General features: G+C 68.9%; 100 protein-coding genes and 1 tRNA gene (2 of these 101 cut by a window edge). 55 read left to right on the top strand and 46 right to left on the bottom strand.

From position 1 onward, the window contains the following. Positions 1–201, bottom strand: partial view of a hypothetical protein gene (locus ACSHWB_RS08040; RefSeq protein ID WP_439661447.1) — the beginning only. 273 nt of this gene lie to the left of the window's left edge; 201 of the gene's 474 nt are visible here — the first part of the coding sequence; it begins with the start codon at positions 199–201; its stop codon lies off the left edge, out of view. Positions 202–485: 284 nt separating this feature from the next. Here ACSHWB_RS08040 and ACSHWB_RS08035 point away from each other — a divergent pair, with 284 nt between their 5' ends. From ACSHWB_RS08035 to ACSHWB_RS08025, 3 genes are read left to right on the top strand one after another with little or no spacing between them, the layout of a single operon-like run. Then, complete coding sequence (locus ACSHWB_RS08035; RefSeq protein WP_439661446.1) at positions 486–1232, top strand: lytic polysaccharide monooxygenase; 747 nt, start codon at positions 486–488, stop codon at positions 1230–1232. 4 nt (positions 1233–1236) lie between these two features. After that, a complete protein-coding gene (locus ACSHWB_RS08030; protein ID WP_439661445.1) occupies positions 1237–1833 on the top strand; it encodes a DUF305 domain-containing protein in 597 nt (198 codons plus the stop codon). A 52-nt stretch (positions 1834–1885) separates the two neighbouring features. Then, complete coding sequence (locus ACSHWB_RS08025) at positions 1886–2908, top strand: FAD-dependent monooxygenase (protein WP_439661444.1); 1023 nt, start codon at positions 1886–1888, stop codon at positions 2906–2908. Here the strand turns inward: ACSHWB_RS08025 and ACSHWB_RS08020 are convergent. Together ACSHWB_RS08020 and ACSHWB_RS08015 are read right to left on the bottom strand one after the other, a co-directional pair. Further along, a complete protein-coding gene (locus tag ACSHWB_RS08020) occupies positions 2868–5474 on the bottom strand; it encodes a BTAD domain-containing putative transcriptional regulator (RefSeq protein ID WP_439661443.1) in 2607 nt (868 codons plus the stop codon). The genes ACSHWB_RS08025 and ACSHWB_RS08020 overlap by 41 nt on opposite strands. Before the next feature lie 4 nt (positions 5475–5478). Further along, the gene (locus ACSHWB_RS08015) at positions 5479–6249 is read right to left on the bottom strand and encodes an AraC family transcriptional regulator (protein ID WP_439661442.1); all 771 of its coding nucleotides are present in this window, start codon (positions 6247–6249) and stop codon (positions 5479–5481) included. A gap of 98 nt (positions 6250–6347) precedes the next feature. Between ACSHWB_RS08015 and ACSHWB_RS08010 the strand changes: the two genes are divergently transcribed. The 3 genes from ACSHWB_RS08010 to ACSHWB_RS08000 are packed head-to-tail and all read left to right on the top strand — an operon-like array spanning position 6348 to position 8582. Further along, entirely contained in the window at positions 6348–6746 is a 399-nt protein-coding gene (locus ACSHWB_RS08010) for a DUF2000 family protein (protein ID WP_439661441.1), read from the top strand. A 23-nt stretch (positions 6747–6769) separates the two neighbouring features. Continuing rightward, on the top strand, positions 6770–7348 hold the full coding sequence (locus ACSHWB_RS08005) for a Pr6Pr family membrane protein (protein ID WP_439661440.1): 579 nt from the start codon (positions 6770–6772) through the stop codon (positions 7346–7348). Positions 7349–7376: 28 nt separating this feature from the next. Continuing rightward, entirely contained in the window at positions 7377–8582 is a 1206-nt protein-coding gene (locus ACSHWB_RS08000) for an MFS transporter (protein WP_439661439.1), read from the top strand. Here the strand turns inward: ACSHWB_RS08000 and ACSHWB_RS07995 are convergent. Further along, positions 8492–9319, bottom strand: coding sequence for an alpha/beta fold hydrolase (locus ACSHWB_RS07995; protein ID WP_439661438.1), 828 nt, complete (start codon positions 9317–9319; stop codon positions 8492–8494). The two genes, ACSHWB_RS08000 and ACSHWB_RS07995, sit on opposite strands and share 91 nt — an antisense overlap. After that, positions 9316–9999: an SRPBCC domain-containing protein gene (locus ACSHWB_RS07990; protein ID WP_439661437.1), complete on the bottom strand. Its 684-nt coding sequence runs from the start codon at positions 9997–9999 to the stop codon at positions 9316–9318. The genes ACSHWB_RS07995 and ACSHWB_RS07990 overlap by 4 nt, the downstream gene beginning before the upstream one ends. A 138-nt stretch (positions 10000–10137) precedes the next feature. On the opposite strand from ACSHWB_RS07990, the gene ACSHWB_RS07985 reads away from it, so the two are divergent. Then, the gene (locus ACSHWB_RS07985) at positions 10138–10722 is read left to right on the top strand and encodes a DUF998 domain-containing protein (protein WP_439661436.1); all 585 of its coding nucleotides are present in this window, start codon (positions 10138–10140) and stop codon (positions 10720–10722) included. 58 nt (positions 10723–10780) lie between these two features. Here the strand turns inward: ACSHWB_RS07985 and ACSHWB_RS07980 are convergent, their stop codons facing one another. Further along, the gene (locus ACSHWB_RS07980; protein ID WP_439661435.1) at positions 10781–11005 is read right to left on the bottom strand and encodes a zinc-ribbon domain-containing protein; all 225 of its coding nucleotides are present in this window, start codon (positions 11003–11005) and stop codon (positions 10781–10783) included. Positions 11006–11091: 86 nt separating this feature from the next. Here ACSHWB_RS07980 and ACSHWB_RS07975 point away from each other — a divergent pair, with 86 nt between their 5' ends. From ACSHWB_RS07975 to ACSHWB_RS07950, 6 genes are read left to right on the top strand one after another with little or no spacing between them, the layout of a single operon-like run. Continuing rightward, positions 11092–11592, top strand: a complete 501-nt coding sequence (locus ACSHWB_RS07975; RefSeq protein ID WP_439661434.1) for a GNAT family N-acetyltransferase — start codon at positions 11092–11094, stop codon at positions 11590–11592. Between the two features lie 36 nt (positions 11593–11628). Further along, on the top strand, positions 11629–12219 hold the full coding sequence (locus tag ACSHWB_RS07970; protein ID WP_439661433.1) for a hypothetical protein: 591 nt from the start codon (positions 11629–11631) through the stop codon (positions 12217–12219). Then, positions 12182–12430: a BON domain-containing protein gene (locus tag ACSHWB_RS07965; RefSeq protein WP_093592439.1), complete on the top strand. Its 249-nt coding sequence runs from the start codon at positions 12182–12184 to the stop codon at positions 12428–12430. The genes ACSHWB_RS07970 and ACSHWB_RS07965 overlap by 38 nt, the downstream gene beginning before the upstream one ends. Then, positions 12427–13146 carry a metallophosphoesterase family protein gene (locus tag ACSHWB_RS07960; protein WP_439661432.1) on the top strand — a complete coding sequence of 240 codons (720 nt, stop codon included), beginning with the start codon at positions 12427–12429 and terminating at the stop codon, positions 13144–13146. The genes ACSHWB_RS07965 and ACSHWB_RS07960 overlap by 4 nt, the downstream gene beginning before the upstream one ends. Continuing rightward, a complete protein-coding gene (locus ACSHWB_RS07955) occupies positions 13146–14903 on the top strand; it encodes a thiamine pyrophosphate-requiring protein (RefSeq protein WP_439661431.1) in 1758 nt (585 codons plus the stop codon). Before ACSHWB_RS07960 ends, ACSHWB_RS07955 begins: the two co-directional genes overlap by 1 nt. Beyond that, entirely contained in the window at positions 14900–15850 is a 951-nt protein-coding gene (locus ACSHWB_RS07950) for a TIGR03557 family F420-dependent LLM class oxidoreductase (RefSeq protein ID WP_439661430.1), read from the top strand. Before ACSHWB_RS07955 ends, ACSHWB_RS07950 begins: the two co-directional genes overlap by 4 nt. A 340-nt stretch (positions 15851–16190) precedes the next feature. Here the strand turns inward: ACSHWB_RS07950 and tuf are convergent, their stop codons facing one another. Both tuf and ACSHWB_RS07940 read right to left on the bottom strand, forming a co-directional pair. After that, on the bottom strand, positions 16191–17372 hold the full coding sequence (gene tuf, locus ACSHWB_RS07945) for an elongation factor Tu (RefSeq protein WP_439661429.1): 1182 nt from the start codon (positions 17370–17372) through the stop codon (positions 16191–16193). 208 nt (positions 17373–17580) lie between these two features. After that, complete coding sequence (locus tag ACSHWB_RS07940) at positions 17581–18450, bottom strand: LysR family transcriptional regulator (RefSeq protein WP_439661428.1); 870 nt, start codon at positions 18448–18450, stop codon at positions 17581–17583. A gap of 70 nt (positions 18451–18520) precedes the next feature. On the opposite strand from ACSHWB_RS07940, the gene ACSHWB_RS07935 reads away from it, so the two are divergent. The 6 genes from ACSHWB_RS07935 to ACSHWB_RS07910 all read left to right on the top strand — a co-directional run bounded on the left by ACSHWB_RS07935 (position 18521) and on the right by ACSHWB_RS07910 (position 22467). After that, positions 18521–19510, top strand: a complete 990-nt coding sequence (locus ACSHWB_RS07935) for an FAD-binding oxidoreductase (protein WP_439661427.1) — start codon at positions 18521–18523, stop codon at positions 19508–19510. A 5-nt stretch (positions 19511–19515) separates the two neighbouring features. Then, positions 19516–20136, top strand: a complete 621-nt coding sequence (locus ACSHWB_RS07930) for a response regulator transcription factor (RefSeq protein ID WP_439661426.1) — start codon at positions 19516–19518, stop codon at positions 20134–20136. A 70-nt stretch (positions 20137–20206) separates the two neighbouring features. Continuing rightward, the gene (locus ACSHWB_RS07925; protein WP_439661425.1) at positions 20207–20584 is read left to right on the top strand and encodes an ATP-binding protein; all 378 of its coding nucleotides are present in this window, start codon (positions 20207–20209) and stop codon (positions 20582–20584) included. Between the two features lie 7 nt (positions 20585–20591). Continuing rightward, positions 20592–21617 carry a PAS domain-containing sensor histidine kinase gene (locus tag ACSHWB_RS07920; RefSeq protein ID WP_439661424.1) on the top strand — a complete coding sequence of 342 codons (1026 nt, stop codon included), beginning with the start codon at positions 20592–20594 and terminating at the stop codon, positions 21615–21617. Further along, positions 21614–21982 (top strand): response regulator, encoded by a 369-nt coding sequence (locus tag ACSHWB_RS07915; protein ID WP_439661423.1) that lies wholly within the window; start codon positions 21614–21616, stop codon positions 21980–21982. Before ACSHWB_RS07920 ends, ACSHWB_RS07915 begins: the two co-directional genes overlap by 4 nt. A 101-nt stretch (positions 21983–22083) precedes the next feature. Then, a complete protein-coding gene (locus ACSHWB_RS07910) occupies positions 22084–22467 on the top strand; it encodes an STAS domain-containing protein (RefSeq protein ID WP_439661422.1) in 384 nt (127 codons plus the stop codon). 19 nt (positions 22468–22486) lie between these two features. On the opposite strand, the gene ACSHWB_RS07905 is transcribed toward ACSHWB_RS07910, so the two are convergent. After that, entirely contained in the window at positions 22487–23632 is a 1146-nt protein-coding gene (locus tag ACSHWB_RS07905) for a glycosyltransferase (RefSeq protein WP_439661421.1), read from the bottom strand. A 36-nt stretch (positions 23633–23668) separates the two neighbouring features. Further along, on the bottom strand, positions 23669–24763 hold the full coding sequence (locus ACSHWB_RS07900) for a nucleotide disphospho-sugar-binding domain-containing protein (protein ID WP_439661420.1): 1095 nt from the start codon (positions 24761–24763) through the stop codon (positions 23669–23671). A 22-nt stretch (positions 24764–24785) separates the two neighbouring features. Here ACSHWB_RS07900 and ACSHWB_RS07895 point away from each other — a divergent pair, with 22 nt between their 5' ends. After that, complete coding sequence (locus ACSHWB_RS07895) at positions 24786–25403, top strand: hypothetical protein (RefSeq protein WP_439661419.1); 618 nt, start codon at positions 24786–24788, stop codon at positions 25401–25403. A 1-nt stretch (position 25404) separates the two neighbouring features. On the opposite strand, the gene ACSHWB_RS07890 is transcribed toward ACSHWB_RS07895, so the two are convergent. The 5 genes from ACSHWB_RS07890 to ACSHWB_RS07870 form a co-directional block, all read right to left on the bottom strand. After that, the gene (locus tag ACSHWB_RS07890; RefSeq protein WP_439661418.1) at positions 25405–25923 is read right to left on the bottom strand and encodes a TetR family transcriptional regulator; all 519 of its coding nucleotides are present in this window, start codon (positions 25921–25923) and stop codon (positions 25405–25407) included. 63 nt (positions 25924–25986) lie between these two features. After that, positions 25987–26907, bottom strand: coding sequence for a hypothetical protein (locus ACSHWB_RS07885; protein WP_439661417.1), 921 nt, complete (start codon positions 26905–26907; stop codon positions 25987–25989). 144 nt (positions 26908–27051) lie between these two features. Further along, entirely contained in the window at positions 27052–29811 is a 2760-nt protein-coding gene (locus tag ACSHWB_RS07880) for a helix-turn-helix transcriptional regulator (RefSeq protein ID WP_439661416.1), read from the bottom strand. A gap of 86 nt (positions 29812–29897) precedes the next feature. Further along, positions 29898–30809 carry an LCP family protein gene (locus tag ACSHWB_RS07875; protein WP_439661415.1) on the bottom strand — a complete coding sequence of 304 codons (912 nt, stop codon included), beginning with the start codon at positions 30807–30809 and terminating at the stop codon, positions 29898–29900. Further along, positions 30806–31312, bottom strand: a complete 507-nt coding sequence (locus tag ACSHWB_RS07870) for a SigE family RNA polymerase sigma factor (protein WP_439661414.1) — start codon at positions 31310–31312, stop codon at positions 30806–30808. The genes ACSHWB_RS07875 and ACSHWB_RS07870 overlap by 4 nt, the downstream gene beginning before the upstream one ends. A 162-nt stretch (positions 31313–31474) precedes the next feature. Between ACSHWB_RS07870 and ACSHWB_RS07865 the strand changes: the two genes are divergently transcribed. The 3 genes from ACSHWB_RS07865 to ACSHWB_RS07855 all read left to right on the top strand — a co-directional run bounded on the left by ACSHWB_RS07865 (position 31475) and on the right by ACSHWB_RS07855 (position 35317). After that, positions 31475–33088, top strand: a complete 1614-nt coding sequence (locus ACSHWB_RS07865) for a ricin-type beta-trefoil lectin domain protein (protein ID WP_439661413.1) — start codon at positions 31475–31477, stop codon at positions 33086–33088. A gap of 86 nt (positions 33089–33174) precedes the next feature. Beyond that, entirely contained in the window at positions 33175–34170 is a 996-nt protein-coding gene (locus tag ACSHWB_RS07860; RefSeq protein WP_439661412.1) for a DNA cytosine methyltransferase, read from the top strand. A 40-nt stretch (positions 34171–34210) separates the two neighbouring features. Then, on the top strand, positions 34211–35317 hold the full coding sequence (locus ACSHWB_RS07855; RefSeq protein WP_439661411.1) for a DNA cytosine methyltransferase: 1107 nt from the start codon (positions 34211–34213) through the stop codon (positions 35315–35317). 16 nt (positions 35318–35333) lie between these two features. Here ACSHWB_RS07855 and ACSHWB_RS07850 read toward each other — a convergent pair whose 3' ends face one another. From ACSHWB_RS07850 to ACSHWB_RS07840, 3 genes are read right to left on the bottom strand one after another with little or no spacing between them, the layout of a single operon-like run. After that, complete coding sequence (locus ACSHWB_RS07850; protein WP_439661410.1) at positions 35334–36215, bottom strand: DUF6339 family protein; 882 nt, start codon at positions 36213–36215, stop codon at positions 35334–35336. Next, entirely contained in the window at positions 36212–37192 is a 981-nt protein-coding gene (locus tag ACSHWB_RS07845) for a hypothetical protein (protein ID WP_439661409.1), read from the bottom strand. Before ACSHWB_RS07845 ends, ACSHWB_RS07850 begins: the two co-directional genes overlap by 4 nt. Beyond that, positions 37189–39285 carry a helix-turn-helix domain-containing protein gene (locus tag ACSHWB_RS07840; RefSeq protein ID WP_439661408.1) on the bottom strand — a complete coding sequence of 699 codons (2097 nt, stop codon included), beginning with the start codon at positions 39283–39285 and terminating at the stop codon, positions 37189–37191. Before ACSHWB_RS07840 ends, ACSHWB_RS07845 begins: the two co-directional genes overlap by 4 nt. 399 nt (positions 39286–39684) lie before the next feature. On the opposite strand from ACSHWB_RS07840, the gene ACSHWB_RS07835 reads away from it, so the two are divergent. Genes ACSHWB_RS07835 through drmB form a run of 4 tightly spaced genes read left to right on the top strand, consistent with a single transcriptional unit; the run spans position 39685 to position 51423 of the window. Further along, on the top strand, positions 39685–44451 hold the full coding sequence (locus tag ACSHWB_RS07835) for a DEAD/DEAH box helicase (protein WP_439661407.1): 4767 nt from the start codon (positions 39685–39687) through the stop codon (positions 44449–44451). 2 nt (positions 44452–44453) lie between these two features. After that, positions 44454–46376: a UvrD-helicase domain-containing protein gene (locus ACSHWB_RS07830; protein ID WP_439661406.1), complete on the top strand. Its 1923-nt coding sequence runs from the start codon at positions 44454–44456 to the stop codon at positions 46374–46376. Then, positions 46373–49588 carry a helicase-related protein gene (locus ACSHWB_RS07825; RefSeq protein ID WP_439661405.1) on the top strand — a complete coding sequence of 1072 codons (3216 nt, stop codon included), beginning with the start codon at positions 46373–46375 and terminating at the stop codon, positions 49586–49588. Before ACSHWB_RS07830 ends, ACSHWB_RS07825 begins: the two co-directional genes overlap by 4 nt. 11 nt (positions 49589–49599) lie before the next feature. After that, positions 49600–51423 (top strand): DrmB family protein, encoded by a 1824-nt coding sequence (gene drmB, locus ACSHWB_RS07820; protein WP_439661404.1) that lies wholly within the window; start codon positions 49600–49602, stop codon positions 51421–51423. Here the strand turns inward: drmB and ACSHWB_RS07815 are convergent. The 5 genes from ACSHWB_RS07815 to ACSHWB_RS07795 form a co-directional block, all read right to left on the bottom strand. Continuing rightward, positions 51410–51856, bottom strand: a complete 447-nt coding sequence (locus tag ACSHWB_RS07815) for a very short patch repair endonuclease (protein ID WP_439661403.1) — start codon at positions 51854–51856, stop codon at positions 51410–51412. The two genes, drmB and ACSHWB_RS07815, sit on opposite strands and share 14 nt — an antisense overlap. A 17-nt stretch (positions 51857–51873) precedes the next feature. Continuing rightward, positions 51874–52677, bottom strand: a complete 804-nt coding sequence (locus ACSHWB_RS07810; RefSeq protein WP_439661402.1) for an SAM-dependent methyltransferase — start codon at positions 52675–52677, stop codon at positions 51874–51876. A gap of 58 nt (positions 52678–52735) precedes the next feature. Continuing rightward, on the bottom strand, positions 52736–53770 hold the full coding sequence (locus ACSHWB_RS07805; protein WP_439661401.1) for a tetratricopeptide repeat protein: 1035 nt from the start codon (positions 53768–53770) through the stop codon (positions 52736–52738). After that, positions 53763–54236 (bottom strand): RNA polymerase sigma factor, encoded by a 474-nt coding sequence (locus ACSHWB_RS07800; RefSeq protein WP_439661400.1) that lies wholly within the window; start codon positions 54234–54236, stop codon positions 53763–53765. The genes ACSHWB_RS07805 and ACSHWB_RS07800 overlap by 8 nt, the downstream gene beginning before the upstream one ends. A gap of 118 nt (positions 54237–54354) precedes the next feature. Next, positions 54355–57432, bottom strand: a complete 3078-nt coding sequence (locus ACSHWB_RS07795; RefSeq protein WP_439661399.1) for a CHAT domain-containing protein — start codon at positions 57430–57432, stop codon at positions 54355–54357. A 330-nt stretch (positions 57433–57762) separates the two neighbouring features. On the opposite strand from ACSHWB_RS07795, the gene ACSHWB_RS07790 reads away from it, so the two are divergent. Next, entirely contained in the window at positions 57763–58242 is a 480-nt protein-coding gene (locus ACSHWB_RS07790) for a DUF4262 domain-containing protein (RefSeq protein ID WP_439661398.1), read from the top strand. A gap of 7 nt (positions 58243–58249) precedes the next feature. On the opposite strand, the gene ACSHWB_RS07785 is transcribed toward ACSHWB_RS07790, so the two are convergent. After that, complete coding sequence (locus ACSHWB_RS07785; protein ID WP_439661397.1) at positions 58250–59203, bottom strand: helix-turn-helix transcriptional regulator; 954 nt, start codon at positions 59201–59203, stop codon at positions 58250–58252. Positions 59204–59284: 81 nt separating this feature from the next. Between ACSHWB_RS07785 and ACSHWB_RS07780 the strand changes: the two genes are divergently transcribed. Continuing rightward, positions 59285–59758: a VOC family protein gene (locus tag ACSHWB_RS07780; RefSeq protein ID WP_439661396.1), complete on the top strand. Its 474-nt coding sequence runs from the start codon at positions 59285–59287 to the stop codon at positions 59756–59758. Here ACSHWB_RS07780 and ACSHWB_RS07775 read toward each other — a convergent pair. The 4 genes from ACSHWB_RS07775 to ACSHWB_RS07760 form a co-directional block, all read right to left on the bottom strand. Then, positions 59742–61115 (bottom strand): FAD-dependent oxidoreductase, encoded by a 1374-nt coding sequence (locus tag ACSHWB_RS07775; protein ID WP_439661395.1) that lies wholly within the window; start codon positions 61113–61115, stop codon positions 59742–59744. The genes ACSHWB_RS07780 and ACSHWB_RS07775 overlap by 17 nt on opposite strands. Beyond that, positions 61116–62333 carry an MAB_1171c family putative transporter gene (locus ACSHWB_RS07770; RefSeq protein WP_439661394.1) on the bottom strand — a complete coding sequence of 406 codons (1218 nt, stop codon included), beginning with the start codon at positions 62331–62333 and terminating at the stop codon, positions 61116–61118. Beyond that, a complete protein-coding gene (locus ACSHWB_RS07765; RefSeq protein ID WP_439661393.1) occupies positions 62320–62877 on the bottom strand; it encodes a hypothetical protein in 558 nt (185 codons plus the stop codon). The genes ACSHWB_RS07770 and ACSHWB_RS07765 overlap by 14 nt, the downstream gene beginning before the upstream one ends. A gap of 64 nt (positions 62878–62941) precedes the next feature. Next, positions 62942–63649, bottom strand: a complete 708-nt coding sequence (locus ACSHWB_RS07760; protein ID WP_439661392.1) for a hypothetical protein — start codon at positions 63647–63649, stop codon at positions 62942–62944. Between the two features lie 241 nt (positions 63650–63890). Here ACSHWB_RS07760 and ACSHWB_RS07755 point away from each other — a divergent pair, with 241 nt between their 5' ends. Further along, on the top strand, positions 63891–64793 hold the full coding sequence (locus ACSHWB_RS07755) for a diguanylate cyclase (protein WP_439661391.1): 903 nt from the start codon (positions 63891–63893) through the stop codon (positions 64791–64793). A 19-nt stretch (positions 64794–64812) separates the two neighbouring features. Here ACSHWB_RS07755 and ACSHWB_RS07750 read toward each other — a convergent pair whose 3' ends face one another. Further along, entirely contained in the window at positions 64813–66123 is a 1311-nt protein-coding gene (locus ACSHWB_RS07750; RefSeq protein ID WP_439661390.1) for a DUF2252 domain-containing protein, read from the bottom strand. Between the two features lie 310 nt (positions 66124–66433). On the opposite strand from ACSHWB_RS07750, the gene ACSHWB_RS07745 reads away from it, so the two are divergent. Next, positions 66434–67213 carry a hypothetical protein gene (locus ACSHWB_RS07745; protein ID WP_439661389.1) on the top strand — a complete coding sequence of 260 codons (780 nt, stop codon included), beginning with the start codon at positions 66434–66436 and terminating at the stop codon, positions 67211–67213. Positions 67214–67216: 3 nt separating this feature from the next. On the opposite strand, the gene ACSHWB_RS07740 is transcribed toward ACSHWB_RS07745, so the two are convergent. After that, positions 67217–69211 (bottom strand): glycosyltransferase family 39 protein, encoded by a 1995-nt coding sequence (locus ACSHWB_RS07740; RefSeq protein ID WP_439661388.1) that lies wholly within the window; start codon positions 69209–69211, stop codon positions 67217–67219. Continuing rightward, the gene (locus ACSHWB_RS07735) at positions 69208–70425 is read right to left on the bottom strand and encodes a glycosyltransferase (protein WP_439661387.1); all 1218 of its coding nucleotides are present in this window, start codon (positions 70423–70425) and stop codon (positions 69208–69210) included. Before ACSHWB_RS07735 ends, ACSHWB_RS07740 begins: the two co-directional genes overlap by 4 nt. A 151-nt stretch (positions 70426–70576) precedes the next feature. Between ACSHWB_RS07735 and ACSHWB_RS07730 the strand changes: the two genes are divergently transcribed. The 3 genes from ACSHWB_RS07730 to ACSHWB_RS07720 are packed head-to-tail and all read left to right on the top strand — an operon-like array spanning position 70577 to position 74718. Next, entirely contained in the window at positions 70577–71242 is a 666-nt protein-coding gene (locus ACSHWB_RS07730; protein WP_439661386.1) for a response regulator transcription factor, read from the top strand. Then, a complete protein-coding gene (locus tag ACSHWB_RS07725; protein ID WP_439661385.1) occupies positions 71239–72582 on the top strand; it encodes a HAMP domain-containing sensor histidine kinase in 1344 nt (447 codons plus the stop codon). Before ACSHWB_RS07730 ends, ACSHWB_RS07725 begins: the two co-directional genes overlap by 4 nt. Before the next feature lie 51 nt (positions 72583–72633). Next, the gene (locus tag ACSHWB_RS07720) at positions 72634–74718 is read left to right on the top strand and encodes a M6 family metalloprotease domain-containing protein (RefSeq protein WP_439661384.1); all 2085 of its coding nucleotides are present in this window, start codon (positions 72634–72636) and stop codon (positions 74716–74718) included. On the opposite strand, the gene ACSHWB_RS07715 is transcribed toward ACSHWB_RS07720, so the two are convergent. After that, complete coding sequence (locus tag ACSHWB_RS07715; protein WP_439661383.1) at positions 74715–75191, bottom strand: hypothetical protein; 477 nt, start codon at positions 75189–75191, stop codon at positions 74715–74717. The two genes, ACSHWB_RS07720 and ACSHWB_RS07715, sit on opposite strands and share 4 nt — an antisense overlap. A gap of 57 nt (positions 75192–75248) precedes the next feature. After that, the gene (locus ACSHWB_RS07710; RefSeq protein WP_439661382.1) at positions 75249–76643 is read right to left on the bottom strand and encodes an LLM class flavin-dependent oxidoreductase; all 1395 of its coding nucleotides are present in this window, start codon (positions 76641–76643) and stop codon (positions 75249–75251) included. A gap of 64 nt (positions 76644–76707) precedes the next feature. Here ACSHWB_RS07710 and ACSHWB_RS07705 point away from each other — a divergent pair, with 64 nt between their 5' ends. Continuing rightward, positions 76708–77190: a MarR family winged helix-turn-helix transcriptional regulator gene (locus tag ACSHWB_RS07705; protein WP_439661381.1), complete on the top strand. Its 483-nt coding sequence runs from the start codon at positions 76708–76710 to the stop codon at positions 77188–77190. On the opposite strand, the gene ACSHWB_RS07700 is transcribed toward ACSHWB_RS07705, so the two are convergent. Beyond that, the gene (locus ACSHWB_RS07700) at positions 77187–77486 is read right to left on the bottom strand and encodes a hypothetical protein (protein WP_439661380.1); all 300 of its coding nucleotides are present in this window, start codon (positions 77484–77486) and stop codon (positions 77187–77189) included. The two genes, ACSHWB_RS07705 and ACSHWB_RS07700, sit on opposite strands and share 4 nt — an antisense overlap. Before the next feature lie 85 nt (positions 77487–77571). Here ACSHWB_RS07700 and ACSHWB_RS07695 point away from each other — a divergent pair, with 85 nt between their 5' ends. The 5 genes from ACSHWB_RS07695 to ACSHWB_RS07675 all read left to right on the top strand — a co-directional run bounded on the left by ACSHWB_RS07695 (position 77572) and on the right by ACSHWB_RS07675 (position 80412). Beyond that, complete coding sequence (locus ACSHWB_RS07695) at positions 77572–77880, top strand: hypothetical protein (RefSeq protein WP_439661379.1); 309 nt, start codon at positions 77572–77574, stop codon at positions 77878–77880. Positions 77881–77893: 13 nt separating this feature from the next. Further along, complete coding sequence (locus ACSHWB_RS07690) at positions 77894–78610, top strand: WXG100 family type VII secretion target (protein WP_439661378.1); 717 nt, start codon at positions 77894–77896, stop codon at positions 78608–78610. Between the two features lies 1 nt (position 78611). Beyond that, the gene (locus ACSHWB_RS07685) at positions 78612–78971 is read left to right on the top strand and encodes a hypothetical protein (RefSeq protein ID WP_439661377.1); all 360 of its coding nucleotides are present in this window, start codon (positions 78612–78614) and stop codon (positions 78969–78971) included. Positions 78972–79063: 92 nt separating this feature from the next. After that, positions 79064–79567, top strand: a complete 504-nt coding sequence (locus tag ACSHWB_RS07680; protein WP_439661376.1) for a YbaB/EbfC family nucleoid-associated protein — start codon at positions 79064–79066, stop codon at positions 79565–79567. A gap of 17 nt (positions 79568–79584) precedes the next feature. After that, positions 79585–80412 (top strand): hypothetical protein, encoded by an 828-nt coding sequence (locus ACSHWB_RS07675; protein WP_439661375.1) that lies wholly within the window; start codon positions 79585–79587, stop codon positions 80410–80412. Between the two features lie 4 nt (positions 80413–80416). Here ACSHWB_RS07675 and ACSHWB_RS07670 read toward each other — a convergent pair whose 3' ends face one another. The 3 genes from ACSHWB_RS07670 to ACSHWB_RS07660 are packed head-to-tail and all read right to left on the bottom strand — an operon-like array spanning position 80417 to position 86150. After that, the gene (locus ACSHWB_RS07670) at positions 80417–82570 is read right to left on the bottom strand and encodes an SseB family protein (protein ID WP_439661374.1); all 2154 of its coding nucleotides are present in this window, start codon (positions 82568–82570) and stop codon (positions 80417–80419) included. Next, positions 82567–83532 (bottom strand): nucleoside hydrolase, encoded by a 966-nt coding sequence (locus ACSHWB_RS07665; protein WP_439661373.1) that lies wholly within the window; start codon positions 83530–83532, stop codon positions 82567–82569. Before ACSHWB_RS07665 ends, ACSHWB_RS07670 begins: the two co-directional genes overlap by 4 nt. Beyond that, entirely contained in the window at positions 83529–86150 is a 2622-nt protein-coding gene (locus ACSHWB_RS07660) for a toxin glutamine deamidase domain-containing protein (protein ID WP_439661372.1), read from the bottom strand. Before ACSHWB_RS07660 ends, ACSHWB_RS07665 begins: the two co-directional genes overlap by 4 nt. A gap of 1303 nt (positions 86151–87453) precedes the next feature. Between ACSHWB_RS07660 and ACSHWB_RS07655 the strand changes: the two genes are divergently transcribed. Together ACSHWB_RS07655 and ACSHWB_RS07650 are read left to right on the top strand one after the other, a co-directional pair. Next, positions 87454–87687, top strand: a complete 234-nt coding sequence (locus ACSHWB_RS07655) for a hypothetical protein (RefSeq protein WP_439661371.1) — start codon at positions 87454–87456, stop codon at positions 87685–87687. Between the two features lie 440 nt (positions 87688–88127). After that, positions 88128–88685, top strand: coding sequence for a hypothetical protein (locus ACSHWB_RS07650; RefSeq protein WP_439661370.1), 558 nt, complete (start codon positions 88128–88130; stop codon positions 88683–88685). Positions 88686–88720: 35 nt separating this feature from the next. Here ACSHWB_RS07650 and ACSHWB_RS07645 read toward each other — a convergent pair whose 3' ends face one another. Together ACSHWB_RS07645 and ACSHWB_RS07640 are read right to left on the bottom strand one after the other, a co-directional pair. Further along, complete coding sequence (locus ACSHWB_RS07645) at positions 88721–89512, bottom strand: hypothetical protein (RefSeq protein ID WP_439661369.1); 792 nt, start codon at positions 89510–89512, stop codon at positions 88721–88723. A 211-nt stretch (positions 89513–89723) separates the two neighbouring features. Then, positions 89724–89798 (bottom strand) — tRNA-Arg (locus tag ACSHWB_RS07640). A 149-nt stretch (positions 89799–89947) separates the two neighbouring features. Here ACSHWB_RS07640 and ACSHWB_RS07635 point away from each other — a divergent pair. Continuing rightward, positions 89948–90856, top strand: a complete 909-nt coding sequence (locus tag ACSHWB_RS07635; RefSeq protein WP_439661368.1) for a cation diffusion facilitator family transporter — start codon at positions 89948–89950, stop codon at positions 90854–90856. A gap of 262 nt (positions 90857–91118) precedes the next feature. Here ACSHWB_RS07635 and ACSHWB_RS07630 read toward each other — a convergent pair whose 3' ends face one another. Then, positions 91119–95351 carry a GH92 family glycosyl hydrolase gene (locus tag ACSHWB_RS07630; RefSeq protein ID WP_439661367.1) on the bottom strand — a complete coding sequence of 1411 codons (4233 nt, stop codon included), beginning with the start codon at positions 95349–95351 and terminating at the stop codon, positions 91119–91121. Between the two features lie 151 nt (positions 95352–95502). On the opposite strand from ACSHWB_RS07630, the gene ACSHWB_RS07625 reads away from it, so the two are divergent. Continuing rightward, positions 95503–96672 (top strand): ROK family protein, encoded by a 1170-nt coding sequence (locus ACSHWB_RS07625; protein ID WP_439661366.1) that lies wholly within the window; start codon positions 95503–95505, stop codon positions 96670–96672. A 222-nt stretch (positions 96673–96894) separates the two neighbouring features. Here the strand turns inward: ACSHWB_RS07625 and ACSHWB_RS07620 are convergent, their stop codons facing one another. From ACSHWB_RS07620 to ACSHWB_RS07610, 3 genes are all read right to left on the bottom strand, one after another. Further along, positions 96895–98769 (bottom strand): acyl-CoA dehydrogenase family protein, encoded by a 1875-nt coding sequence (locus ACSHWB_RS07620; protein WP_439661365.1) that lies wholly within the window; start codon positions 98767–98769, stop codon positions 96895–96897. A 112-nt stretch (positions 98770–98881) separates the two neighbouring features. Continuing rightward, positions 98882–99580, bottom strand: coding sequence for a DUF305 domain-containing protein (locus ACSHWB_RS07615; RefSeq protein WP_439661364.1), 699 nt, complete (start codon positions 99578–99580; stop codon positions 98882–98884). Beyond that, positions 99580–100410, bottom strand: coding sequence for a DUF3105 domain-containing protein (locus tag ACSHWB_RS07610; protein WP_439664544.1), 831 nt, complete (start codon positions 100408–100410; stop codon positions 99580–99582). Before ACSHWB_RS07610 ends, ACSHWB_RS07615 begins: the two co-directional genes overlap by 1 nt. 169 nt (positions 100411–100579) lie before the next feature. Between ACSHWB_RS07610 and argS the strand changes: the two genes are divergently transcribed. The 6 genes from argS to rho all read left to right on the top strand — a co-directional run bounded on the left by argS (position 100580) and on the right by rho (position 109181). Continuing rightward, the gene (argS, locus tag ACSHWB_RS07605) at positions 100580–102208 is read left to right on the top strand and encodes an arginine--tRNA ligase (RefSeq protein WP_439661363.1); all 1629 of its coding nucleotides are present in this window, start codon (positions 100580–100582) and stop codon (positions 102206–102208) included. Beyond that, positions 102208–103626 (top strand): diaminopimelate decarboxylase, encoded by a 1419-nt coding sequence (gene lysA, locus ACSHWB_RS07600; RefSeq protein ID WP_439661362.1) that lies wholly within the window; start codon positions 102208–102210, stop codon positions 103624–103626. The genes argS and lysA overlap by 1 nt, the downstream gene beginning before the upstream one ends. Next, a complete protein-coding gene (locus ACSHWB_RS07595) occupies positions 103623–104924 on the top strand; it encodes a homoserine dehydrogenase (protein ID WP_439661361.1) in 1302 nt (433 codons plus the stop codon). The genes lysA and ACSHWB_RS07595 overlap by 4 nt, the downstream gene beginning before the upstream one ends. Further along, positions 104921–105973 carry a threonine synthase gene (thrC, locus tag ACSHWB_RS07590; RefSeq protein ID WP_439661360.1) on the top strand — a complete coding sequence of 351 codons (1053 nt, stop codon included), beginning with the start codon at positions 104921–104923 and terminating at the stop codon, positions 105971–105973. Before ACSHWB_RS07595 ends, thrC begins: the two co-directional genes overlap by 4 nt. Then, positions 105970–106824, top strand: coding sequence for a homoserine kinase (gene thrB, locus ACSHWB_RS07585; protein ID WP_439661359.1), 855 nt, complete (start codon positions 105970–105972; stop codon positions 106822–106824). Before thrC ends, thrB begins: the two co-directional genes overlap by 4 nt. A gap of 320 nt (positions 106825–107144) precedes the next feature. Continuing rightward, a complete protein-coding gene (gene rho / locus ACSHWB_RS07580) occupies positions 107145–109181 on the top strand; it encodes a transcription termination factor Rho (protein ID WP_439661358.1) in 2037 nt (678 codons plus the stop codon). A 312-nt stretch (positions 109182–109493) separates the two neighbouring features. Here rho and ACSHWB_RS07575 read toward each other — a convergent pair whose 3' ends face one another. Continuing rightward, complete coding sequence (locus ACSHWB_RS07575) at positions 109494–109880, bottom strand: hypothetical protein (protein WP_439661357.1); 387 nt, start codon at positions 109878–109880, stop codon at positions 109494–109496. Positions 109881–110123: 243 nt separating this feature from the next. On the opposite strand from ACSHWB_RS07575, the gene rpmE reads away from it, so the two are divergent. From rpmE to prmC, 5 genes are all read left to right on the top strand, one after another. Continuing rightward, a complete protein-coding gene (gene rpmE / locus ACSHWB_RS07570) occupies positions 110124–110336 on the top strand; it encodes a 50S ribosomal protein L31 (protein WP_191301393.1) in 213 nt (70 codons plus the stop codon). 85 nt (positions 110337–110421) lie between these two features. Beyond that, positions 110422–111486, top strand: a complete 1065-nt coding sequence (prfA, locus tag ACSHWB_RS07565) for a peptide chain release factor 1 (protein WP_439661356.1) — start codon at positions 110422–110424, stop codon at positions 111484–111486. 22 nt (positions 111487–111508) lie between these two features. Further along, positions 111509–112717, top strand: a complete 1209-nt coding sequence (locus ACSHWB_RS07560; RefSeq protein WP_439661355.1) for an acyl-CoA thioester hydrolase/BAAT C-terminal domain-containing protein — start codon at positions 111509–111511, stop codon at positions 112715–112717. Positions 112718–112728: 11 nt separating this feature from the next. After that, entirely contained in the window at positions 112729–114114 is a 1386-nt protein-coding gene (gene lpdA / locus ACSHWB_RS07555; protein ID WP_439661354.1) for a dihydrolipoyl dehydrogenase, read from the top strand. Between the two features lie 20 nt (positions 114115–114134). Beyond that, complete coding sequence (gene prmC, locus ACSHWB_RS07550) at positions 114135–115001, top strand: peptide chain release factor N(5)-glutamine methyltransferase (protein WP_439664543.1); 867 nt, start codon at positions 114135–114137, stop codon at positions 114999–115001. 6 nt (positions 115002–115007) lie between these two features. Here the strand turns inward: prmC and ACSHWB_RS07545 are convergent, their stop codons facing one another. Both ACSHWB_RS07545 and ACSHWB_RS07540 read right to left on the bottom strand, forming a co-directional pair. After that, positions 115008–115331, bottom strand: a complete 324-nt coding sequence (locus ACSHWB_RS07545; RefSeq protein ID WP_439661353.1) for a hypothetical protein — start codon at positions 115329–115331, stop codon at positions 115008–115010. After that, positions 115328–115343: the 3' end of a hypothetical protein gene (locus ACSHWB_RS07540; protein ID WP_439661352.1), read on the bottom strand. 1658 nt of this gene lie beyond the right edge of the window; the window shows 16 of its 1674 coding nt (coding positions 1659–1674); its start codon lies beyond the right edge, outside the window; the stop codon is at positions 115328–115330. The genes ACSHWB_RS07545 and ACSHWB_RS07540 overlap by 4 nt, the downstream gene beginning before the upstream one ends.

The raw sequence follows: 115343 nt of genomic DNA, 5'->3' as shown, positions 1-115343 counted from the left end.
TGTGGACTTCCAGCCCGGTGCGGCGGGAACGCGCAGCCACACGATCCGCAGGTGTTCGGTCAGCGGTCGCCAGGTCGCGGGGATCTCGTTGTGGACGGCTTCTCCTGCTGGATCGATCACGAGGACCGTTGGGGCACCTGCGGGTCCGTCGGCGACAACGCCGGGGCCGGCCGCCCTGCTGGGCTCGTCGAATTCGCGCATGTCGCGGGGTTACCCACTGTGCGACCACTCGTACCCGGTGCGCTGACTGGTCTGATCCAGTGACCCGAATGGCGGAGTCATAAGACCACCGGGTTGCGTGGACTTGTTGGTATGCATCATTTTTCGTTCGTGTTCGGTGGTCACTTGACCACTTTCTGAACCCCGGTTTATGGTCTAGACCACAGACCGAAACTGGATCGGTGAGCGACATCCAGAGCGCTCCCGGTTCCCGCCCCCTGCCTACGGGTCCACCCGTTTGGGAACGATCCAAGGAGTTCGGACGAATGAAGATCATGCGTAAAGCGGCGCTCCTGATCGCCGCTGTCCCTGCCATCGTGCTCATCACACCGGTCGGTTCGGCCAGTGCGCACGGCTACGTGTCGTCGCCCGCCAGCCGCTCGGCGCAGTGCGCGAGGGGAGACATCTCCGTCGACCTCTGCGGTCAGGCGAAGTACGAACCCCAGAGCGCCGAGGGCGTCAAGGGCAAGAAGAACTGCAGCGGTGACAACGGCGCCTTCGCGCCGCTCGACAACGACAGCCTTCCCTGGAAGGTCACCAACACCGGCCAGACGCTGTCGCTGACCTGGACCTTCACCGCACGGCACGCGACGCGCGACTACGAGTACTTCATCGGCAACACGCGCGTCGGCTACGTCGCCGGCAACAACCAGCAGCCGAACAACCCGACCACGCACACGATCAACCTCGGCGGGTTCTCCGGTCGCCAGAAGCTCTTCGCGATCTGGAACATCGGCGACACGGTGAACGCGTTCTACTCGTGCATCGACCTCAACATCAACGGTGGCGGCACGACCCCGCCGCCCACCACCACGACGACGACCCCTCCTCCCACCACGACGACCAGCACCACGACGCCCCCGCCCGCCGGTGGCACGTGGGCGCCGAACACGTCGTACGCGACCGGTCAGACCGTCACCTACGGCGGCTCGACCTATCGCTGCCGTCAGGCGCACACCTCGCTGACCGGCTGGGAACCGCCGAACGTGGCGGCACTGTGGGAGAAGGTCTGACCTGATGAAGCGCCTGGTGATCGCGGCCGCGGTCCTGGCGCTGGCGGGGTGCGGCGGAGAGGCGATCGTGCCGGAGGGCCAAGGAGCCCACGGGCACGGCGCGTCTTCCGCCGCACCACCCGTTCCGGGTGCCAGTGCGAGGTTCAACGACGCGGACGTGATGTTCGTGCAGATGATGGTGGACCACCTGCAGCTCGGCATCAGCCTCTCGCAGGTGGGCCTGGCGAAGGCGACCACGCAGGAGGCGAAGGACCTCGCGGGCGCGATCGACGTGACCCAGCGTGAGGAGCTCACGATGCTCAAGTCGTGGCTGAAGCTCTGGGGCAAGCCGGAGGGTGACGGCGCCAACCTGCACGCCGCCCACGGCGGTCAGCCGCTGCTCGACGACAAGGTCATCAACGAGACCAAGGACAAGAGCGGGGCCGAGTTCGACCAGCTCTTCCTCAACCTGATGGCCGGGCACCAGGGTGCCGGCGTGGAGATGGCGCTCGACGAGAAGAAGGAAGGCATGAACCCCGAGACGACGGCCTACGCGGAACGGGTGGTCAACACCCGGCAGGGCCAGATCTCGCAGATGCTGAAGATCATCGGCGGGGCGTAGGCGTCAGCGGACTGGCAGCGTTCGGTCAGCGGACCGGAGTTGCATCCCCGGCATGGACGTACTGATCTCGGGAGCGGGAATCGCCGGGCCCGCCCTCGCGCACTGGCTGAGGCGTTTCGGTTTCTCCCCGGTGGTGGTGGAACGCGCGCCGTCGTTGCGCGACGGCGGCCAGGCCGTGGACTTCCGCGGCGAGGTGCACCTGTCCGTGCTCAGGCGGATGGGTGTGCTCGACGCGGTGTTCGCCGCGCAGACCACGCCGCGGGACATGGTGTTCCGCGGCGTCGACGGACGCGAGCGGGCACGGCTGCCCGCGTCGTTCACCGCCGGGGACGTGGAGATCCTGCGCGGTGATCTGTCGCGCCTGCTGTACGAGCTGACCGCTGCTGACGTGGAGTACGTGTTCGGCGACCGGATCACCGCTCTGCACGACGACGGTGACGGCGTGGACGTGACGTTCGCGCACGGTGCGCCGAGGCGGTTCGACTTCGTGATCGGCGCGGACGGGATGCGGTCCGGCGTGCGGCGGCTGGTCTTCCCCGAGTACCGGCCCAGGTTCCAGGGGTACTACTTCGCGATCTGGGACGCGGAGGGTGACGACCGGGACCTGACCTGCTCGCCGGGCGTGCTGACCTCGCCGGGGTGGCTGCTGTACAAGTCGCCGATCCCTCCCGAGCTGATGCCGGACGAGGTGGTGGCGCCGGGCATCTACTTCGACTCCATCAGCCAGGTGCGCATGCCGGCGGTGAGCTCAGGGCGGGTCACGTTGATCGGTGACGCCGGCTACGGATCCACCATGGGCGGCATGGGAACCGGGCTCGCGGTCGTCTCCGCCTACGTCCTCGCGGGGGAGATGGCGTTGGGAGGCAACGCCTTCGCGCGCTACGAGGCGTTGATCGGACCGTACGCGCGCGGCAGCCAGGGCAACCCGGGGCCGTTCCTCGCGCCCGGCAGCAGACTCGGGATGTGGGTGCGGGACCGGATGTTCGGGCTGCTCCCCAAGATGCCGGTGTTCGCGCGGATGGATCTGCGGGCCGCTACCGCGATCGAGCTTCCCGAGTACGAGCCAGTTCACTGAGCGCCGCCTCGACCTGTTCCTTCGCCGCCACGTGCATCCACCCGAACCCGAGCTCCTGCTGGGCCTCCAGCAGGAGCTCCTCCGCCCGCCCGAGGTCGCCCCTGCGCTGGGAGATCTTGGCGAGGCCCGTGTTCGCGAGCGCCCGCGTGGCGGCCAGGCCCGCCCGCGTCGCCATCTCCAACGCCTGCAGGTAGTCGCGTTCGGCCTGGGCCTCGTCGATGTCGAGCAGCCGGTCGGCACGCCGTCCCCGCAGCTCGGCGAGTTCCTCCTGTGCGCCCAGCTCGGCGACGGCCCGCAGTGCCTGGTCCGTCAGCGCGAGGGCCTCTGCCGGGTCCTCGGTCAGCGTGGCCAGCACGTCCAGGACCTGCGCGGACCCCCAGCGTTCGCCCAGGTCCTGGAAGATCCTCAACGCCTCGCGGGACTGGGCGATCGCCAACGGCCGGTCGCCGCGCACGGTCCAGCCGGTGTAGGAGTTGCTGAAGCCGATCAGGCCCTGGATCCACGGGTCCGCACTGCGCTCGACCTCGTCCTGCAACGGCGTGCGCTCCGCGGCCGGGTCGGGCGGTCCGGAGAGCATCGCCCACGCGATGAGCACGAACGGCTGCCTGATCGGGCCGCTCAGCCCGGCGAACCTGCCCAGCACGCGTTCCGGATCGGCCAGGGCCAGCAGGATCACGTACTCCTCTGTGGACTCTTCAGGTACCAGGGCCAGCAGTTTCCGTGCCGCTCCCTCGACCTCCGTGCGGTTGCCCTTCACGTACCAGTACCAGGCGAGATCGCGGACGAGCCGCAACGCCTGCGCCGGCTCGTTCGACGTGGTCCAGTCGAGGGCCTGCATCAGGTTCGCGTGCTCCGCGGTCAGCCGGGTGAACCACCGCACCTGATCCCGTTGGCGCAGCTCGGGATCCGCGCGACCGGCCAGCTCCTGGAAGTACGTGGCGTGCTCGGCGTCGACGCGCCGGTGCTGCGAGCAGAACTCGCGGATGGTCTCCAGCATCCGGTAGCGGCCGTCGTTCGCCTCCACCAAGGACTTGTCCACCAACGCTTCCAGCACCTCGAAGTCGTGCCGGCAGACCTGCTCGACGGCCTCCAGGGTCGCCCCGCCGCTGAACGTCGCGAGGCACGCGGCCAGGTCGCGCTCGTCCTCGGACAGCAGGTCCCATGACCACTCGACGACGGCGCGCAGGGTCTGGTGGCGGGGTGCGGCGGCGCGGTTTCCCTTGGTGAGCAGGCGGAAGCGGTCGTTCAGTCGGTCGGCGATCTCCTCGGTGGTCAGCGTGCGGGTGCGCGCCGCGGCCAGTTCGATCGCCAGCGGCAGGCCGTCCAGTTCCCGGCAGATGTCGACGGTGTGCCGGTCGCGCACGAACGCGGGGTTGACCAGGCGGGCGCGGTCGGCGAACAGCGCCACGCTCTGCTCGGGGTCCAGCGGCGGCACCGGGCACAGCGTCTCGCCGGTGATGCCGAGCGCCTCCCGGCTCGTGGCGAGGATCCGCAACGATGGACACGTGCTGAGCAGGAGCCCGGCCAGCTGTGCGGCCTGGACGATCAGGTGCTCGCAGTTGTCCAGGATCAGCAACGCGTCGCGCTCGCGCAGCGCCAGCGTCAGCCGGTCCTCCGGTTCCAGCACGGTCTCCTTGAGCCCCAACGCCTGCAGCGTCGCCGCCGCGACGTCCTTGGCGGGAGCCAGGTCCACGAAGATCGCGCCGGGACCGGCTGCCTGCAGCGCGAGCCTGGTCTTGCCCGCGCCGCCGGGGCCGGTGAGCGTGATGAGCCGCGAGGAGAGCGAGGCGATCCGCGCGAGTTCTTCCTGCCTGCCCACGAAGTTCGTCAGCTGGGCGGGGAGCTCGCGGTGGGTCTGGCCGCGCAGGATCTGCAGGTGCACGGCACGCAGCTCGGGCGACGGATCGGTGCCCAGCTCGTCGGCCAGCAGAGCGCGCGCGTCCTCGAACGCCTGCAACGCCTCGGCCTGACGGCCCTGCTGGTTCAGCGCCTGCATCAGGTAGCCGCGCAGGCGTTCGTCCAACGGGGTGCGCCGCACCAGGTCCTGGATCTCGGCGACGTCCGCCTTGCCGAGCCGGATCCGCGCGGCCGTCAGCGACCCCTCCACGGCGGAGCGTTGCTCTTCCAGGCGGGTCGCGTGGTCCGGCAGCGCCACGTCGGCGAGCGCCGGGCCGCGCCAGAGCTGAAGTGCTTCGGACAAAAGGGATTCCGCCGCCTGCGGGTCGCCCTGCTCCAACGCCTGCCGGCCGTCCGCCGCCACCGCGGCGAACCGGTGCGCGTCGACCTGGGAGGCGGGCAACGCCAGGCGGTACCCGGCCGGGTGGAACTCGATCAGCGACGTGTCCCCGAGCGCCCGGCGCAGCCGCGACACCTGTCCCTGCAAGGCGTTCGCGGCATCGTTCGGCGGTTCGGCACCGTAGAGCTCGTCCACCAGGCGGTCGAGCGGGACGATTTCCCCCACCCGCATCGCCAGCAGCGCCAGCAGGGTGCGCGGCCGCGGGCCACCCACCGCGATCTTGCTGTCGGGAGAGCGCGCTTCAACTGGCCCGAGGATGCCGATGTGCACGGTGTCAGCGTACGAAGCGCCCGGGACTCGTACCCAGGACACGGCGGAAGTGGCGCGTCAGATGTGACTGGTCGTGGAACCCGGCCAGCACCGCGACCTCCGCGGCGGGCCTTCCCTCGACCAGGTAACCGCGGGCGAGATCCACTCGCCGCCCGGTCAGATAGCGGTGCGGCGGCAACCCGAACCGGCGGCTGAACGCCCGCACCAGGTGCGTCGGGCTGGTCTGCAACCGCGATGCCGCCTCGGACAGGGTGATCCCGTCCGGGAGGGAGGCGTCCAGCAGTTGCCGCAACCGGTCGGCGAGCGTCGGGTCCGCGTGCACGACGGGCGCGGTGCCGGCGAAGTGGTGGGTGAGGCGTTCGGTGATCAACGCGAGCCTGCTCGACGCCTCGAGCGGCTCGTCCAGGGCGAGGTGCAGCTGGTGGACCCGGTGGCGCAGCAGCGGATCGGGCAGCATCGGGGTGTCGACGGCCTTGCCGATCAGGCCGGACGGCAGCACCGAGTCGTCCAGGTACAGCACGCGCTTGTGGAACCCGGTCGGGTGCGCGGAGCGGCCGTCGTGCGGCACGTGCGGCGGCAACAGCGTGACACCGTCCACCAGCGCGCCGTGCTCGTGACGGTCCAGTTCGTACCGCACGGCCCCGGTGTCGAGCACCATCAACGTCCACGCGTCGTGCGTGTGCGCGGGGTAGACGTGCGTGGTGAAGGAGGCGTGGAAGACCTCCCTCACGCCCTCGATGGCCGGCCGCCAGGCCGAGCTCCGCTCAGGCCCCATCTGAACTGGTTGCTCGTTTCGAACACAGCTTCCAAGCCGTGACGCTCATGTCAAGAACGTACAAGACCGCGAGGCCGGGTGCCCGCGATCGTGAGTCCATGTTCGACACCAAGATCGCTGTGCTGCTGCGGGACGACCTGGCCGGGTGGCAGGCGCTGAACGTCACCGCCTTCCTCGTCAGCGCGCTGCCCGCCGAGCTCAAGGGCGAGCCCTACATCGATGCCGACGACGTGCACTACCTGCCGATGTTCGGTCAGCCCGTGGTGGTCCTGCAGGGCGACCAGGACCTGCTGAAGAAGGCCCACGAACGCGCGCTGAACCGCAGCCAGCCGATGAGCATCTTCACCGCGGACCTGTTCGCCACCGGCAACGACGCCGACAACCGCGCGGCCGTCCGCAAGGTGCACACCCAGGACCTCGACCTCGTCGGCATCGCGGTGCACGGCCAGAAGAACGCCGTCGACAAGATCTTCAAGGGCGCCCGGATGCACCCCTGACGAAACCGGGTTCTAATGCGTGCGTGATCAAGCTGCTCCGGATGGTCGTGTTCCTGCTGGTGCTTTCGGCTGAGGTGTACCTCGTCGTGACGCTGGGGGAGAAGTTCGAGCCGGCCAACCACCTCAGCTACTTCACCGTGCTGTCGAACGTCTTCGCGGCGGTCGTGGCGCTGCTGGGCGTGTTCGGCCCGGTGTCCGCGCAGCTCAGGGGCGCTGCGGTGCTCTACATGGCCACGACGGGCATCGTGTACTGGCTGCTGCTGCAAGGCATCGACGTGCAGACGCCGGCCTACGCGAACTGGGTGCTGCACACGGTCGTCCCGATCCTCGTGGTCGTGGAGTGGCTGCTCGCGCCCGAGCGGACCAGGCGTGCGTGGATCTGGCTGTCGTTCCCGCTCGCCTACCTGGTGTACACGCTGGTCAGGGGCCCGATCGTCGGCTGGTACCCCTACCCGTTCATGGACCCGCGCCAGAACGGCTACGGCACGGTGCTCCTGACCTGCGTGTTCGTCGCGGTGGTCTTCGGTGTGCTGGCCTACGCGGTCTCCTGGGCGGGGAACAAATTGGCCCAGAAACGAAGCGCAGCCTTGTCCCAAGGCTAGGGCCAATAGTCGCCCTACGGTCTAGGACATGACCAGGCGACTCGCGTACGCGCAGCTGACGAACTCGATCGGCGACGGCGGTTTCCTCGTCGTCTCCGCCCTCTACTTCACGCAGATCGTCGGCCTGAGCGCGGCGCGGGTCGGCCTCGCTCTGACCCTCGCGTGGGGTGTCGGAGCCGTCGCGGGCGTCGCGCTGGGACACCTCGCCGACCGCCTGGGTCCGCGCACCACCGCGGTCGTGCTCGCCGCAGCCACCGCCACGAGCATCGCGATCCTGCTCTTCACCAGGAACTTCGCCGCGTTCGTGGTGGTCATGTGCCTGTACGCGAGCTTCCAGAGCGGTCTGCAGGCGTCCAGGCAGGCACTCCTCGCCGGCCTCACCACGCCGGAGGAACGCACACGGGTCCGTGCGCGGATCCAGTCCACGGCCAACGCGGGCATCGCGATCGGCGCGGCGGCGGGCGGGTTCGCGCTGCACCTCGGCACCGAGATCGCCTACACGGCCGTGTTCGTGCTCGACGTGGTCGCGTTCCTCATCGCGGCCATCGTCCTGAGCACGCTGCCCGAGACCGTGATGACCAGGGCGAAGGGCAAGTTCGACGTCCTCAAGGACCGCCCGTACGCGTTGATCACGCTGATCAACGCCGTGATGCTGCTCTACATGCCGCTGCTGAGCCTGATCATCCCGCTGTGGATCGTGCAGCGCACCGAGGCGCCGACCTGGCTCGCCGCCGGGTTGCTGATCCTCAACACCGCGGCGGTCGTGCTCTTCCAGGTCCGGATCGCCAGGCGCGCCACCGGTCTGAACGAGGCCTCGAAGCTCGTGAGGCACTCCGGGCTGATCATGCTCGCGTCCTGCGCGGTCTTCGCCACCACGGCGTTCAGCTTCGGCGCCTGGCCTGTGGCGGCGCTGCTGATCGCTGCGGCCGCACTGCAGGTGCTCGGCGAGATGATGCTCGCCTCCGGGGCGTGGGAGATCAGCTTCTTCCTCGCGCCCGCCGACCGGCAGGGCCAGTACCAGGGCTTCTTCGCGACCGGGACGGCCGTCGCGCGCATGGTCGGCCCTGCACTGCTCACCACCGTCGTGCTCGGCTGGGGAGCACTCGGGTGGCTCGCGGTCGGCGGGCTCTTCGTCGTGGCCGGTTACGCGATGGGACCGGCGGTGCGCTGGGCCCGTGAGAAGAACTCCACGAGCTCCGGCGCCATGACCGACGACTTGTACATGTGCGTCTGACCGGGCAGCGTCCGGTACTCCGTGTCCGCCCCGAGCACCTCCGAGACGTTCTTCATGGCGTTGCGGAGGTACTCGGGGCTCTTGCCGCCGTCCATCGCGAGCGTCGGCACCTTCACGGTCCAGCGGTCCGCCGGCAGCTTCGAGCCGCGGCCGTCCTCGCCGAGGATCGTCAGGTCCCACGGCAGCGTGTGCGCGACGAGCTTGAGCTTCTTCCACACCGGGGTCAGCTTCATGATCGCGACGCCGAAGCCGGGTGCGCCCACCATCTTCATGAACGTCGAGATCATGCCGGAACGGTCGTCGCGGGCCAGCATGTCGTTCATCTGCCGCACGATGTCCGCGGGGCGCGGCTTGTACGTGTCGTCCACGACGAACGGCGCCTCGTAGATCGCGAGCCGCGAGATGCCCGGCAGCCGTGACGCGGCTTCGAGGGCCAGCACCGCGCCCGAGGAGACGCCGAAGACGAACGCGGAACCGCCGGCCTCCTTGATGACGGCGTCGATGTCCTCGACCTCGCGCTCCAGCGACCACGGCGTCGCGCCGTCACCGGTCTCGCCGCGGCCGCGCCGGTCGTAGGTGTAGACCGTGAAGTTCTTGTCCAGCACCGAGGCCAGCTCGGTGGTCGGGCCGAACATGCGGTGGCACATCGCGCCGTCCACGATGACCAGCGCGGGCCCGGAGCCCGTGATCGAGTACGCGACCTCGGTGCCGTCGGCGGAAGTCGTGAAGCGCGTCATTTCTGCTCTCCCAAGGTGGTGTCGAGGAAGTCCTGCCAGTCCTGTTCGGACTCGTCGCCCTCGAAGACGTTGTGTGCGGCGATGACGGGACCGAAGAACCCGCGCATGAACCGGTACATGCCCTGGTCGGTGCGCAGCGCGAGGGTGTGGGCGTTGCGGTGGAACTCGACGGCGTCCGGGAGCCTGGTCGCGATCGCCTCGTCGAGCTTCTTCCAGGCCTCGTCCCAGTCGCTGATCATCGGCCCGAAGACCGTGAGCGGACGGGCCGTGCGGCCGGGGAAGTGCGTCAGGTACTCGAGCAGCGTGCGCCGGAACAGCGCGCCGCCGAGCGTCATCGCCTCGAACTCGTCGGCCCAGTCGTCGCCGGGCAGGAAGCCGCTCGTGACCATCCGCAGCACCGTGCTGCTGTGCTCGCGGCCCTCGACGAGGAACTCGTACGCGATGAACCGGCCGTCGGGCGCCTGGCCGCTGTCGTACGCGAAGTGGCGGCCCGGCTCGGAGGCGACGATCTCACTCGTCGGCTCGTACCCGCCGAAGGCCATCTTGACCTGGCCGTTCGCGACCTCGTTGCGGCCCATGAACCACGAGTCGATGCCCGGCCCCGTCGCGATGGCCGTCCAGACGTCCTCGACCGACGCCGGCACCTCGATCTCGTCGGTGCTCTTGAACTCGTGGCCCATCGGTTCTCCCTGCGCTGGCTTCGTGGATGGTCTCATCCTGCTCCCGACGATTCTCTTCGTCAAGACAGCGCGACTCGTCTTGACAAAAAATATTGTCGGTGGTTCCGTGTCCGTCACACCGAACCTCTGGAGGAAGCCATGTCCCGCATCGCCTGTGGTGTCGTCGCCGGTCCGCTCTACCTGGTCGTCGGGTACGCCCAGGCGTTCACCCGCGAGGGCTTCGACCTCTCGCGGCACCCGTTCAGCATGCTCAGCCTGGGCTCGCTCGGCTGGATCCAGATCGCGAACTTCATCGTGAGCGGCGCGTTGTTCCTGGTCGCGGCCACGGGCATGGCGAAGTACTCGAAGTGGGGAGCGAGGCTCATCGGCCTGATGGGGGCAGGGATGATCCTGGGCGGGGTGTTCGTGGCCGATCCGGCGATGGGGTTTCCCGCAGGAGCACCGGACGGCCCGCCCGCCGCACTCTCCTGGCACGGCGCGTTGCACGCGGTCGCGTTCGGGCTCGCGATGATCGGCTGGATCGGGGCGTGCTTCGTGTTCGCGCGTACGCTCGGAGGATGGCTGGCGGTGGTGAGCGGCCTGACGGGCGTGCTCCTGATGGTGCCGATGGCGTTCCTGGGCAACCCCGGCGGGACGGTGCTGCTCTACGCGGTCGCGACGATCGGCTGGGTCTGGACCTCGCTCGTGTCCCTGAGGCTGAGCCGGCCTGCCTTCTCGAGCTGATCTGCCCGGAGTGCGGGCGCGTCACCACCGACGAGCACGCGCCCGGATGTGCCGCCTGTCAGACCAGCTGATGGGCGTGCATCTTGCTGATGTCGTAGGAGACACCGCAGAGCGTGCACTGCAGTCCGTACCGGCTGCTGATGGTGAACAACGGGATGAAGAAGATGGTCGGCTTCGTGTAGCGGCGGAACAGGTTGTGCGCCGACTGGTGGTGGCAGTGCCCGCACACCAGCGACAGCATGCGCAGCTGCTCGATCGTCGTGCGCCAGCCGAGAATGACCATCTGCTCTCCTTCGTCCCGGTTGTCCTTCTGACGTGCGAGTGCCCCTCCGAGTTGCAGCCGGGCCGCCGAATTCAGAAAGTGGACAGGTGGACACCCTGCTGAGGCCCTGGACCCCGGACGACGCGCCGATCATCCTGGCGGCATCGGGCGAGGAGATGATGGACCGGCAGTTCACCTCCCAGATCGACTCGCTGGCCGACGCCGAGGAGTGGATCGCGCTGCTCGCGTCCCGCCGCGACGAGGACACCGCCTACTCGTTCGCCGTGCTGCACGAGGGCGTGCCCGTGGGCAACATCGCCGTGTCGAGCGTCGAGCGCCGCCACCTGACCGGGTGGATCTCGTACTGGATTCGGGAAGAGGCGCGGGGCAAGGGACTGGCGACCAAGGCGTGCCGCGAGGTCAGCGAGTTCGCCTTCTCCGAGCTCGGCCTGTTCCGCCTGGAGATCGCGCACCGCCTGGACAACCCCGCTTCCTGCCGCGTCGCGACGGGCGCGGGCTTCGCGGTGGAGGGCGTCGAACGGGCGCGGTTGCTCTACGACGGAGTCCGCTACGACACCGAGACGCACGCACGGCTCGCCACCGACTGAGGTTGACATCGCGGCTCGGCGGGTAGTCGAGAGTGCATGAGCGACGTGCAGGCCGAACTGCTGATGACCTTGACCAAGGTCGCGAAGGTCTTACGTGGAGCGGAGATACCGTTCGCCCTGACCGGTGGTTGTGCCGGTTATGCGCGAGGCGGGCCCGTGAGTGAGCACGACGTCGACCTTCTGGTGAAGGAGCAGGACGTCAACGAGGCCGTGCGGGTGTTGGTGGAGGAAGGACTGCGCGGCGCGGAGCCGCCGGAGGACTGGCTGCTGAAGGTCTACGACGGCGATTCGCTGGTGGACCTGTTGTTCCGGCCCAACGAGCGGCCGGTGACCGACGAGGTCCTCGCGATGGCGGAGGAGATGCCGGTCGGCTCGGTGATGCTGCCGGTCATGCCGGCGACGTTCGTGCTGAGCAGCAAGCTGCTCGTGCTGGACGGGCACCGCTGCGACTTCAGCGAGCTGCTGCCGTTCGCCCGCGCGTTGCGCGAACAGATCGACTGGGAACAGGTGCGCGAGGAGACCAAGCACTCTCCTTACGCGGAGGCGTTCCTGGTCCTCATCGAACGCCTGGACATCATCGGGAGTGATCATGAGTTCCGAGCAGTACCTGGCGGCAAATCTGCGTAGGGCGGTGGCCGAGGACCCGCGCACGGCCGAGCTCGGCGTGCGCGTCACCGTGCGCGGTGATCACGTGATGCTCTCCGGCGACGTGGCGTGCGCGGACCGCCGTGCCGCGCTGGAGGAGGTCCTGCACGAGGCCGCCCCCGAACTGACGATCTTCAACGACGTGCGCGTGACACCTGCGGGCGAACCGGAGGGTGAGGAGGACCTGCGATGATCCGAGTGGCTGCGGTCGGGGACATCCACCTCGGCGAGGACATGCGCGGGCATCTGCGGCCGGCGTTGGAGAAGGTCGGCGAGCACGCCGACATCCTGCTGCTGGCCGGTGACCTGACCCGGCACGGCACCGTCGCCGAGGCCGAGGTCGTCGCCGACGAGTTCGCGGACCTGCCGGTGCCCGTCGTCGCCGTGCTGGGCAACCACGACCACCACGACGACAAGCCGCTCGAAGTCACCAAGACGTTGCAGGACAAGGGCATCCACGTGCTGGAGGGCACGACGTTCACCCACCGGGCGAACGGCTGCTCGATCGGCATCGCGGGTGTGAAGGGGTTCGGCGGCGGGTTCGCGGGCAAGTGCGGGAGCATGTTCGGCGAGCGCGAGATGAAGGCGTTCATCCAGCACACCTGTGACATCGCCGCGAACCTCGAAGACGCTCTGTCCGAACTGGACACCGACATCAAGGTCGCGCTGACGCACTACGCGCCGGTGCCGGACACGTTGCGCGGCGAACCGCCGGAGATCTACCCGTTCCTCGGTTCGTACCTGCTGGGCGAGGCGATCGACGCCACCGGCACGAACCTCGCCGTGCACGGCCACGCGCACTTCGGCACCGAGCAGGGCATGACGCCCGGCGGGGTGCGGGTCCGCAACGTCGCGCAGCCGATCATCCGCTCCGCCTACACGGTCTACGTGCTGGAAGGGAACTCCTGATGACCGTCGGGGAGTTCATCGTCCAACGCCTGCGCGACTGGGGTGTCAAGCAGGTGTTCGCCTATCCGGGCGACGGCATCAACGGGATCGTGGCCGCGTTCGGCAAGGCGGACAACGATCCCCGGTTCATCCAGACCCGGCACGAGGAGATGGCCGCGTTCGCCGCGGTCGGCTTCGCGAAGTTCAGCGGCGACGTGGGTGTCTGCCTCGCGACCTCCGGTCCCGGCGCGATCCACCTGCTCAACGGCCTGTACGACGCGAAGCTCGACCACGTTCCGGTCGTCGCGATCGTCGGCCAGACCGCCCGCACCGCGCAGGGCGGCAGCTACCAGCAGGAGGTCGACCTGCACTCGCTGTTCCGCGACGTCGCCTCGTACCTGGTCGACGTGACGGTGCCGGAACAGCTGCCGAACGCGCTGGACCGGGCGATGCGCACGGCCGCGGCCGATCGCGCGCCCGCCGTGCTGATCATCCCGAACGACGTGCAGGAGCAGGAGTACGCGGCGCCGAAGCACGAGTTCAAGTACGTCCCGTCGAGTCCGCCGTCCCGCCCGTCGTCGACCGTCGTGCCCGCACTGGACGACGTCCGGCGTGCGGCCGAGGTGCTCAACAGCGGCGAGAAGGTCGCGATCCTGATCGGTCAGGGCGCCCGCTTGGCGGCTGAGGAGGTGCGCGCGGTCGCCGACCTGACCGGCGCCGGCGTCGCGAAGGCGTTGCTGGGCAAGGACGTGCTGCCCGACGACCTGCCGTACGTGACGGGGTCGATCGGACTGCTCGGCACCCGGCCGTCGTACGAGATGATGCGCGACTGCGACCGGTTGCTGATCATCGGGTCGAACTTCCCGTACTCCCAGTTCCTGCCGAAGTTCGGTGCCGCCAGAGGCGTGCAGATCGACGTCGACGGCCGCGCGATCGGCATGCGCTACCCGACCGAGGTCAACCTGGTCGGCGACGCGCGGGAGACGTTGCGCGCGCTGATCCCGTTGCTGGAGCAGAAGACCGACCGCTCGTGGCGCGAGACGATCGAGTCGAACGTCGAGCGCTGGTGGGAGGTCGTGGAACGGCAGGCGCAGGTGCCCGCCGACCCGGTCAACCCGATGCGGATCGTCTCGGAGCTCTCGAAACGCCTGCCGCACAACGCGATCGTCACCGCGGACTCGGGTTCCGCGACGAACTGGTACGCGCGGCTGCTCAAGATCCGCGGCAACGTGCGCTCGACGCTGTCCGGCACGCTGGCCACGATGGGCTGCGCGGTCCCGTACGCGCTGGGTGCCGCCCTCGCGCAGCCCGACCGGCCGTTGATCGCGCTGGTCGGCGACGGCGCGATGCAGATGAACGGCATGGCGGAATTGCTGACACTGCGGCGATACGGCATCCGTTGCGTCGTGTGCGTCTTCCACAACAACGACCTCAACCAGGTCACGTGGGAGCTGCGCGCGATGGGCGGCGCACCGAAGTTCGAGGAGTCGCAGACGCTTCCGGACATCTCGTACGCCGCCTTCGCGCGGTCGATCGGCCTGCAGGGCATCGAGGTCAACGACCCGGCGCAGCTCGGCACGGCGTGGGAGACCGCGCTCGCGTTCGACGGCTCGACCGTGCTCGACGTGCGCTGCGACCCGAACGTGCCGCCCATCCCGCCGCACGCGACGTTCGAGCAGATCAAGGACATGACCGAGGCGGTGCTGCGCGGCGACCCCGATGGCTGGGACATGCTCCGGCGCGGCCTCAAGACCAAGATCCAGGAGTTGCTGCCGTGATCACCGGCTATTTCCTTTCCTCCGAAGAACACGGACCGCGCGACCTGGTCCGCAACGCGCGCATGGCCTCGGACAACGGCTTCGAGGCGCTGTGGATCTCCGACCACTTCCACCCGTGGAACGACGAGCAGGGCCAGTCGCCGTTCGTCTGGGGCACGATCGGCGCGCTGTCCGAAGCGGTCACGCTCCCGATCACCACGGCCGTGACCTGTCCGATCGTCCGCATCCACCCGGCCGTCATCGCGCAGGCAGCCGCCACCGCCGCCGTCCAGACCGAGGGCCGTTTCGTGCTCGGCGTGGGCAGCGGCGAGGCCCTGAACGAACACGTGCTGGGCGACCGCTGGCCGTCCGCCGACGTGCGGCTGGAGATGCTGGAGGAGGCGATCGGCCTCATCCGCACGCTGCACCAGGGCGACGAGGTCACCCACCACGGCAAGCACTACACCGTCGAGAACGCCCGCCTCTACACCGTGCCCGAACGCCCGGTGCCGATCTACGTCTCGGCGTTCGGCCCGAAGGCGGTGCGGCTCGCGGCCCGCTGCGGCGACGGCTACGTCAGCGTCGGCCCTGCCGGCGACCTGGTGAAGCAGTACCGGGCCGAGGGCGGGCGCGGACCGGCGCAGAGCGGGCTGAAGGTCTGCTACGCCGAGTCCGAAGAGGAGGGTGTGGCCACCGCGCACCGGTTGTGGCCCAACGACGGGTTGCCCGGTGAGCTGGCGCAGGTGCTGCCGACGCCTCGCCACTTCGAGCAGGCGTCGGAGCTGGTGACGCCCGAGATGATCGCTTCGGCGATCCCGTGCGGGCCTGATCCGGAGAAGTACGCGGAGAAGGTCAGGGAGTTCGCCGAGGCCGGGTTCGACGAGGTCTACGTGCAGCAGATCGGGCCTCGGCAGGAGGAGTTCTTCGAGTTCTGGGCCAAGGAAGTCGTGCCGTTGATCGATGTTTGAGAGGTGAGGCGCAGGGCATCCGGTCCTGTGCCGGCAAGGGTGAAGCCGGTTCCCCCGAACTCGGTCGGTGACAGGTCGGACCGACGCACCGACCGATGTCGAAAGCGCGGCGGGACAGTCCGTCCCGCCGCGCTCTCCAAGGCAGCGCGACCACCTTCTCGGGTCGTCACCGCCGCCGGGCGCGGTGACCACAATCTCCACCGGCTGCTTCGGGCACCCAGTAGGGCACCTCACGACACCGCCCCCGCACCCCCATATGTCCGATATGAGGGTGCGGGGGCGGCGCCGCGATGCACCCGCCTGGGCGCTCGAAGCAACCGGCGGAGGTTGGTGGTCACCGCTACGCGAGGATCTCGCCGACCGTGCCGGCCCCCACGGTCTTGCCGCCCTCGCGGATCGCGAAGCCCAGCCCGGTGTCCATCGCCACCGCCTTGCCCAGCTCCACCGTGACCTCGACGGTGTCCCCTGGCAGGGCCAGCGTCCTGTCGAGCTCGACCACGCCGACGACGTCGCCGGTGCGGAAGTGGAACTGCGGGCGGTAGTTCGACGCGATACCGGTGTGCCTGCCGCCCTCGGCGTGCGAGAGCAGGTACACGGTCGCGCGGAACCGGGTGTGCGGTGCGACGCTGCCCGGCAGGGCCAGGACCTGGCCGCGCCGGACGTCGCCGCGCTTCACCCCGCGCAGCAGGATCGCGGCGTTGTCTCCCGCCTGGGCCTGCTGCATGGGCTTGCCGAACGTCTCGATGCCGGTGGCCACCGACGACACCGCGTCGCCGAGGCCGAGCACCTCCACCTGGTCGCCCAGGCCGAGCACGCCGCGTTCCACCGCGCCGGTCACGACGGTGCCGCGGCCGGTGATGGTCAGGACGTTCTCGATCGGCATCAGGAACGGACCGGTGATGTCGCGTTCCGGCACCGGCACGTGCGAGTCGACGGCGTCGAGCAACGCCACCACCGACTCCACCCACTCCGGGTCGCCCTGGAGCGCGCGCAGGCCGGACACCCGCACGACCGGTGTGGCGTCGCCGTCGAAGCCGTACTGGGAGAGCAGGTCGCGGATCTCCAGCTCCACCAGGTCGAGCAGCTCCGGGTCGCTCACCGCGTCGGCCTTGTTCAGCGCCACCACCACGTGCGGTACGCCCACTCGGTGCGCCAGCACCACGTGTTCGCGCGTCTGCGGCATCGTGCCGTCCTCCGCGGACACCACGAGGATCGCGCCGTCCAGCTGCGCCGCACCCGTGATCATGTTCTTCACGTAGTCGGCGTGGCCGGGCATGTCGACGTGCGCGTAGTGACGCGTGGGCGTCTCGTACTCGACGTGCGCGATGTTGATCGTGATGCCGCGGGCCAGCTCCTCCGGCGCCCGGTCGATCCGGTCGAACGCCGTGAAGGTCGTGCCCGTCGGGTCCTTTTCGGACAGAACCTTGGTGATGGCCGCGGTCAGCGTGGTCTTGCCGTGGTCGACGTGCCCCATGGTGCCGATGTTGAGGTGCGGCTTGGCGCGCACGAACTCTTGCTTCATTGCCCTGTGTCCTCAGGATGTGCAGCTGGTGTCTCAGAACCGTGGACCGCTACAACCCTCCTCCAGTGGTCCTGAAGGATGGACTGGAGAAGGGTCAGAGTCGGGCGCCGGCCAGCTGTGCCGAGGCAACGGCGAGCGCGCCCGCAGGAACACCTGCGTACGTGTTGTGCTCAGCCGTCAGGAACATGCGGTGATCGTGACAGGCGGTCTAGACCGTTGTCACCTGGTTTTCCGCGAGCCCGATCAACGCCCGCGCGGCCGGGCTGTGCGGGCCCTCCGCGCGCCACGCGAAGGCGAGCCTGCTGTGCGGCACGGGATCGGTGATCCGCACTGCGTGCAGATCACCCACCATCGACAGCGCCAGGATCGCCGGACCGAGCCCGCGCTGCGCCAGCGTGACCACCATCGGCGGTGCGGAGGCCTCGAACGCGATCCGCGGCCGCCGGGTCCCACAGGCGGCGTCCAACGCCCCGCGCAACCCCGTGCCCGGCGGCAGGCTGATCAACCCGCGCTCCAGCAACTCGTCCAGCGGGACGGACTCCCTGCCGTACCAGGGATCCGAAGCGCAGACCGCGGCCACGAGCGGTTCGTCGGCGAGCACCCGGACGGACAACCCCTCCGGCTCGGCGCCCGCGTACCCGATCAGCGCGAAGTCCAGGCGACCGTCCACAAGGGAGGCAATCAGCGCGTCGGAGTTGGCCTCCGACAGCGTGATCTCGACAGCGGGGAACGACGAGTGGAACCCCGACAGCAGCTCGGGCAGGTCCATGATCCCGCACGACACGACCATCCCGACGCGCACGGCGCCGCGCACCAGCCCGGCCATCTCCTCCACGGTCCGCCGCGCCGACTCCACCGACCCCAGTGCCGCCCGTGCCAGCGGCAGCACGGCCGCACCCACGTCGGTCAGCGTGACGGTGCGCCCCGACCTGTCCAGCAGGTCGTGCCCGAGCTCCCGTTCCAGCCGCCGGATCTGCGCGCTGACCCCCGGCTGCGCGACGTGCACCCGTTCCGCCGCCCGCGTGAACGAGCCCGACTCCGCGACCGCGACGAAGTACTCCAGCTGCCGAAGCTCCATAACCAACGAGTATAGAAGCCAGCACAACTAGATCTTGGACATATAACAGCAGGCCAGCAAGGCTGTGTTCATGCAAATTTTCTACCCAGGAGACCCCGGCTATCACGAGGAACGCAGCGGTTTCCAGACCGGACTCCGCCACGAGCCGCAGGTGATCTTCGCCGTGGAGAACGCGCAGGACGTCGAGGAGGCCGTCGGCCACGCCGAGACCCACGGCCTCGAGTACGCGATCCAGACGACCGGCCACGGCCTGACCACGGCGACGACCGGTGTCCTCATCTCCACCAGGCGCATGAACAAGGTCGTGGTGGACCCGGAGACCCGCACGGCCAGGGCAGAAGCGGGCGCGGTCTGGCAGCAGGTCATCGAGCAGGCGACACCGCACGGCCTCGCCCCGCTGAGCGGTGACGCGAGCGACGTGGGCGTCGTCGGCTACACCCTCGGCGGCGGATTCAGCGTGCTGGCAAGGGAGTTCGGCTTCGCGAGCGACCGCGTCCGCAAGACGGAGAAGGTCGGCGACGTCGTCACCGCGCTGGAGTTCGAGCTCCTGCCGATCGAGGAGGTCCACGCCGGCGAGATGTTCTTCGCCGCCGAACACGCGAAGAAGGTCTTCGAGGCGTTCCACGCGTGGGACCTGCCGGACCACGTGACACCGGCGCTCACCACCCTCGGCGACGTCGTGCGGGTGACGTTCGCGAGCACGCGACCGTTCGACGTCGGCCACCTGCACGTCGCGCCGAGGCTGAAGGAGGAGTTCGGCGTGAAGCCGTTCGCCCAGGCCGCGGGCAAACCACTGCCCCCGCACACCTACCAGGGCGACAACGTCCTGCTGTCCGGCCTGCCGCTGGAGGCGTTGCACGAGGTCAGGCAGGCCGCCGAGAACTCCAGTGCCGAGATCTTCGTCGGCGTCCTGCCGCTCGGCGGGGCGTTCGGGGCGAGCCATCTGATCAAGCTGATCTCACCGCGGCTCGGCGTCGAGGAGCAGCACGAGGAGGTGTTCGGGCACGTGCGGTCGTTCGTGCTCGGACGGTCGCGGAATTTCCGGTACGCCGTAGGGTGAAGTGCATGACCAGAGTGGTTCTCGTGGAGGACCACGACATGGTGGCCGAGGCGATCGGGCAGGCACTGGAACGCGCCGGGATCGAGGTGATCGCCCGCGCCTCCACCGCCGCGGCCGCGCTCGCCGAGACCCGCCACGGCAGGCCCGACGTGGTCCTCCTCGACCGCAGGCTTCCGGACGGCGACGGCACCGCGCTGATCCCGGCACTGCTGCGCGACGGCGCCAAGGTGCTGATGCTGACCGGTGATGCCACCGCGTCGGTCGCCGCCCGCGTCGCCGAAGCGGGCGGTGCCGGGCTGATCCTCAAGTCGGCACGGCTGGACGAGCTGGTCGAGGCCGTCCGCAGGGTTGCCGCCGGCGAGTCGGTGTTCGACCAGAAACTGCTGTCCGGCGTGCTGGACCGGCTGACGGGCCGGGTGAAACACGCCGGCGCCACGCTGACCACGCGCGAACAGGAGACGTTGCTGCTGCTCGCGGACGGCGCGGGCACCGAGCAGATCTCCACCAGGCTCGGCGTCGCCCGCAACACGGCGCGCAACCACGTGCAGCGCGTGCTCGACAAGCTCGGCGCGCGGTCGAAGCTGGAAGCCGTGTCCATCGCACGGCGTGAAGGCCTCCTCGACTGATGCAGGTGCACCAGTCCGTGTGAGGCACGTGCGTCTGCTCGTGGCGTCACGGTTGGCGCACTGTGCGAGTGTGGCCACGAGTTCGCTCACCGAGGCGGTCTTCTCGCTGCCGGAGAACGACCGGCGCGGCGGAGTGGCACTGGCCCGCGACTTCGCTCGCCGCACGATGGCGAACTGCGGTTACCGCGGCAGCCACGAGGACGTCGTGGTGATCGTCAACGAGCTCACCACCAACGCGGTCTGTCACGGCAGCGGCCGCCCCGTCGTGCACATCCTCGCTGACCAGCGCGAGATCCTGGTCGAGGTCGTCGACGACGCCACGCACATCGAGCCGCGCGCAGGCGGCTGGGGCCTGCGGCTCGTCGCCACGCTCGGCAAGTGCTGGGGTGTTGCCGAACGCGCTGGTCAGAAGGTCGTCTGGTGTGAGCTGACGGCCTGGACACCATGATGAGGCCGTGCACCCGGAAGCCTGGCGCGACAGCGACCTCTTCAGGTTGCTCGTGCTCGGCGTGCGGGACTACGCGATCTTCATGCTCGACCCCGGCGGGCACGTCGTGAGCTGGAACGCGGGCGCCGAGCGGATCAAGGGCTACACCTCCGAGGAGATCATCGGGCAGCACTTCTCGGCGTTCTACCCGCCGGAGGACGTCCAGTGCGGCAAACCCGCCTGGGAGCTGCGGGTCGCGCTGGCCGAGGGCGCGATCGAGGACGAGGGCTGGCGCGTCCGCAAGGACGGCACCCGGTTCTGGGCGAACGTGATCATCACCGCGCTGCACGACGACACCGGCGAGCTGCGGGGGTTCGGCAAGGTTACCCGCGACATGACCGAACGGCGGCGGGCCGAGCAGCAGCTCACCGACCGGCGCAGGCTGCTCGCCCGCCTCGTCGAGGCGCAGGAGCAGGAACGGCAGCGCATCGCGTGGGACGTCCACGACGACACGATCCAGGCCATGGTCGCCGTCGACATGCGGCTGCAGCTGCTCGCCCGCAAGCTGCCCGACGAGTTCCGCGGCACCGTGGACCAGCTCGACGGGGCCGTCCGCGCCACCATCGGCAGGCTGCGCAACCTGGTGTCCCGCGTGCGCCCGCCCGGCATCGAGCGCCAGGGCCTGCGCGACTCGCTCGCCGCCTATCTCGCCGACACCTCCATGGTGGCCGAGATCCGCTACGGCCTCGAACGCGAACCGGGTGGTGACGCCGCCGTCACCGTCTTCCGCATCTGTCAGGAGGCGCTGACCAACGTCCGCAAGCACGCCCGCGCGTCGTCGACCGTCCTCGACCTGTCCACTGTGGACCACGGCTTCCTGGTCAGGGTGGGCGACGACGGCGTCGGCCTCCCCGATCTCGACCCGAGCGCGAGCCACTTCGGCCTGATCGAGATGCGGGAGCGGGCGGAGACGGCAGGGGGCTGGTGCACCGTGACGGCACGCGAGGGCGGCGGCACCGTCGTCGAGTTCTGGCTGCCGGACGTGCGGCCGTGATCGTCCGGGTGCTGATCGCCGACGACGATCCCCTGATCAGGGACGTCCTGCGGGACGTGCTCGACGACGAGCCCGACCTGCAGGTGGTGGCGGTCGCCGCCGACGCCCGCGAAGCCGTCGACCTGGCCGAACAGCACGCGCCGGCGGTGGTCGTGCTGGACGTGCGGATGCCGTTCGGCGGTGGTCACGCCGCGGCCGCCGAGATCGTCCAGCGCGCTCCGGGCACGCGGATCCTGGCGTTCTCCGCCTACACCGACGCGGGGGCCGTCGACGAGATGCGGCGCGCCGGTGTGACCGACTACCTGGCCAAGGGGGTGCGCAACACCGAGCTCGTCGCCGCCGTGAGACGGTTGGGTCTGCAATAGGTTGTGATGGGGAGGCAACGGCCGTAACGTCGGGGACGTAGCCGGGTTCAGCAGCGTGCTCGGAGTCCGGTCTCGTGCGCTTCGGCCACCGGGGAGTGCTGGTGAACGAAGAACAGTTCAAGGAATCGCCGCTGCTCACAGTTCGCGCCACCGAGGTGGCCGGAGTGGTGGTCATCGCCGTGGAAGGCGAAATCGACGTCGACACGGCCGACGAAGTGCTGGACGCCGTCCGGCTCGGCTTCGGCTCCGCGGGTCCGGCGCTCGTCGCCGACCTGACGCAGGTCAGCTTCTTCGGCTCGACCGGCATCTCCACGCTGATCTCGGCGCACGAGCTGGCCGACGAGCAGGGCAAGAAGCTGCACATCGTGGCGCCGCAGCGCGCTGTGAAGAGGCCGTTGCAGGTCACGGGCGTGGCCGACGTCCTCGCGCTGTACGACACCGTGGACGAGGCGTTGTCGGCGTTGAAACCGGTGCCCAGCGAGTAGGCACCGGTCCGCACGTTCCTCAGCCGGCCAGCTCGGCCAGTTTCGGCACCACGTCATCGGGTGACGGCATGGCGGCGATCTCCGCGGCGATGGCGGTGGTCGCGGCCCGCACGTTGTTGTCCTGCAACAACTTCCGCACGGTCTCCTGCACGGCGTCGGCGGTGAAGTCCTCGCCGACGAGCTGTGCGCCCAGGCGGGTGTCCGCGACGATCTCGCCGTTGCGGAACTGGTCGGCGCCCTGCGGCAGCACGAGCTGCGGCAGGCCGTACGTCATCGCGGCGACCGTGGTGCCGGCGCCGCCGTGGTGCGCGACGAGATCTGCGTGCGCGAGCAGATCCGCCTGGGGCACCCACGGCAGCACGTGCACGTTGCCGGGCACGTCGGTCAGCGCGGACGGGGCGACCTGCGGCCCGGTCGCGACGAGCACCTCGGCGTCCACCCCGGACAGCCCCGCGATGGCGGTCCTGAGCACGTCCGGGTTCGAGAACGCGGTGCCGAACGTCAGGTAGACCAGGGGCCGCTCGTGTGCCACGACCCATTCGGGCAATTCGCCCGGTTCGGCGAACGGAACCGGCCGCATCGGAATTCGATCCACGTCCGAGAGAAAGTCGAGGTCCTGCAAAGACGGCGGGAAGACGTCGAGATAAGTCGATCCGAGTCCGTAATGCTGCCCATCAGGCAGAGTGATCCCCAGCTCGGCGACGTACTCCAAAAGGAGGTCGCTCATCGCCTCCGGAACGAGCGACTCGTCCATCTTGCCGAATCCGTGGCACACCGCCGGAATCCCGGCGCGCATCGCGGCGAGGCCGGCGCCGGGGTTGATGATCTCGAAGACCACCAGGTCGGGCTTGTCCCGCTCGAGCACCGGCTCCAGATCGTTCACGAAGGCCCTGGGCAGCAACGATCCGAACGCGTCGACGGCCGTCTGGCGCAACATGTCCCGCCGGAACTCGGACGTGCCGTGCAGCTCGTTGGCCTGACGGAACGCGTCCCAGATGCTGATGCCCGCGTCCACGACCGTGAAACCCAGCTTTTCCACTGTCGCGTGGAATCCCGGGTCGACGGCGTAGAGAACGTCATGTCCTTGCGCTCGCGCGGCGATCGCGAGCGGAAGTATCGGATATACGTGTCCGTGTGAGCCTAGGCTCGAGAAGAGAATGCGCACCCGGCCACATTAGGTGCTCTCCTATTGCTCCGGGAGTCAGTCCTGTGAATTGTGACCCCAGTGGCGGAGACTTTCCCACCGCTGCGCCACCTCGGCAGGGGACGGCATCGCGGCGATCTCCTCGGCCACCTCGCCGGCGGCCCGTTGCAGCTTGGAGTCCTCGATCAGCCGGGTGAGCAGCGCCGGCGTGATCTCCCGCGGCCCCGCCCCGATCCCGGCTCCCCGCCCGGTGACCGCCGTCGCGTGCACGGTCCGGTCGCCGGGCCCCGGCTCGACCAGCTGCGGCACCCCCGCCGCGAACGCGCCGAGCAACGTTCCCGCGCCGCCGTGGTGCACGATCCCGTCGCAGAACGGCAGCACGCGCGGAATGGGCACCCACCCGACCGTCCTGACGTTGTCCGGCAGGCCCTCGGTGCGGTCAGGGCGGACCAGCACGAACTCAGCGTCGACCTGCTCGGCCGCCTTGACGACGGCCTCCATCATCCGGCCGGACCCAGGACCGGGCGCCGTGCTCCTGCTGACCAGGATGCGCGGCTTGCCGGCCGGCTCGGCCAGCCACCGGGGCACCGCGCCGTCACCGCTGTAGGCGACGAACCGCATCGGCTGCCCCACCCGGAACTCCATGAGGGACCGCGGCGCGGTGCGCAGAACCGTTGCGGGAGAGCGCACTTCGGCCTTCATCCGCGCGCCGACCGCGGCCGTCAGCTCCAGCCCGTCGAACAGCGACACGTCGTGGACGATCGACGGCACCCCGAGCGCGGACCCGGCGGCGGCCAGCGGTTCGTGCAGGACCACGTCCGGCTTCCACTGCCGGGCGAACGCCTGCAACGGGCCGGTCATCGCGTCACCGACCTGGCAGAACAGCCGCGACACGAAGTCGAGCCGCCCGCTGCCCCGCAGCTCCCTGCGCGCCACCAGCGGATGCTTGAGCATGATGCGCAGCGCGATCGGTCCGAAGCGGACGTTCGCCGGCACGACGTCCTCGACCCGCAGACCGGACTCGCTGACCCGCAGCGCCTCGCCACCCGTCGCGACCACGACCTCGTGTCCCGCCGCACGCAGTTCCAGGGCCAGCGGCATCAACGGAAAGACGTGACCCAGCAGGGGAGCGGCAACCACGAGAACACGCATACCCCCAGGTTAACCTTCGTTCATGCCACGGTCCTGGAACGAGATCGACCAGGACGAGGACCGCCCGGACTTCGTGGAACTCGTCAACTCGCGCAAGTCCTTCGCCTGGGAACAGGTACCCCTCGCGGAGCCGGCGCTGGACCGGTATCTGGAGCAGGTGGCCGCCACCCACGTCAACGGCGGGCACCTCGTCAGCCGCTGGCGCGCGGTCGAGTACTCGGACACCGCGGCCTGGTTCCTGGCACGGCAGCGGATCGACGACTACGGACTCCTCCGCGTCTTCTTCGGCGACGACGCCGTCCGGGAGGGACTGTCCGAGCTCCAGGTCCCGCCGAGCCCCGACACGTCGAGCCTCGGGCAGGAATGGGCCGGAACGCTGTGCCTGGACGGCACCCTGGCCGGGGTGATCGTGCTCGGCGGCGCCTACAAGACGTACGAGGGCCCTGTCCACGAGGCCAAGGCTCTCGCGGTGGGGGCCGTCGAGGCCCTGATGCAGAGCAGGTACGAGCAGTTCACCCTCCACACCAGCCGCGCACCGTGGACCCCGTGGTTCCACGACGTCGCGTGGGACCACACGTACGTGCTGACCGACTTCGGCAACGCGGAGATCACCGTCCTCTGCATCACCGACACCGACTGACCTACGGCTCCACCAGCCGGCGCACGGCCTCCTCGACGGCCCGCCGCCGTTCCCCGTGGTCGAGCGACCCCGTACCGCCGGACCACATCGACGCGATCGCGAGCACCAGCCGCAACACCTGCTCGGCGGAGAACCGCGACGACACCAGCCCCAGCTCCTGAGCCGCCCGGATCGCCTCCACGTCACCCGCCTGGCTGACACCGCCGCGCCGCTCCAGCTGTTGCCAGGTGGCGAGCCGCACGAGCTCCGGGTGCCGGTGCTGCAGGTCGTACAACCGGCCCGCGTAACCAGGCAGGTCGCGGGCGTCGAACTCCACCGCCGCCGCGCCCGCCACCTCCGACTGGACGGCGTCGAACAGCTCGTCCTTGCCGCCGTAGTAGTTGTAGGCGAGGCCCGCGGAGCACCGGGCTATGCGGGCGATGCGTTCCATCCGAGCCCCGGCGATCCCGTAGGCGGCGAACTCGACGAACGCGGCGTCCAGCAACCGGCGGCGGGTGCTTTCCCGATCGCGGCTGTGCATGAAACCAGGCTATGGCGAAGGGGCCGCACCCATGAAGAGTGCGGCCCCACACTTGCTCGAGAACTACTTGGCCATGTCGAACCAGTTGAAGGCCTCGACCATCTGACGGGTGGTGTCGCTGACGTAGCGCGGGCCGGTGAGCTCCCAGCGCGTCACGGTCCGGTACGTGCCCGGCTCCAGCGACTCGTCCTCGCGGGTGTTCTCGTCGTCCTTGACCGGCACGTACTCCTTGATGGACCGCTTGGTCAGGGTCACGTCGAGCGACTCGTACGCGGACTGCGTGTAGAGGTAGTTGCCCTGGCCGCTGTCACCGGCGCGGCCCGGGTCGGCCAGCTTCAGCTGGATCGTGCTGCCGCCGAACGAGCCGGTCGCGGACACCACCGTGATGATGTGGCCACCGCTGCGCTGCAGCGAACCGGTGGTGGGGCCGGCCTTGTAGCGGCCGTACACGAGCTGCAGCGGGCCCTCGTTGAGCTTCTTCGCGAGCTCACCGGCGAAGTCCGGGTTCTCGTGGGTGCTCACGGCGCCCGCGGAGGTGGTCCAGCCGGCGTCGCGGGCGGGCTTGGTGGCGATGTCCCACGCCTTGCGCAGGTTCGTGAGGTTGGTGCCGCCGTTGTACTTCGCGTCGACGCCGATGCGCCCGATCGAGTTCGTGATGACGCTGAAGTCGGCCGGGTCCTTCGGGTCGAGGTTGCCGACCTTGGTGGTCAGCCAGCCGACCGGGGCGTCCTTCTCGTGGCCCCAGTAGTGCAGGACGTTGTAGAGGGAGGCGGGGCCGCAGTAGGCGCCGCCGTTGTTCTCGAGGCCGGCCCGGTGCTGATCCACGTCGCTGACGCCGCACTTCTTGACGTTGAAGTCGGCACCGGCCAGGTCGGAGGCGCCGACGCACGGGGGCGGCGTGCCGATGATCGGGTCCGCGACCGCGGTGGCGGGAGCGGCGATGGCGGTGAGAGCGGCGGCGGCGATCAGAGCGTTGCGGATCATTTCGGTTTCCCCTTCGAGTTCTTGTGTTTCCCCTGCGGTGACACAAGATTCGCCGAGGCGAACCCCCAAAGGCATGAGGGGAGAACCCTCAATCCTCCTGCGGAAAAGATGGGTGTATCAGGCACACCCCCACGTCGCTCTGTTCTAGGCAAGGACGCGGGCGAGATCCCTGCGACCTGCGATTCCGAGCTTCGTGTAGATCCGGCCGAGGTGGTTCTCGACGGTCTTGGGCGTCACGAACAGCTCCTGCGCGATCTCCCTGTTCGCCCGGCCCGCCGCGGCCAGGTCGGCCACCCTGCGTTCGGACGCCGTCAGCGCCTCCGCGCCCAGGGTGATCTGCCGCCGCGGCCGGTCGCCGAGCGCTTCCAACGCCTCGACCGCGCGGGTCTGCAGTGCCGCTGAGCCGCAGTTCCCGGCCAGTTCGATCGCCCGGTGCAACGGCTCGCGCGCGTCCGTTCGCCGTCGTGCCACCCGCAACGCCTCGCCCAGGTCGACCAGCGAACGGGCGAGCTCCAGGCGTGACGGCGACGTCTCCAGCACGGTCACGGACTCGGTCAGCAGCTCCAGCCGTGCGTCCGTGTCGGCGTTGGAGAGCAGTCTCAACGCTGCTCCGACCTCGGTCGCCGCACCCCACTTGCGGGCCACCTCGAGCTGTTCGGTGGCGAGTTCCAGGGCGAGTTCGTGCTGGTTGAGGAGTAACGCGGCGCGGGTGGCCACCGCGCGCCACGGGATCGTGGGCGGATCCACGTGCACCTGGTGCATCGCGTCGCGCTGGCGGTAGGCCTCGGACATCGCGCGCCGTGCGTCGCCTTCGGCCAGTGCGATCAGCGCTCGTACTTCGTGCAGCCAGATCATCGGCATGGTCAGTCGCGCATCGGCGTGCTTGCTGTCGAACGCGCTGATGAACGTGGACGCCGCTGCGACGTCACCCCGTTCGAGAGCCGCGTAGACCGCGAAGTGCGTCGAGGTCGCGCGCAGGCTGATGACCTCGGACACCGGGTCCTCGTGCGCGACGGCGGCCAGCGCGCCTTCGGCCTCGGCCTCGACGACCTGCATGTTGCCGCAGCGCCAGTTCAGGAACAGCGACGCGTTCGCCACCATCGCGAACTCGATCGGCGAGCCGTGCGCCCGCACCTTCAGCCTGGCCCGCTCGATCTCGTGCCGCGCGGTGTCGACGCCGTCCGCGGCCATCAGCGCGAGCAACGCCACCAGCCACGCGACCATCGCGTCCGTGCTGCCCGTCGCGTCGTCCAGGTACGCACCGTTCGCGAGCGCGCGCGTCGCGGTCGTGGCCACCTCGTCGTGCGGCCACACCTCATAGCGGCCCATCTGCGCGAGGAGGCCGAGCAACGTGCGTTCGTCCGGGGTGCCGCCCGCGAGGCCCGCGTAGCCGCTGAGGTGTGCGGACGCGACCTGGCGTTGGTCGGGGAGGAATGAGCGGAACACCGCCAGCCGTGCCTCGAGGTGCAGCCGTGACTCGCCGTCCGGGCGGGCCTCGATGGCCTCGGTCAGTTCCGCGATGGCGGCCGCCGGGCCTTCCAGCGCGGCCGTCGCCGAGGCCGCCGCTGCCACCAGTTCCGCGTCCGGCAACCCCTGCGCCGCCGCTTTCAGATGCCGTTGCGCGTTCACCGCGTCGCCGAGCCGCAGCAACGCCCGGCCGAGTTCCGCACGCAGTCCGGCGTCACCGGGCCTCTCGTCCACGGCGCGCGCCAGATGTCCTGCGGCAGTGCGCGGATCGCCGGCCGAGAGCAACGTCGCCGCGGCCTTCCTGAGGACCTCGGCGGCGTTCGGCAGTGTCCCTTTGGGAGCGTGGACGAGATGCGCGGCCACCCGATCAGCCGACGCGTGCGCCTCCTGCAACGACTTCGCGGCGCGCGCGTGCAACGAGGCGCGCGCGATTGGCCCGAGACCGGTCAGCACCGCTTCGCGCACAACGGGATGCACGAACTCCAGGTGCTCACCGGTGACCATGACGTTCGCCGCCGTCAACGCCTCGACCGCGGCCGGGAGGTCGCCGACCTCCGCCAGTTCCGCCGCCTGCCAGGGATCCGCGTGCGTGCCGAGCACGGCCACCGCACCCGCGAGCGCCACCGCCTCTGCGGGCAGTCTTCCCAGCGTGGCGCGGAAAACGGTGCTCGGCCCGAGCGTGCCGACCTTCTCGGCCGTCGCGGCGTCGTCCAGCGGCAGCCCGAGCGTCGCGAGCTCGTCGACCAGCACACCGGACAGGAACGGGTTCCCGCCGCTGGCCGCGTGCAGGGCGGTGATCACCTCGGGGTGCCCGCCGACCAGCGCGCTGAGCGCCTCCGTGGTGAGCGGGCGCGGCAGCAACCGGTCGGCGGACACGCTCAGCTGCGCGAGCGGCCCGGAGTTGTCCATCGGCGGCCGGGTCGCGACGACCAGCGCGATCGGCAGGTCCGCGATCCGGCGGGACAGGTAGACGAGGAACTGCAGCGACGAGTGGTCCGCCCAGTGCGCGTCGTCCACCGTGATCAGCAGAGGGCGGGTGGACGAGAGGTCCACCGCGACCCACCACAACGAGTGCAGCGTGCGGGCCAGCTCGGCCTGACTCGGGTCGAGCGCGGCGTCGTCCAGGGCCTTCAGCGCCGCCCCAGACGGCCCGGCGAGGATCTTCTCGCGCAGCTCACCGGAGTACCGCGACACCGACCGCTCGACCATCTGCCGGACGACGCCCCACGCCATCGCGCTCTCCAGCGCGTCACCGACGGCCTGCAGCCGCCCGAACCCGCGCTCTTTGGCCAGCTCACGGCACTCGTGCACGAGCCTGGTCTTGCCGATGCCCGCACGGCCCTCGATGACGACGACGCGACCCTCACCACGGGTGGCTGCGTCCAGAGCTTCACGAATGTGCGCGATCTCTGAGTCACGTTCAAGTGGTTCACGCACGAATTGATCGTAGCGGCCGTCCGGCGGGCTACACGCTGGTCATCGGCTGCGCAGAAGGGCGACTTGATGCTCCATTGGAGTGATCGTCATTCCACGCACTCGACCACGGCCGTGGAGACTTCGCCGTCCTGGTTCCTGACGAAAGGCTTCCCCGGAGGTGGGGTGCTGAACGGCGGCTTGACCGGCTGGCCGAACGCGCCGCCGACGGTCACGGCGGACTGAACCTCGATCGGCCCCTGGAACCTCCTGGCGAACTCCACCACGTCCCATCCGGCGTCCACCTCGATCGACTTGCCGATCTCGCCGGCCAGAGAGACGGCGTTGTCCTTGGTGATCTTCGCGCCGAGCCCGGCGAGGAACGCCAGATGCCGAAGGTCCCGGTTCCCGTCACCGAGGGACAGGTTGAACCTCTGCCGCAGGAAGGCGAGTGCCTGGTCGCCCATCAGCGTGTTCTTGCCGGCGGGGAAGTCCGCTCCGCTGTACGGGTCGCTCGTCGCCTTGCTCAGACAGACCTCGACGCCGCCCACGGCCTGAGAGATCGCGCCGAAGCTGGACATCTTGATCGAGGCGTAGTGGTCGGGCTTCCATCCCGTCAGGTACTCGGCGGCCTCGACGAGCTTCGCCGGCGACCCCAGTTCGCTGAGCCTCTTTCCCTGGAACTCGGTGTCCCTGGGCAGCGAGACCACTATGACCGAGCCGTTCTCGCGGAACTGCGCGAGGACGATCGCGTCGGCACGGCCTGTGTTGTCGGTTCCGAGCAGCAGCACGTTCTGGGTGCTGGGCGTGGGTGACACCGCAGGTGGGGCGGCCTCGGTCTTCTTGATCGCCGTCGGGACGATGACGGCGGCTGCAGCAGCGGCCGCAGTCAGCGTCGCGACACCGACGATGAGCCCGAACGGCTTGCGCTTCCTGGCCTTGTGCAGGTTGGCCAGCACGGTCCTGGAGTCGACGCGCTCGTCGGCCTCAGCGGCGATGGCCTGGCGGATCAGGTCGTTCATGAGTGCACCCCCAGGGTGGCGGTCCGGGCGAGTTCCTGAGTGCGCAGCGTCTGCAGTGCGCGAGAGAGTTGGCTGCGCACGGTCGATTCCGCGCACCCGAGCACCTGTGCGATCTCCGCGTCGCTGCAGTCCTCGTAGAACCGCAGCACCAACGCGGCGCGCTGCTTGCGCGGCAGGATGGCGATCCGTGCGCGCATGGCGTCGCGTTCGGCGTGCGCGTCAGCCGGATCGGCCATCGACGGTGCGTGCTTGGCGAGCTCAGCGCGTTCCACGGCGATCTCGCGCGCGGCCCTGCGGTGCCGCCACGACAGGTAGTCGTTGGTCACCATGCGCTTCACGTAGAGATAGGGCGCATCCATCGCCCCGATGCGCTCCCACTTGCTCTGCGCGCGCATGAGCACGTTCTGCACGATGTCCTGCGCCAGGTGTTTGTCGCAGGTGATGGCTGTGGCGTACCCCAACAGCCGGTCGAGTCGATCAGCGACGAACTGGTCGAACCCCACGCCGCCCCCTTTCCCTCTGTGGTCGCTTGCGGATCGGGAAACCCCTCTCGCCGCTCGATCCGCTGCATCGAACTTTGTGGTCCAGCCCACAGATGTCTCGGTTTGGACGGATTTCGGTGTGAATCCTTTTCATGTTCACGTCCATGGGCCAGCCTTCACCCCATGCGCATCATCCCTGCACTCGCGCTGTTGTCGCTGCTCCTCGTCCCCGTCGACGCGGTCGCGGCCCCCAACGGCAACTACTACCTGCAAAGCGCCGTGACCGGCCAGAACGCGGCCGTCTCCGGCTCGTCGGTCCAGCAACACCGCCCCAAGGGCAACGAGGACCGCCAGCAGTTCTCCTGGAACGGCAGCACGCTCTCCGAGGGCGGCCAGTGCCTCGGCCGCAACGGCGACGCCGCCCAGATGGTCAGCTGCTCCAGCGCAGAGGCCCAGTGGGTCGGGCTCCTCGACGACCAGGACAGGTACCGCTTCAAGGACCCCGGCGCCGACCGCTACCTGATCGCGTCCGGCACCGACCAGGTCCGCGTCGGCACCGGCAACGACACGTGGTTCCTCACCCCGGTGAACCCGGTCCGCGTCCAGACCCCCGCCGACCCGCGCCTGGACGAGATGACGTTCCTGACCGCGCACAACGCCTACGCGAACGGCGTCGACGGCGGCTTCATGTTCGCCAACATCGCCCCGAACCAGTCCCGCGGCATCGTGCAGCAGCTCAACGACGGCGTCCGCGGCTTCATGCTCGACATCCACCAGACCCCCGACGGCGCGATCCTCTGCCACAACAGCTGCACGGCCGTCAGCAGGCCGGTGGCGTTGAACGTCGACATCCAGCGCATCGTCGACTTCCTGAAGTCACGCCCCACCGAGATCGTCACGGTCTTCTTGGAGGACTACGTCTCGGCCGACGTCCTGCGCTCCGAACTGGCGCGCGTCAACGGCCTGGGCGACGTCCTGTACCGCGCCGAGGGCGTCCGCGAGAACGGCTGGCCGACGTTGTCCCAGATGAGGGCGTCCGGCAAGCGTTTGCTCATCTTCACCGACCACGGCCGCGACGGCCGCGAGAACTCCGGCGTGCTCTACCAGAGGGACTGGACCGTCGAGAACTACTGGTCGATGGGCGCGGGAACCGGCAGCTCCGACTGGTCCTGCTACTCCCGCTGGGGCGAGAAGCCCCTCACCGCGACGGAGGCCGGCTTCCGCCCGCTCTTCGTGATGAACCACTTCCGCGACGTCCCGATGCAGGGCACCGTCTCCACCGACAACTCGAAGACCGTCAACCGGGCCCAGCGCTTCTGCGAACCCGCGGCCCGCAAGACCCCGAACTACCTGGCCGTCGACTTCTACCACCTGAACACGCCGTCACTCCCGGCCGAACGCCACCCGTCCGGCACCGGATCCGTCGAGCTGTCGGCGAACTCCGCGCTCTGCCTGGACAACAACGCCGGCGGCACCGAGAACGGCAACCCCGTCCAGATCTGGGGCTGCAACAACTCCTACGCGCAGAAGTGGCGCGTCGTCGCGGACGGCACCATCGCCATCTCCGGCAAGTGCCTCGACATCAGCAACTCCGGCACCACCAACGGCACGCCCGTCCAGCTGTGGGAGTGCAACGGCACGGGCGCGCAGCAGTGGCGCGTGCGGTCGGACGGCTCCGTGCAGAACCCGCAGTCGGGGCTGTGCCTGGACAACCCCAACGCGTCGACCACTCCCGGCACGCGGCTGAACATCTGGAGCTGCAACGGTTCCGCGGCCCAGGCCTGGAAGTTCCGCTAGCCACCTGCCGTGCAACTTCGCCCCTCTGGCTTCGTTTGGGGTTATTCTCGATTCGACACGGAGCCAGAGGGGGATCTGGGCGCGTAATGGTGAAAGTGGAAAAGCGCTTCTCCTCTCTTGACGTCTGCGCAGGCGCCGGAGGGCTCGCACTGGGGTTGGAGCAGGCTGGGTTCGATCCGGTGCTGCTCATCGACAATCGGGACGTCGCTTGCGAAACCCTGCGCGTCAATCGTCCTCATTGGCACGTGCTCGAAACGGATCTGATGGATTTCGTGCCGGAGGACTATCCGCAGGTCTACGACGTGGATCTGTTGTCCGCGGGTCTGCCGAGGGTGCAGGCGTCGGCTACGGCCTCCCGCGCGCAGGGCAACGATGCCGAGCTCGAACTGCTCAAGGCGACGATCATGCTCGTTCCCGGGGTGCAACCGCGCGCCCTGCTGGTGGAGAACGTGCCCGACCTCGCCGTCAAACCGGGCTACCAGTCGATCCGGGACTACGTGGCCGAAGAGCTCGGACATCTCGGCTACCGACACCGCTGGTTCGTGTTGAACGCCGCCGACCACGGCGTACCGCAGAGTCGTGAACAGGGAATTCTCGTGGCGTTCAAGGGTGACGTGTTGGACTTCTTCGAAGAGCCGGAGCCTTCGTCGGAGCAGTTCGTGACCGTTGGCGAAGCGCTGGGCGCGTCGATGGGCGTTCGCGGATGGCCGCAGGTGGAGAAGTGGGCGAAGCAGGCGGACAAACTCGCTCCCACCCTGGTCGGCGGCTCGTGGGCACGTGGTGGACCCGACCTCGGCCCCACCGGTTCCAAGCGCGCCTGGGCGAAGATGGGCGTGGACGGCGGGACAGTGGCTGACGACGTGCCCGGACCCGACTTCGACTGGAGTCCCGGACTCGGGCGGGCCGGCATGGTCAAGCTCACCGTGGAACAGACAGCCGCACTGCAGGGTTTTCCGCCTGAATGGCAGTTCGCCGGCAGGAAAACGGCCAGGTACCGACAGATCGGACACGCGTCGCCGCCGCCGGTGGGTCGAGCGCTGGGACAGGCGATTCGAACCGCTCTGAAACGTGCGGGCACCTGATCGCCATTACGGCGACCACTTCGGGATAAACTCCCGCCCCATGACCTCTGTGCAGCCGCCGCTCTTCACGTCTGCGCAGATCCACATGGTCGATCTGTTCGCAGGCCCCGGTGGACTTGACGTTGCGGCACACTGGCTCGGCCTCGGTGTGGACGGTATCGAGTGGGACAAGGACGCTTGTGCTACCCGGCGTGCGGCTGGTCTCAACACCGAGTTCGCCGATGTCCGGAAGTTCGGTCCGGACAACTATCCTCACGCGAACGTGCTTGCCGGCGGCCCGCCGTGCCAGACCTACACCGTCGCGGGCGGTGGAGCCGGTAGGCGTGCGTTGGACCAGGTACTCGGATACCTGGAACGCATGGTGAACAACGAGGACGTCACCAAAGAACTCGCGAATCTGCACGGTGACGCGGACCCGCGTACCGGTCTTGTTCTTGAGCCGTTGAGATGGTTGCTGCGAGCCGATCGCAATGGAAGCCCGTACGACGCAATCGTGTTGGAACAGGTGCCTGCCGTGCTGCCGGTGTGGGAGGCGTACGACAAGGTGTTGCGGGGTATGGGTTACGACGTCGACACCGGGATTCTCCACACCGAGGAGTTCGGCGTGCCGCAGACGAGGCGACGGGCGATTCTGATTGCGCGCCGAGACGGCGAAGCCAAGCTTCCGACTCCTACGCATCGCCGCTACCGCAAGGGAAAGCCGCAGTCCGAAGGCGACCAGGCGCTCTTGCCGTGGGTGTCTATGGCGCAAGCGCTGAACCGGGATGACAAGTTCGTGGTCGTCTCCAATTACGGCACTGGCGGTGTGCCGGAAGCGCGCGGTAGGCGCCGCTCCGATGAGCCTTCCGCGACTGTCACCGGAAAGATCGATCGGAACAAGCTGTACGCCGACGACACCCTCAAGTCGACGCCCCAACGGTTCAAGAAGGACGAGTTCGGCAGGCTGCAGACCTTCCCCGTCGACTACCCGTGGTCGGGCAAGCACATCCCGCAGCAGGTGGGCAACGCCATCCCGCCCAGGCTCGCGACTCATATCCTGGCTGCCGCGCTCGGTCTGAAGTTCGACAACGCAGACCTCGACCATGCGGTCGGGGCGAAGTGGGATCCCCACCCGGACAAGCCGCTGGTGCCCACGACCAAGGCGTGATAACCGTCCACAATGGTTACTCGTCCTCGTCGTCCGAGGAGTGCTTGCCGCGCTTGCGAAGTGGCGCCTCTTCCAGCAACTGGGTGAACAGCGGCACGAGTGTGCCGATGGCACGCTCGCTGACCTTGCCGTCGTCCGGGCCTTCGGGAAGCCGGTCCCACGGCACAGGGGGCATGCTCGCGGACTCGGCCACCCAGTCCTGCACCGCGTCGTGATCCAACTGGTCGTCCGGCGCGAATACGTCGTACATCACCGTGCTTCCGGCGGCGTTCACGGCGGACGACAGGGCGTTAACCCGGTCGCCGATCTTCGATGTGCTCACGTTCCGCAGCTCTTCCAGCAGGCGAAGGATCGACTGCGCGGTCGGGCGGTGGTCGATCACGTCGAGTCGCATCGTCGTGTTGAGTACGTCCTGAAACTTGCAGGCGAACTCGACTGGCCGGTAGTCGTCACCGTCGCGGAACAGTTCGGCTGCCCACCACAGCCTGGAGAAGGCCTGTGTGTAGTGCGGACCGCTGAAACGGGCGCTGGGCACGATCTCGCTGCCCTTGTGTCGCCACACGACATAGTCGGGTGCCGTGATCATCGCCAGGAAGTTCCACCTGCGACTGTCGGCGGCCTCCGCCCGCGTCATGCGCAACGTCGCGTGCAGACGAGGGGCCAGCCATCCGTCCGCACGGGCCGGCCGTCCGTCGAACCGGCTCATCGCCTCGTCGAGCAGGTCTCGCACCGGGTCGACGTACCAACGTGGTTCTGACAGGTCCGGCTCCGCGGCCGCCTTCCGGAGCGCGACCAGTGGTGGGTTTTCTTGTCCTGTCTGCATTCCTCTGGTGAGGAACTTGGCGATCGCGGCGTCGGGAAGAAGCCCGATCGTGCTCGTGACGTCCGGACTGCTCACTGACTTCCGTCCCTCGCGACGCGGTTCACCGACCGTGTCGCCACGGTCAGCTTCTTGGTCGTCTGGCTGCGCCTGCCGGCGGCGTACTGGACGCTGGTCTGCAACTCGGACCAGCCGAACCCCTTGGTGCGGCGCTCGTTGATGTCGAACAGCGCGTCGGTGAGCTGCCGTCCGGGAAGGACGTCCGGCAGCATCATCTGCAGAACCGGCTCCCGCCATCCGCCCGGCATCTGGGGAGTGCCGTCCTCGTCCACGTCGAGATCGCTGATCGCCGTGTGGAACATGGCCGTCCAGGCATCCTGAGCGACCTGACTCGACGTCATCTCCCGCAGCAGTTTCTCCTCGACACTGCCGCCAGTGCCGTGCAGAACCTCGACCAGACCCTCGACTGCACTGGTGTTCAGGTACACGGTCGGAATCTCACCGGTGGTCTCGACGATCCACGGTGCCTCCTTGAACGGGCGCAGCCACTCCAGCTCGCCCTCGCGGAAGTCGATCTCGACGATCTCGATGTCGCGCTGGCGGACCGGTGTCGTCACCTTCAGATCGACGTACCAGTCCCGTTCCGCGGAGCCGATGACGCGGCCCGGCAGGTCGTCCAGTGTGGCCGCCACCGTCAGGCTGAGCGCCGCGCGGTTGAGGTGATTGTTGCGCACCAGCTCGATTCGGCCATGCCAGCTGCCGTCCTGCGCACGCGTGAGACGGGTGCTCGTCCTGGCGTTGGTGGCCTTTTCGGTGAGCACCGCGAGGCATACCGGATCTGTCCAGGGACCCTCGCCGAGCTCCTGCTCGGGCAGAGTCGCGCGGAGATGCAGGGTGGCGACGTCCCATTTGTCCCTGCCCGTTTGGTGCAGGGCGACCGTTTGCTCGGTTTTCGACACGTGGGAGTACGGCAGGGGCGAGCCGTCCACCGCCACGGCGGTCACCTCGAAGATCACGTCACCGAACAGAGTCGGGTACGGGAACGCCGCTTTCACCGGGTACCTCCCCGTGCCTTCTGGACGTCGACGAGCAGACGTGACAGCTTGCCCCGCACCGGATGACTCGCAGGGTCGGTGACGCCGGCGAACGACGCAGAACGCGTGCCGGCCGGGATCACCAGATTGTTGCCTTCGACGCGGCAGTTGTCGGACGCGGTGAGCAGACTCCACTCGATAGCGGGCCGCCCGCCCGACCTCACGTCGAACTTGGCGACCGGGGTCAGCAGCCAGGAGTCCTCGGCGTCCGGCAGCTTCAGATCGACGTCGACGTGCCAGGCACCGGTGTCGTCGAGCCTCGCGTTGATGCTGCGGACCGTCGGCACGCCTTGCGCGCGCCTTGTCCCGGCGGACACTCCTGTGCTCAGTCGCAACAGTTCCTGAAGCGCCGCCGGTCCACCGCGCGTGACGGTTTCGCGGCGCCCCACCAGCTCTCGGACTGCTCGGTCGATCTCGTCCTTGAAGTCGTCGATACGGCTCAACGCGCCGCGTCGGTACAGGGACGTGAGCTCTTCGGTGCGATCCCACTTGTTGTGCTCGGGGGGTTCGGATGCACGGAGGAAGTCTTCGGCGAGTTGAACGTCCTCGCCGTCGTTCTCGGTCGCGTGGCCGGCGAGCAGCACGGCCTGGAAGGAGTCGGTGCCCAGCGGAAGTTCACGCGGGCGGCGCTCCATGATCGTCATTCGGTTGCCCCGCATGCACACGACGCGGTTCTTCCGGTCCTCGTCGTCGGTCCCGGTGAGCAACAGGACTGCGCGGTGCTGGGTGCCCTTGCCTTCGACGCGGGCCGCGTCCCGCAGCGGCGTCACGAACAGCGGCACGTCGCTCTGCGCGACCTGGTCGCCGGACGTCCGTTCGCTGACGGTGTCGTTGTCGAGGTAGGCCTTCAACGCTCGGCTGAGCGCGGGATGCCTGCTGTAGGGGTCGACCCTCTGTTCGGGCACGAGCACCTGACCGTTGCGCATCGTCGTGACCCGCGCGTCGAGCAACGCGCCGGCGCGTTGGCCGCCGACCATGGCCGCCCAGAAACCGTCGGCGAGCGAGCGGACCAGCTTCTCGTGCATGTCCGGCAAGGACTCGGCGTCACCTGAGGCGTCGTGCGCGCCGACGATCAGGAACGACGTGCCGGGGTCGGTGTGTGGGCGTTCCAGGTGCAGGTCTCGGACCGTGTTCTCGTCGGCCCACCAGGACCTCGACACCTTGGGGTGTTCCGGCGAGGTGTCGGGTTCGCCGAACCAGGCAGGGCCCGCGTATGCCTCGTCGTCCACGGTCCGCCACGGCAGGTCGAGCCTGCCGATGGTCCGGCGTTCGGTGCGGCCCTCGTGAGGCTCGGAGAGCGTGGAGTTCATCAGCACCAGGCCGAACTTGCTGGTCGCCCAGAGCGTGACCTTGCCCAGGCCGTACGAACCGCCCGCGCGCCTGCTCGACTCCTTGTGACTGTCGAGCTGTCGGCGGACCACTGCGGCGAACCGCCCATCGCGGTATTCGGGGCCGGTGAGGCCGGCCGCGTTGTAGTCATCGACCCGCAGTAGCACCACGGTTCGCGTGCGGTCGAGTTCCTCCAGTGCAGCCTTCAGACTCCGGGAGACCTTCTGGTTCTTGCCGGCGGCGGCGTCGTAGTGCTTGCGGAGTTCGTTCCACCGCAGGGTGTCGAGGAACTTGTCGAGGTGCGGACCGCTGACCTCGTGCAGCGTGTAGTGGACCTGCACCGGTCTTGTCAGGTCGTGACGCTCGTCGAGCGAGTTCTGCGTGGCCTCGCGGGCGAGTACGGACAGGTCCGCGTTGAAGGCGAAGGCGGCGGCGTTTCCGTACTCGCGGCCCCCGTCGGCATGAGCCGGCCGGTGGTGCCAGGTGAGGGGGAGGTTGGTCGAGATGTCGGAGGTTCGGTTGGTGACCGCCTCCGGCTCGATGCCGAGGAAGTCGGCGATCATCCGCTTGTGCTCGTCGCGCGGTTCCGCCCTGCCGACGATCCACGCGGACACCGCCGCACGGGTGATCCCGAGGTGCTTGGCCAGTTCGGCCTGTGACCTCGTGGCCCGGCGAAGCTGCCGCCCGAGCCAGGGACCGAATTCCTCGCCGTGCTCGACACTCATCTGCCGTCGTTGCCTTCCGCCGTTCCCGAGAAGTGGCTCTTGTCGGGGGTGTGCCCACCCTACCAGGCGAAGTTGACGCTCGTCTCGCTGTCAACTTATGGTTAAGCCTGCCACGGTCGACCAAGCCTATTGGAGACCGCATCATCCTTGAATCGCGACACGCGTCGTGGGTCGTTCCCGCCGGAGGTGAGCCGCTCAGCAGTGAAGTCCAACTGAATACGTAACGCTCTCGGTCCGACTCACGACGTGGAGTCGACTCGATTTTTCGCACCCGAATGACACGTGGAGAAGCGTGCCGGAGTGCGGTGGTCGAGCACAGGCCGGGGTGGCTGACCTTCAACCAACGCACACAGCGGCAGACCTTCGGGACAAGGCCGTGCGACAGGGAGTGAAGCGGTAGTGATCGAACGGGCGAACAGCGCGGTGCTCGACCTCATCAAGAGGCTGAGCGACCGAGCGCTGCGTACCTATGTGGTGAACCCCGACCTGATCGAAGAGGACGCGAACGCGGAGCGTCGGATTCACCAGGGTGGGTACGGAGACCGGCAGATCTACGAGCTTGTGCAGAACGGTGCCGACGAGATGCGCAAGCCCGAGCACGAGGGCGGCACGATCCGCGTGGTGCTGACGGCAAATTGCCTGTACGTCGCGAACGACGGCGAGCCCATCACGGTCGAGGGCGCCAGGACGATCCTGCGCATGGGGGTGTCGCAGAAACGCGGTGGCGAGATCGGGCGGTTCGGCGTCGGCATCAAGTCCGTTCTGGCGGCGACCGCGACCCCGCAGTTCTTCAGCACGACGGGGTCGTTCGGGTTCGACGCAGACTGGGCGGCCGAGCAGATCGTCGGGGCCATCAACGCCGACCGGGAGCTGCGGGGAGTGCTTCCGGTCGAGTCGGTCGGCGACACGCCGGTCCTTCGGATGGCCCGAGAACTGGACGAGAAAGCAGAACGGGCTCAGGACCCCGTTCTGGAGGAGTTGCTCACGTCCGGTGCGGCGACCGTTGTGCGTCTTCCGCTGCTGGAACGCGCCGCTGATCGGCTCGGTGTCGACATCGTCAAGTTCCCGAGCCTCTTTCAGCTGTTCAGCCATCAGGTGACAGAACTGGTGCTCGAGGACCGGAGGACCCTGCCGGTCGTGCGGCGCGCGATCACCGTGGAGTACAGCGGGGCTCTGCACACGATCCGCGAGGCTCGCGGCGGCGAGAAGGCCCGCTCCGAGCGGCATCGGGTGTTCACCCGGCTGCACGAGGTGAGCAAGGCCTCGCGCGAGGGGGCGGGCGAACAGCACCAGCGTTCGCAGATCGAGATCGCCTGGGCGGTACCGGACTACACCGCGCTCAAGGATGGCGACGGGCGCCGCCTGCTGACGGTGCCCCACGAGCGGGGACGGTTCTGGTCGTTCTTTCCGACGACGTACCCGACGACCCTCAGCGGCGCGCTCAACGCCGCGTGGAAGACGAACGAGGACCGGCAGAACCTCCTGGACGGCAGCCCGCTCAACAGCGAACTGCTGAACCAGGCCGCGGACCTCGTGGTGTCCTCGCTTCCCGAGTTGGTGGAGCCGGCCGACCCCGCCGCGTACCTGCAGCTGCTGCCCGGACGTACGAAGGAGTCCCCGAACTGGGCCGACGAGTTCCTCGTCGAGGCGATCTGGCGTCTCGCCGCTGTCCGGCCGTCGTTGCCTGACCAGGACGGTGTGCTCAGAGTCCCCGACGAGCTCAGGGTCCACCCGGAGAAGGTGGACCGCGCTGCCCTGGACATGTGGGCGCAGTACGAGGGACGACCGAAGAACTGGCTGCACCGTTCCGCGGAAGCGAGCACCCTGCGGCGAGGCAAGGTCAACCACGTTCTCGCTGCGATCGACGTCGAGCCGGAGTCGGTCGACGCCTGGCTGGAAGCTCTCGTCGAGGACGGCACCGCGTCCGCGTCCGCCGCCGCCGTCCGGCTGGCCGCTCATCTCGACGAGATGAGTTTCGGCGAGCGCTCGCTCGACATGGTCGCGGCCGAGATGAGGTCGGCGCGGATCGTGTTGACCGAGCGCGGGGAGTTCGTCGCGCCGACAGCGGGCAGAGTGTTCCGCCGCGCCGACGAAGACGGACTCACCGACGATCTCGTCTACGTCGACAGGTCCATCTCCGACGATCCGGACATGACGGAGGCCCTGGAGCGCCTGGGCATCCGGGAAGCCGATGCGCGGGGCCGGTTCCAGAGCGTGCTGGACCAGGGTTTCAGGGGTTACGACACCGATGCGTGGACGCGGTTCTGGGAACTCCTCCGCAGCGCGGGAGGTGTCGACCTGGTCGACGTCATCCGGGAGAAGCTCACGGCGACAGGTGCTCGCCTTCGGGTGCTGACGAAGTCCGGTGCCCTTCGTCCGCTCGAAGACTGCTTCCTGCCGGGACCGGTGGTGCCGGCAGACGGCTCACGGGACGCGTCTCACGTCGTGGACCTCGACGTCCACGACGACGACCTCGTCGTGCTGCGCGAGCTGGGCATGACCGACGTGCCGGTGATGGGTCTCCAGCCGCAGAAGGAGCACTGGTTCCACGACTACCACGTCGTGCGGCACGCCGAGTACTGCGCCGGTCTGGACAGCACCGCCAGCAGGGTGCAGCTCGGCACCGTGGGGTTGACGGGTCCGCCGACCGTGCGCCACCTGCACGTCTTCCTCCAGCTGTCGCCTGAGGGCAAAGCCGCGTTCCTCGCGCGGATGCCGGAGGAGGGACTGTCCGAGCACTGGATGCGGCAGATCGGCGGCAACGTGCGAACCCGTGCACGGGTCGAGTCGCCCGTGCGGTGGTTGCTGCGCGAGCACGGCTTCGTGACCACGTCGATGGGCGTCGTACGGGTGGTCGACTCGGTCGCACCGGAGCTGGACGCGCTGGCGTCAGTGCTACCTGTGGCGGAGATCAGCGTGGAGAAGGCCCGCAGGCTCGGACTGACCGGATCGGTGGACCAGGTCGATCCCGCGCGGTGGGTGGGCTTGTTGCAGCGAGTGGAGAAGAGCAGCGAGGACGAGTTCGTCGGTCGTTCCTACGCGTTGCTGTCGCAGGTCGCACCGGATCTTCTTGGCAATGCGGACGCGTTGCGGTGCCGTGTCGGCAACGACTGGGACCTTCGCCCGCGAGGCGAGATCGCCGTCGCCACCTCCCGCGCCGAGTATGACGAACTCGTCCGGGAGAAGCATCCGACGGTCCTGGTCGATGACTTCGAGCAGGACGGCCAGGTCGAGGTGCTGGTGCGTGGACTGGGACTGCGCGCGGTCGGCGACGTCATCGTGAAGCAGATCCGGGCGGTGCCGAGCGGACCGGCGGTGCTGCTCGGTGACGAGTACACGTCGCTGAAGATGCGGCTGGGCGTGCGGAGGGTTCAGGGCCTGCGACTGCAGCGCTGTTCCGAGCTCGAAGAAGTGATCCGCACACCTCAGGGCACTCGCACGGTCGGGCTCCGCAGTGCGCGTCAGGACGAGACGGTGCTGGTGCCGGAGGACGTGTCTTTCGAGGACGCGCTCGTCCTCGCGGACGACGAGCTCGGGCTCGGACTCGGTGCCGCCGAGTGCCGTCGGGTCGTGGAGGCCCACCAGGGGCAGTTGAAGGACACCGAGGCCCAGCGACGGCTGAGCGAGATTCGCGGTACCGACGACGTCGATCGGAAGATCGCGCTGCTGATCGGAGCGGAGAACCTCCGGCAGGGGCTGCCCGAAAGCCTGGTCGCACGCGAGATCGCCGCTAAGGGTCAGGAGCCGGATGAAGTCCGTGTCGCCCGTATGGCGCTCAACGCTCACGCGACGAGTGTGTTGCGCGTGCACGCCAAGGACATCAGCGAGCGGTTCACGACCGCACCTGCTGCTTTCGACGGTGGCCCTGCGGCACTCAGGTTCGTGACCGGGCTCGGATTCCCGGACATCTTCGCCGGCGTGCGCGTGCCGTCACCGCCCGCGCGCGAGGAGGTGTTCGGTCCCACCGACTTTCCTCCGCTGCACGACTATCAGGAGAAGATCGCCGACGCGCTGCAGAGCCTTCTGGCGGACTCCGAGCCGCAGCGCGCCATGCTCAGCCTGCCCACCGCCGCCGGAAAGACCAGGGTCGCGGCGGAAGCGACGATCCGGTGCATCGCGGCGATCGGTCCGTTCGACGGACCCGTCCTGTGGATCGCACAGACGGCCGAGCTGTGCGAGCAGGCCGTGCAGACCATGAAGTACGTGTGGGAACGCATCGGACCGGACGAGCCGTTGGTCATCGACCGGCTCTGGTCGGGCAACTCCGCGACGCCGGTCACCGGCCGCACGCAGTTCGTCGTCGCGACCGACGCGAAGTTGTCGTCAGTGCTCGGCACGGACGAGTACGCCTGGCTGCGGGACGCCGCAAGGGTTTTCGTCGACGAGGCCCACGTGGCGATCTCGCCGGAGTACACCGAGATCCTCGAACATCTCGGTCTCACGCACCGCAAGACGGCACGGCACCTCGTAGGCCTCACGGCGACGCCGTTCCGAAACAACACCGAACTCACGCGTCGACTCGTTCAGCGGTTCGGCAACACGCGACTCGACGAAGGCGTCTTCGCCGGAGAGCCGATTCTGGAACTGCAGGAGCTCGGCGTGCTCGCGCAGGTCGAGCACCGAGAGCTTGCGGGAGCCGAGATCGAGCTCGACAGCAAGGAACTGGGCGGTGTCAGGGGATTCCTCCCGAGAAGTGCCGAGCAGCGCCTGGCCGAGGACGAGACGCGCAACAAGCTGATCATCGAGGAGATCGCCGCGCTCCCCGAGGACTGGCCGGTCCTCGTGTTCGCGACCTCGGTGAGCCACGCCAAGTTCCTGGCGGCGATGTTGTGCGATCGCGGTGTCCGCTCGGCCGCCATCGAGTCTGCCACCCCCGCACCGGAACGCAGGCAGCGCGTGGAGTCCTTCCGGAGGGGGGAGCTCCGCGTGCTCACGAACTACGGCGTGTTGACGCAGGGGTTCGACGCACCGGCGACGAGGGCCGTCGTCATCGCTCGTCCCGTCTACAGCCCGAACGACTACCAGCAGATGATCGGCCGCGGTCTGCGCGGACACCTCAACGGAGGCAAGGAGACCTGCCTCATCCTCGACGTGCGCGACAACATCAGCAACTACGACGGCTCGCTGGCGTTCCGGAGCTTCGAGTACCTGTGGCAGAAGGGATAGTGGTGACCACCACCGAGGACGTGGGGTTCGAGCTCACGTCTCACCAGCGCGAGGTCGTGACCGCCGCCGGGGACATCAGGCAGTTGGTCACGGCTCCGGCAGGCGCGGGCAAGACCACGACTTTGTGTCTGCGCATCGGTCATCTGATCGCGCGGGAGGGCCTCAAGCCCGCCGAGATCGTCGTGCTGACCTTCTCCCGCGCTGCCGTGCGGAGACTGCGCGGGATGTTGTCGCGAGCGGTTCCGGCCGGGCGTCGCGTGCGCGTGCAGACGTTCGACAGCTGGGCTTCCGCTCTCCTGGTCGACCTGGGGTGTCAGCAGGACCAGTTGGCACGGATGAGGTTCGACGATCGGATCGAAGCTGCCGCGGACGCGATCGAGGAAGCGGAAGCGACTTTCGAAGACCTGGGACGGGTGGTGCCGCGGCACGTCGTCATCGACGAGGTGCAGGACCTCATCGGGATCAGGCGGCACATGGTCGAGTCGCTCCTCGACAGGTTGTCCGACACGGGTTTCACCGTCGTCGGCGATCCCGCGCAGTCGATCTACGGCTTCCAGGTGTCCGAGCCCGCGCAGCGGCCGGAAGAAGTCGGTCGGTTCTCCGAGTGGTTGCGTGCCACGTACGGCGACGATCTCGCCGAGCGGAAACTGGTCGGGAACTTCCGTGCGGCCGCGGACGAAGCTCGCGTTGCGTTGAAGTACGGATCGCGTTTGCGCGAGTTGACGGAGAACCCCGCGATCGATGCGGCGGCGCTGCTCCGCGACCTGCGCACCACATTGCTGACCGACGTGCCGTCGTCGGATGGGCTGGACAGCGAGTTCGTGCGGCAGTCCCTGCGCGCGTTCGACGGGACCGTGGCGATCCTCGCGCGGGACAATGCGGAGGTGCTGGCGCTCTCCGAGCAGTTGAGCCGCCACGGAATCGTGCACAGCATCCAGCAGGCGTCGCGTGCCGCCGGGGCCGCACCCGTCTGGATCGCGGATCTGCTCGAATCGGCAGGTTCGGGGGTGCTCGACCGGGCAGGTTTCGAGTCCCTGCACCTCGACGTCGCAAGGCCGGGGGAGTTGGACGAGACAGAGGTGTGGGAGTTGTTGCGCGGAGTCGCGGGAGCTCCACGCGACCGACTCGACCTCTCCGCATTGCGTCGTGCCGTCTTCGCAGGCAGGTTGCCGGACGAACTCACCGCCCACGACCGCCCCAAGATCGTCGTGTCCACTGTGCACCGCGCGAAGGGCCTGGAGTTCGACCGGGTGCTGATCGCCGGCCTGACGGAGGACTCGACGCGAGTGCGTGACGCCGACCCGGCAGATGAGGCAAGGCTGCTCTACGTCGCCATGACGCGTGCACGCGAGGACATGTACCGGCTTCCGGTCCCCGACACGAGGCACCTGCGCAAGGGGAGGAAGTTGTCGAGGCCGCTCGACCGTTGGTTCGCAGGTGGCTACCGGGACTTCGTCCGGAGCGGCATCGAGAGCCTGGATAAGGACGTGTGCCACCAGGCGCCGGCCGCGACGACTCCACTCGGCGTCGATTCGGTAAAGGTGCAGAAGTACCTGCGCGATGTCGTTCGCCCTACTGACGAGGTCGTGCTGAGGAGGCTGCACGACCTGCCGATGGACGATGAGGAGACGCCGCCCTACGGCATCTTCCACAACAGCGTCTTCATCGGCGAAGCCTCCCAGGTGTTTCGTCATGATCTTTGGAGCCTTCTCAAGCAGTCGCCCACCTTCAGGGTGAGCAGGTGGCCTTGCCTCGTCGCGGGATTGCGCATCGACTGCGTGGAAACCGTGGTCGGTTCACCGGCACTCACCGAACGCCGCGGTCTCGGTGACCGCGGTGTCTGGATCGCCCCTCGCCTCTTCGGCCTCGGCCGCTTCGACTGGACCCATGCCGAGCAGGTCCCGGAAGGACATGATCACTCGTGAGTCGATCCCGCCACACCGCGCACTACGAGTTGCGGACCGACCTCCGCGGCGCCTTGCGTGCCGACCTTCTCGGCCCGCAGGGCGGCGAGGAGGAGGTCCTCACGGCCGACGCGCCGGTGACCGCGTATCCGATCGGGGTGCTCTTCCCCCAGACACAGCACGATGACGCGCCTGTCGAGCAGGGCGTCGACACTGCGCCGGACATCGTTCGCGGAGATGACGCCGAGCAGGGCATGTCGGAACTCGGCGTGAGCCTGGCCAATCGGCGCAAGCCGTCCTCTCTGGGACTCACCTTCGGAGTCGACCCCGAAGTCGCGGCCACAGTGGAGGTTCACGTCCGCGCGGGCGTTTACCTTCCGGAGAACGAAGAAGGCGTACCCGTGGAGCCGAACCGCTCGGAGGCGCGCAGCACGGCGCGGCAACGGGAACATTGGCGGCGGGTCCCGGTCGAGTTCGAACCGGTGCCGGTGAACATTGCCGAACCGTGCACGGGCACCCATCTCCTCCAAGACGGACTCCAGTTGCGGACATTGGTGCGCAAGCGAGACGACGACGGAACCGCCACCGTCACCATCACCCTCGTCAACACCCACAGCACCGGCGTTTACGACCTCCAGGACGCGTTCTGCTTCTTCCAGCCGGTGCTCTCCGTGACAGGACCTGCGGGTACCAGCCCGTTCGTCGCGAGAAAGGCACCGCTCGGTGCGGTGGACGCGGAGCACGCGCTGAGCAGGCTGCTGTACCGACACGCTCCCTACTTCGCCACCGGACATGGCTGCTCAGCCACCTGGGAGTGGATTGCTCCGCAGATCCGAGTCGAGGTGGATCCGCGCCCTGCGGTGTCCGAGGTGAGGACGGAGTTCCTGCCGAGCCACGAGGTGCTGCTGACGGATTCGAATCCCGAGATCGACGACGCCGCGCTCGGCATGCACGGACTCGGCACCGGAACGCGGGCCGAAGTGATCGAGGCGCTGACCGCGCTGCTCGGCGGGTACGAGAGCTGGATCGAAGCACGCGCGATCGATGCGCGGGAGCTGCGCGGAACCGAGCACTCCAAGGTCGCCGAGGAACAGGTCGAGCTGTGCGTTCGTGCGCTCGCGCGCATGAGGCGCGGTGTCGACGTCCTGGCGGACGCCGAGAACCCGTTGCCGTTCAAGGCGTTCCAGCACGCGAACCTGGCGATGTCCCGCCAGCGCGCCAGGGCCGAGTGGATCGACAAGGGACGCGCGGGCATGCCCGATCCGGAAGCGGGCCGCTGGCGGCCGTTCCAGATCGCGTTCCTGCTCCTGTGTCTGGAGGGCATCGTCGATCCGAGCCACGACGACCGCGGAGTCGCCGACCTGCTGTGGTTCCCGACCGGTGGTGGCAAGACCGAGGCGTACCTCGGGCTCGTCGCGTTCGCGGTCTTCCACCGCAGGCTTCGGGACTGCGGGAACGGCGCGGGCGTGACCGTGCTGATGCGGTACACGCTGCGTCTGTTGACGTTGCAGCAGTTCGAACGTGGTGCCGCGCTGATCTGTTCCATGGAAACGGTGCGCCGCGAGCACGAGGGCGAACTCGGCGGGACCCCGGTGTCGATCGGGATGTGGGTCGGGATGTCGGCCACTCCGAACAAGCTCGACAAGGCCCAGCTGAAGCTGGACGAGGTGCGGGCCAACCCGGAAAAACCCTTGCAGCGCGAGAACCCGGTGCAACTGCACACCTGCCCGTGGTGCGGCGAGAAAATGACCGCGAACGAGTATGAGGTGCGGCAGGACTTGCGGCGGATGTTCATCCGTTGCCCGGACAGCGCCTGTGACTTCAGCGGTCAGGAGGGCCTGCCTGTTCACCTCGTCGACGAGTCCGTGTATGACGCCCATCCGACTCTGATCATCAGCACGGTCGACAAGTTCGCCGCAATGCCGTGGCGGCCGGAGACCACCGCCTTGTTCAACGGGGACCTCGGTTCCGACGTGCGGCCGCCCGAGCTGATCGTCCAGGACGAACTCCACCTGATCTCCGGGCCACTCGGGACGCTCACCGGCCTGTACGAGACGGCCGTGGATCATCTCGCCGGCCGCCCCAAGATCGTGGCGTCGACCGCGACGATCCGTCGCGCCTCCGACCAGATCGGCGCCCTGTTCGATCGAGAACTGGCGCAGTTCCCACCGGCGGGTCTGGACGCGCGGGACTCGTGGTTCTCTGTCGAGACGCCGCGGGAGTCCAAGGCGTCCAGGCGGTACGTCGGTTTGCTCACCCCTTCCACCAGCCAGGCGACGTTGCTGGTCAGGACGTATGCGGCACTGCTTCACGCCGTGGCCAGTGCCCGGGTCGACCCGGCAGTTCAGGACCCTTACTGGACGTTGGTGGGGTACTTCAACAGCCTGCGGCTGCTGTCGGCGGCAGAGCTCCAGGTGCTCGACGACGTGAAGGACCGTCTTGAGCTGTTGGCGAAACGCGACGGTACTGGAACGCGGTTGATTCCGGAGCTCGTCGAGCTGAGCAGCCGGGCGGACTCCAGCGCCATCCCGGCCCATCTGAAGCACCTCAAGGTTGCACTGCCCGACCCGAAGACGCTCGACGTGTTGCTCGCGACAAACATGATCTCGGTCGGGGTCGACATCGACCGGCTCGGCCTGATGGCCGTGATGGGACAGCCGCAGACCACCGCGGAGTACATCCAGGCCACCAGCCGAGTAGGTCGTCGCCATCCCGGCCTGGTGACCGTCATGCTGAACTCGGCGCGATCAAGGGATCGCTCGCACTACGAGAACTTCGCGGGGTTCCACTCGGCGCTGTACCGCGAGGTCGAGTCGACCAGTGTCACACCGTTTTCCGCGCGTGCACGCGACAGGGCGCTGCACGCGATCATCGTCGCGCTGACCCGTCTCACCGTCCCGCAGGCGGCTCCCAACACCGCCGCGGCCGACGTCGAGGACTTCCTGCCGCAGATCAACTCGACGGTGCGCAACGCGATTCTCGATCGCGTCAGGTCCGTGGACCCGGACGAGTTCGAGGTGGTCGCCGAGCATTTCGACGACTTCGTCGAGTGGTGGCGGATGGAGGCCGAGGACAACCGCGGCCTGGTGTACGAGGCGGGTCGAGGTCGCAGGCAGGCCGCCTTGTTGAAGGGCTTCGACAGCACCGACGACGACTCGGTCGCAGGCCAGGACACCCTGTGGAGCCTGCGCGACGTCGACGCCGAATCATCGCTTTTCCTCGAAAACCGGTAGGGGCCACGCACATGCCATCTTCCCGCTCGTCACAGCGTCGGAGCGCGGGTTTCCGCCCGCGTGCCCAGGCGCGCAAGGTGGGTGCGGTTCGCCGTTCCCAGCTCGTCACGACCTATGGCGTCGGCGCGATGATCGCGATCGAGAACGAGTCGTACATCGTCGCGGGCCTGGACTCGTGGAACGTCGACGAGGCACCGGAGATCTTCGAACGCAGGCTCGCGCGAATCCTCGGCGTCACTTCGTTCCGTTTGCCACCGGCACCGGATCCGGACCGCGGAATCGACGGTGTCCGCATCCGACGGTTCCCGGAGTTCTACTCGTGTCCTCGGTGCGGCCTGTTGCAGCGCTTTCGGGACTTCGGTGTCCGACCGGGGCAGCGAGCGCAGTGTCCGGAGTGCGTGGAGGACCTCGTCCCGTCCCGATTCGTGCTCGCCTGCGACGACGGGCACATCGAGGACTTCCCATACTGGAAGTGGGTGCACCGGGGACAGTCGTCGGGTGCTTGCAACGGCGAGCTTCGCCTGCGCATGGACGGTGGCTCGGCTTCGTTGAAGTCCGTGGTCGTCAGCTGCTCGTGCGGTGTTCCGGAGGTGTCGATGGAGGGCGCCTTCCGGGTGAAGGCTCTCATCGACCTCCGCATCCGATGCAGTGGCAAGCGGCCGTGGCTGCGCGACGCGGAGACCCAGGACTGTCAGCGCAATCCTCGTGCGATGCAACGAGGTTCGTCGTCCGCATGGAATCCGGTCATGCGCAGCGCGCTGTCGATCCCGCCATGGGGGGAGGGGATCAACGCGTTGATCGAACGGGAGCGGTTGGTCGGGGCGCCGCCGGAGACCGTGCGGTGGCACTTTCAGCAACGGCCGCATCTGCTGCGTCGGGTAGGTGCGACGGTCGATGACGTGCTCGCGCAGTTGCGTTTGATCCAGGAGGCGAACGACACGCCGATTCCAGGGCCGATCGAAGCACACGCGGTGCTCAGGAACGAGGAGTACGACCGACTGTGCCGCGGGAACCCCGAACGTCATGCGGCCGATCAGCAGCCGTTCGTGTGCGAAAGGCCGGAGGGCGACCTCGACCAGCTTCGCGAATTCGGTCTGGACGGCTCGATGCTCGTCAAGCGCTTGAGGGAGGTCCGCGCACTGGAAGGGTTCACGCGCGGCGTTCCTCCCCTTGAGGCGGAACCGGACCAACGACTCGCTGAGCTCCACCTGTCCCCGGAGATCGATTGGTTGCCGGCGATCGAGGTCAACGGCGAGGGCGTCTTCCTCCGGCTGGACGAAGATCGGTTGCGAGAGTGGGAGGTGGAGCCGAAGGTTGTCGAACGGGTCGAGCGGATGCGACGCAACCACCTCGCAGTGCTTCAGGAGCGGAGGGGAGCGGACGAAGGGCGTGCGGCCACTTCGCCGGTGTCGCCGCGGTTCGTTCTGCTGCACACGTTGGCGCACGTCCTGATCAACGAGTGGAGCCTTGACGGCGGTTATCCCGCGTCGGCGCTGCGCGAGCGGCTCTACGCGAGTGACCGGATGGCGGGCATCTTGATCTACACGGCGACCAGCGATTCTGCGGGCAGCCTCGGCGGAATCGTCGCCCAGGGTGACCCGGAGAGGTTGGCGGCGACCATGGAGTCGGCGCTCACTCGTGCGTCATGGTGCTCCAACGACCCGCTCTGCGTGGAGTCTGCGGCCAGTGGTGTGGACAGCGTGAACATGGCCGCATGTCACGCGTGTGTGCTGTTGCCCGAGACCAGTTGCGAGTGGAACAACAGTTTCATGGACCGTGTGATGCTCGTCGGCACGCCGTCGGGGGAAGTATCCGGCTTCTTCAGGTCTGTGTGACTGGGCGACCCGGCCGCCTGCTCAGCACGATCTCGTGCACGCGGGCGGCCGCAGTCGCGACTGTCTCGTGCTCCCACACCCGTACGGAAAGCCAACCGACGGCGGCAAGTTTCTGATCCGTGTCCAGGTCGCGCCGGCGATTGGTCTCGATCTTCGTTCGCCAGAACTCCGCGTTGTTCTTGGGCCACGTCGCGTGCTCAGGGCAGCCGTGCCAGAAACAGCCGTCGACGAACACGGCGACTTTCGCCGAGGTGAAGACGACGTCGGCCTCTCGCCGGACGCCCTTGACCGGCTTGCGATGCACCCGGTAGCGCAAGCCTGCGGCGAACAGCGCCTTGCGCAGGTCGACCTCGATCTGCGTGTTCTTGGACTTCTGCTTGCTCATCCGGGCTCGCACGCCCGGCGCGGTCTGGAGGGGCTCCACACCGGGCATTGTTCCGGACCGGGCGGTCAGGCTTTGCGGCCGACGCCCACGTAGACGTCCTGCGGGCCGCCTTCTCCTGTCGGGCCGAGTTCCGGGTGCCACGCAGGCGCCGGGACGACGCCCGGCTGGAGGAGCTCCAAACCGGCGAACATGGGCTCGAACTGGCCCAGCGAACGGAAGTACATCGGGTCGCGGCTGTGCTTCATGGCCTCGACGACGCCGCCCATCTCCTCCGGCTTGAAGTCGGCGGTGAGGTGCGACAGGGCGATCAGGCTGCCGGGCGGCATGGCGTCGCGGTAGCGGGCGACGACCTCGGCAGGGCCCTTCTCGTCCGAGACGAAGTGCAGCACGGCGACCATGAGCAGGCCGACGGGCTTGGTGAAGTCGATCAGGCCCTTCACGACCGGGTCGGAGAGCACGTCGTCCGGGCGGCACATGTCCGCCTGCACGACACCCGCCTTGTCGTTGCCCTCCAGGATGAGCTGGCTGTGCGAGACCGCCACCTCGTCGTAGTCCACGTAGACGACCCGTGCGTCCGGGTTCGCCTGTTGCACGATCTCGTGGACGTTGCCGACCGTGGGAATGCCTGAACCGAGGTCGAGGAACTGCGTGATGCCCTGTTCCATCATCAGCAGGACGGCACGGCGCATGAACGAGCGGTTCGACGCGGCGATGGCACGGCCATCGCGCAGGATCTGCAGCACCTTGTCGCCGACCATGCGGTCCGACGCGAAGTTGTGGCCACCTCCCAGCAGGAAGTCGTAGACGCGTGCCGCGCTGGGCACGTCCGTGTTGATTCCCGCGGGGACCCAGGAGAAAGGCTCGGCCATGCCGTAAAACCTACTCGAATGCGCGCACGCGTGTATCCGACCGGATCGGGTGAAAGCGTCATCCGGACCGCGCGAAACGGGCCGAAACCTGCTCTGCCAGCACAGATGCACCGGCCGCGCGCGCTTCCTGTGCGAGCCAGCGCAGGTGGTCGTCGGCGCGGGCGGAACGCAGGTTTCTGGCCGACGCCACGGCTTCCCCGGCGAACTCCGCGGCCGCGGCGGTGTCGCCCAGCGCGAGATGGTTGCGGGCCAGCGCCGTCAACGCGAGAGTGCGCGCCCGGCCTTCGCCATACGTGCCGACCTTTGTCGTCAACGAGGCAATGGCCTGCGACGGATCGTCCAGCGCGCGGCGGTCGGACCACGCGTTGTGCGCCGCCACGAAACCGAGCTGAAATGCCTTCAACGCGTCATCAGGTGCGTTGTGGTGCAGGAACATCCGGCCGGCGCGCGTCAGGACCGAGGCGATCAGCGACTCGTTCTCGGCCTGCCGCGCCAGCGTCAGGGCCTTGGCGAAGTGCGGCAACGCGAGGCCCGGCTGCCCGCTGTCGAACGCCGTCCAGCCCGCCAGTTCGTAGACCTCGGCGACGGCGGTCCACGTCGGGGCGTCACCCACGACGATCATCGGTTCGACGGCGGCGAGGTGCTCCAGAACCGAGGTGTGGCAGGCCATTCCGCCGTAGCGCCGGTCCAACGTGCGCAACGCCCGGGTGCGCGCCGCGATCACGTCCGGCGAGACGTGGTGCTCCGGCATCCCGGACGGCAGCCAGTCGAACGTGGGCGCGCCGACCGTGATCCGGGCCGCGTGCTCCAGGAACCGTTGCCGCGCCTCGGAGTTCTCCCTGATCAGCTCCTCTGCCTCGGGAAACCCGTCCGCCACGGCGGCCAGGCACCACTGCTCGGCCTCGGTCCGCTCGCCGAGTGCGAACAGGACGCGCGCCAGCTGCACGGCCGCGTCACCGAGGCGCTGGTCGGCGGCGACCCGGAAGTGCACGGCGGCCTCGCGCAGCCGTCCGGCCCGTGCCGCGGTCTCGCCCAGGCGGTACTGCCGCTCGACGGCCTCGTCGAGCTCGAACCGGTCCAGCAGCTCACTCATCACTGCCTCCGAGGATCCGTCGCAGCTCGGCGCGGCCGCGGGTGAGGTGCGTGCGCACGGTCGACTCGCCGACGGTCAGCACCGCGGCGATCTCGCTGACCGAGTAGCCGAGCAGGTGGTGCAGCGCCACGGTCTCGCGGTGCCTGGGGGAGAGTTCGCGCAACGCCGAGTGCAGCGCCTCCACGTCCGGCGTCGGTTGAACGGCCACGGGCACCTCTGCCAGCGGCGTCTCGTGTCCGTGCCGTTGCTGCCACCGCCGCATGAGCCGTATCGCGACTTTGAGCACCCACGCCTGGGGTTTGTCGTACGCGCGGATGTCGTTCCACCGGTGCTGGGCGATCACGAACGCGTCCTGCGCTATGTCCTCAACGACGCGAGTGTCGCCGCTCAACGCCGTCAGCGTCCTCGTGACCACGGGCAGGCCTTCGCGGAAGAACTCCGCGAATCCCGGATCCGGTGCACTCAACGGCCTTCCCTTCAGCGTCCGCTCGTGTCGTTAACCGCCCTGAGGCGACCTTCAACGGTGACAGGCGCTGAAGCCAGGAAAGGCTGAGAGGGAGGAGCGAATTCACCCGTTCGGTGTCCTAGGGGAGCAGATGACGGAAGGCCGCCACCAGCAGCATGCGCTGTTGGTCGACGTCCAGGCCGTCCTCGGGCTCCGGGTGCGGCTCCTTGTTGTGGTAGGCGCCGCGCGGCCCGTACGACTCGACGCGGACCGCGATGTCCACGACGTCCGACGCCAGCTCCACAGTGGACTCGTCGTCCGGGATCGGCTCGTTCTGCTGGTAGAGCTCGTAGGTGAACCGCATCCCGATCGTGCCGTCGAACGTGGCCTGCTCGGTCGGCAGCTGCAACGCGTCGAACACCGCCCGGTACAGCGAGGCGCCGGTGAGGTGCAACGGCGTCATCACGACGTGCGTGGTGCCTAGGTCGTGGCTGCGCACCGAGATCGCGACGGTCGGGCCGTCCGGCGTCGGCGGGACCGGTTGCGGGAACACGGGAAGCTCCGACTTGCGGTCCGAACGCCAGGTCGCCACGAGCCGGTCGGCGGCGTCCACGAGGTCGATGTGCTTGCGCGGCGCCAGCAGCGGCGGCAGCGGTTCCTCGTCCAGCCGCACGATGAACAGGAAGGCGCGTCGGCGGGTCATCTCCAGGTTGAACGCCCCCATCCACTCCTTCGCGGCCGGCTCGCGGCGAGGGGTGTTCGCCGACCACAGCAGGACGTAGTAGTCGGAGGTGGCCAGCGCCTCGTCGATGGCGGCGGCCGCGGTGTCACCGGGCGCGATCTCGTTCTCGTCCAGGTAGGCGTTGACGTTGCGGGCTTCCAGTTCGGCACGGAGCTGCTCGGCTTGTGCGCGGTCCTTCCCGGCGAACGACAGGAACACCTTGGGGCGGGTTTCGAGCGGCACGGGGTCTCCGTTCTTCCTGAGTCTTCTGCGCAGCGGGCCCGCTGAGGTCTGGACGCCCGCGTCGCCGTGCAGGGACCAGCACGCCCAGTCGGCGGGGTGCCGGTCGGCGACCTCTTTCAGCGCGTGCTGCAGAGCGCGATCCCGGGGAAGGCTCGCCAGGTGCCGGTCGAACGCGTGGAGCACCTTCCGCGCGGCCTCCTGCCCCGCCTGCCAGCGGGCGGCGACGACCGACGCCGCGCCGGCGGTGATGGCCGCGCGGACGAAGCCGGGTTTCTCGTCGCGGCCGTGGTGCTGCGTCATGCCGGACTCGCAGGCGCCGAGCACGACCGTGCCGCACGCGCTGAAGTCCATCCTTCCCAACGCTTCCGCGGAGACCCGTTCGTCGCCCAGCTGCAGCCACGACTGGTCCGGGTTCATGCGGTCGTGCATGCCGTGGGCGTCGATGCGGATGCGTTGGAAATGCCCGTCTTCGAGAGTTCGCCGCAGCTCCGCGGCCTCCCCGCAGACGGCCGTCTCGTCGCCCCTTTGCCTGCGGGAGCGGCGTTGCAGAGGGCGCAGCGCGGACAGGCAGGGCAGGCTGGACAGCGCGTGGGTCATGCCGAGGAACTGGTTCGTGCCGGGCAGCGGCAGGCCCGCCAGCGGCACGTCCGCGAGGACGTCGCCCGCCACCACGACGATCCTGGTCGCCTTGGGCGGCAGGGCCTTGACGACCTCCTCCAGCCCGATCAAGCCGGTCAGCTCGACGAGCAGCGCGCCGAGGATCGCCGGGTCGTACTTCGGTTTCCACGCCTTGAGCCGGCGGATCGTGTCGGTGAGATCGCCGATGTGGACGGCGGTCGGCACGTGCGTGATCTTGCGGCCGATGATCACGTGGTGGAGCTGGTCCGGCGTCGCGTGCATCATCCACACGACCTGGTCCTTCGGCAGGTGCCTGGTCGTCCTGGCCAGCCAGCGCCTGGCGGCGGGCAGGTCGGTGAAGCTCGGCAGGTCGCGCGGTTCGGTCAGGATCGACGCGCCCCGGGCCGCCTCCGCGGCGACCACCAGCCCCGCGAGCGCCTTGCCGCCCTCGCGCTGGACGCGGCGGACCGCGGCGCGCACCCGGCCGTCGGGCACGTCGGGGGCGGCGCGCAGCATCCTGAGCTTGACGCTGGGGCTGTCCCGGTGGTCCGCGATCGTCTCCTCGACGCGGTGTGACTCGGCCCAGTGCCGGGCGGCGAGGCCCTCGTGGCCGGCGTCGGCGAACGTGTCGCCGAGCTTGCGCAGTGCCAGCGCGGTGAGCTCGGGGTGGCCCGACCTGCTCGCGACCTCGAAGTGCTGCGCGGCCTGCTCCAGCCGGCCCTGGGCGTAGGCGAGCTCGGCGGCGGTCAGGTGCCACAGCGGCGAGTTCCCCTCGCCCAGCATGCCTTCCGCCTTGAGCAGCTCGTCCTGGGCGATCAGGCGGCGCACGTGCGAGAGCCTGCGTTCCGGCCGCAGCGTCCTGGTGGCGTCCGGCAGCTGCGAGAGCACCTCGGGGCCGGCAGCGGCGGCCAGCAGCGGGAAGAGCTTTCTCGCCGCGCCCGCCTGCCTGGTCATGACGAGCAGCACGGTCAGCTCGTACAGGACGGCGAACCTCAGCGCGGGTTCGATCTGGTAGCTGGTGACGCACCTCGTCATCAACGCCAGCGCTTCCTCGTACCGGACCTCACGGCGCAGCGCGGCGGCCCGGCGCAGGAACTCGGCCGGGGTGCGGGAGGTGCGGTTGGCGAGCTTCGAGACGCGGGTGCCCCTGCGGACGTCCAGCAGCAGCCGGTCCCTGCCGATGTGCTCGAGGTGCTCTGGCCGGCCGGCGCGGCGGAAGTGGCGTTCGGCGGCGTCGAGCTCGCTCTCCGCGGTGGGGTAGTCGTAGCGGTCGGCGGCGGCCAGTGCGGCGACCCGTGCGAGCCTCGCCTGTTCCAGTTCGGTGAGCTTCAGCTTCCGCAGCTCGCGGACGTCCTGCTCGGCGGCGATGTGATCCGTTGCGGCACTGCGGATCTGGGTCCTGAGGATCCGCAGCGTGGTGTCGTTGCCCGCGCTCAGGTACTCCTCGCAGCGCTGCGCGGCCTTGGTGATCGCGCCGAGGTTGAGCAGGGTCGCGCAGTGGTCGTGCGCGACCAGCGGGCTGATCTTCGCGGCCTTCTCGTAGGCGAGGTCGACGCCGAGGACGTTGCCGCGCAGTGCGGCGGACCTGGCGGCCTTGACCGCGTCCGCGAGCGGGGTGCCGGGTTCGATCTGCATTCAGTCCCCGCAGCTCCTAGTGGTGCGACCCGGAACGTTGGCGAGGTGAGTCGCGCTCAGCAGGGCGCCTCGCGGTGCCGCCCCCACGCCCCCGTACAACCACGGCGACATTCCGGGCCGCACCACTGGCAGCCGCGAAGCGGGGCTGTTGCCGTTGTGCCTCTGCGGGATGAAGCGTTCTTTGGCGCATCCACGATCCTCCGTGCGTCGCAGATTAACGATCCAGACGGCCCACAGATCGTTTGTCCACTTTCTGTCAACGAACTGCTCAAACGATCTTGTCGGTGCTCCTCGGCACACTGGATCCACCACCGATCCGAGGAGACCGCGATGTGCTGGGACTGCGACCACCCCGCCGACCGAATGGAAGAACACCTGGCCACCCTGCGCCGCTGCATCGACGCGCGGGGCTGGGCGGTGCAGGCGATAGAACGGGACCGGGCCCATCCGCCGTGGGCCTACACCGTCGGCCTGACCCTGCGCGGCCTTCCCGAGCTCGTCGTGACGGGCATGGCCGTCCTGGAGGCGGGCCGTCTGCTCGACGACACGGCCGAACACCTGGCCCACAGCTGCCTTCCCGCGCCCGGCGACCGCTTCACCGTGCCAGGAGGCCCGTTGCTGGAAGTCGTGCGCGTGGCGCGCCCCTGGGCCCATCTGCTGGTGTCCGCGCGGCTGTTCGGCGAGGGCATCCAGGCCCTGCAGCTCGTGCACGCCGACGAGTCGGGCCGCTGGCCGTGGGACCGCTCCTACGAGGGCGTGCTGGGAGGGCAGCCGGTGCTCGGGGTGAGAGCGGGGCCACCGGGCGGCTGAGGCCGGCTCAGCCCACTGCCCGGCTGATCCGCTCGCCCAGCCCCCGCAGGTGCTCCACCAGCTCCGCGGGCCCGTGCACGACGAAGTCGCATCCGAGTGAGGTCAGGCGGAACGCGAGGTAGTCGACCGTGTCCTCGACGCTGTGCCAGGAGCACGAACCGTCGCCGTCGGCGGTGAGCTCGCCGGCGAAGTCCGCCAGCCGGGCCCGTGCCAGCTCGACGGGCAGCCGCAGGGTCGCGCGGGCCCGGAAGGTCGGCGCCGAGTCGTACATCCTCCGCGTCACGAACTCCGTCGCGTCCCCGCCTGGCGGCAGGCGGGGTGCGAACCGCGCCCCGGTGGCGAGCACCCCGGAGACGCGGTCGAGCCGGAAGATCCGCCAGTCGTCCCGTTCCACGTCGAAAGCGAGGAGGTACCAGCGCCGGCCGAGCGCTACCAACTGAATGGGCTCCGCGTGCCTCTTGGACACCACGTTCTCGTTGGTGACGTAGGCGAACCGCACCCGCTCGCGGGCGGCCACCGCACCGGCGACCAGGGTCAGCTGGCCGGGGTCGACCAGCGAGGCGTATGAGGCCGCCGCAGGCGCGGTAGCCGCCGTCAGCGACGAGACCCGCCGCCCCAGCCGAGGCGGCAGCACCTGCTGCAGCTTCGCCAGCGCGCGCAGCGAAGCCTCGGCGATGCCCGCGACAGGTTGCCGGGCGGCGGTGCGCAACCCGACCGCGATGGCGACCGCCTCCTCGTCGTCGAGCAACAACGGCGGCATGGCCGCGCCAGCGACGAGCCGGTACCCGCCCAGCGCCCCCATCGAGGCCTCGACGGGATAACCGAGCTCGCGCAACCGCTCGACGTCACGCCGCACCGTCCGCGGCGTGACCTCGAGCCGGGCCGCCAACTCGCTGCCGGGCCACTCGCGCGGTGTCTGCAACAACGACAGCAGGCGCAACAACCGGGCCGCATCGCTCATGCCGCGAACCTAGGCCAGAACTAGGACCGATGTCGTCCTACATGCCTCATACGGTCGTTCCAACGAGCAAAGGGGAGACCGATGAACATCGTGCCCGAGGGCTACCACACCGTGACGCCGTGGTTGATCACCCGAGGCCGGACGGCCGAGCTGATCGACTTCATCACGGAGGTGTTCGACGCCACGGAACTCGGCCGCGTCGGCGAGGCGCCGGAGATCGGCCACGCCGAGGTCCGCATCGGCGACTCGGTCGTGATGCTGTTCGACGTGCCGGACTGGCCGCCCACGCCGGCGTTCCTGCGCCTCTACATCGCCGATGACGCGACCACGCTCCAGCGCGCCGTGAGGCTCGGCAGCAGGATCGTCACCGAGCCCACGGAGCTGTTCTGGGGCGATCGGGTCAGCCGGTTCACCGACCCGTTCGGCAACCTGTGGTGGCTGCACCAGCGGGTCGCGGAGCCCACCGCGGAGGAGTTGGACGCCAGGATGCGGGACCCGGAGTTCGTCAAGGCCATGGAGTACGTGCAGAGCGCGGACTTCACTCCGCGGACGTGACCCGGTCCCGTTCGTCCGCCGTCAGCGTCGGCTCGGGCGAAGCCGACCGAGGCCCGCGCATCGTCGCCCACACCATCTTGGGACTGACCAGGTTCGCCATCGGCGCGGACAACGTGAACGCCTCCAGGAACGCCCGAGTCACCGGCGCCTCCGTGGTGGCCGTGCGCACCAACCGGTCCACGTACCGCTGCAACACCCTCCCGGCCAGCGGCAACGGCTTCCCCACCGCGCCCGGATAAAGGATGTCCTGGTTGGTCGCCATCGCCCAGGCCCCGTCGACCACCTTGCCGATGTCGCGCTGGATCCGCTGAGCACCGTGCCCGGCCGTGAGACCGGCGTGCAACGCCTGCGCGCTCTGCGCCGCGATCGACATCCCGTGCCCGTACACGGGGTTGTAGGTGGCCACCGAGTCACCCAGTGCGAGCAGGCCGGCGGGCCACGACTTCAAGCGCTCGAAGAACATCCGCCGGTTCGCGGTGCTGTGCGAGCCGTACACCGGCGACAGCGGCTCGGCCGAGGCGATCAGCTCGCCCACGACCGGGTTGCGCACCGAGCGGGCGAAGTCGACGAACTCCGACTCGTCGGTCGACGGCTCGCCGCCGCGCGTGCCGGACAGCGTGACCAGCCACTTGCCGTCCTCGATGGGCAGCAGGGTCGCGGTGCGGCCGGGGTGCGGGTCGCGCGGGTTCGCCTGCACGTTGACGATCGGGAAACCGGACGCGGCCGTCGTCGGCGCCTGGAAGATCCTGGTGGCGTAGGCGAGTCCGGAGTCGACGCTCTCGGAGTGCACGTCCGGCAGCCCGAACTCGGCCAGCCAGGCGGGCAGCCGGGAGCCGCGGCCGGTCGTGTCCACGACGAGGTCCGCCTCCAGCGTGATCTGCTCGCGGGAGATCCGGTCCTCGACCAGCACGCCGGACACCGCGTCGCGGTCACCGAGCAACGACACCGGTTCGGTCCCGGTCAGCACGGAGATCTTGTTGTCCCGCAACGCCTGGCCGCGCACCACCCAGTCCAGCAGGCCGCGGCTGCACGAGACGATGAACTGCATCTCGGGAAACCGCGGCACCCACCCCTGCGCGCTCAGCGACACCAGGTCGTTCGGCACCCCGATCCGGTGCGCCCCGGCGGCGAACAGCGCGTCCAGGGTGCCCGGCAGCAACGACTCGATCGCCCGCGCGCCACCGGACATCAGCAGGTGCGCGTGCCGGGCCTGGGGCACGCCGGACCGCGGCGAGGGGCCGTCCGGCAGCTTGTCGCGCTCCACCACGGTGACCTCGTCCACGTGCCGGACGAGGACGGACGCCGCGAGCATGCCCGCGAGCCCGCCGCCGAGCACTACGGCATGTGTGGGTGCCATCTAATCCATTCCCCCTGCTGCTTCCACGCGCGCTGCGTCGGCGACGGCGGCGTCGACTATCGGCGAGTGCTGGTACGCACGCGAGATCCGGACCCACCTGTCGTGCTCGGCGGCGAGGTCGGTGCCGTCGACGATCACCGAGGCGGGACGGCGCTTGGGCGCCCGCGCACGGCCGTCGGTCGAGCCCGCGGCACGCAGTTGTGCGGCCTCCACGACCGCGGCGAGTTCGTCGGTGGGCAGCGAGGCCTGGCGCGCGAGGGACGTCGCGGCCTCGCCGACCGACAGGTCGAAGTACGGCGTGAGCGCCCAGCGCCAGTCGTTGAGCTCGATGATCTGACGGCGCACGCGGTGGTGCGGGTTGAGGAACTTGCCCGGCGCCACCAGCACGATGCCGGGGTTCACGTGCACCAGCGCGCGGTGCAACGGCCGCAGTGCGAAGTACGTGCGCCAGCGCCGCACCCACAGCGAGGGCGACGGGCGGCGCGGCCCGAACACCGGCAGCGCCATCGCGATCACCAGCGGGAAGATCGCCAGCGACGCCATCAGCGGCGCGGCCAGGCTCAGCACGTCGAAGCTGCGCTCGCCGAACCAGTCCATCAGCAGCACGAACAGCTTGATGACCGCGAACGCCACCGGGAACAACCCGGTCGCGCTGTACCAGCGTAGACCGCGGGCGAGCCACGGCCGGGCGGAGATCGCCTCGTCCCGCGCGCCCTGCCAGCAGTGGTAGGCCTGGCCACCGCAGCCGACCGCGGTCGCCACCAGGTAGATGAACAGGAACACCGCCACCGTGGGCTGCGTCGCGTAGAACGTGTCGAAGTCGACCTGGCGTTCCTCGTCGACCTCGGACTTGAAGAACAGCACGATCATCGCCGCGATGATCGAGCCGTAGCTGACGACGATCAGCCGCACCCGTTGCCACGCCTGGACCACCGGGTAGCGCCAGAACAGCACGAGCGCGAACGACGACCCGGAGAAGCCCACCACGAGGCTGTAGACGAGCAGCGCCGCGAAGTTCGGCACGCCGCTGACCCAGTTGATCCAGGTGATGTTCGCGGGCGCGGCGAACAGGATCGCGAACGCGGAGAAGGAGACCGTGGAGATGAGCGCGACGACACGGGGACTGCCCCAGCTCGACCGCAACGCGCGGATCTTGTACGCGAGGAGGAGCAGACCGACCACGCCGCACGAGAGGTAGATCAGGTTAAAGATCGCCACGACGCACCCAGCGAGATCTTCCTTCGAGAGACTCGGCGACCCGGCGCACGTGCGCGGGTTCCTCGGTGGTGGCGGTGTCGGCCCACACCCGGTGTTCCGTCAGCCTTTCCAGCAGGTGGTCGGCGAGGTTCTCGGCCTCGCGCTCCTCGTCCTCGGTCAGCGTCGTCCGCCCGGCGATGATCTTCGCCATCCGCGGCAGCAGGTGCGGCGCGAGCTTGCGCATGCCCTCGTCACGCGTCAGCGCGACGGGCTGGTGCTGCAGCAGCACGTGCGCGAACTCGTGCAGCAGCACGTGCAGGCGGTGGTACCAGGACGGGGAGTCCGCGCAGATGACGAGGTACGTGCCGTTCTCGAGCAAAGCGGTCGCGCCGCTCAGGCAGACCGCGTTCGTGATGGCGGCGAAGCGGACGTCGACCTGACGCCCCAGCCGTTCGCTCATCAGCTCGCAGACCCGGCGGCTCGCCTCCTGGTGCGTGGCGTCGGGCGGCAGGTCGAGGTCTCGAGCGACCTCGTCGACCAGCTTGCGCAGTTTCCTGCGGTTCACCCGTCGCCTCCTCTCGATGTCGTCTGCAGCGGTCCAGGCCGAGATCTTCACGCCGGCGTCGTCATCAAGTGTGGTCCGCGGACGTGCGGCGGCTGTTCAGCGGGAACGACCACCCCTCGCCGACCTCGAGCGCCTGCCGGAACCCTTCTACCGCAGCGGCCCTGGCCTGAGGGGACAGATCGCCGGTGCGTTCGGCCAGACGGGTGACGAACTCGACGACGCCGAGTTCCCTCAGCGCCAGGAAGTCTGTCAGCTCCGAGTCGACGCGTGCCGCCAGGTCGTCGTCGAAGAAGTACGCGGGGTCGGCGCCGAAGTGGTCGGCCAGGCCGAGGATGTGCTTGAGCCGCGGGTTGTCGCTGGTGTTGCTCAGGAGTTCGCGGATGTAGCTGGCGGAGATGCTGCCGAACTGGCCGGACGAGCTGATCGACGCCGCGACCTCCTCCGGTGACCACGGCCCGCGGTCCGGCGGGTGCACGGCCTCGAAGAGCGTGCTCAACGCCGTTGCCCGCCAACCGGGTCGCTCCGCGGGGTGCAGCTCACGACGGCCGCCCAGGAACACGGCGGGGTGCACGGCGAGCGCGCCGGCGAGGTCGACGATGGCCTGGCAGGTCGGGTTGTCCTTCACGCCGAGGCGCAGCTGGGAGATGTAGCCGTGCCCGATGTCGCCACCCCGTGCCTTCACCGCCGCGGCAAGCGCTACGTTGGTGACCTTGCCCCTGCCGTCGGGCGGGTTGTTGCACAGCTCGTTGAGGACCTCGGCGAACGGCCTCACGCCACACCTCCGCTGGAGCGACTCAGGGCCAGCGATCATTCCACTGTTGTGGAACCCCGAGAGCATATGGCATCACAGGGGTTGAAACCACCTGTCCGTAGCCCTATGATCACACTCCGCCGCTTGCACTGATGTGTCGCGTTTGATCCGAACGACGTCACCTCAGTTGAAAGAGGCAGATCGGGCCAGTCGAAGCTGAAGTCTGGGGGGACTCATGGCGACTGTGCGGATGGGGCTACCGGTGGACCACGCTTCCCTGCGCCTTCACGACGAGAGCGCTCCCTCGCGCTGCGGTTCGTGCGCGCAACCCGTTGGCGCGTGGGCGACTGACCGCCTGACGGGCCTCCTCGGCCGGTGGGGCTGGGACGACCAGGCGCCCGCCACGTACCGCCGTGCCCAGCGCCGGTGGGAGCAGGTCGCGCTGCTCATGATCGACCTGGACCGCTTCAAGAAGATCAACGACGAGTACGGCCACCCCGCCGGGGACGTCGTGCTGAGCAACGTCGCCGCGGTGCTGACGGCCCACACGCGTCCCACGGACCTCGTGTGCCGCCACGGTGGCGACGAGTTCCTCGTGCTGCTGCCGCACACCACGGGCGGAGAAGCAGCCGTTGTGGCGGAACGAATCCTGCGCGGCATCCGTGCGCTGCAGATCGAGATCACCACGAACGACGGCTACCACCTCACGTTGCACGGCCAGACGGCGTCCATCGGCGTCGCGTCGCACGTGCCCACCAGCGAGGACTCGCTGATCGACCTGGTCCGCGACACGGACTCGGCCCTGCAGCGCGCCAAGCGGGCCGGCCGGGCCCGCGTCCAGGTGCACGACCCGCGCGCGTTCGCCGCCGAGCGCAGCCAGGACTCCTCGGCCCTGCACCACCTGCTCGCCCTGCAGGACCTGATGAGCAGCGACCAGTTGCCGCAGGTCCTGGTCGCGTTGTCCAGCGGACCCAAGGCGGCGGAGGAACTCGTCCCGGCCCTCGGCCCGAAGGTGATCAGGACGCTGGAACGGCTGCAGGACAACGGTTTCGTGCTCCGTCGCGCCGCCTGCTACGAGCTCACGGCCGCAGCGCGCGAGTGGATCACCGACGTGCTGCCTGCCGTCGCCGCGTGGACGAACCGCCACCACGGCCTCGTCCGCTAGCACGTTCGATCGCGACGGCTTACGCGGTCGCGCCGACCCCCTTGATCCGGCCGTCCCGGAACGCGTCCACGAACAGCCGGTGGTCCTCGCGCGTCTGCCGTGCGTAGTCGAGCGCGAACGCCACGATCGAGTCGGTGAAGTCGGCCTCGCGGTCCCCGATGACGGCCGCGATGGCCTCCTCGCACTGGAAGTCCACCAGCGTCTGCGACGAGTCCGAGTCGGCCACGCAGTGCATCTTCGCGGTGGCGCGGCCCAGGTAGCCGAGCACGGGGAGCATGTCGGACGGCTCGGTGAGGTCCGACCAGTCCAGGTCGGCCTCGTAGGGGGAGAGTTCGGCGACGACGTAGCCGACGCCGTCGATCTCGGTGTGGCCTAGCCACGGGTCGGCGTGGGCCTGCAGGGCTCGCTGCGAGACGGCGGTGCGGTGGCCGTGGTCGGTGAAGTACTCGCGGATCCTGGCGTCCGGGACGATCCGGCTGGGCGCGGCGACGTTGGCCTGCTTCATGGACAGCACGACGTCGTTCTCCAACGCCTGGGAGCGCCCCTCGACCAGGATGTTGTAGGCGTGCAGGCCGGCGGAGCCGATGCCGAAACCGCTGCGGCCCACCGCGTCCTTCACGGCGTAGGTGCGGCTCGACGCGCGCTTGCCGGTCGGGATGGTGTCCAGGTAGGACGCGAAGGCGCGGGCGACGGACTCCAGCACGTCGGGCGACAGTTCGTGGATGCCCTCGCGGTCGCGGCGGAAGCGGCGTTCGTAGTCGACGATCGTGGTCTTCTCGTCCAGCAGGCCGATGCGGGTGGCGAGGCGCGCTCGTTGCAGGACGCGGTGCAGGGTGCCCTCGGTGCTGTCCAGGCGCAGGCTGAAGAGCTCGTCGTTCGGGTGCTCGTTGAACGAACGGACCTGGGCGACGTACGCGGCCACGTAGGTGCGGATCAGGTCGGTGATCACGCTGTCGGGCAGTGCCTTGCGCCAGCCGAGCAGCGCCATCGAGGCGGCGAAGCGGCGGAGGTCCCACGTGTACGCGCCGAGGTAGGCCTCGTCGAAGTCGTTGACGTCGAAGACCAGCGTGCCCTCGGAGTCCATGTACGTGCCGAAGTTCTGCGCGTGCAGGTCGCCCTGGATCCAGATGCGGCTGGTGCGTTCGTCGACCCACTCGTCGGGAAGCTCCGCCATGTCTGCGTAGAACAGGCACGCGCTGCCCCGGTAGAACGTGAACGGCTCGGCCGCCATCTTGCGGAACTTGTGCCGGAACGCGGCCGGGTCGGCTGCCATCAGGCCCGCGAAGGCCTCCTCCAGCACGCTCACGATGCGGTCGCCGCGATCAGTCATGGTGCATATCAGCACGTGAACGCCCGCGAGAGAAGGCGGGCGCGCGCAAATTTCGCCGGTAGTTCGGTCCGAGTCGGCCGCGAAACCTGGCCAAACCGGAAGAGCGAGCAGGAATCGAGAAGCCCGCACGCGGACGGCACGCCTAACGTCGGGTGCATGTGCTTCATGTTCGGTGCGAGCGAGGAACAGAGGCGTCGCCTGCTCGCGGACGAGGCGATGCGCGACGAGGAGGTACCGGTCAGCGTTCCCCCGGCCGAAGACTGGTCGCGGGACTAGGGATCGCGTTCATGTCCGGGGCGAGACTCCGGACATGAACGGATCGATGTCGCGCCGGAGCATTCTCGCCGCGGGTGTGGCGGGCTCAGCGGCGGTTCTGCTCGGTACCGGGAACGCCTCCGCGGCGACCCTCGTCACCCAGAGCGAGATCAACTCGCAGCCGACCTTCTACGAGGTGAACGGCGCCGCGTCGTCGTTCCGCTACGAGCCGGGGTTCTACGCCCGGCTGGAGACCTGGCACGTGCACTGGCGGAACTGGACGCCGTACCACTGGACCGCGCCGCACAAGATCTACTCCTACGGCGCCTACGTGAACAAGGAGGGCATGCACGGCGAGGGCAGGGCGTTCGACCTCGCGCGCATGCTCATCACCAACCGCGACACCGGCGCGACCTTCACCGCGTTCAACGGCCGCTACGACCAGTGGAAGAACTCCACCGGCGACGCCCTGCGCACCGCGCGGATCCGGTACTGGGGAACGATGGCGTCCCTGCACTACCACTTCCGGCACGTCATCTCGTACCTGGACAACGCCGAGCACCACAACCACGCCCACATCGACAACGCGATCTCGGGCAGCGGCGACTCCAGCTTCAACACCGGCTCGGCGACCCAGACGTACTTCGTCCAGGCCGCCTGCCAGTACATCTGGGGCATCTCGACCGGCATCGACGGCGACTGGGGCCCGCAGACCCAAGCCAACTCCTCCACCGCCCTCGCCCGCGCCGGTTCCGACGGCGTGATCACCACCCAGAGCCGCTGGCTCGCCTTCTGCAAGGCCAGCGCGCAGCAGGCCTGGGCGCTCGTGCCCTGACCCTCACGCGCGGCACTCCAGCAGCTGCGCGGACCCACCGCCGTAGGCAGTCGGGTCCACCGCGGAGCAGTGCGCGGTGATCCACTCCTGGCGGCCGTTGTCGCCGCGGCCGCCAGGACCGCGCCCCATCTGGTCGCCGGCACCGAGCACGAACTTCAGCCTGCCCTCGGCGACCCACGACTGCAGCTGGTCGACCGACGGCGCGTTGTCCGAGCCGGAGAACCCGCCCATGCCGATCACCACGTCGTCGGAGCCCATGATGAACGGCGACGCCATCTGCGCCGAACCGGCGACCGCCAGCGTGATCTCCGCACCGTTGCCGTTCTCCTTGGCGTAGTTGAGGATCCGCTTCTGCTCGTCGGTGAGTTCCCTGCCACCTGGACCGCCTGGTCCGGGCATCGTGCCGATCTGCGGACGGGTGGGCCGGCCGTTCCCCGAAGGCGGCTGCCCGCCCCTGAAGATCATTCCGCCCTCCCGCTGCTGCGGACCGGCCGCGGGCATCACGCCGTTCGAACTGGCTGTCGCCGCGGTGGCCGTCGACCACACGGCAGGCGCCAGCAGCACGGCGACGACCGCGGCCACGAGACCCGCCCCGCGCAGTCCGATCAGCAGCACCACGACAGCGACCGCGGCGATCGCGAGCACGGCCCAGCGCAACCAGCCGTGCCAGGACGGGTCGCGGGAGACCACGACGAACGCCCATCCGGCCGTGACCACGACCGACAACGGCAGCAGGAAGCGCACGAAAGTCCTGGCACGCCAGAACATCACGATCCCGGCAGCGCTGATCGCCGCGACGGCCGGTGCGAGCATCGTCGTGTAGTACGGGTGGAAGATGCCCTGCGCGAGGCTGAACACCAGCGCGGTGACCAGCAACCAGCTGCCCCACATGAACCAGCCCGCCCGCTCGGCCGGCACACCGGGAACCCCGCGTCGCCGCCGCAGCACACCCGCCACCGCCACGGCGCCCAGAACGATCAGGCACAACGGCAGCAGCCAGGAGATCTGCCCGCCGACCGAGGCGTCGAACATGCGCGTGATGCCGGGCTGACCACCGAACATCGCGCCGCCGCCAGGACCGCCGAACTCCATCGGACCCTGCCCGGTGGGCACGGCACCGCTGGGAATGGGCATGCTTCCGCCGCCGCGGTTGCCGCTCCCGCCGAACACCCGGCCCAGGCCGTTGTACCCGATGATCAGGTCCCACGCGCCGCCGTCCGTGCTCCCGCCGATGTACGGCTTGGAGCCCGGCCAGAACGCGTGCAGCGCCACCCACCAGAACGACGACACCACCAGCACCCCGCTGGCGGCCAGCAGGTCGAGGATCCGCCGCTTCACCGGGGCGGAAGTCCCCACCAGGTACGCCAGCGCGAACCCCGGCACCACGATCCACGCCTGCAACATCTTGGTGAGGAACCCGCAGCCGACGAAGAAAGCGCACCACAGCAACCACTTCGTCCGCGGCCGGCTCTCCGCGGACTGAACCGACCTGGTGAACGCGTAGGCGGAGGCGACGAGCAGCAGCACCAGCAAGGTGTCCGGGTTGTTGTCGCGGTTGATCGCCACCGTGATCGGCGTCAGCGCGAGGATCAGCGCCGCGAGCAGTGCCACCTTCTCGTCCGCCCACAGGCGAACGGTGCGGTGCAACAGGAACACCGCCGCGACGCCCTCGACCACCTGCGGCAGCAGCACCGCCCACCCGTGGAACCCGAAGATCCACACGGCGATCGCCTGCGGCCACAACGACATCGGCGGTTTGTCGACGGTCACCACACCGGCGGGGTCGAACGAGCCGAACAGGAAGTTGGTGAACGACGTCGACATCGACTTCGCGGCGGCCGCGTAGTAGGAGTTTCCGACCTGTCCCGCGCCGATCGCCCACACGTACAGCGCACCGGCCAGCACGCAGATCGCCACGAGGGCCCAAGCGGGCCAACGAGGAGAACGCGTGTCAACGGGTTCGCCAGCAGGGGCTGCCACTTCGGCAGTGGCGGTCATGCCTGGTCCTCTCGGTCGTTGCGGCGGAACACCCAGCTCCGCAACAGGAAGAAACGTCCCACCGTGCCCAGCGCGGAGGAGCCGAGAAGCACCACCAGTTCGAGGGCGCGCGGTGGGTCGGGGGAGACCGCGGGCAGAATGAGCAACGCGGCCGAGGTGAACGCGTAGTAGAGCCCGAACACCACGAGACCTTGCAGATGTGTTCTGCCGCGGGCGGAGTTGCGGGCCGTGAAGGTGAAACGCCTGTTGGCCTCCGTGTTGAACAACGTGGTGATCACCAGGGCGGCGAGGTTCGCCACCAGCACCGGCCACCAGAGCCGGAAGACGCCGTACAGGGCCAGGTTCGCGAGCGTGGAGATCACTCCGACCACCGCGAACGACAGCACCTGCCAGGAGAGCCCGCCCTCGCTGCGGCTCAGCACGGCGTCCGGGTGGATCGCGCGGGGCTGCGGCCGTCGCGGCAGCCCGGTCACCCGAGCCGTGCCGTTGGCCTTCGCACGAGCCACGCGGATCAACCCCTTGACGTCGTCGATGGCGGTGCCGACGACGTCGACCCGGCTGTCGACGTCCTCGACCCAGTCGACCGGCACCTCGTGCACGCGCAAACCGTTGTGCTCGGCCAGGAGCAGCAGTTCGGTGTCGAAGAACCACGCCTCGTCGCGTGCCTGCCCGAGCAGCGGCCGGATCACCTCGGTGCGCGCGGCCTTGAAGCCGCACTGGGCGTCGCTGAACTTCGCGCCGTGCGTCAGCCTGATCAACGCGTTGTAGGCGCGGGAGACCAGCTCCCGCCGCGGCCCGCGCACCGTCCGCGAACCCGGCGCGAGCCGTGAGCCGATCGCGAGGTCCGAGTGGCCGTTGAGCAGCGGCGCGACCAGCGGCAGCAGCCCGTCCAACCCGGTCGACAGATCGACGTCCATGTAGACGACGACCGCGGCCTCGCTGGCGCCCCACGACTCCCGCAGCGCCAGCCCGCGGCCCTTGCGGTCGAGGTGGTGCACGCGCACCCGCTCGTACTTCTGGGCCAGTTCCCAGGCGACCTCCATGGTGGCGTCCGTGCTCGCGTTGTCCACGACCACGATCGACCAGTCGAACGGGAACTGCTCGGTCAGGAACGCGTGCAGCACCTCGACGCAGCCGGGCAGTGCGCGTTCCTCGTTGTAGACGGGGATCATGATGTCCACCGTCCCCGTGGCCTGTGCGGTGCTCACCGCCATGTCATCTCCGTTCCACTGTGGACACAGCTGTGACCGTTGTGCAACCGAGCCTGCTGACGTTGTCGTGAGAACGTCCTTGGCTTCTGCTGAGAGAATCGTTAGAGCGCATACACACAGCTGGCTCACAGCGAGGAGCCCTACCGTCTTGCGCATGCGACTGCTCGTGGTGGACGACGACCCGGACGTGCGGGACAGTCTGCGGCGCAGCCTCGAGTTCGAGGGCTACGAGGTCACCACCGCCGCGGACGGGGCCGAGGCACTGGTCCGGCTCGCGGGCGCCGACCTGGCGATCCTCGACCTGATGATGCCGAACCTCGACGGTTCGGAGGCCTGCCGCCGGTTGCGCGCGGCCGGGGAACGCCTGCCCGTGCTGATGCTCACCGCCCGCGACGCGCTGGGCGACCGGGTGACCGGCCTGGACGCCGGCGCCGACGACTACCTGGTCAAACCGTTCGCGCTGGAGGAGCTGCTGGCCAGGGTCCGCGCGCTGCTCAAGCAGAACCGGCGGCGCCCTGTCCCGCGCACGCTCCGGTTCGCCGACCTCGGCATGGACCCGGACGCCCGCGAGGTCGTGCGCGGCGGCGAGTGGCTCGACCTGACCCCGACCGAGTTCGACCTGCTGGCGGTCTTCCTGGCCAACCCCGAGCGGTTGCTGACCAAGCAGCACCTCAAGCACGCCGTGTGGGGCAAGGACAACGGCACGAACAACCTCGACGTGTACATCGGCTACCTGCGGCGCAAGACCGAGGCCGGTGGCCGCCCCCGCCTGCTGCACACCGTGCGGGGCATGGGTTTCATCCTGCGCGAGTCGCCGTGAGCCGTCCGGTCCTGTTGCGCGGCAAGCTCGCGCTGATCACCGCGTGCGTCGTGGCGGTCGCGATCGCCGGGATCAGCGTCGTCACCTGGCTCGCCACCGAGCACAACCTGCGCACCCAGCTCGACAAGTCGCTGCTCGCGAGCGTCCCGCCGCGGATCGGTCAGCCGCTGGAACCGGGGGAGCGGCGCGAGTTCAAGATCCGGTGCGACCAGGGCGTTCCGGCGGAAGGACTGCAACAGGTCCTGCAGGGCATCCAGACCCTGAACGCCGACGGCAGCACCTGCGCGCCGCCCGGAGTCGACCCGGTCGTCAACGTCGCCGGCGACTTCGTGACGACACCGACGTTCCGCGACGGCATCACCGAGTCCGGCGCCGAGGCACGCGTTCTCCTGCAACCGATGGACCCCGGCGAGGTGCTGATCCTGAGCCGCAGCACGGCCGAGATCGACACCACGCTGACCACGCTGGCCGGGGTCCTGGTGGGCGTGTCGATCTTCGGCGCGCTGCTCGTGGCGGGCACCGGGCTCTGGCTGACCCGCCGCGCCCTGGCCCCGATGGAACGCCTCACCGAGACCGCCGAACACATCGCGCGCACCGAGGACCTGACCACACCGGTCACCGTCGACGGCCAGGACGAGGTGGGCCGGCTGGGCCGCGCGTTCACGTCGATGACCGCAGCCCTGGCCGAATCCCGTCGCCGCCAACGGGATCTCGTCAACGACGCCGCACACGAGCTGCGCACCCCGCTGACCAGCCTGCGCACCAACATCGACCTGCTGGTGCGCAGCGAGCGCACCGGCCGTGAGCTGCCCCAACGCGCCGAGGTCCTCGACCGCCTGCAGGCCCAGAGCCAGGAGTTCAGCGACCTCGTCACCGAACTGGTCGTGCTCGCCCGCGACGACCGGGAACTGGCCAGCGAGCCCGTCGACGTGGCCGCGGTGATCGACAGGGCCGTCAAGCGGGCCCGCAGCCGTGCCCACGACCACGTCTTCGACGTCGACCGCGCGGAGTGGTCGACCGTCGGTGACGCGGGCGCGCTGGAACGCAGCGTGCTCAACGTCCTCGACAACGCCGTGAAGTTCTCGCCGGCCGGCTCGACGATCACCGTCCGCTCGAGGCCGGGCTGGCTCACCGTCAGCGACGAGGGACCGGGGGTGCCGTTCGAGCACCGGAACGCGGTGTTCGAACGGTTCTGGCGTGCACCGGACGCCCGCGGCCTGCCCGGATCCGGTCTGGGGCTGGCGATCGTGGCGGACATCGTCGAGGTGCACGGCGGCAGCGTGCGGTTCGTGCCGAGACCGCGCGGTGCGTCCGTGCGAATCGAGCTGCCCGCCAACTGATCAGACGATCGGCGCTGGTTCACACAGGCGGCTCTGCACCACGGTGGTGGCATGAAGCGCACACACCGGCGCCCTGCCCTGCTGATCACCGCGCTCCTCTCCGTCGCGATGTTCAACCCCGGGAACTCGGTAGCCGCCCCTGAAGATCCGTCGAACCACTGGCAGTACGACCACTGGCCGCAGCAACAGCCGTGGCAGCAGTCCAGGGACTCCGCCCGCGTGCTCGCGCAGGCAGGATTCCCCGGGCCGATCGACCCGCAGAACTGGGTCAACCCCGACCACATGACGTGGGAACGGGACTACAAGAAGATTCCCGGTACGAACTGGGCCGACCCTGCTGTCAAGGGTTCGGTGCGCACCTTCAAGGGCGCGCTGGTCCTGCTGGACTACCCGAACCAGCCGTTCGTCGTCACGCAGGCCAAGAACTCCACGGTGTTCGGCAACCCGAGCGCCGAGGCGTCCAACGTGCCGCGCGCCGAGGTCGGGCAGTTCTACCAGGACTTCCTCAACAAGCCGAACGGCCTCAACCGCGGCCACACCGTGCACGAGTACTGGATGGAGACCTCCGGCGGGCGCTACGGCGTCGACCTGAAGGCGTTCGGCCCGTACACGATGCCGGGCAAGGACCACGAGTACGCCATGGAGTTCCAGGGCGGAACCGGTTGCCCCGCAGGCGACTCCTGCAACCGCAACATCCGCACCGACGGCCGTGCCGCGTGGGTGGCCGACGTCGGCGCCGAGGTGCCGGCGGGCTACGACTTCATCTACTACCTGTCGGCGGGCCAGGACGAGTCCGGTACCTGGCAGGAGTTCGGGATGATGAAGTTCCGGGCCAAGGAGGACGTGACCGACGACTTCGGCCCGCCGGACCCCGCGCTGCCGAACTGGTCGAGCACTCGGTACGTCGACTGGACCTCGTGGGCCGCCGGCTCGTCGATCTGGCCCAACGCGGGCGGCGGTTCGTCGACCCAGGCCGAGAGCTCCGGCCAGGGCGTGTACGCGCACGAGCTGAGCCACATCCTCGGCATCGGCGACAACTACAACAACCCGTACGGCAGCCCGCCGCGCCGTGACTACAGCGGCCCGTGGGACATGCTGTCGCGCGGTTCGTTCAACGGTCCCGGCGGCCCGCACTCGCGCTGGACGATCCCGTCGACCGGCGGCGGATCCCTTGGCGCGCAACAGACCCTGCGCAACAAGATCAAGCTCGGCATCGTGGACGAGAAGAACGTCCTGCGGCTGTCGCGCGAGGCGCTGGCCGGTTCCGGCACGGTCATCGCGAAGATCACCGCGCGCGAGGTCAACCCCGGCGCCACCGGTCTGACCGGCATCAACCTCGCGCTGGGCACCGGCGACAAGTCCCCGTCCTGCAACGTCTCCACCAACCCGTTCTGCGACGGCGGCGGTTACAACAACTACACGCTCGAGGTCGTGGACCGGATGGGCGCCGACTCGTTCACGCCGGACTCCGGCGTGATGCTGGCCAAGACCAAGAACGCCGACGCGGCACCGTTCACGTGGGTGATCGACGCGAACCCGCAGGACATCGGCATGACCGACTACGTCCTGCCCGACGGCACCAAGGTCCCGATCACGATCGGCGACTACCGCCAGCTGTCCGACGCGCTGCTGCACGCGGGCACGGACTCCGGCAGCGAGTTCGAGTTCGTCGACACGGCCAACCGCCTGCACTTCTACGTGCTGGACCTGCAACGCGACTCCCGTGGCGTGCTGTCCTACACGGTGGCGGTCCGGTCGCTGGACGGTGCGGGACCGCAGCAGCGCGGCGTGCGGGTCAACCCGGCCAGCGCCCGTGCGGGGACCGACGGCGTGGCGACGTGCCGCTTCCCGTTGACCAACACCGGTCGCACGGCGCCTCCCGGTGGTCAGCACCCGGAGCCCGTCGACCAGTACCTCGACGGTGACGTCTACCGCGTGACGGCGAAGGCGGCGAACGGCTGGACCGTCTCGGTGCCCAACGCGCTGGCGACCGCCAAGTTCGGCGGGACCGTCGAAGTGCCGGTGCACGCGCAGCGGGGCAGTGGGCCGATCATGTCGAAGGTGACCTTGACGGCCGTGTCCGAGAGCAACCCCGCCAGGTCAGCGACGGCCACCTGCACGGTGACCGGCCGCTAGCGGCGACGGCTCCGGGCCGGCCCGCGCCGGCTCGGAGCTTCCCGTTGCTGCGGAACCGGTCCTGACGTCAGCATCACGAAGCACGCGAGCAGCAGGATGGTGCCGCACGCCAGCCACGTCAGCGTCTGGACAGCGGAGATCGGTGCGATCACGCCGATGCTGAACAGCAGCAACGGCATGCCGAGCGCGTAGCAGACACCGGCCGCGAACGTCCGGCCCGAGCCGTTGACCAGCAACGGAAGCGCGGCGATCGCGGTCAGGACCGCGAACACGAGCCACGCGTACGTCAGCCCGGTGTGCAGCGCGATCGTGACGTCGAGGCCGTCCTTCGCGCGGATCGCGGACTCCAACTCGGCCGCGTGGCTGAACCCGACGGCGGCTCTCGTCCCCGCGGCGACGGCTGTGAGCAGCAACGACGCCCCCAGGATGGTGCGACCGCGCCGGACGGGATCGACTCGTTTCCTGGTGTCCACGCATCCCAGTCTGTTGGCAGTCATGGGTCGTGCGCTGCCGCACACGCCCAAGTGCACTCAGTGGTGGTACGCGATGCGGGCCATCGGCTCGATCAGCTGATCCTCCTCGTAGGACAGGTGGGAGAGCAGCGTGTCCGTGAGCAGGTCCACCGCTTTCTGCACCTCACCGATCCGCTGCGGCTCCGCGACCGTGGCCACCAGCGCCGCGTCGAGGCGTTCGAGCACCCCGTGGATCACCTGGTGCTCCTCCGAGAGCCGGTCGAGAACCGGCCCGAGGCGCGCGTCGCCCTCCCTGAGCTGCGGGTAGAGGCTGGTGTCCTCGAGCGTGTGGTGGATCGTGACGAGCCGGCAGTAGGTCTCGCAGTACGCGCCCATCGTCCAGTTGTTCTGGCGCATGGTCATCGTGTTGATCTCGGACCGCGCCTCGCCGATGCCGATCATCCCGTCCGCGGCCTGCTGGATGATCGAACGGATCTTCTTCAGCTCGTCGCGCAGGTGGTTGTGCACGCCGACCAGCTGACGGCCCATCGCCCTGCCCGAAGCGCTGTAGACGGCGTCCGCTTCAGGCGCCGGGCCTTTTGGGCGTGTCGACTCGTCCCACAGCAGCGTCGAACCGCGTTCCTTCTGCACGATCTCGCGCACGGCCGGTGCGACCTCCTCTGCGAACGTGCGCAGCTCGTCGTCGGTGTTGACCATCAGGATGAATCCGCTCATACCGTCGTTGAGGGCCAGTTCAGCGAGTTGCTCCGCCGTGAGTTCGGGCGTGATGTTGTAGATCCTGCGGATGTCCTGGGGTTCACGCCCGGCTTCCAGCGCGGCCTCGTCGATGATGGCGTTCATCGCCGCGAGCTGTTGCGGTGGCGCGTAAGGACTCGACGGCAGCCACCCGTCCGCCATGCGGCCGGTGAGCTGGAGCATCCGCTTCTTGTACGCGCCGAGCCAGATGCCGATGTCGTGCGCCGGGAACGGCCCTGGGCGCGCTCCGTTCAGCGAGTAGTGCTTGCCGTGCAAACGAATCCCGCGACCGGGCGTCCACAGCGCCCTGATCACCGCGATGGCTTCTTCGAGCGCCTCGACCGACTCGGCGGGTGTGCGATGCGGCCCGTCCATGGCGGCAATGGCGTCCCAGAACGCGCCAGCGCCAAGCCCGAGCTCCACGCGCCCACCGGTGATGACGTCAAGACTCGCCGCCGCGCGCGCAAGCACAGCCGGCGGCCTCAGCGGCAAGTTGGCGACGTTGGGGAACACCCGGACGTTGGTGGTGGTCGCCGCGATGACCGACAACGCCGTCCACGTGTCGAGGTTGGCCGCGTTGTACGGGTGGTCCTGGATGCTGACGAGCTCCAGTCCGAGCACGTCAGCGGCCTGCGCGAGCCGCAACGTGGCGCCGAACTCCTCGGCGCCTGGCGGCAGGAACACCCCGAACTCGAGTGGGTGGCCGTAATCTGTCATACCGAAAGTATGCCACGCAGATGTTCTGCTGGACAGACGTTCTGTCCCGGCTATCATTGGCGGGGTGACCGCGCTCGAGGACGACTTCGGCTGGACCCTGGGTGTGGTGTTCCGCGCCTACATCAAGGCCACCAACGCGGCCGTGGGCGATCTGCCTGGCGGCCACCGCGGCTACCAGATCCTCACCGCCGCCACCCGTGACCAGCCAGAAAGCCAGTCGGCGCTCTGCCAGCAACTGGGCATCGACCGCACGGTCATGACGTACCTGCTCGACGACATGGAGCGAGCCGCACTCGTCGAACGCCGCCCGGCCCCCACCGACCGCCGCACCCGCCTGGTCGTGGCGACCGACGTGGGCCGCGCGCGGCTGGAGGAGCTCGACCTCCGGCTGTCCCACGCCGAGGCGCACGTGCTGTCCGGGCTGTCCGCTTCGGACCGGGAGACGTTCAAGGGGCTGCTCTGCCGGCTGGCCGGGCACGTCAACGAGCTGGACCCGGTGCCGAGCGCCTGCGCGGTGGTTCAGGACATCGCCGCGAGCACGACCTAGCCGAGCACGGCTCTCAGCAGCCCGGCGCTGCCGAAGACCAGCACGAGCGCGAGGAACATCCACCCGGCCCGCGCGCCGAGCAGCCCCGGGCTCGGCGATTGCTGGGCACGAGCACGGGCGTTGAGCGCTTCGGCTCTGAGCACGCAGGCGAGCACGCCGAGCCAGATCACGAACACGGCCAGGAACACGGGGTGGCCGAAGATCCCGCCGGCCAGCAGTCCGATGAGGATCGGAGCGAACACCGCGATCCACAGCGTGCGGAACAGCAGACCCCATCGGTAGGTGCCGGTGACCATGCCCGCCTCCGCTCGCCGGGCACGTCCTCCCCGGTTCGGCTACCTTACGTGATCAATCGGACACTGTCAGGTCATCGGGGGCAGGATGAACTTCAGGGCTGAACCTTCGAGCCTGGACACGTTCGCGACTGTCCTGGAAGGACTCGTCGCGGACGTGACCGCGGCGAAGGACTACCTGCACAAGCACTTGTCGTACGACTACGGCGACGCGCGCATGTTCGCCAACATCGCGAACGCCAACAACGACACCAAGTCCGCCATAGCCGGCTCTCTGGACCGGCTGGCCGACGTGGTGGCGAAGTCCGCCGCGGAACTCCACAAGTCCGCGCAGATGTACCGCACCACCGACGACAACGAAGAACGTCGGCTGGACGCCGCCTACCCCACCAAGTGACCGGAGCGCACGAGTGACCACCCCGTCGGCCGCCCTGGTCGCACCCACCAGCGAACAGATGATCCCGGAGACGTTCGACAAGATCCTCTCGTTCCCGGACTACTTCAGCCTCGGTCACTGGGTCTACGTGGGGTGCGATGCCCTGTTCGGCGTCAACCCGGCCGAGTGGGTCGCCAAGGAGATCGCGGGCGACTGGGAGGCCGTGGCGCGAGCGGGCAGCGCGCTCAAGAACCTGGGCAAGTTCAACGAGTCCTTCGCGGGCACCGTTTCCGGCGGAGTCGACACGATGTTCAAGGGCTGGGAGGGCAACGCCGCCGGCGCCGCGCACACCTACTTCGACCAGCTGCCAGCAGCTCTGCGAGCACAGATCAGCGCGCTCGACAACACGGGCCACCAGTTCGAGCAAGCCGCGTTCGGCGTGTGGGGCGTCGCGAAAACGATCGTCAGCCTCCTGGAACTGCTGCTGGACCTGGTGATCGCCTGGGCCGTCGAGGCGGCAGCCACCGCCGCTGCGTCGTGGACCGTGGTCGGCGCCATCGCGGGCGGCGCGGCCATGGTCGCGACCGCGATGAAGGCCATCTCGGTGTGGGGCGACATCTGCAAGGCCCACGGCATGGCCTGGACGATCTGCACCGGCGTGACGGGAACGATCGCCGGCTACCTCAGCCTGCTGCACGACATGAAGGACCACCCGCTGCCCAAGGGCGCCTACGACCACCCGGGAGCCTGAAGTGACCAAGCCAGAACCCCTGCTCGACGTGGCACGGGGCGACGCGGCCCGCTCCCACGTGCTGCGCGAGTCGCTGAAGATCCTCCGCGACCGCTCTGGTGATCCGGCGTTCGGCAAGCTCGTCGACGACGTGCTGAGCGGCCGCCGAGGCCTGCGCGAGGCGGTGGCGAACCCGCTGTTCGGCAAGGCCCTCACACCGGGCGTGCAGGCGGCGGCCGAGCGGTTCAAGGAGATGCCGGAGGAGGAACGCGAGCGCCTCGCCGCTGAGGGGGAGCGCCGGTTGAGCCGGCTTCGGGAGGATCTGAGTGCGCCTGATGACGAGGATTTCGGCGACACGAGCTACCTGCGGCCGTCGAGGTAGTGCACCTGCGTCGATCCGGCGGTTCGGGCACCGCGTCAGGCGCGGTTGTGGAATCCTTTGGGCCGTACGGCCGAACGTGAACTGGGGGCAGGGTGAAGACGCCCGAAGAGTGGATGCGGGACTTCGAGGCGAAGATCGCCGACGCGCAGGCGAAGGCCGCGGCGGTCCAGGAAGGACTGGCGCAGGCGGGCGGCTCGGCGTCGTCGAACGACGGGACGATCACGGTGAGCGTCGCGCCCAACGGTGCGCTGACCGGACTCGAGCTGACCGCTGACGCCATGCGGAAGTCGCACGCCCAGCTGTCCGGCGAGATCCTGGAGATCGCGCGCAAGGCCCAGCGCGGCGCGGCCGTGAAGGTCGCCGAGACGTTCGCCGCGGTCGAGGGCGAGGGGTCCGAGACCTATCGCGTGATCACCGAGTACCTGCCGCCGCCAGAGGAAGAAGAACAGCCGAAGCCGGCGGGGTACGCGTTCAACGAGGAGTACGAGGAGCGCGCCGCGACGGCAGCGCCTCCTCCGCCCGTTCGTCGTCCCGCGCCGCGTCCGGGCGACGATGACGACGACTTCGGTGGCGACTCGATCTTCAAGAAGCAGTAGGGCGGTCTGGGGGAGCAGTGGCCGAGGAGAACAGCACGACCACGTGGTCGACCGGTGCGGGTGTCGTGGACAGCGTCGCCGGCTTCGTCGACTCGCTGACGTCGGAGTCCGAGGGCGAGGGGCCTGACGTCATCGACGTCGCGCTCGGCGGTGCGGGCGTGGTGGTGGACGTGGTCGCCACGATGGCGAACCCGTTGGGAATGCTGGCATCCGCGGGTGTCGGCTGGTTGCTGGAGCACGTCGACTTCCTGCGCGAGCCGCTGGACGCGTTGCTGGGCAACCCCGACGAGATCAACGCGAACACCGACCAGCTCAAGCAGGCCGCGCTGCAGATGAAGATGGTCGCCCAGGAACACCGCGAGGACATGCGTTCCGTCTCCGACTGGGAGGGCGACGCCGGCGACGCGTTCAAGCGCGAGATGGAACAGATGGCGGGCGAGTACGACGCGCTCGGCAAGACCATGGACGGCACCGCGGCGATCTACGCGTTGTCCGGCGCTCTCGTCTGCGAGCTGCGGTCGTTGGTGTTCGGCTGGATCTCGGACCTGATCGGCGAACTGATCGCGAGCGCGCTCATCGCCGCCGCCTCTGCCGTCGTCACGCTGGGCAGCTCCATCGCCGCGTTCGCCGGCTACGCGGGCACGCGTGCCGCCATGATGGCGACCAAGATCGCGGGCAGGCTGTCGAAGCTGGCGTCCGCGATGGCGCGCTTCGGCGGCCGCATGGCCAAGCTGGCGCAGAAGATGGAGGGCCTGGTCAAGGGCTTGGAGCGGTTCGCGGAGTACGGCGGCTACGCCAAGTCCGCCTACGACGCCGTCAAGCCCTACGAGATGCCCAGCGCCTGACGCCTCAGCGCGGCTGGCCGGCGAGCATCTGGACCAGGTCGTCGCCCCTGATGTCGACGCCCACCGAGCCTCCGGGATTGATCAGCACGAGCAGTCCCGGCAGCACCGAGGCGATGTTCTTGAGCGTGATCTCTCCCGGCCGGTAGTCGCCGGGAGGGAGGTGACGCGGGGACGAGTAGAGCGCGACGACGTTGTTCCCGTTCGCGTCGCGCAAGATCGCGAGGTTGCCGTCCGGGCCGGGCTGGACCAGCAGCGCCGACTCCAGCGCCGCCGACATGATCGCCTCGTAGGGCAGCCAGCCCGCCGTGACGAGGTTGAGCACCACCTCGAACTCGCACATCGGTTCGGGGAGCCCCAGCCGTTGCGGACTGGGCCTGTACTCGTCGTTCACCCACGTCTTGCCGGTGAACTGCCCGTCGGGCCCGACCTCGTACGCCCCGAGCAACGTGAACAGCGGTGCGCCCTCGATGTAGCGCGGATCGATGTCCGGGTCGGCGCAGTAGATCCAGCCACCGGGGTTTCTCGCCGCCTCCGCACGCATCGCGTCACTGATCGGAGGCAGGCCCGGATGCGTGCTCTCGACTGGCGCGTACTTCGGGTCGAACGCCAGGAATGCTTGGGTGGCAACACATTCAGCGAGATCGTACTGCGGTCCGACCGGTAGGCCGGCGACGCCGTGCCACGCTCCGAGCAGGGCGCCGGTCAACCCCTCCACCAGGGGGTCGAAAGCAGCCGCGGCGAGTGCTGTCGGAGGGTGGTTGCCGAGCGAGCTCACGATCCGCACCGCGAATCCCCACTGGGTCCCGACGTCGGGTTCCGGCATGCCCAGTTCCTGCAGGATGTAGTGCGGCGCACGGGAGAACGCCTCGCGGGACACCGTGCGGGCGATCACCGGACTGATCTCGTCGTCCCAGCCGACGCCCCGGGCAAGGGGATTCCCCGCGCCGATGCCGGCCACGATCGCCCGCACCACGCGCAGGGGTTTCTGCGTTTCCGGCAGCCATCCCTGGCGGCGCGGCAACCAGGGATGATCGGCCCGGAACGCCGGCGACCCCTGCGCGACGGCGCGGACGACGTCGTCGGTGGTCTTGAAAAGTGTTGCCGCGTAGGGGTTGTTGCCCAAGGTGAACCCGGCGAAGAGCCCGGCCAGCCACGGCCATCCGTTCGACTGGTTCGCGGGCAGCCCGGCGGCCTTGCCGAACGTCGGAACCTGCCAGACGCGCGCGCCGTTCGGATCCCAGGTCTGCTGGACACCGCGCGGAGGCGGACCTTGCCGGCCAGTCTCCTGCCACAGCAGGGATTCCGCGAGGATCTCGCGTTCTTCCGCGGTGAACGAGAGGCCGTGCGCCCTGGCCTCGTCCACGCGTTCGACCAGTGCGGGCCCGCCGTCCTCGTGCCGCTCGACCGGCGCGGGCTGGTCGAACGGCGCGGGCCAGCGGTCGAGGTCGATGCCCTTGCTCAGCGACGACTGCAGGCTGTGGCCGGGGTTGACCCGCACCTCGTCCGCCGTCGTCGTGGTCAGGAGTTCCCGCACGCCGACTTCGCGCCACCGCCGGGTTCCGGGCGGCAGAAGCCGATCTGAGGAGTAGGCCGCGAGCCAGGTGTGGCCGTTCTCGTCCTGAGCGATCTCGTCCGTCGTGCACACGACGACGTCGAGGACGCCGGAGATGAACTTGGCGTCCTCGTCCAGCCAGTTGCACTGGTAGTAGGAGAAGATCTTGTCGGCCTTCGTCAGCGGCAGCGGCCAGCCCCGGCCGCCGGGGCCCGGTGTGTGCGCCGCGTTGCGCCGGAACTCGTCCGAGCCCTCCTCACGCAGCCAGCCCAGGATCGCGACGTTCGGCACGCCCAGGTACCCGAAGGCCTCCATGTCCCACTCGGGGTCGACGATCGCGAGGTTCGGCCCCCGTTGACCCCTGGGCACGCCACGTTTCCACGGCGAGGGCGGAGAGGGGACGTAAGCGCGCGGCTCACCGCCGTCGTCGGGCACCTCCACCGCGGGGAGCGGCGCGAGGACGTCGTCCGTCGCGTCGTACGGCACGTGCCACTGACCGCGCACCAGCACCACGTTGTCGTTGAGGATCCGCAGGTTCGCGGACCTCTCCCCGTGCGTGCGAACGATCCAGTCCCAGGCGGACCGGATCGCTTCGTCGCGGTTCATCGATTCTCCTCGAGTGCCTTGTCCAGCCGCCTGGAGAGCCAGGCCAGGAATGCTTTGTAGTCGGCCTTGACGCTGATCCGCGCCAGGTTCCCGTCCGGGGACGTGGTCATCCGGCCGATGTCGTCGAGCACCACGCGTTCGCGGCGCAGTGCCACGTGGGGGAGCTGCAGACCGGCGGCGAGCGCGAGCCCGTCGTGCTGGATCGTGCCGGGGTGGAAGCGGTCGAACCACTGCGCCATGTGGGCGGCGACGAGCTTCGCCCACGCGGGTTCCGCCGCGGCGAGCCTGCGGTGGAGTTCGGAGTCCTTCGCGATCTCCAGTTCCGGCGTGAAGGTCGTGTCCGACAGCACCAGCTTCGGCAGCTTCCCCTTGGTGAGCAACGTGTTCGCTGCGGCGGGGTCGAGCCGGAAGTTGTGTTCGGCGCGCTCGGGGTCGCGGTAGTTCAGCGCACCGCCCATCTGCGTCACCACCAGCCGTTCGGCGAGAGCGGGGCGTTCGGTGAGCAACGCGGCCAGGTTCGTCACCGGGCCCATGCCCACCCAACGCACCAGACCGTCCGTGCTCGCCACGACCTCCGCGACCGCGTCGGTGAGATCGGTGCGCTGCGGCCCGACGGAATCCGGGACCAGACCGGCGATGCAGTCCATCCGGCGGTCGCCGAGATCCGCGCCCGCGACCACGGGCACGTCCTCGCGGCCGAGCAGGTCGAGCAGGTGCCGCACGAACCGCGCCCTGCGTCCCCCCAGCTCGTCCACAGTGGACACCAGGGCGAGCGTCGGTTCGGCTGCCGCCGCCACGAGCGCGATGGCGTCGTCCGGATCGCCACCGGCGTCCGTGTCGATGATCAGGGGCGCGCCCTCCTGCGACGGCGGGAACGGATCTCCCGACACCGTCTGCGGCAACCCGAACCGCTGCGCCAGACCTGCCAGCTCGTGGCGTTCCCGGTTCAGCTCCTCGCTCATCGCTTTCCTTCCTGCAGGACTCGCGCGTACTCGTCGCGTTCCGCGATGCTCGGCAACGCGGCGAACTCCGTCCACACGCGACGTTGCTCGTCGGGCGGCAGGTCGCGCACGGCGGCCTCCACGGCCAGGACGGCGCCCTTGTCACCACGCCGCACCAACGAGTCCATCACCTCGCGGAACCTCGGATCGCCGCTCGCGTCCTCAGCCACCCACGACCGAACCTGATCCCGGCCGTGCTCGGCCCTCGAGGACAACTCCTCACGCCACGCGCCGCCCTCGGCCCTGAGCTCCGCCATCTCCCGCGCCACGTCCACGACCGCACGCAGGCTCATCGCCTTGGCGCCTTCGCGCACCGCGGGATCCTGGAAGGGTTCGGCCACCTTCAGCGGGTTGATACCCGCCGTCAGGTCGGGCTCGAAGCGTTGCGGCTGCTGCACAGGTCCGCCCTCGTCGATCCGGCGCGGACTGGACATCGTACCGTGCAACGTCTCCTCGATGACGCCGATCGCGTCCTGGTGCGCGAAGGTGCGAGCAGGATCGTCGGACAGTTCGCGCAACGGCTTGCCACCGCCGTCCTCCGGTTCGAGGTCGACCAGGTAGCCCTTCTTCGCGTCGGGGTGCGGATCGCCGGGCGACTGACCGTGGAAGGCGTAGTGGCCCTGGAAGTTCGGGTCCGGGTACGCCGCCGTCAGCATCTCCTGGACCGTGCCCTTGTAGCTGGTGTCGACGAGGCTGATGCCGCGGTCCTCGTGGATCGGCACGCCCGCCGAGTCGAGGTAGTCCGACAGCCGGTCGTACGCGCCGGGCACGTCCTCGTCCGCGACCTTCTTGTGCAACCGGAACTCGTCGACGGCGCTGAGGTCCCGGTCCGGATCGGAACGCTCGACGTCCCGCAACGCCGCCTCGACGACCGCTCGCGACAACACCACCTCGCTGGCGTGCCGGTCGAAGAACTCGGGGTCGAGCTCCCGGCTCGCGAGGGCGAGGCTGTGCCCGTCCCTGCCGAGGAACACCACGCGGTGGTCCGGGTCCGCGTCGGCGAGCACCAACAGGTCGTCGTGAATGCGCGCGGCGACGTCCACGATGATCGGCGCCGTGTACTCCCTCGCGGCGTCGTAGGTGTCGGCCAGCGCCTGCCGTTTCTCCGGATCACTGATCCCGAGGTCGTCCGCGACGTGGTCAACGGCCTCGTCGCGCTGTTCCTCCGGCGTCGCGCCATAACCGCCGTCGTCCTCGACGTGCGAGTGCGCCGTCTCGTCCGTGTAGTCCTCCGAGAGAAGACGCACGTCCGTCGCGTTGTCCGGCAACTCCGCGAGCCGCCCCGTCTGCGGATCGGCGTACGCGACCCCGTCCGGGGTGTTCACGACCCTCACGACGTGGCCCTGCGTGCGGCCGTCGTCGTCGATGTACTTGTAGGCGAGCGCACCCCGGGAGTTCTCCGGCGTGCTCGCCATCGCCCTCGTGACGCTGTCGACGTCCTTGTGGCTGGTCCACTCACCACCGAGCGCGTCCCGGACCCGGCTCAGCCTGCCCTGATCGGCCACGTCCTCTGGCCGCGTCGGCAGCGCCTCGACCTGCTCACCGTGGTAGCGCCGCTCGTCGGCGATCATCGCCTCGACGCAGTTCGTCCGGTGGCCGTCCTCGTCCAGCCTGTGCGCGTTGACCTGCTCGATGCCGGGGAACCGCTCCTGCAGCACCCGTTGCTGGCTCGCCTCGTCACCGTGGCCCGCGTGCAGTGCGGTCGGCTCTGGTGGCGGTGGGGGTGCGCCACCCAGGCGTGCTCCGATGTCGACCTTCGGAGCAGGCCCTGCCTCGTCAGCGGGAAGCACGCCCCGCTCCGCGGCTTCGCGCGCGTTTTCCTCTTCGATCGCCTGCGGTGTCCGCGTTTCGGCGCCATATGTAGGAGGAGGCTCGAACTTGAGCGCGTCCGGGGTCCAGGGCTCGGTCGTGCGCTTGCCCCCGATGAAGTCGGGGTTCGGCACGAACTCTCCGAGCTGCTTCCCGTTCGGCCCTTCGACGACCTTGTGCCAGCCTTCGACGTACCGCCAGTCGATGCCGCCGGCGAACAGGGTTTCGCCCTCGCTGTACCGCTGGTGCTCGTGCCCCATCCGGTCCTGCGTCGGTTCGGAGAGGATGCCGCCGGGAGCCTTGATCCGGTAGACGTGGCCGTGGTCGCCGGTCGAGGAGAAGATCATGGCCTTGTCGATCTCCATCGACGTGCTCACGAACCGGTTGGTCTTGCCCTCGATGTGCTTGAGGATGTCAGGCCTCGCGTGCCGGTCGGGGGACGTGAACCCACCCGCCCGACGCAACTCGTCCGGCGTCTGCTGGGTGCCGCGGAAGAGGGTGTTCTCGTCCACCAGGAAGTTCTCGACGCGCCGAGGCACGATCTGCGACTGGTCGTAGTGGGACAGGTCGGTGCGGTCGATGGCGACCGGAGGCAGTTCGCCGTCGCGCGGCCGGTCGGCCGGCGTGGGGTCCGGTGAGTTCTGGGCGGGCGTGTGGTCGACGGGCCGTTCCTGGACTGGTCGTTCCTGAGTCGGCCGGTCGTGGACGGGTCGGTCGTGCCCGGGAGACCGGTCGTCCTGCCGTTGCGCGGGCATACCGCGGTCCGGCACGCCGTGAGGTGGCCTGCCGGGAACCTGGCCGGGCGCGCGATGCGGTGGTCCGCCCTGATGCGGGGTGCCGTGACCGGGCCGTCCGTCGTGGCGGGCCGGAGGTATTCCCTGGTCGGGCCGGCGCTGACCGTCCGCGTGCCTCTGCGGGCGTGGACCGGGTCCGTTCTGCTGATTTCCGGGCACCATCGGACCGCGAGGCGGCGCCGTCTGCGGGTGGGTGCCCTGTGGGGGCATGGTTCGCGGGTCAGCCGTGCGCGGGTGCGCGGCCTGCGGAGCGATCGGCCCACGCCCAGGAGGCGGTGCCCCAGGGGGCCCGAAGTCCCGTGGCCCGCGGGGCATGCCGCCGTCCGGAGACGGCCCTCGTCCTGCGTGCGGCGCACCGGGGCCCTGATGTCCGGGGTTGCGGCCACCGAAGGGCGTGCCGGCTCCCTGGTGCTGCCCAGGCCCCTGCCCGAAACCGGGCGCATGACGAGCAGGCCCGTTCTGGCCACCGGGAGGCGTTCCCGGAGGTCCGAACGCCTGGCGCGGACCGTGTCCACCGTGCGGAGGTCCTCCGGGCGGCGCCATCGGAGCCCTGCCCGGCACAGGCCCACCGGGAGGCGGACCGCTCGGGTTCATGCCGGCAGGTGGGGGACCACCGGGTACCGGACCCCTGCCGGTCGGAGCGTTGCCCGCGGGGTGAGTACCTGGTGCAGGGCTGCCCGCCATCGGAGTCCTGGAGGCAGGCGGGCCTCCCGCCGGCCCGGCTCCGGGCATGGGTCCGCCCGCGGGATTCCGACCGGCCTGCGGACCGGCCGCGGCGCCCGGCATCTGACCGCCGGCCTGTCCTCTGCCGGTCTGAGGGCCGCCCGCGGAGCTGGTGCCAGGAGTGCCGCCGGGACCTCTCCCGGCCGGGGCGTTGCCCATCGGGCCGGCACCTGGTGCGGGCGTGCCGGCCATCGGACCGGCAGGGCCTCGGCCTGCCTGACCACCTGCGGCGTGAGTGCCGGGTGGGGGCCCGCCAAGCGTGGGACCGGCCGGGCCTCGACCGGCCTGCGCAGTGCCTGCGGGACCACCGGGGACGCCGGGAGCCGGACTGCCAGGGCCTCTGGCCGCGGCCGGACCACCTGCGGTGCTGGGGCCGGTCGTGGCGGCTGAGGACCTCGTGGCCGGAGTTCCACCCGGCGTCTGCCCGCCGGGTCGCCCGGCGCCACCCAGTTCCGGGGCGCGCGAGACAGGGCCACCGGAGGCCGCGGGAGCGGTCGGCCGAACTGGAACGGAAGGACCGCCTGGCAGAGAGGGCGGCGCCGTTGCCCGGCTGCCGGTGGACGACGAGGAAGCGGGCTGCGAGGACGTACCGGTCGAACTGCTGCGGCTGGTGGCCGGCGCGGACGAGTCGATCTTCTGCATCGAGTCGCGCACGGACCGCTCGGTGTCGCGGGTCGTCTGCGCGGTGGCCTTGGTCTTGGCGCCGGCGTTGTCCGCGGCCGATGCGGCCATCTCCGCCGAGGTGCGGGCGGTGCTGATGGCGCGGTCCGCGTGCTGCATGGCGACCTGACCGAACACGCCCGCACTGCCGCCGCTGGCACTGATGTTCAGCTTGCTCGAGACACCGCTGCGGACCTGGTCCCCGCGGCCCGCGATCTTGCCGCCCAGGCTCTCGACCGCGTCGGGGTCCATGCGGGTGCCACGACCACCGACGCCGCCCGGTGACGGGGACGACGAAGAAGGCGGCGGACTGCTGCGGTGATCACTGCCGCTGCTGCTGCCGTGGTGCGACGAGGACGACGGACCTCGTTGACGGCCGGTCATCAGATGAACGTCGCCAGGTCGTCCGGCTGCGCTGACACCCTTTTCCCCCAGATGCGTGTTGCCTGTTGGGCAGGATGCCACATCCGAATGGACCACACCCCGCGAACCGCGAGCGTGTGACGAGGCCCCGCCGAACGTGATCAACTAGCTGGCCGTCACCACCGCACCCGAGAGGCATGACCCGCCGTGAACCATCCGACCGACACCCCGAGCGAGCACATCCACGCGGTGTTCGACGGCGTGTGCGCGAACGGCCTGCGTCGCGGATCGGTGCTGGGCGCGTCCGACGGCCAGATCGACCAGATGGCCGCGGACCAGGGCGCGAAGCGAGTTCCCCTGGCGGTGCGCGAGGTCCTGCGCCTCATGGGTGTCCAATCAGGACTGTGGCTGGCCGGCGCCGCGTTCGGCGTCAACGCGATGACAGCCGAACGCAAACGCCACGCCGTCGCCACGCTCAACGGCCTCGTCCACGACCTCGCCGACCCGAGCGGCCTGCTCGCGCTGACAGCACACCAGGGCTACGCGTACCACGTCATCGACGGCGCAGACCTGGACCAGGACGACCCACCCGTCTGGGACGTCGTCGAGGGAGAGGGCGCGCGCAAGGCCTGGGACAGCGTCAGCGCCTGGTTCGCGGGCACCGCGCCGAACATCGCCGATCTCCGCGACGTGCTGGAGATGATGAACGACATGGGCAAGCAGCCGCCGAGGTGGGCCGAGTTCGTAGAACCACGACAGCCGTGACTGGTTGATCCTCGGCCCGTCCCGGTCGTGCGGTGCTACGCCGGGTTCTCCGCGACGGCGAGGTAGTCCGTGTAGATCTGCGGCGAGCCCGAGAACGAGGCCAGCTGCTTCCACTCCTCGTACATCTGCTTGGTGTCGCGGTGGGCGGCCGCGAACTCCGCGGCCTCGCCGGTGGCGATGTCGGGCTCGGGGTAGAAGACGTCGAGCGCGTCCAGGCTCGCGATCTCCATCATCATCACGTACTGGTCGAGGCGGTTGCCCCGCTCGCCCTTGAGCACGTGGAAGCGCCAGTCCGGGTAGTCGTCGATCCGGTGGTGGTTCTCGGCGATGAAGCGGTCGAACATCTCCTCGGTCACGCCGGCGCGCAACGCGAGGTTGTGGATCCCGACGACCCTGGCGACGGGTTCCTCCCCCGGACGGTCGCGGTAGCGGGGGCCGGGCGTGACCGTGCTCCGCGGGTTGTCGGCCAGCAGCCGGTAGTCGGTGAACAACGTCGGCAGCTCACCGAACGTGCCCAGCCGCCGCCACCGCGCCAGCACGGCCTCCGCCTCGGGGTGCTGCTCCCAGAACAGCCGGGCCGCCTCGGTCTGCTCACCCCTGGCTGTGACGTAGCGGTCGCGCTGCTCGGCGCTCTCGATCTCGTACAACATCAGGTACTGCCCGGTCCGCTCGCCGCGCAACCCGCGCAGCAGAGTCCACCGCCACCCCGGGTACAAGGGCAGGTGAACGCCTTCAGCACGCACGAAGGTCTCGAACTCCTCCGGCGTGACACCGGACTCCGTGTCGATGGCGATGTACTGGAAGGTGAACACCGACGAGCGTCCCATTGCGTCCAATCCTCGGGCCGGCAAAGGGAACGCGCGTCCGCCGAGCACGACTCCCTGCACCACATCCTGCCAGCTCCGGGGAACGGGGCCGGCGAACCTCGGACACGGCCGGAACAGCGGAAAGGGCCGCAACCAGGCGGTCCCAGACCCCAGAAAACGCCTAAAGGCGACTCGGTTCGCGCTGTCCGCGAACACGAATCGCCTTCATCTTTGGTGCCCCCGGCAGGATTCGAACCTGCGCTCCCGCCTCCGGAGGGCGGTGCTCTATCCCCTGAGCTACGGGGGCCGTAGCTATGTGGAAGATCCTAGCGCACTCGCGCGACTGTGTTTCACACCCACCCCCAGCACCGGTGGAGCGTGGCCTTCGTCACCACTCCGCGGGAGTGGGAATAGCCCGGATTGCACTCATGCGCATATCGCTATATGTTCCGGAGCATGGGTCATGGCCACGGACACGGATCGGCGTCGGCGAGCGGGCAGCACGCCGGCAAGCTGTGGATCGCGTTCGGCATCGGCGCGGTCTTCATGGTGGTGGAGTTCGTCGTGGGGTTCGCGACGTCCTCGCTCGCCCTGATCTCGGACGCCGCGCACATGCTCACCGACGTGCTCGGGGTCGGCATGGCGCTGGCCGCGATCATGGTCGCCAGGCGGGCCAAGGCCGGGAAGAACCGCACGTTCGGTTTCTACCGTGCCGAGGTGCTGGCTGCGCTGGCCAACGCCGTGTTGCTCTTCGGGGTGGCCGGGTACGTGATCTACGAGGCTGTGGGCCGGTTCCAGGACCCGCCCAGCGTTCCGGGGTGGCCGGTGCTCGTCGCGGCGACGCTGGGGCTTGCGGCCAACCTCGTCAGCTTCAGCGTCCTGAAGGAGGGCGCGAAGGAGAGCATCAACGTCAAGGGTGCGTACCTGGAGGTGCTCGCCGACCTGATCGGGTCGGTGGGGGTGCTGATCTCCGCGTTGATCACCATCACGACGAGCTGGAAGTACGCGGACCCGATCATGGGTGTGCTGATCGGCGTCTGGGTGCTGCCGCGGACGTACAGCCTTGCCAAGAACGCGCTGCACATCCTGTTCCAGCACGCGCCGGAGCGGTTGGACGTCACGGAGATGCAGAAGAGCCTGACGCAGATCCCCGGGGTGGCCGAGGCGCACGACCTGCACGTGTGGACGCTCACCAGCGGGATGGAGGTGGCTTCCGCGCATCTCACGACCGCGGAGGACGCCGACCACGCGAACGTGCTCAAGGCCGCGCAGTCGTTGCTGGCGACCAAGTACCACATCGAGCACGCGACGCTGCAGGTCGAGGGCGGCTCGTCAGCGCAGCGGTGCCGGGAGCTTTCGTGGTGAGCCCGGCAGGTCGCGGATCCCGTCCTTAGTGGACTGCGCGCCGGTCCGTGACGGAACAACCGGTTCGCGGGGTTGCGGCACCGCGACCCAGACACGGCCTCGTTCGAACGGCACCACAAAAGCCTCCCCAGTCACCGTGCGCGATTAGCCAAGATCTCACCGAAGTATGTCTTAAAGGGATAGATCCTTTCAGGTGAACGGGAAAGGCCGCGCTCCGTGACGGAACGCGGCCTCTCTCGTCAGCGTGTGGATCAGTTACGCATTACAGCCCAGCGCACTGTCCTGCCTTCGGACCCTTCACGTCGTTCGCGAAGCCGTTGTTCGACGGCTCCGGGGTGTTGCCCGTGCAGGACAACGGCCCGCCGACCGAGGTGGCCGCCACGACTGACCTGGTCTTGTTCGAGGTCAGTGACACAGGGCCACCGACCGTGGAGTTCTCCACCGCGACTTCCGACGAAGAACCGTGCACCGACACCGGACCGCCCACCTTGGTGCCCACGAGCACCACGGAGGCCGCGTTCGCCGCCGACAGCGGGCCCTTGATCTCGCCGCCGAAGACGTACAGCGTGGCGCCGCTCGCGACGGTCACCGGTCCGTTGATCGTCGCACCGTCCACATAGGTCACGCCCTTGACCTGCAGCGGGCCGTTGACCGTGCCGGTCACCGTGGTGGTGGCGGCGGGCAGCGGCTTCGACATCAGCTCGAACTCCGCGAGCGTCACGTCGCCCGCGAACTCCAGCCGGTAGAAGTTGTACCGGCCCGGCGAGGCGATCTTGAACGACCGGGTGTACTGCTGCCACTGGAAGTTCTCGCCGGAACGCTTGTCGACCGTCGACCACGTCTTGCCGTCGTAGGAGCCCTTCAGCTCCCAGGCGGAAGGCGACGTGCCCGTCTTGGCGTTGGTCAGCGTGTAGAACTCCGCCTTCTCCTTCACGTCCGCGGCCTTGAAGTCGAACGACTTCACCACAGCGGAGGTCGAGGAGTTGTTGTCCACCAGCGCGGCGGTCGACACACCGGCAGCCACGTCGCGCAACGGCGTCGGGACCGCGTCACCGGTGGTGATCGAGTCCGGCACGTCGTTGACGCCCGTGCCCCACTTCGACGGGTTGGGGCCCATGTCGAAGTCGATCGTGGCACCGGCCGCGAGCACGTCGTGCGGCAGCGACGTCTTGTTCCACGCCTTGCCGTTGACCTTCACGCCCTGCACGTAGATGTTCTTCGCGTTGTTCTTCGGCGCGTTGATGACGAGCTTCTTGCCGTTCTCCAGCTTCACGGTCGCCTTGGTGAACAGCGGCGAACCGATCGCGTAGGCCGGCTTGCCCATCTGCAACGGGTAGAAGCCCAGCGACGAGAACAGGTACCAGGCCGACATCTCGCCGTTGTCCTCGTCACCGGCGTAGCCCTGGCCCTGCTGCGAGCCCACGTACAGCCGCGACAGGATCTCGCGCACCTTCTCCTGCGTGCCCGACGGCTTGCCCGCGTAGTTGTACATGTACGCGATGTGGTGCGACGGCTGGTTGGAGTGGCCGTACTGGCCCATCCGCACGTCCCGCGCCTCGATCATCTCGTGGATCACGCCGCCGTAGCCGCCGGGGAACTTCGCGGTCTCCGGGAGGGTGAAGAACGAGTCGAGCTTCTTCGCCAGCTTGTCCCGCCCGCCGTACAGGTTCGCGAGACCCTGCCCGTCGTGCGGCACCGTGAACGCCATGTTCCAGCCGTTCGTCTCGGTGTAGTCGTAGCGCCAGTCCTGCGGGTTGTACTTCGCAGGGTCCTCGACGCGCCACGAACCGTCGACATTGCGGTTCTGGAAGAACTCGATCCGCTTGTCGAACGTCAGCACGTAGTTCTGGGCGCGGTTGAGGAAGTACTCGTACTCCTCGGCGTACCGCTTCTCGCCCGTCTTCTCGTGCAGCGCCTTCGCCATCGACGCGATGCCGAAGTCGTTGACGTAGCCCTCGATCGCCCACGACCACGCCTCGTCGAGCTGGTCGTTGCCGGTGTAGCCGAGGAAGATCGAGCGGTCCATGCCCTTGCGGCCGACGTTGTTGCTCGGCGGCACGACGGACGCGTTCTTGATCGCGGCGTCGTAGGCGGCCTTGATGTCGAAGTTGCTGACACCCTTGAGATACGCGTCCGCGAACGCCACGTCGGAGCTCGTGCCCGTCATCAGGTCCGCGTAACCGGGGGAGGACCAGCGCGAGATCCAGCCGCCGTCCTTGTACTGCTGGACGAAGCCCTCGGCCATCTCACCCGCCTGCGACGGCGTGAACAACGAGTACGCGGGCCACGTCGTGCGGTAGGTGTCCCAGAACCCGTTGTTGACGTAGACCTTGCCGTCGACGATCTTCGCGCCCGTCTGCGTGGGCGTGCTCGGACCGGTCGCCGGCGCCACCGGGGACGCGTACTGGATCTTGTCGCCGACCTTCTCGAAGCCCGAGTTCGGGTAGAGGTAGAGCCGGTACATGTTGGAGTACATCGTGATCAGCTGCTCTTCGGACGCGCCCTCGACCGAGATGATGCCGAGGATCTTGTCCCACGCGGCCTGCGCGCGGTCGCGCACCGAGTCGAACGTGTCCGACCCGCTGACCTCCTGCTGGAGGTTGGACTTCGCCTGGTCGACGGAGATCAGCGAGGTGGCGATCCGCAGCTCGACGGTCTTGTCGGCGAACGAGAAGTAGCCGCCCACGTTGTCGCGGCCCGCGCCGGTCAGCCGGCCGCTCGCCGTGACCGCCTTGTCGACCTTGCCGTAGACGAACAGGCGGGTCGCGCCGGTCGACAGGCCGCTCTTGACGTCCGAGTAGCCCGTCACGACACCGGAGGCGGCGTCGAGGGTGAGACCACCGAGGTTGTTCACGTTGTCGAACACGAGGTTCTTCTGGCCCGCGTCGGTGAACGTGAACCGGAAGACCGCCGCGTGGTCGGTCGGCGCGATCTCGGTCTTCATGCCGTTCTCGAAGGTCACGCCGTAGTAGTGCGCCTTCGCGACCTCGTTGTCGTGGCTGAACGGCAGCGCCCGCAGCGCACGGTCCTGGGTCGGTGCCTTGTCCGAGGGCATGACCTGGAACGTCTGGCGGTCACCCATCCACGGGCTGGGCTCGTGGGAGGTCGTGAACGCCTGCAGCGTCGGCAGGTTCTGCGCGTTGTTGCGCTGCGCGTACTCGTACAGCCAGCTCTGCGAACCCGCGTTGGTCATCGGGGTCCAGAAGTTGAAGCCGTGCGGCACCGCGGTCGCCGGGAAGTTGTTGCCCCGCGAGAACGAGCCGTTCGAGTTCGTGCCACGCGTGGTCAGCACGTAGTCCGAGGGCTTCGCGTACTGCTTGGTGACGACGTCGCCGATGCGGATGTCGTCGTACCAGGCGCCGAAGTCCGTCGGGCCCTTCGGGCTGTCGAAGGCGACCAGGATGCGCTTGATCGTCTTGCCGGCCGCGACGGTGCCGATCGTGGACGCGACCTTGTTCCACTGGCTCGCGTACAGGAACTTGCCGGCGCCCTGACCCTGCGGCGACAGCGTCGCGCCGTGCTGGTCGACCGCCTTGAGGTCGCTCAGGTACGTGCCGTCGGAGAACGCGAGGTCCACCGCCGAGTACGTGCTCGGGTAGTTCAGGTTGTCGGTCACGAACTCCGGGAAGATCATGTACGACAGCTCGGTCTTGGCGCTGACGGGGATGTCGACGTCGAAGACCTTGTTGTAGCTGTACGCACGCCCCTCGGTCGTCTGACGGCCCTGGGTGCGGAACGACTTCACACCCGTCCAGCCGGCCCGCGACTTGGACGTGTAGCCGCTCGTGGGACCGGAGCCGACGACGCTGCGCATGTTCGGCGACGGCGGGGTAGAGGAGCCGTCGGACAGCTGCCACTCCGCGAGCTGCACGATGTTCGTGGAGCCGTTGTTCAGGGTGATGTCGAGCTTGAACCAGGTGTAGGACCCCGGCGTCGCGACGTCGTAGGTCTTCGTCTGGAAGCGCTCGGAGAATGTCTCGCCGGTGCGGGTGTCGAGCACGGTCCAGTCGGTGCCGTTGTTCGAGCCCTGCACGGTCCAGTTCTTGGGGTCGCGCTCCGGCGAGTCGTTCGCCGAGGACAGCGCGTACTTCTTGATGTTCTGGGCGGCGGGGAACTTGTACGTCACCCAGCCGGTCGTGGCGAACACCAGCCACTTGGAGTTGACCGTGCCGTCCCAGAGGTTGTCCACGACCTCGCCGGACTCGGCGTACTCGCCGTTGGCGTTCGCGTCCTCCACCTTGTCGGACACGTTGCCGGGGATGCCGGAACCGTCCGAGCCGATCACGCCCGACGCCTTCGGGTTGCCCGACGCGTCGGTCTCCACGGTGTTGGACCACGTCGGTTGTGGCTGACCGTCCTCAAAGGACGACGAAAAACCCACTCCTGGCTCCTCTGGTGCGGCGGCCGCGTAGCCGTTGGTGACGCCACACACCAGTGTCGCAGTGATCGCAACGCTCAACAGAGTTCTGGTTCGTCTCTTCCCCAGTTGCCTCATTGCAACCCTTCCGCCGCCCAGCTTGCCCCTTTTGGGTGGGAGCGTTTCCGTACCTGACATCGTTGTCAAGGGACCCGACAGGAATTGTCGCGCAACCTGTCTTCTCAACAGTTGCGCGCAGTGCCAGTCGATCAAGATCTAGAATCGGCCGGTGAGCGACCGCAAGCCGCCAGAGGTGGGTACACCAGCGGGCATGCGCGTGCTCAACCAACGCGCTGTGCTGGATCGGTTGCGCCGTCTGGGTGCCGCCACCCGCCCGCAGATCGCCAAGGACACCGGGCTGTCCAAGCCGACGGTCGGACAGGCGCTGCTCGACCTCGAACGTCACGCCCTCGTGCGCCCGACCGGCCGCACGACCACCGGTCCCGGCCGCTCCGCCGTGGTCTACGAGCCGAACCCCGCCGCCGGGTACGTGCTGGGCGTCGACATCGGCCGCGAACGGATCAGGGCCGCACTGGCCGATCTGGGCGGGTCCGTCGTGGCCAGAGTGGACGTGCGCAACCGCAGCCGATCGGCCGCCGCCCTCGTGCGCACGGTGACCGAGCTCGCCGAACGCACCGTCGCGGACGCTGGGATCGCTCTCACGGACGTCGTGGTGAAGGTGATCGGCAGCCCCGGCGTGATCGACCAGCGCAACCGGGTCGTGAGGCACGCGCCGCAGCTGCCGGGCTGGGAGTCGCTCGGTGTGCTGGCCGGGCTGGAATCCGCGCTCGGCCCGGTGATGGTCGTGGAGAACGACGCGAACCTGGCCGCGTTGGGGGAACACGTCTACGGGGCGGCACAGGGCGCCCGCGTGTTCGTGTGCGCGACCGTCGGCACCGGTGTCGGCATGGGCATCGTCGTGAACGGCGCGCTGTTCCGCGGCGCGCACGGGGCGGCCGGCGAGGTCGGTTTCCTGCCGTACGGGAAGTCCGCTTCGGACGTCCGGCGTGGACAGTTCGAAGAGGCCGCTTCCGCGGGATCCGTTGTGGCGCTGGCACGGGAACGCGGACTCACGGCGCGTTCGGCCCGTGACGTGTTCGGACTCGCGCGGAAAGGCGACGCGCAGGCCTTGGAGACCGTGCGCCAGGAAGCGGAACGGCTGGCTTTCCTCGTCGCCGCCGTGGCCGCGGTGATCGACCCCGAACTGGTCGTCCTGGGCGGTGGCGTCGGGTCGAACGTCGACCTGCTGCTCGGCCCGCTGGAGGCGACGCTGCACACGATGACGCCATTGGCGCCCCGGATCGTGGCGGGCTCGCTCGGAGATGGCGCGGTGCTTTCCGGAGCAATCGCGATGGGCCTGGAGGCCGCACGTGAATTGGTCTTCGAAGTTACTCTCTGAGAGTAGTTGCGTAGCCCTCACCTGGTAATTCACTCAATTGTCGTAACTGTTAACGGCGTTTTGTGGCTTAGCGTTACCGGAACCTCCACCTGGAGGGGTTGTGTCCTTCCGTTGCAAGGGGAGTCGGTAGGGGGATGCGGGGGACGTAGCCCCCTACCGGCCGTGCACTGGGCAGGTGCCGCGCCCGCACCACCATCAGCCTGCCCAGTGCAGTCAACGGGGTCAGCGGGGCGTCGGCCGGTGGACGTTCGCCGCCGCTGACTCGTGGTGCGTGGAGTCCGCGATCCAGTTCCCGGGGATGGACGCGTCGATCACGCCCTCCTCCAGCCACGCGTAGTTGCCGTCGAGGACCTGCTGGGCCAGCACCTGGTCGCTGTCGTCGGTGTTCGTCCAGAGCTTCTCGAACAGCTCGTCGACCCGGATCCGCGCCTGCTTGGCGAACGCGTCCGCAAGCGCCTGCGCGTTGGGGTTCTTGTCCTGCGCGGCCCGCACGCAGGTGGCGCTGATGGCGAAGAGCTCGGCCCCGATGTCCACGATCCGGCTCAGGAACCGCTGCTTGCGCTCCATCTTCCCCTGCCACCGCGACATGGCGTAGAACGTCTGCCGCGCCAGCTTGCGCGCCGACCGTTCGACGAACCGCAGGTGCTTGGCGAGCGGCCCGAACTCCGTGTAGCCGGCCGGGCTTTGGCCCTTTCCGACTACAAGAGTAGGCAGCCATTTGGCGTAGAAACCGCCTGCTTTGGCCGCTGCCTTCATCTTCGCGTTGCGGTCGGCGTCCGGGTCGATGATGTCGCCGGCCACGGACAGGTGGGCGTCGACGGCTTCGCGCGCGATCAGCAGGTGCATGATCTCGGTCGAGCCCTCGAAGATGCGGTTGATCCGGAGGTCCCGCAGGATCTGCTCGGCCGCGATGCCGCGTTCCCCGCGCGCCGCCTGGCTCTCCGCCGTCTCGTAGCCGCGGCCGCCGCGGATCTGGACCAGTTCGTCGGCCACCAGCCAGGCCTTCTCGGACGCGTAGAGCTTCGCGAGGGCGGCCTCGATGCGGATGTCGTGGCTGCCGGCGTCCGCGAGCTCGGAACTGAGGTCCAGCACGGCTTCCAGCGCGTAGGCGGTCGCGGCGATGTACGCGATCTTGCCGGCCACGGCCTCGTGCTTGCCGACCGGCAGACCCCACTGGATGCGGGCGCCGGACCACTCGCGAGCGATCTTGAGGCACCACTTCGCGGACCCGGCGCAGAGGGCGGGAAGGCTGAGCCGGCCGGTGTTCAGGGTCGCCAGCGCGATCTTGAGGCCGGCGCCCTCCTTGCCGATGACGTTCTTCTTGGGCACGCGGACGTTGTGGAACCTCGTCACGCCGTTCTCCAGGCCGCGCAGGCCCATGAACGCGTTGCGGTTCTCGACGGTGATGCCCTCGGCGTCCGCCTCCACGACGAACGCCGTGATGCCCTTGTCCGGCACCTGGGCCATGACGACGAGGAGATCGGCCACGACTCCGTTGGTGGTCCACAGTTTCACGCCGTCGAGGACGTAGTCGTCACCGTCCGGCCGCGCGACGGTGCCGAGCCGCGCCGGGTCCGATCCGACGTCCGGTTCGGTGAGCAGGAACGCGGTGATCTCGCCCTTGGCGCACCGCGGCAGGAACTCCTGCTTCTGCTCGGGGCTCCCGAACATCGCGACGGGCTGCGGGACGCCGATGGACTGGTGCGCGGACAGCATGGCGCCGATCGCGGGGCTGGCGGAGCCGACCAGCATCAGGGCCTTGTTGTAGTAGACCTGGGTCAGGCCGATGCCGCCGTACTCCGGCTTGATCTTCATGCCGAACGCGCCGAGGTCCTTGAGGCCCTTCAGGACGTCGTCGGGGATCTGGGCGTCGCGCTCGATGACGGTGTTGTCGATGTGCGACTCGGTGAACTTCCTGAGCTTCTCGAGGAACGCCTCGCCGCGTTCGCGGTCCTCGGCCGTGCCGCTCGGATGCGGGTGGATGAGGTCGATGCGGAAGTGACCGAGGAAGAGCTCCTTGCCGAAACTCGGTCGCTGCCAGCGGGTTTCCCTTGCTTGTTCGGCGACCTGCCTGGCCGCGCGCTCGTCGACGGTCATGGGTTACCTCCCAGTAGGTGTGACCCACGTTACTCGGAGGTAGGCGCTTGTCCATGGCCTGAACAAGCGAAAGGGCCGCCCGCGAACGGACGGCCCTCGCAGAACCTCCTGGCTACGGCAGCGGTGCGGCTCCGCGCTTCGCCAGGTAGTCCTTCATCAGCTCGGTCTCGGCGGACTGCGACTTCAGCATGTTGTCGGCCAGCGTCCTCACGAACGTCTGCCCCGCGGCGGACGAGGCGTACTCGGCCATCGGTGCACCGCCCATGTGGTGGCGGAGCATCAGCTGCAGCCAGTACACGTCGAACCCGTCCCCGGCGGGCATCGTCCGCAGCTTGGTCAGCTCGTCCGTCATGGCCATGCCGGGCATGATCGGCTTGCCGGCCTCGGGCGTGGTGGCGCCGTGGCCGTGCACTCCCGCCGCGTCCATCCACTTCATGTAGACGCCGGAGAGGTTCTGCTCGTGCTCGTTCCACATCATCAGCCAGCCCTTCATCCGCCCCACCTGTTCGAGCTGGGTGGAGGAGATGTCGAACGCGAGCTGGCGGATCTCCGGGTTGGTCGAGCGGTCCCTGGCGATGTTCGCCATCTGGATGCCCTGCAGGTGGTGCATGGACATGTCCTGGCAGAACCCGACGTCCACCGAGCCGGAGGCCGGGGCCGCGGCGGAGGTGGACGAGCCGGGGAGTTTCACGAGCAGGCCCACCGCCGCGCCCAGCAGGAGCACGGCGAGGACCGCTGCGCCGATGACGAGGGTCCGAGCCACCCCGGAAGGGCGGCCGGACACCTCGCCGGTCTCGGTGGGTTCCGTCATCAGCTCGACGGCGGCGTCGAGGCGGAGCCCGACGCGGGCGGCGTGCTGGGGTTCTGCTGCGGCTGACCCTCGGTCACGGAGTCGTCCTTGCCGCCGTCCATCGGCACGGCGTCGGCGCCCGGCTTCTCGGCCACGAACGGTGCCGGGTTCGACAGGAACGCCGTGTTCTCGCAGGACGCGCCGACCTCGGGGTACGTGTTCGGGTTGCGCAGCAGCGAGGAGATGAACTGGTCGATCCGCTCGTCGTCGGCCTTCTCGAGCTTCAGCTGGTGGCCCCAGGACTGCAGCGAGATCGGCTTGTCGAGGCCGGGGAACGGCGACAGCATCATGTACGGGATGCCCTCGACCTTGGTCTTCAGCTTGGTGAGGGCGTCGTCCTTGACCTGGTCGGGGTTGTACGCGATCCACACGGCGCCGTGCTCGAGGCCGTGGACCATGTTCTCCGTGCGCACGGCCTTGTCGTAGACGACACCGGTGCAGTCGGCCCACTGGGCGTCGTGCGGGCCACCGAAGGCGGGAGTCTGGTCGTAGGCGACGCGCTGGGTCGGCTCGACGTGGCGGGAGCCCTTGTACTCCTTGGACACGATGCCCGCGAGCGCGGTCGACGGGTCCTTGTTCGTGTCCGAGGGCTTCCACTTGGCCAGGGCGGCCTCTTTGACGTTGTTCTCGTGGATCTGCATGTACGCATATCCGAAAACACCGCCCGCGAGGGCGAGCACTGCGATCACCGCGATGATCGTGCCCCACGGCTTCGGCTTGCTCGCCACCACCGAGGAACGGGCTGCGGCCACGCTGTTGCGTGTGGCCTTCGTCTTCTTGCCGCTGGTCATGTCCGCCTCAGATGTCGTCCTGGTCAACCGGCGCCAGTGTAGGGACATCGTGTCTGATCACTGTCAGCGCAGGGCGATACCACGTCCGTGTTAACACTTGCCGTCTCACCCTCCGAGACCCGGTAACCCGGTCGAGACCTGCGACAACGCTTCTCTAAACTCTTCGAGCGTGACTCCTGAAGTGCTCGCCGATCTGGTTCGGACCACGGTTGCCCGGTTGCTCGCGGACCGGGGCCTGGACACCACCGCCCTCCCCGGGCAGGTGACGGTCGAGCGACCCAGGAACCCCGAGCACGGCGACTACGCCACGAACGTCGCGTTGCAGATCGCGAAGAAGGCCGGAGTGCAGCCCCGCGAGTTCGCGACGTGGCTCGCCGAGGCACTGCTGGCCCAGGACGCCATCGCCAAGGCCGACGTCGCGGGCCCCGGCTTCCTGAACCTCACGATCGCCACCGAGGCCCAGGGCGCGATCGTCCGCGCGGCGCTGGAGGACGGCTACGGCACCGGCACCGAGCTGGGCGGCAAGCGGATCAACCTGGAGTTCGTCTCGGCGAACCCGACCGGTCCCATCCATCTCGGCGGCGCGCGCTGGGCGGCCGTCGGCGACGCGCTCGGCACGGTCCTGCAGGCCCGTGGCGCCGAGGTCACCCGCGAGTACTACTTCAACGACGCCGGCGCGCAGATCGACAGGTTCGTCCGGTCGCTGATCGCCGCCGCGAAGGGCGAGCTGCCCCCGGAGGACGGCTACGCGGGCACGTACGTGAGCGACATCGCCGCCGAGGTCCTGCGCCGCGAACCGGGTGCGCTGAGCGACCCCGAGACCGTGCGCAAGATCGGCGTCGGGCTCATGTTCGAGGAGATCAAGAGCAGCCTGCACGACTTCGGCACCGACTTCGACGTCTACTTCCACGAGGACTCGCTGCACCAGAGCGGCCGCGTCGACGAGGCGATCGCGAAGCTGAAGGCGAACGGCTCGCTGTACGAGAAGGACGGCGCCTGGTGGCTGCGGTCCACGGACTTCGGCGACGACAAGGACCGCGTCGTCATCAAGAGCGACGGCAACCCGGCGTACATCGCGGGCGACATCGCGTACCTCGTCGACAAACGCGGCCGCGGCTTCGACCTGTGCATCTACATGCTCGGCGCGGACCACCACGGCTACATCGCGCGCCTCAAGGCCGCGGCGGCCGCGCTGGGCGACGACCCGGACAGCGTCGAGGTGCTGATCGGCCAGCTCGTGAACCTCGTCAGCGACGGCCAGCCCGTCCGGATGAGCAAGCGCGCCGGCACCGTCATCACGATGGAGGACCTGGTCGACGCGGTCGGGGTGGACGCCGCCCGCTACGCCATGATCCGCTCGAGTGTCGACTCCAGCCTCGACATCGACCTCGATCTGCTGCGCAAGCACAGCAACGAGAACCCGGTCTACTACGTGCAGTACGCCCACGCGCGCACGTCGTCGATCCTGCGCAACGCCGCTGATCTCGGCATCACCCCAGGTGAGGACTTCGCGCTGCTCACCCACGAGCGCGAGGGCGACCTCATCCGCACCATCGGCGAGTTCCCGCGAGTGGTGGCCACCGCCGCCGAGCTGCGTGAACCGCACCGCGTCGCCCGTTACCTCGAAGAGCTCGCGGGCACGTACCACCGCTTCCAGCAGGACTGCCGCGTCCTTCCGCGCGGCGATGAGGAGACGACTCCGTTGCACCAGGTCAGGCTTCAGCTCGTCAACGCGACCAGGCGTGTGTTCGCCGCGGGCCTCGGCCTGCTCGGCGTGACCGCCCCGGAGCGCATGTGATGCGCGCACATCCCGCCGGACCCCGGCACGCCGACGTCATGGCGGCCGGCAGCACCGCCGGTGACCGCCCCAGCACCGCAGACCAGCTCGACTACCTGCACCCGACCGTCTGGCCCCGCAACGCCCAGCGCAACGCCTCCGGCGTCGTCGAGCTCGCGGGCGTGGACGTGCGGGCGCTGGCCGAGCAGTACGGCACCCCGTTGTTCGTCATGGACGAGCAGGACTTCCGCGCGCGTTGCCGTGAGCACGCCGAGGCGTTCGGCGACCCGACGCTCGTGCACTACGCCTCGAAGGCGTTCCTGAGCGTGCAGGTCGCGAAGTGGGTGGCGGAAGAGGGCCTCTCCATCGACGTCTGCAGCGGCGGCGAGCTCGCCATCGCCCTGCGCGCGGACTTCCCGGCCGAGCGCATCGCGTTGCACGGCAACAACAAGAGCGTTCCCGAGCTCGTCGCGGCCGTCGAGGCGGGCGTCGGCGGGGTCGTGCTCGACTCGTACCACGAGATCGCGCGCCTCGACCAGATCGCGCGCGAACGCGGTGTGGTGCAGCCGGTGCTGATCCGCGTGACGGTCGGCGTCGAGGCGCACACGCACGAGTTCATCGCGACCGCGCACGAGGACCAGAAGTTCGGCTTCTCGCTGTCCTCCGGTGACGCGGCCGAGGCGGTGCGCCGCGTGCTCAAGGCGACCGGCCTGAAGCTCGTCGGCCTGCACAGCCACATCGGCTCGCAGATCTTCGACGCGTCCGGCTTCGAGGTCGCCGCGCGCCGCGTGATCGGCCTGCTCGCCGAGATCCGCGAGGAGCACGGCGACGTCCCCACGCTGAACGTCGTCGACCTCGGCGGCGGCCTCGGCATCGCTTACACGCCGGACGACGACCCGCCCCCGCCCGCGGAGCTCGCGCGCCAGCTGCACAACATCGTGCAGAAGGAGTGCGAGCACAACGGCTTGGAGATGCCTCGCATCGCGGTCGAGCCCGGCCGCGCGATCGTCGGTCCCGGCACGGTCACCGTGTACGAGGTCGGGACGATCAAGGACATCGAGCTCGACGGTGGCGCGCGCCGCCGGTACGTCAGCGTCGACGGCGGCATGAGCGACAACATCCGCACTGCTCTGTACGACGCGGTGTACGACTGCAAGCTCGTCTCACGTGCCGCGGAGCCCGAGTCGCGGGCCGTGCTGTGCCGCGTCGTGGGCAAGCACTGCGAGTCCGGTGACATCGTGGTTCGCGACTGCTGGCTGCCCGATGACCTGGCGCCGGGAGACTTGGTTGCGATCGCTGCCACAGGGGCCTACTGCTACTCGATGGCGAGCGGGTACAACCGACTTCCACGGCCCGCGCTCGCCGCGGTGACCGATGGAGAGGCGCGGCTGCTGCTGCGCCGGGAGACCGAGGACGACTTGTTCCGTCTGGAGGTATGAAAGCCGTGAAACCGATTCGGGTCGCCTTGCTGGGGTGTGGCACGGTGGGCACGGAGGTAGTCCGGCTGCTGACGGACCAGGCCGAGGACCTCACCCAGCGCATCGGCGCGCCGGTTGAGCTCGCCGGCATCGCCGTGCGCAGGCCGAACAAACACCGTGAAGTACCGGAGCACCTGCTCACCACGGACGCCGCGGCGCTCGTGAAGTCGGATGACGTGGACGTGATCGTCGAGGTCATCGGCGGCATCGACCCGACGCGCGGCCTGCTGCTGGAGGCGCTGCGCAACGGCAAGTCCGTCGTCACGGCGAACAAGGCACTGCTCGCCGAGCACGGCCCCGACCTGTTCGAGGCCGCCGACGCGTCCGGTGCGGACCTCTACTTCGAGGCCGCGGTCGCCGGTGCGATCCCGTTGCTGCGCCCGTTGCGGGAATCCCTTGCGGGAGACCGGATCACGCGCGTCATGGGCATCGTGAACGGCACGACGAACTTCATCCTGTCCGCGATGGACGCCACGGGCGCCGGCTACGCCGAGACGCTCGAGGAGGCCTCGCGGCTCGGTTACGCCGAGGCCGACCCGACCGCCGACGTCGACGGGTTCGACGCCGCGTCGAAGGCCGCGATCCTTGCGTCCCTTGCGTTCCACACGCGCGTGACTGCGTCGGACGTCTACCGCGAGGGCATCCGCGCGGTGTCGGCGGCGGACATCGCGGCCGCCAAGGGCCTCGGCCGCACGGTGAAGCTGCTCGCGATCTGCGAGCGCGTGGTCAGCCCGTCCGGCCAGGAATCAGTCGCGGTTCGAGTGCACCCGGCGATGATCCCCAGGACGCATCCGCTGGCGAGCGTCAACGGCGCGTTCAACGCGGTGTTCGTCGAGGCAGACGCGGCGGGGGAGATGATGTTCTACGGGCAGGGCGCCGGTGGCGCCCCCACGGCGAGTGCGGTCGTCGGCGACCTGGTCGCCGTGGCGCGCAACATGGTCGCGAGCGGGCACGGTCCGCGCGAGTCGGCCTACGCCGCGCTTTCCGCGCAGCCCATGGGGAACACGCCCACCCGCTACCACATCAGCCTCGACGTGGCGGACAAGCCCGGTGTGCTCTCGCAGGTCGCCGCGGTGTTCGCCGAGCACGACGTGAGCATCGCCGCGGTGCGCCAGGAAGGGCGCATCGAGGACGCGAGCCTGGTGATCGTCACGCACGCGGCGACCGACGCCGCGCTGCGGTCCACTGTGGACAAGATCGGCGGTCTCCCCGTGGTGCGGGACGTCGTCAGCGTGATGCGGGTGGAGGGCGAAGAGTGAGCGCTGTCAGAGCAGGCTGGCCCGGTCTCATCAACGCCTACCGGGACCGCATCGAGATTCCCGAGGGCGCCGAGGTCGTGACGCTGCACGAGGGCGGCACGCCGCTGGTGCACGCCCGTCGTCTCTCCGAGGCGACCGGGTCCGACGTGTGGGTCAAGGTCGAGGGCGCGAACCCGACCGGCTCGTTCAAGGACCGCGGCATGACCGTGGCGATGACGTACGCGCTCGCGTCCGGCCTGAAGGCGGTCATCTGCGCCTCCACCGGCAACACGTCGGCGTCCGCGGCGGCCTACGCGGCCAAGGCGGGTCTGACGGCGGCCGTGCTGGTGCCCAGCGGCAAGATCGCGATGGGCAAGCTCGCGCAGGCCGTCATGCACGGCGCGAAGATCCTGCAGATCGACGGCAACTTCGACGACTGCCTGGAGCTCGCGTCCAAGACCGCGGCCGAGTACCCGGTCACGCTGGTGAACTCGGTCAACCCGGTGCGGCTGGTCGGTCAGCAGACCGCCGCGTGGGAGGTCTGCGACGTGCTCGGGCAGGCGCCGGACGTGCACTGCCTGCCGGTCGGCAACGCGGGCAACATCACCGCGTACTGGAAGGGCTACACGTCCTACGACCAGGGCCTGCCGCGCATGTTCGGGTTCCAGGCGGCCGGTGCGGCCCCGCTGGTCTCCGGTCAGCCGGTGCCGAACCCCGAGACCATCGCGACCGCGATCCGGATCGGTTCGCCGGCGTCGTGGACGGGTGCGATCAAGGCCCGCGACGAGTCCGGCGGCCTGATCGACGCCGTCACCGACGAGCAGATCCTGGCCGCCTACCGCCTGCTGGCCTCGTCCGAGGGCATCTTCGTCGAGCCGGCGTCGGCCGCGTCCATCGCGGGTCTGCTGATGACCGCCGAGGACGGCAGGCTGCCTCGCGGCTCCACGGTTGTGTGCACCGTCACGGGCCACGGTTTGAAGGACCCCGACACGGCGCTGCTCGGCACCACCGAGGTCGAGCCCGTCCCGGTCGACCCCGGCGCCGTCGCGCACGCGCTGGAGCTGGCGTGAGGTTCCTCGTCTCGGTCCCCGCGTCGACCGCGAACCTCGGTTCGGGGTTCGACGCGCTGGGCATGGCGCTCGGCATGTACGACGACGTGGAGGTGGCCGGAGGCGACGGTGTCGACGGCCTCTCGATCACGGTCGACGGTGCCGGCTCCGGTGACGTCCCGCTCGACGAGACCCATCTCGTCGTGCGGGCCGTCCGCGCCACCGGCTACACCGGTGGACTGGCGCTGAGGTGCCGCAACACCATCCCGCACGCACGGGGGCTGGGCTCGTCGGCCGCCGCGATCGTGGCGGGTGTCGTAGCCGGATTCACCCTGTTGGGTCGCGAGTTGGACACGGACGCGTTGCAAATCGCCGCCGAGTTCGAGGGGCACGCGGACAACGCGGCGGCCTCTTTGTTCGGTGGCGTTGTCGTTGCGTGGTCTGAAGGAGAGCGCTACCGCGCCGTGCGGATGGATGCGGACGCACGCGTGCGTCCGGTCGTCCTGATCCCGTCGCAGGAGTCGTCCACCAAGACCACGCGCGGCCTGCTTCCGGCCGAAGTGCCGCACGCGGACGCCGCGCACGCCGCCGGGCGCGCTGCCCTCACGGTGCACGCGCTGACGTCGGATCCGTCGGTTCTCCTTGCCGCTACTGAGGATCGACTCCACCAGAACTACCGCGAGCCCGCGTGGCCCGACACCGTTCGGGTGATCAACGATCTTCGCAAGCTCGGAGTTCCCGCCTGCGTGAGCGGAGCGGGACCCACCGTGATCGCGTTCGGCGATCTTCCTCCCGAGATCGACGTGCACGGCTTCGACGTGCGCAGACTCGACGTCGACGCCGCCGGCGTGCGCGTTCGTCCATTGGACTGACACGCCCGACCCCGGTTGTTGCATGGCGGAGGACCGGCGTCTACTCTCGGGGGCGATCAGTCACCGCGCGCACGGGCGCCGGTGTCGCGCTCGGACACTCGTTCCGAGTCGCAATCCTTTTGCGTTCCGGCTCTGTGCCGTGCGGGCGGGGCGAACGCAAAAGAGGCACCCGATCGCCGTGTGATCTGAGAAAAGTCCCGTGCTTGAGGGAAGCCGTCGTGCTTCCGTCTTCATCGGACTTGACCGCCGTTCCCCGCTGAAGTGGGAAGGCGGGTCCGCTGGGCCGCGTAGGAGGCGGGGCCTGGTCAGGAAGGACTTGTGTGACCAACACCGATTTGCTGAGCAGCGAAGTCGCAGCTGCCGCTGGTTCTGGAGCCGAGGAGAACGCTCTGTCCACCCCATCGAACGGCACGACGCCGCGCCGCCGCGCGGGTCTGTCCGGCATGGTGCTCGCTGAACTGCGCGAGCTCGCCGGCCAAATGGGCATCACCGGAACCGCAGGCCTGCGCAAGGGCGACCTGATCGCGGCCATCAAGGAGAAGCAGGGCTCCGGCGCCCCGGCGAAAGCCGAGAAGCCCGCGAAGGCCGAAAAGGTCGCCGCGAAGGCAGAGGCCCCCGCTGAGAAGCCGGCCGTCGTCAAGGCCGAGAAGCCTGTTCAGCAGCAGCTCGAGGTAACGGAGAAGCCCGTCGCGGCCGAGTCCGGCGCCTCCGACGACGCTCGCTCGTCCGAGGACGGAGGGCGTCGCGGAAACCGCCGCCGCCGTTCCGGTCGTGGCGGCGGCAACGTCGAGGGCGAGGGCCAGCCGCAGCAGGAGCAGCGTGCCGAGCGTCCCGAGAGGGCCGAGCGCGCTGACCGTCCCGAGCGCACCGACCGTGCGGAGCGTTCCGACCGCGGTGAGCGTCAGGACCGCGGTGAGCGGTCCGACCGTGGCGAGCGCTCCGAGCGTTCCGACCGCGGCGAGCGTTCTGACCGCGGTGATCGTGGTGACCGTGGTGACCGCAACGAGCGCGGCGGCCGTGACCGCAACCGCGACCGCGGCGAGCGCAACGACCGTGGTGACCGCGGGGGTGACCGCCAGGGTGGCGGCCAGCCCGACGGTGACGACGACGGTGGCCGCCGTGGCCGCTTCCGCGACCGCCGCCGCCGTGGTGGCCGTGGCGAGGAGCAGGGTGGCGGCGGAGGCCGTGGTGACCGCGAGACCGAGGTCCGCGACGACGACGTGCTGCTCCCGGTCGCGGGCATCCTGGACGTGCTGGAGAACTACGCGTTCGTCCGCACCTCCGGCTACCTCGCGGGCTCGAACGACGTCTACGTGTCGCTCTCGCTCGTCCGCAAGTACGGCCTGCGCCGCGGCGACGCCCTGACCGGCGCCGTCCGCCAGCCGCGCGACGGCGAGCAGCAGCGCCAGAAGTTCAACCCGCTGGTCCGCGTCGACAAGATCAACGGCCTGGACCCGGAAGAGGCGCGCAACCGCCCGGACTTCACCAAGCTGACGCCGCTCTACCCGAACGAGCGTCTGCGCCTGGAGACCGAGCCGCACATCCTCACCACCCGTGTCATCGACCTGGTGATGCCGATCGGCAAGGGCCAGCGCGCCCTCGTCGTGTCGCCTCCGAAGGCCGGCAAGACCTCGGTGCTGCAGTCGATCGCCAACGCGATCACGACGAACAACCCCGAGTGCCACCTCATGGTGGTGCTGGTGGACGAGCGTCCCGAAGAGGTCACCGACATGCAGCGCTCGGTGAAGGGCGAGGTCATCGCCTCGACCTTCGACCGTCCGCCGTCGGACCACACGACCATCTCCGAGCTCGCGATCGAGCGGGCCAAGCGCCTGGTCGAGATGGGCCACGACGTTGTGGTTCTGCTCGACTCGATCACGCGTCTCGGGCGTGCGTACAACCTGGCCGCGCCGGCTTCCGGCCGGATCCTGTCCGGTGGTGTCGACTCGACCGCCCTGTACCCGCCGAAGCGGTTCCTGGGTGCCGCCCGCAACATCGAGGGTGGCGGCTCGTTGACCGTCATCGCGACGGCGCTGGTGGAGACCGGTTCCGCCGGTGACTCGGTGATCTTCGAAGAGTTCAAGGGCACGGGTAACGCCGAGCTCAAGCTCGACCGGAAGATCGCCGACAAGCGGACGTTCCCGGCTGTGGACGTCGACTCTTCCGGTACTCGTAAGGAAGAGCTGCTGCTGTCGCCTGACGAGATGGCTGTCACGCACAAGCTGCGTCGGGTGCTGCACGCGCTGGACGGGCAGCAGGCGATCGATCTGCTGCTGGACCGGCTGCGGAAGTCGCGTACCAACATCGAGTTCTTGATGCAGGTCGCGAAGACGACGCCTGGGTCCGAGCAGGACTGAGGTTCGGCGTAAGTTTCACGTGAAATTGCCCCCGGTGCTGGTCGCCGGGGGCTTTTTCGTGGGGGTTCACTCGAATGCCTCAGCGGTGGTGCGCGCCGGTTCCTGGGGCTCCGCCCCAGACCTCACCCTGACCGCATTGGAAGACGGCTCGCCTGCGGCATCGCCGACCATCAGTCGCCCAGCCCGGCTGTCCAGGCCGCTCTCGCCTCGGCCTCGCGGGACTGTCAGACCTGCTCGCCAGGTTGGGTCGCGAGGGATCCAACTTCACGGGGTACCCCTGCGTCGGCCTGCGAAAGTGCTGGTCAGCGGCACCTAGCGGCAGTCGGCGGCATGCCGGTTCTCGTCGTTCTGCATCACCGTCTGGAACACCAGCCCCAGCAGCACCGGCAACCCCACCACGGCCGTGACCAGCGCGGGTACCTCCACCGCGCCCACCACGACTCCCAGGACCAGGACAGCTGCCAGGTACGGCCACCTCAGCCACCTGCGTTGCCAGGTTTGCTTCCAGCGCACGCCGCCCGACACCGCGGCGGCGACTGCCACGCCTGCCCCTGACACGACCGGTGACAGCGGCACCGTGGTCCAGGACGCCGTGATCAGCCCTGCCGACCCCATCAGGCCGAACACGGCGGCGGAGAAGAGGAACGGCACTGCCAGCCACATGAGCTGGTTCATCGGCCGCTCTGCGGTGCAGAACACGCGACACAGTCTGAGGGACAGCCGCCAACAACATGGAGCCGTATCTGGCCGAACGGCCACACCTTGCGCCGAACGGCGTATCACGGGGGTTAAGCGGCTGTGACATAAGCCACGGTAGGGGTCTGGGAACAACCGCGTTTTTGCACGTGTTGCACGGTCTGGCAAACTAAATGGTCGAGTCCGGCTCCGGTTCACCCGTTCACCAACAGGGACCCGGCGGCCATCCTTGAAAGGGACAAGATCTTGAAGACTGGCATTCACCCCGAGTACACGGTCACCGAAGTGACCTGCAGCTGCGGCAACGCCTTCACCACGCGCAGCACCACCTCGGCGTCCGAGGTTCGCGTCGAGATGTGCTCGAACTGCCACCCGTTCTACACGGGCAAGCAGCGCATCCTGGACACCGGCGGTCGCGTGGCGCGCTTCGAGGCGCGTTACGGCAAGCGCAGCAAGTAGCTGCTTTCACGGCGCCTGACCTCGGCCTTCTGGCCGGGGCGGGCGCCGTCGCCGTTTCCACGGAAACCCAACGAAAGCAGGAGACGTGTCGCAGTCGCTGGACAGCTTGCTCGCCGAGTACGACGAGCTGGAGAAGAAGCTCGCCGATCCCTCCGTGCACGCTGACCAGGCGGGAGCGCGCAAGCTCGGCAAGCGGTACGCCGCGCTCGGGCCGATCGTGCAGACGGCTCGGCAGATCGAGCAGGTCAAGAACGACCTGGAGGCGGCCAAGGAGCTCGCGGCCGAGGACCGGTCGTTCCAGGAGGAGGTCGAGCAGATCGAGGAGCAGCTCCCCAAGCTGGAGGAGAAGCTCACCGAACTGCTGCTGCCGCGTGACCCGCACGACGGCGACGACGTGCTGCTGGAGATCAAGTCCGGTGAGGGTGGCGAGGAGTCCGCGCTGTTCGCCGGGGACCTGCTGCGCATGTACACGCGGTATGCCGAGCGACAGGGGTGGAAGGTCGAGATGCTCGACGGCACCGACTCCGATCTCGGCGGGTTCAAGGACGTCACCGTCTCCATCAAGACCAAGACCGCGGTGCCGGACGGCGTGTGGAGCCGGCTGAAGTGGGAGGGCGGCGTGCACCGCGTGCAGCGCGTGCCCGTCACCGAGTCGCAGGGGCGCATCCACACCTCCGCCGCCGGTGTCCTCGTCTTCCCGGAGACCGAGGAGACCGCCGCCGTCGAGATCGACGAGAAGGACCTGCGGATCGACGTCTACCGGTCCTCCGGCAAGGGTGGTCAGTCGGTCAACACCACCGACTCCGCCGTCCGCATCACGCACCTGCCCACCGGCATCGTCACCTCCTGCCAGAACGAGCGCAGCCAGCTGCAGAACAAGGCGCGCGCGATGCAGGTGCTGCAGAGCCGGCTCGTGGCCCTCGCCGAGGAGCAGAAAGCGCAGGAGCAGTCGGACGCGCGGCGCACCCAGATCCGCACCGTTGACCGCAGTGAACGGGTGAGGACCTACAACTTCCCTGAATCACGCATCTCCGACCATCGCGTTGGGTACAAAGCGCATAACCTGGACCAGGTGCTCGACGGGGACCTGGACGCGATGGTGGACGCACTCGCCGCCGCAGACCGGGCGGAACGGCTCGCAGGCGGGTAATCCGACGTGAGAGGGGCGCGTTGTGGCCGAGATCCTGGTGAAACCGCAGACAGCGCCCCTCGACCAACCGGTCGACGTGGTCGTGGCCGGGCTCAAACCCGGCCAGACGGTCACCGTGCAGCTCTCCACGGGTGACCGTGCCTCTCATGCCGAGTTCGAGGCGGACGACCGTGGTGTCGTCGACCTGACGAGGCACGCACCGGCTGATGGCAGCTATCGAGGCGTTGACCCGATGGGGCTGTTCTGGTCGTTGGAACGCACGGGCGGCAAGGCCGGGCCCACCGTGATCTCGGTCGACGGCGTGGGGGACCGCGTCCTCGAACGGCTCGCCGTGCCCGAGGGCGTGGAGCGGCTGGAGGTCCGGGAGAACGGGCTGGTCGGCACGTTGTTCGCCCCTGAGGACGACGGAGGCGAGCTGCCGGGCGTCATCGTGCTCGGCGGGTCCGAGGGCGGTGTCCACGAGACTGACGCGGCTCTGCTGGCCGCGCACGGGTTCGTGACGTTCGCGCTCGGCTACTTCGGCATGAAGGGCCTGCCAGAGAACCTCGTCGACATCCCGCTGGAGTACTTCGGCAAGGCCATCGACTACCTGTCCGAACGCGCGGGCGAGATCGGTGTCGTCGGCAGCTCGCGCGGCGGCGAGCTGGCGTTGCTCATCGGGTCGACGTTCTCGCAGGTCAGCGCAGTTGTCAGCGTGGTCGGCAGCGGTGTGGTGACGCAGGGCATCGGGCCCGGCGCCAACCTGCTGCAGAAGCTCTCGTACGAGGCGGCGTCGTGGACCCTGAAGGGCGAGCCGCTGCCGTACCTGCCGTACGACATCGGTGACGAGCTGCGCGCGCGGATCGTGAACGGCGAACCGGTGCCGTTGCGGCTCGCGTTCAACACCGAGGACGGCGTTCCCGAGGACACTGAGATCCCTGTCGAACGGATCGTCGGGGGTGTGTTGCTCATCTCGTCCGGGCAGGACGACGGGTGGCTTTCCACGGAGCTGAGCGAGGTCGCGATGCGGCGGCTCGACGACCACGAGCACCCGTTCCCGTACGAGCACGTCGTGTATCCCGAGGCAGGACACCTGATCGCGGGCCCGCCGCACCGGCCGGCCACCGACGTGACCTATCCGGGGCCCGGTGTCACCTTCTCGGGTGGTGGTGTCCCGCACGCGACCGCGCACGCTCAGGCGAACGCCTGGAAACGGACGGTTGAGTTCTTGCGGGAGCAGCTCGGGAGCTAGGTTGTGTGCTTATGAGCGCACACTTTGATGTCGTGGTCGTGGGTGCGGGTCCCGGCGGGTACGTCGCCGCGATCCGTGCGGCTCAGCTCGGGCTGAAGACCGCGATCGTCGAGGAGAAGTACTGGGGCGGCGTCTGCCTGAACGTCGGCTGCATCCCTTCGAAGGCCCTGCTGCGCAACGCCGAGCTCGCGCACATCTTCACGCACGAGCAGAAGACGTTCGGCATCAAGGTCGACGGCACGGTGAGCTTCGACTACGGCCAGGCCTGGCAGCGCAGCCGCAAGGTCGCGGACGGGCGCGTCAAGGGCGTGCACTTCCTCATGAAGAAGAACGGCATCACCGAGTACAACGGGTGGGCCAACTTCACCGACGACCACTCGCTGACCGTCGGGGACGAGACGATCACGTTCGGCCACGCGATCATCGCCGTGGGTGCCACGACCCGGATGCTGCCGAACACGCAGAAGTCCGACCGCGTCGTGACCTACGAAGAGCAGATCATGACCGAGCAGCTGCCGGACTCGATCATCATCGCGGGTGCCGGCGCGATCGGCGTCGAGTTCGCCTACGTCATGCACAACTACGGCGTGAAGGTCACCATCGTCGAGTTCCTCGACCGGATGGTGCCGCTGGAGGACGCCGAGATCTCCGCCGAGCTGCTCAAGCGCTACAAGAAGCTGGGCGTCGACGTGCGCGTCGGCACGCGCGTGGAGTCGATCGACGAGTCGGGCGAGAAGGTCCGCGTCACGGTGTCGAAGGACGGCGCGCAGGAGGTCCTGGAGGCCGACAAGGTCATGCAGGCCATCGGTTTCGTGCCGCGGGTCGAGGGCTACGGCCTCGAGAACACCGGCGTGAAGCTGACCGAGCGCGGCGCGATCGACATCGACGGCCGCGGCCGCACGTCCGTGCCGCACATCTTCGCGATCGGTGACGTCACCGCGAAGCTGATGCTCGCGCACGCCGCCGAGTCCATGGGCATCATCGCCGCGGAGACCATCGCGGGTGCCGAGACCATGGAGCTCGACTTCGTGATGATCCCGCGGGCGACGTTCTGCCAGCCGCAGATCGCCTCGTTCGGCTACACGGAGGCGCAGGCCCGCGAGAAGGGCTTCGACGTCCAGGTCGCGAAGTTCCCGTTCACCGCGAACGGCAAGGCGCACGGCCTCGGTGACTTCGCCGGGTTCGTGAAGCTGATCAGCGACGGCAAGCACGGCGAGCTGCTCGGCGGCCACATCATCGGCCCCGAGGCGACGGAGCTGCTGCCCGAGCTCACGCTGGCGCAGCAGTGGGACCTCACCGTCCACGAGGTCGCGCGCAACGTCCACGCGCACCCGACCCTGTCCGAGGCCGTCAAGGAAGCCGTGCACGGCCTGGCCGGGCACATGATCAACTTCTGAGGTAGTTTCTCTTTCTGATGATGAACCGGCAACCGCTCCGCCTGGCCATCTCCGAGGCGGCCAAGATCCTCGCCGAGGCGGGTGTGGACAGTCCCCGCGTCGACGCGGAGTTCCTGGCCGCGCACGTGCTCGGCGTCGAGCGCGGGCGGTTGCCGCTCATCCCGCTGGTCGATCCGACGGTGATCGACCAGCTGCACAAGCTCGTGCTGGTGCGCGCCTCGCGCATCCCGTTGCAGCACATCCTCGGCTGGGCGCCGATGGGCACCATCTCCGTCGAGGTCGGGCCCGGTGTGTTCGTGCCGCGGCCAGAGACCGAGCTGCTGATGGAGTGGGGTCTGAAGGCGCTCGTCGGCGTCACGTCGCCGATCGTCGTGGATCTCTGCACGGGAACGGGCGCGCTGGCGTTGTCGATCGCCGCCGCCCGGCCCGACGCGGTCGTGCACGCGGTGGAGATCGACCCGCAGGCGCTGTCCTGGACGCGGCGCAACGCCACCGCGCGGGTGGCCGCCGGGGACACGCCGATCCGGCTGCACTCCGGTGACGCCACCGATCCGTCACTGCTGTCCGATCTGGACGGTCAGGTAGATCTCGTGGTGTGCAATCCCCCTTACGTGCCAGAGGGAACCCTCGTGCAGCCCGAGGTGGAGGACCACGACCCGCACCACGCGGTGTTCTCCGGCGCGGACGGGCTGGACGTGATCCGGCACGTCGTGCGGGCCGCTGCGCGATGGTTGAAGCCCGGTGGGTCCGTCGGCATCGAGCACGACGACACGCAGGGGGAGTCCGTGCCGGCGCTGCTGGCCGCGCGCCGGGTGCTCGCGGACGTCGCCGACCACAACGACCTGGCTGGGCGGCCGCGGTTCGCGACCGCCCGCAGGGTCGGGTAGCTCTTCTCAGAACAGGGCGTCGAAGGCCTTCGACAGGTCCTTCATCTGCTCGCCCAGGCCGCGGTCCGCCAGCTTGTCCATCAGGTGGTCCGCGACGTCCCTGCTGGGTCTGGGTTTGCGGGCCTCCGCGCGGAGGTCGTCCACCGCCTCGATCGTGGCCGTGGGCGCCTGGGTGTCGTTCAGGTCTTCACGTAGCTCGTCCAGCAGCCGCAGCACCGCGGCCACGTCCTTGATGTGTCCGATGTGGACGTCCCCGGCTCTGGCACGTCCACTGGTGCCGACGTTGCTGCCGATCACCGGGCCCTGGATCTCGAAGTTGCGTTCGTTCATGAGGTTCCCCTG

Origin of the sequence: Lentzea sp. HUAS TT2 (genome assembly GCF_051853195.1) — a bacterium.
GTDB lineage: Bacteria > Actinomycetota > Actinomycetes > Mycobacteriales > Pseudonocardiaceae > Lentzea.
The sequence above is the reverse complement of the archived record's forward strand: the minus strand, read 5'-3'. Positions and strand labels throughout refer to the sequence as shown.

Coding starts and splice junctions, on each gene's coding strand:
- ACSHWB_RS08035 (WP_439661446.1), top strand. CDS start 486: ATGAAGATCATGCGTAAAGCGGCGCTCCTGATCGCCGCTGTCCCTGCC.
- ACSHWB_RS08030 (WP_439661445.1), top strand. CDS start 1,237: ATGAAGCGCCTGGTGATCGCGGCCGCGGTCCTGGCGCTGGCGGGGTGC.
- ACSHWB_RS08025 (WP_439661444.1), top strand. CDS start 1,886: ATGGACGTACTGATCTCGGGAGCGGGAATCGCCGGGCCCGCCCTCGCG.
- ACSHWB_RS08015 (WP_439661442.1), bottom strand. CDS start 6,249: ATGGGGCCTGAGCGGAGCTCGGCCTGGCGGCCGGCCATCGAGGGCGTG.
- ACSHWB_RS08010 (WP_439661441.1), top strand. CDS start 6,348: ATGTTCGACACCAAGATCGCTGTGCTGCTGCGGGACGACCTGGCCGGG.
- ACSHWB_RS08000 (WP_439661439.1), top strand. CDS start 7,377: ATGACCAGGCGACTCGCGTACGCGCAGCTGACGAACTCGATCGGCGAC.
- ACSHWB_RS07995 (WP_439661438.1), bottom strand. CDS start 9,319: ATGACGCGCTTCACGACTTCCGCCGACGGCACCGAGGTCGCGTACTCG.
- ACSHWB_RS07990 (WP_439661437.1), bottom strand. CDS start 9,999: ATGGGCCACGAGTTCAAGAGCACCGACGAGATCGAGGTGCCGGCGTCG.
- ACSHWB_RS07985 (WP_439661436.1), top strand. CDS start 10,138: ATGTCCCGCATCGCCTGTGGTGTCGTCGCCGGTCCGCTCTACCTGGTC.
- ACSHWB_RS07980 (WP_439661435.1), bottom strand. CDS start 11,005: ATGGTCATTCTCGGCTGGCGCACGACGATCGAGCAGCTGCGCATGCTG.
- ACSHWB_RS07970 (WP_439661433.1), top strand. CDS start 11,629: ATGAGCGACGTGCAGGCCGAACTGCTGATGACCTTGACCAAGGTCGCG.
- ACSHWB_RS07965 (WP_093592439.1), top strand. CDS start 12,182: ATGAGTTCCGAGCAGTACCTGGCGGCAAATCTGCGTAGGGCGGTGGCC.
- ACSHWB_RS07960 (WP_439661432.1), top strand. CDS start 12,427: ATGATCCGAGTGGCTGCGGTCGGGGACATCCACCTCGGCGAGGACATG.
- ACSHWB_RS07955 (WP_439661431.1), top strand. CDS start 13,146: ATGACCGTCGGGGAGTTCATCGTCCAACGCCTGCGCGACTGGGGTGTC.
- tuf (WP_439661429.1), bottom strand. CDS start 17,372: ATGAAGCAAGAGTTCGTGCGCGCCAAGCCGCACCTCAACATCGGCACC.
- ACSHWB_RS07940 (WP_439661428.1), bottom strand. CDS start 18,450: ATGGAGCTTCGGCAGCTGGAGTACTTCGTCGCGGTCGCGGAGTCGGGC.
- ACSHWB_RS07935 (WP_439661427.1), top strand. CDS start 18,521: ATGCAAATTTTCTACCCAGGAGACCCCGGCTATCACGAGGAACGCAGC.
- ACSHWB_RS07930 (WP_439661426.1), top strand. CDS start 19,516: ATGACCAGAGTGGTTCTCGTGGAGGACCACGACATGGTGGCCGAGGCG.
- ACSHWB_RS07900 (WP_439661420.1), bottom strand. CDS start 24,763: ATGCGTGTTCTCGTGGTTGCCGCTCCCCTGCTGGGTCACGTCTTTCCG.
- ACSHWB_RS07895 (WP_439661419.1), top strand. CDS start 24,786: ATGCCACGGTCCTGGAACGAGATCGACCAGGACGAGGACCGCCCGGAC.
- ACSHWB_RS07890 (WP_439661418.1), bottom strand. CDS start 25,923: ATGCACAGCCGCGATCGGGAAAGCACCCGCCGCCGGTTGCTGGACGCC.
- ACSHWB_RS07885 (WP_439661417.1), bottom strand. CDS start 26,907: ATGATCCGCAACGCTCTGATCGCCGCCGCCGCTCTCACCGCCATCGCC.
- ACSHWB_RS07875 (WP_439661415.1), bottom strand. CDS start 30,809: ATGAACGACCTGATCCGCCAGGCCATCGCCGCTGAGGCCGACGAGCGC.
- ACSHWB_RS07865 (WP_439661413.1), top strand. CDS start 31,475: ATGCGCATCATCCCTGCACTCGCGCTGTTGTCGCTGCTCCTCGTCCCC.
- ACSHWB_RS07860 (WP_439661412.1), top strand. CDS start 33,175: ATGGTGAAAGTGGAAAAGCGCTTCTCCTCTCTTGACGTCTGCGCAGGC.
- ACSHWB_RS07855 (WP_439661411.1), top strand. CDS start 34,211: ATGACCTCTGTGCAGCCGCCGCTCTTCACGTCTGCGCAGATCCACATG.
- ACSHWB_RS07840 (WP_439661408.1), bottom strand. CDS start 39,285: ATGAGTGTCGAGCACGGCGAGGAATTCGGTCCCTGGCTCGGGCGGCAG.
- drmB (WP_439661404.1), top strand. CDS start 49,600: ATGCCATCTTCCCGCTCGTCACAGCGTCGGAGCGCGGGTTTCCGCCCG.
- ACSHWB_RS07815 (WP_439661403.1), bottom strand. CDS start 51,856: ATGCCCGGTGTGGAGCCCCTCCAGACCGCGCCGGGCGTGCGAGCCCGG.
- ACSHWB_RS07810 (WP_439661402.1), bottom strand. CDS start 52,677: ATGGCCGAGCCTTTCTCCTGGGTCCCCGCGGGAATCAACACGGACGTG.
- ACSHWB_RS07805 (WP_439661401.1), bottom strand. CDS start 53,770: ATGAGTGAGCTGCTGGACCGGTTCGAGCTCGACGAGGCCGTCGAGCGG.
- ACSHWB_RS07795 (WP_439661399.1), bottom strand. CDS start 57,432: ATGCAGATCGAACCCGGCACCCCGCTCGCGGACGCGGTCAAGGCCGCC.
- ACSHWB_RS07790 (WP_439661398.1), top strand. CDS start 57,763: ATGTGCTGGGACTGCGACCACCCCGCCGACCGAATGGAAGAACACCTG.
- ACSHWB_RS07785 (WP_439661397.1), bottom strand. CDS start 59,203: ATGAGCGATGCGGCCCGGTTGTTGCGCCTGCTGTCGTTGTTGCAGACA.
- ACSHWB_RS07780 (WP_439661396.1), top strand. CDS start 59,285: ATGAACATCGTGCCCGAGGGCTACCACACCGTGACGCCGTGGTTGATC.
- ACSHWB_RS07775 (WP_439661395.1), bottom strand. CDS start 61,115: ATGGCACCCACACATGCCGTAGTGCTCGGCGGCGGGCTCGCGGGCATG.
- ACSHWB_RS07750 (WP_439661390.1), bottom strand. CDS start 66,123: ATGACTGATCGCGGCGACCGCATCGTGAGCGTGCTGGAGGAGGCCTTC.
- ACSHWB_RS07745 (WP_439661389.1), top strand. CDS start 66,434: ATGAACGGATCGATGTCGCGCCGGAGCATTCTCGCCGCGGGTGTGGCG.
- ACSHWB_RS07740 (WP_439661388.1), bottom strand. CDS start 69,211: ATGACCGCCACTGCCGAAGTGGCAGCCCCTGCTGGCGAACCCGTTGAC.
- ACSHWB_RS07735 (WP_439661387.1), bottom strand. CDS start 70,425: ATGGCGGTGAGCACCGCACAGGCCACGGGGACGGTGGACATCATGATC.
- ACSHWB_RS07730 (WP_439661386.1), top strand. CDS start 70,577: ATGCGACTGCTCGTGGTGGACGACGACCCGGACGTGCGGGACAGTCTG.
- ACSHWB_RS07720 (WP_439661384.1), top strand. CDS start 72,634: ATGAAGCGCACACACCGGCGCCCTGCCCTGCTGATCACCGCGCTCCTC.
- ACSHWB_RS07710 (WP_439661382.1), bottom strand. CDS start 76,643: ATGACAGATTACGGCCACCCACTCGAGTTCGGGGTGTTCCTGCCGCCA.
- ACSHWB_RS07700 (WP_439661380.1), bottom strand. CDS start 77,486: ATGGTCACCGGCACCTACCGATGGGGTCTGCTGTTCCGCACGCTGTGG.
- ACSHWB_RS07695 (WP_439661379.1), top strand. CDS start 77,572: ATGAACTTCAGGGCTGAACCTTCGAGCCTGGACACGTTCGCGACTGTC.
- ACSHWB_RS07670 (WP_439661374.1), bottom strand. CDS start 82,570: ATGAACCGCGACGAAGCGATCCGGTCCGCCTGGGACTGGATCGTTCGC.
- ACSHWB_RS07665 (WP_439661373.1), bottom strand. CDS start 83,532: ATGAGCGAGGAGCTGAACCGGGAACGCCACGAGCTGGCAGGTCTGGCG.
- ACSHWB_RS07645 (WP_439661369.1), bottom strand. CDS start 89,512: ATGGGACGCTCGTCGGTGTTCACCTTCCAGTACATCGCCATCGACACG.
- ACSHWB_RS07635 (WP_439661368.1), top strand. CDS start 89,948: ATGGGTCATGGCCACGGACACGGATCGGCGTCGGCGAGCGGGCAGCAC.
- ACSHWB_RS07630 (WP_439661367.1), bottom strand. CDS start 95,351: ATGAGGCAACTGGGGAAGAGACGAACCAGAACTCTGTTGAGCGTTGCG.
- ACSHWB_RS07620 (WP_439661365.1), bottom strand. CDS start 98,769: ATGACCGTCGACGAGCGCGCGGCCAGGCAGGTCGCCGAACAAGCAAGG.
- ACSHWB_RS07615 (WP_439661364.1), bottom strand. CDS start 99,580: ATGACGGAACCCACCGAGACCGGCGAGGTGTCCGGCCGCCCTTCCGGG.
- ACSHWB_RS07610 (WP_439664544.1), bottom strand. CDS start 100,410: ATGACCAGCGGCAAGAAGACGAAGGCCACACGCAACAGCGTGGCCGCA.
- lysA (WP_439661362.1), top strand. CDS start 102,208: ATGCGCGCACATCCCGCCGGACCCCGGCACGCCGACGTCATGGCGGCC.
- ACSHWB_RS07595 (WP_439661361.1), top strand. CDS start 103,623: ATGAAAGCCGTGAAACCGATTCGGGTCGCCTTGCTGGGGTGTGGCACG.
- lpdA (WP_439661354.1), top strand. CDS start 112,729: ATGAGCGCACACTTTGATGTCGTGGTCGTGGGTGCGGGTCCCGGCGGG.
- prmC (WP_439664543.1), top strand. CDS start 114,135: ATGAACCGGCAACCGCTCCGCCTGGCCATCTCCGAGGCGGCCAAGATC.
- ACSHWB_RS07545 (WP_439661353.1), bottom strand. CDS start 115,331: ATGAACGAACGCAACTTCGAGATCCAGGGCCCGGTGATCGGCAGCAAC.